The sequence below is a fragment of the Streptomyces spinosus genome, from assembly GCF_020400655.1.
Taxonomy (GTDB): Bacteria; Actinomycetota; Actinomycetes; order Streptomycetales; family Streptomycetaceae; genus Streptomyces; species Streptomyces argyrophylli.
This window is the reverse complement of record NZ_JAINRC010000008.1, coordinates 168764-281397: the sequence shown is the minus strand read 5'-3', so window position 1 is coordinate 281397 and position 112634 is coordinate 168764. Positions and strand designations below refer to the sequence as shown.

Here is a 112634-nt window from a genome sequence, read left to right as displayed (position 1 = left end):
CCGCGTTCTGGCAGCAGGTCGTGATCGGTGTGGTGATCGCGCTGGCGGTGCTGCTGGACACGGTGCGCCGCAAGGCCGGCGCGACCCCGGTGGCCGCCGGCACGGGCGGGCCGAAGGGCAAGCAGGCGGCGACGTACGCGCTCGCCGCCGTGGTGACCGTCGCCATCGTCGGCGCGACCTCCTTCCTGCACGGCGGTTCCTCGTCGTCCACGACCCCGAAGCTGGGTCTGTCCCTGTCCACGCTGAACAACCCCTTCTTCGTGCAGATCCGGTCGGGTGCCCAGGCCGAGGCGAAGAAGCTGGGCGTGGACCTGACCGTCACCGACGCGCAGAACGACGCCTCGCAGCAGGCCAACCAGCTCCAGAACTTCACCAGTTCGAGCCTGGGCGCGATCATCGTCAACCCGGTGGACTCGGACGCGGCGAGCAACTCGGTGAAGGCAGCCGACAAGGCGAAGATCCCGGTGATCGCCGTGGACCGCGGGGTCAACCACGCGTCCGTGGACACGCTGGTGGCCTCGGACAACGTCGCCGGTGGCGAGCTGGCCGCGAAGACGATCGCCGAGAAGCTGGGCGGCAAGGGCAAGATCGTCATCCTCCAGGGCCAGGCGGGCACGTCGGCGGCCCGGGAGCGGGCGGCCGGGTTCGCCCAGGGCCTCAAGGCCTACCCGGGCATCCAGGTGCTGGCGCAGCAGCCCGCGGACTTCGACCGCACCAAGGGCCTCGACGTGATGTCGAACCTGCTCCAGGCCCACCCGGACGTGCAGGGCGTCATCGCCGCCAACGACGAGATGGCCCTCGGCGCGATCAAGGCGCTCGGCTCCAAGGCCGGCAGGTCCGTGCAGGTGGTCGGCTTCGACGGCACCCCGGACGGACTGACCGCGGTCAAGAACGGCACGCTGTACGCGTCCGTCGCCCAGCAGCCCTCGCAGCTGGGGAAGATCGCCGTGGACAACGCCCTGAAGGCGGTCAAGGGCGACAAGGTGGACCCGACGGTGAAGGTGCCGGTGAAGGTGGTCACGAAGGACAACGTGGCCGGCTTCACCGGCTGACAACAGGCGACTCGGGCGGGCGGCCCCGGGCACTTCCGGGGCCGGCCCGCCTGGCGTCATCTCTCAGGGGAGTCAACTGATGTACGACTACGACCTCCTGGTCGTGGGATCGGCCAACGCCGACCTGGTGATCGGCGTCGAGCGGCGGCCGGCCGCCGGCGAGACGGTGCTCGGCGGCGATCTGGCCGTGCACCCGGGCGGCAAGGGCGCCAACCAGGCGGTCGCGGCGGCCCGGCTCGGTGCCGCCACGGCCCTGCTGGCGCGGGTCGGCGACGACGGCCACGGCCGGCTGCTGCTCGACTCCCTGCGCGCGGCCGGGGTCGACACGGTGGGCGTGCTGGTGGGCGGGGCCCCGACGGGGGTCGCGCTGATCACTGTCGACCCGTCCGGTGACAACAGCATCGTGGTGTCGCCGGGTGCCAACTCCCGCCTGCTGCCGGCGGACGTCCGGGCGGCGGCGGGCGTGCTGGGCGCCTCCCGGGTGGTGTCGGCGCAACTGGAGATCCCGCTGGAGACGGTCGTGGAGGTCGTACGGAACCTGGCACCGGGCAGTCGCTTCGTGCTGAACCCGTCCCCGCCGCGTGAGCTGCCCGCGGAGGTGCTGGCGGCGTGCGACCCGCTGATCCTGAACGAGCACGAGGCGCGGGTGGTCCTCGGGGACGCCTGCACGAGCGACGACCCCGAGGACTGGGCCCGGCTGCTGCTGGCCAGGGGTCCCCGCTCGGTGGTGGTGACGCTGGGCGCGCAGGGTGCGCTGGTCGCCGACGGCTCGGGGACGGCCCGGGTGCCGTCGGTGAAGGTGGACGCGGTGGACACCACGGGTGCCGGGGACGCGTTCACCGCGGCCCTGGCCTGGAGGCTGGGGGCGGGTGCGGGCCTGGCGGACGCGGCGGCCTACGCGGCCCGCGTCGGCGCGGCGGCCGTGACCAGGCGGGGCGCGCAGGAGTCGTACCCGACGGCGGAGGAGGTCGAGGCCCTGTGAAGAAGGCGGGGATCCTCAACCGTCATCTCTCCGGCGCCCTGGCCGAGCTGGGCCACGGGCACGGGGTGCTGGTCTGCGACGCGGGCATGCCGATACCCGACGGGCCCCGGGTGGTGGACCTGGCCTTCCGTGCCGGTGTGCCGTCCTTCGCCGAGGTGCTGGACGGCCTGCTGGCCGAGCTGGTGGTGGAGGGCGCCACGGCGGCGGAGGAGGTGGAGGCGGCCAATCCGGCGGCGGCCGGGCTGCTGCGGACCCGTTTCCCTCGGCTGGCCCTCGTCCCGCACGAGCGGCTGAAGGAGCTCTCGGCCGGGGCGCGGCTGATCGTCCGCACCGGCGAGGCCCGGCCGTACGCGAACGTCCTGCTGCGCTGCGGGGTGTTCTTCTAGGGCGGAGACGGCCGGCACGTAGCGAGGGGGCGTCCCCGGCCCACAGGCCCGGGACGCCCCCTCGGCGTTTCCCCTCCCTCGCCGGAACCCGATCCCCCCCCCCGGGTCCCCCGTGGTTCCGACGACAGGTACGACACGGCGGGCGACGGAATGGTTGCACCCGCTTCCGGAATTCCTCCGCGCGGGTGAGCCCGGGTCTTCCGTCCGGATCAGGCCGGATCCCGCGAGCCCGGCATGGTCCGAGAGGCCCTAGCGGATCACGTGCTCCACGAACCGCTGCGCCGTCTCCGCCAGCACCTCCCGCCCGTCACGCGCCCACAGCCGCTCGTTGAACAGCTCGACCTCGATGGGGCCGGAGTACCCGGCGGCCTCCACCCGGCGCCTCCACTGACGCATGTCGATCGCTCCGTCGCCGAGCTGGCCGCGGCCGTTGAGGACGCCCTCGGGCAGGGGCGTGGTCCAGTCGGCGAGCTGGAAGGTGTGGATGCGGCCCGCCGCGCCCGCGCGGGCGATCTGCGCGGGCGCCTGGTCGTCCCACCAGACGTGGTAGGTGTCCACGGTCACCCCGACCTGGTGCGCGGGGAAGCGTTCGGCGAGGTCCAGGGCCTGGGCGAGGGTGGAGACCACACAGCGGTCGGACGCGTACATCGGGTGCAGCGGCTCGATGGCGAGGCGTACGCCGCGTTCGGCCGCGTAGGGGGCGAGGACGGCCAGCGCGTCGGCGACGCGTTCGCGGGCGCCGCGCAGGTCCTTGCTGCCGGCGGGGAGTCCGCCGGAGACCAGGACCAGGGTGTCGGTGCCGAGGGCGGCGGCCTCGTCGATCGCCGCGTGGTTGTCGCCCAGCGCCTCGGCCCGCTCGACGGGGTCGGTCGCGGTGAGGAAGCCGCCCCGGCACAGGGTCGTCACCGTCAGGCCCGCGTCCCGCACCAGCTTGGCCGCGGCCCGCACGCCGTACCGCCGCACCGGTTCCCGCCACAGGCCCACACCGGCAACGCCCAGCGCGGCGCAGGCGTCGGCCAGTTCGGGCAGGGACAGCTGCCTGACCGTCATCTGGTTGACGGAGAAGCGCGCGAGTTCCGCCGTGTTCACCGGTCCACCCCGTACAGCGACAGAAGGGTCCTCATCCGTTCCTCGGCGAGCCTCGGGTCCGGGAACAGGCCGAGGCCGTCGGCGAGTTCGTAGGCGCGGGCCAGGTGCGGCAGGGACCGGGCCGACTGGAGGCCGCCGACCATGGCGAAGTGGCTCTGGTGGCCGGCGAGCCAGGCGAGGAACACCACCCCCGTCTTGTAGAAGCGGGTGGGCGGCTGGAACAGGTGGCGGGACAACTCCACCGTGGGGTCGAGGAGTGCACGGAAGCCCTGGACGTCGCCCGTGTCCAGGACCCGTACCGCCGCGGCCGCGAGCGGGCCCAGCGGGTCGAAGACGCCGAGCAGGGCGTGGCTGAAGCCCTGGTCGTCGCCCGCGATCAGCTCCGGGTAGTGGAAGTCGTCGCCGGTGTAGCAGCGCACGCCCCGCGGCAGCCGCCGTCTGAGGCCGGCCTCGCGCCGGGCGTCCAGCAGGGAGACCTTGACGCCGTCGACCTTGTCGGGACGGGCGGCGATCACCTCCAGGAAGGTCCCGGTGGCCGCGTCCAGGTCGGACGAGCCCCAGTAGCCCTCCAGGGCCGGGTCGAACATCGGGCCGAGCCAGTGCAGGATCACCGGTTCGGCGCACTGGCGCAGGAGGTGGCCGTAGACCTCCAGGTAGTCCTCGGGGCCCTTCGCCGTCGCGGCCAGCGCCCGGGAGGCCATGAGGACGGCCTGGGCGCCCGCCTCCTCCACGACCGCGAGCTGCTCCTCGTACGCGGCCCTGATCTGCGCGAGAGTGCCCCCGGCGAGCTGGTCCGTGCCGGCGCCGCAGGCGATGCGGCCGCCGGCCGAGCGCGCCTCGGCGGCGCTGCGCCGGATCAGTTCGGCGGCGCCCGCCCAGTCCAGGCCCATCCCGCGCTGGGCGGTGTCCATGGCCTCGGCGACACCGAGCCCGTGGGACCACAGGTGGCGGCGGAAGGCGAGGGTGGCGTCCCAGTCGAGGGCGGCGGGCGCGCCGGGCGGGACGTCGGCGAACGGGTCGGCGACGACATGGGCCGCCGCGAAGACCGTACGGGAGGTGAGGGGGGCGCCGGGGGCGAGGGAGAGGGGCGCGGTGCGCGGCTCGTACGGGCGCAGCGTGCCGTCGGCCGCGGGGAGTCGGAGGGTCACAGGGAGATCTCCGGCACGTCGATGCGGCGGCCCTCGGCGGAGGACTTCAGGCCCAGTTCGGCGAGCTGGACGCCCCGGGCGCCGGCCAGCAGGTCCCAGCGGTAGGGGGCGTCGGCGTGGACGTGCTTGAGGAACAGCTCCCACTGGGCCTTGAAGCCGTTGTCGAACTCGGCGTTGTCGGGCACCTCCTGCCACTGGTCGCGGAAGGCGTCGGTGGCGGGAACGTCCGGGTTCCACACCGGTTTGGGGGTGGCGCTGCGGTGCTGGACGCGGCATCCGCGCAGGCCGGCGACGGCCGATCCCTCGGTGCCGTCGACCTGGAACTCGACGAGTTCGTCGCGGTGGACGCGCACCGCCCATGAGGAGTTGATCTGGGCGACGGCGCCGCCCTCCAGTTCGAAGACGCCGTAGGCGGCGTCGTCGGCGGTGGCGTCGTAGGGCTTGCCGTTCTCGTCCCAGCGCCGGGGGATGTGGGTGGCGGCGAGGGCCTGGACGGAGGTGACCCGGCCGAACAGCTCGTGCAGGACGTATTCCCAGTGCGGGAACATGTCGACGACGATGCCGCCGCCGTCCTCGGCGCGGTAGTTCCAGGAGGGGCGCTGGGCGGGCTGCCAGTCGCCCTCGAAGACCCAGTAGCCGAACTCGCCGCGCACGGAGAGGATCCGGCCGAAGAAGCCGCCGTCGACGAGGCGCTTCAGCTTCAGCAGGCCCGGCAGGAAGATCTTGTCCTGGACGACGCCGTGCTTGACGCCCTTGCCGTGGGCGAGGCGGGCGAGGGCGAGGGCGCCCGCGAGGCCGGTGGCGGTGGGCTTCTCGGTGTAGACGTGCTTGCCGGCCGTGATCGCCTTCGTGAGGGCCTCCTCGCGGGCGGAGGTGACCTGGGAGTCGAAGTAGATGTCGACGGACGGGTCGGCGAGGACGGCGTCCACGTCGGTGGAGACCTGGTCCAGGCCGTGCCGCTCGGCGATCTCCCGCAGGGCGTGCTCGCGGCGGCCGAGCAGGATCGGTTCGGGCCAGAGCACGGTGCCGTCGCCGAGGTCGAGGCCGCCCTGGTCGCGCAGGGCGAGGATCGACCGGACGAGGTGCTGGCGGTAGCCCATGCGTCCGGTCACGCCGTTCATGGCGATGCGCACCGTCTTGCGTGTCACGTGAGTCCCCTTCGCGGGCCGGTGGGGCAAGCAGTTCAGCCATCAGATAGCAAGCGCTTTCTACACGGGAGAAGCTAGCCTCTGGAACCGGTCTGTACAAGACCGTGTCCGCTCCGAGTTGTTCGAGGGGGCGAACAACCACGGGTCGTGGCCTTAAGGTCTGCTCGGAACCAGGACGGACGCCCGGCTGTCTACGAGGGCGTACCAGACGACGCGTGACCGGAGGACGACGATGACCGTGACCCTGGCGGACGTGGCGGCCCGCGCCCAGGTCTCCCCCGCGACGGTGTCGCGCGTGCTGAACGGCAACTACCCGGTCGCCGCGTCCACCCGCGAACGGGTGCTGCGCGCCGTGGACGAGCTGGACTACGTCCTCAACGGCCCCGCGAGCGCCCTCGCCGCCGCCACCTCCGACCTCGTCGGCATCCTCGTCAACGACATCGCCGACCCGTTCTTCGGGATCATGGCCAGCGCGATCCAGGCGGAGATCGGCGGGCCGGGCGGGCGCGCGGGCGGCGAACGCCTCGCGGTCGTCTGCAACACGGGCGGCTCCCCCGAGCGCGAGCTGACCTATCTGACCCTGCTCCAGCGGCAGCGGGCCGCCGCCGTCGTGCTGACCGGCGGGGCCGTGGAGGACGCGCCGCACGCGGCCGCGGTCGCGGCCAAGCTGCGCAAGCTGGCGGACGCCGGGACGCGGGTGGTGCTGTGCGGGCGCCCGCCGGCGCCGGACACCGAGGCCGTCGCGCTGACCTTCGACAACCGGGGCGGCGCCCGCGCGCTGACCGGCCACCTCATCGGCCTCGGCCACCGCCGGCTCGGCTACATCGCCGGCCCCGAGGAACGCACGACCACCCGGCACCGTCTGGAGGGCCACCGCGCGGCGCTGGCGGCGGCGGGCGTCGAGGAGGACCCGCGCCGGACGGTCCACGGCCGCTACGACCGCCGGTCCGGTCACGAGGCCACGCTGGAACTGCTGCGCCGGGACCCCTCGTTGACGGCGATCGTGGCCGCCAACGACTCCGTCGCCCTCGGTGCCTGCGCCGCGCTGCGGGAGTCCGGGCTGCGCATCCCCGAGGACGTCTCGGTGGCCGGTTTCGACGACCTGCCGTTCAGCATCGACGCGGTGCCGTCCCTCACGACGGTCCGGTTGCCGCTCGCGGAGGCGGGGGCGCGGGCCGGGCGCATCGCGATGGGCCGGGAGGAGCCGCCGCCCGGGGGGATCGCCTCGGTGCGCGGGGAGCTGATGGTGCGGGGGTCCTCCGGGGTTCCGCGGGAGTGAGGGTGCGGGGCCCTTACGGGGTTCCGCCTGGAGTCGGGGGTGCGCGGTGTCGGGGCGGGCGGCCCGGCCGCCGCTTCCCGACGGCACGGCGGCACTGGCGGCACCGGCAGGACCGGCGGCACCGATGAGTTTTCGGGGCCCCGGGCGTCTTCACCGTCGTAAGCAACGGACCACGTACCTCAAGGAGCGGGACCATGCGGGTCGTCGTCACCGAGTTCATCAGCCTTGACGGAGTCGTACAGGCCCCGGGCGGGCCCGAGGAGGACACCGACGGGGGGTTCGCGCACGGTGGGTGGTCACACCCGTTCTTCGATCCGGAGGTGGTGGGCGGGGCCTTCGCCGCGGGTCTGGAGAAGGCCGAGGCGCTGCTGTACGGGCGGCGGACGTACCTGACGATGGCCGCCGCGTGGCCGGAGCGGGCCGGGGACCCGTTCGCCGACCGGCTGAACTCCATGAAGAAGTACGTCGTGACCGACACGCTCGACGAGTCGGAGCTGAGCTGGGAGAACACCGTGCGGATCCCGGGCGCGCGGGCCCTGGACACGGTGCGGGAGCTGCGGGCCGCCGAGGGCGGGGACCTGGCGATGATGGGCAGCCCCACGCTGGTGCGGGCACTGATCTCGGCGGGGCTCGTGGACGAGTTGCGGCTCGTGGTCATGCCCGTGCTGCTCGGCGGCGGGAAGTCGGTCTTCCCTGCCGACGGCGGGCTGCGCAGCTGGGAGCTGGTGTCGTCGGCCACCGCGAAGACGGGGGCGCAGGTGAACGTGTACCGGCCGGCCGGGCGGTCGTAGGCGTGGACGGCGGCGCGGGGGCGTCCTAGGCTCGGAGGAGCAGGATCTCTGACGGGGTCAAGCATCCGGGGGCGATCGTGACCGTCCAGGACGTCCGCGCTTTCAACCGGTTCTACACGGGTGTGATCGGCGCCCTGGACTACGAGCGCCACCTGTACGCCCCGTACACCCTGACCGAGGCCCGTGTGCTGTACGAACTCGCGCACGCGCCGTATCTCGACGCGGCCGACCTGCGCGGCGGGCTGGGGCTCGACGCCGGGTACCTGAGCCGGATCCTGAACCGTTTCGAGGAGGACCGGCTGATCCGGCGGGAGCCGTCGCGGGACGACCCGCGCCGGCGCCGGATCACGCTGACCGCGCGCGGACGCGAGACCGCCGCCCTGCTGGACGAACGGGCCGGGGAGTCGGTCCGGGTGCTGCTCGACGGCGTCGCTCCGGCGGACCGGGACAGGCTGGCCGAGGCCATGCGGACCATCCGGGAGATCCTGGGCGGGCGGAAGCAGGCCGCGGACGTGGTGGTGCGGGAGCCGCGGGCCGGGGAGCTGGGGTGGATCGTGCAGCGCAACGGCGCGCTGTACGCGGCCGAGTTCGGGTGGAACACCGAGTACGAGGGGCTTGTCGCCCGGATCGTCGCCGACTACGCGCAGGATCACGATCCGCGTCTGGAGCGGGTGTGGATCGCGGAGCTGGCCGGGCGGCCCGTGGGCTGTGTGATGTGCGTACGGGACGACACGCCCGGCGCGGCGCGGCTGCGGCTGCTGCTCGTGGAGCCGGAGGCGCGCGGGCACGGCGTCGGCGACCGGCTGGTGCGGACCGTGATCGACTTCGCCCGCGGGGCCGGCTACCGGGACCTGGTGCTGTGGACCAACGACGTGCTCGGCAGCGCCCGCCGCCTCTACCGGCGGCACGGGTTCGCCCTGGTCGCCGAGCGGCCCCACCACTCCTTCGGCAAGGACCTGGTCGGCCAGGACTGGCGGCTGGCGCTGCGCGGACCGGTCGGGTGACGGCGGCGCCCGCGCCGCCGGTGACGGTTCCTGCCGGCCACGACGCGGGTGCGCGCACCGCCCGCACCGGACGGACGCGCGGCCTCCCGGGCACCGGCCGGCCAAGGGCGGTGGCGCCCTCGGCCGGGGCAGGCAGGTGTACGGCAGCCGTGACTCCGGTCGGCCTGGACCGCCGACGGCCCCCACCCAGCACCCCTCACCCCGGCCCCCACCACCGCCTCCCCCGGCCACGGCCCAGCCCCCGGCGAACCGAGCGGAGTACCCGCCCAGGCCGATGCGTACCGCACCCCGCCCCTCGGTCCGCCCAGCGCGGACAGTCGCGTCGTGGGGCGGGTGGGGCGGGTAGGGTCCGTGCCCATGAAGCTGGCGTTCTCCACTCTCGGTGTCCCCGGCCTGCCCGTCCCGGAGGTCCTCGCGCTCGCGACCGCGCACGGCTACCACGGTGTCGAACTGCGCGCCCATCCCGAGGAACCGGTGCACCCCGGCCTGAGTCCCGCCCGACGAGCCGAGACCGCGGCCCTGTTCCGGGATTCCGGGGTCGAGGTGCTGGGCCTCGCCGGGTACGCGCGCGTCGCGGCCCCGGGTGACGACGCGCCCGTGCTGGAGGAGGTCCGGGACCTCCTGCGGCTGGCCCACGACCTGGGCGCGCCGTTCGTCCGGGTCCTGCCCGGCGCCGACCCGGACCGCCCCCGCGAGGAGTCGGACGGGATCGCCGCCCGGCGGCTCGGCACCGCCGCCGAGGACGCCACCGCCCTGGGCGTCCGGCTCCTGCTGGAGACCCACGACTCGCACCGCACCGGCGCCGACGCGATCCGGATCCTCGGCCCGGTCGGGCACCGGCAGGTGGGGGCGCTGTGGGACGTGATGCACACCTGGCTGGGCGGTGAGCAGCCGTCGGACACCTACGCGGCCCTCGCCCCCCACCTGGGCTACGTCCAGGTCAAGGACATCGCCTCGGCCGAGGACACCACCCCGCTGCCGCTCGGCGCCGGGGTGCTGCCGCTCAGCGAGTGCGTGGACGTGCTGTCCCGCCACCACTGGGACGGCTGGCTGTGCTGGGAGTACGAGAAGCGCTGGCACGAGGAGGCCGCGCCGCTCGCCGGTCTGCTCGCCGCCGGCCGTGACCATCTGCTGAGGGTGCTGGGCGAGGCGGCCTAGCCGGCCGGCCCCCGCCGCTCCGATATTCGCTGGCCGGGGCGTCGGCGTACGGTTACCCTCCCCCGGTGATGCAGCCACCGGGGCCGTGCGCCCGCTTCCGCTCATGAGCCTCGCCCGCTCGCTCGTCGACGTACGCCCCCTGCGCACCTCCCCCGTCTTCCGGCGGCTGCTGATCGGCCGGACCGTGTCCGTGCTCGGCGGGTTCATGACCATGGTGACGGTCATGTACCAGGTCTGGGACCAGACCAGCAGCACCGCGTGGACCGGAGCCGTCGGGCTGGCCCAGGCACTGCCGCTGGTGGTGTTCGGGCTGTTCGCCGGGGCGTGGGTGGACCGGGCCGACCGGCGCCGTATCTACCTCGCGGCGACCGTCGGCCAGGCGGCCTGCTCGCTGCTGCTCGCCGTGCAGGGCTTCACCGGGCACGTGCCGCCGGCGGCCGTCCTGCTGCTCGTCGCCGCGCAGTCCAGCTTCGGCGCGCTGGGCGCCCCGGCCGCCGGGGTGTTCGTACCGCGGCTGCTGCCCAAGGAGCAGGTGGCCGCCGGGCTGGCGCTCCAGCAGGTGAGCGGTCAGTCGATGATGCTGATCGGTCCCGCCCTGGCCGGGCTGCTGCTGGGCTGGTTCGGCATCGGCGTCTGCTACCTGCTGGACGCCCTCAGCTTCGGCCTCGCCTTCTACGGCGCCCGCGGGCTGCCCGCGCTGCCGCCGCGGGGCGAGCCGTCGCGGGCGGGGCTGCACGGGGTGCTGGACGGGCTGCGGTTCCTGGCCGGGCACCGGGTGGTGCGGGGCGCGCTGGTCACCGACCTCGCCGCGACCGTGCTCTCGTTCCCGGTGAGCCTGTTCCCGCTGGTGAACGCCGAGCGGTTCGGGGACGATCCGCGCACCCTCGGCCTGTTCCTGTCGGCGCTTGCGGTGGGCGGGGTCGCCGCGACCGCGCTGTCCGGCCCGCTGACCCGGCTCTCCCGGCCGGGCCCGGTGATGCTGTGCGCGTCCGCCACCTGGGGCGCGGCCCTGGTGCTGTTCGGCCTGGCCGGCGACCCCTGGCTGGGCCTGGTGCTGCTCGCGCTGGCCGGCGCGGCGGACGCCACGGCCGTGGTCTCGCGTTCCACGATCGTGCAGACCCGCACCCCGGACGCGCTGCTCGGGCGGGTCACGGCGGCCGAGCAGATCGTCGGGCAGGCGGGTCCCAGCCTCGGCAACGCGCGCGGCGGTCTGCTCGCCGGCTGGACGTCGGGCACGACCGCCCTGATCAGCGGTGGCCTGCTGTGCGTGCTGGCGGTGGCGGCGGTCGCGACGACGACACCCGAACTGCGGGACGGAGGCTACTAGGGTCTTTCGTTCGGATCATCCGCAGCCCGGCATGATCCGAACGGGAGGCCCTAGCTAGCGCGGTGCCGGACGTGCCGTGAGCGGCGTGGTGCCGCCGACGCACCAGTCCAGGACCGCGGGCCAGGGGCCGTACCCGGCGTCCAGGTCGAGGTGGGCGGCGCCGGGCAGGATGTCGGCGGGGATGCCGAGCGGCCCGGCGAAGACCGTGTCCGCGCCCCCGGGGCAGTAGGGGTCGTCGTCGCCCGCCACCAGTCGCGTCGGCCCGGGCAGGGTGAAGCCGGGCGCGGGCGGGGCGAAGGCGGCCACCTCCGGGTACCGGGCGAGGACGGGGCCGGACGGCGGGGAGACGAGCAGCACCCGGTCCGCGTACCGCTGCTGCTCCATGCGCCGGGCGGCGGCGTGCAGCCACAGCACGGCGGACAGGCTGTGGGCCACCACGACCCGCTCCTCCGGTCCGTTCAGCTCCTCCAGGTGGCGGGCGAGTTCGCCGAGCCAGACGTCCAGGTCGGGGTCGTCGGCGTCGGGCAGTTGCGGGTAGCCGACCCGGTGGCCGAGGGCGGTGAGCCGGCCGGCGAGCCAGTGCTGCCAGTGCTCCGGCGGGCGGTGGTTCTGCCAGCCGTGCAGGATCAGGTACGCGCGTGTGGTCATGCCGGTGATCCTCCACGGCGGGTGTCCACCGGTCCAGCGAGCCCCCTGGAAGCAGGCGGAACGCCCGGACGCGCGCCGCGCGTACGCGGCCGGCCGCCCCTTGGTGGTTACTGTGCATTGCCTTGACGGAAAGAAACTTCCCGGATATTGGTGACTCCTCGGAAGTTTCCTTCAGCGGTTCTCCTCGGGAAGGAGCGCACGTGCACCACACCAGCACGGGAAGCGGCACCGGCACGGGAAGCGACGCCGGCGCGGGAGGCACGCAGAGCCCCACGAGTGCCGGCAGACGCACCGCACGGCCGTCCAGACGCGCCGTCCTCGCCGCGACCGCGGGCCTCACCGCCGCGCTGACCGTACCGGCGACCGCCCACGCCGCCACTCCCGACGACCGCCGGCTGCGCGCCCTGATCTCCCGCATGACGCTGGAGGAGAAGGTCGGCCAGCTCTTCGTGATGCGGGTCTACGGCCACTCCGCCACCGCCCCCGACCAGGCGGACGTCGACGCCAACCTCCAGGAGATCGGCGTCCGCACGGCCGCCGAGCTGATCGCCAAGTACCGGGTCGGCGGCATCATCTACTTCGCCTGGGCGCACAACACCCGCGACCCGCACCAGATCGCCGACCTCTCCAACGGCATCCAGCGGGCCTCCCTGGACCAGCCGCGCGGCCTGCCGGTGCTCATCGCCACCGACCAGGAGCACGGCGCGGTGTGCCGGATCGGCGAGCCCGCCACCCTCTTCCCCGGCGCCATGGCGGTCGGCGCGGGCGGCTCCCGCTCCGACGCCCGCGCCCTCGGCCGGATCTCCGGTGCCGAACTGCGCGCGATGGGCGTCAACCAGGACTACTCCCCCGACGCCGACGTGAACGTCAACCCGGCCAACCCGGTCATCGGCGTCCGCTCCTTCGGCGCCGACCCGGAGGCCGTGGCCGCCCTGGTCGCCGCCGAGGTGGAGGGCTACCAGTCCGCGGGGGTCGCCGCGACCGCCAAGCACTTCCCGGGCCACGGGGACACCGCCGTCGACAGCCACTACGGCTTCCCGGTCATCACCCACAGCCGCGAACTGTGGGAGAAGCTGGACGCCGTGCCCTTCCGGGCCGCGATCCGGGCGGGCATCGACTCGATCATGACCGCGCACATCCAGTTCCCGGCGCTGGACGACTCCGGCGACCCGGCGACCCTCTCCCACCCGATCCTGACCGGCATCCTGCGCGGGGAACTCGGCTACGACGGTGTCGTGATCACCGACTCGCTCGGCATGCAGGGCGTGCGCACCAAGTACGGCGACGACCGGGTGCCGGTGCTCGCGCTCAAGGCCGGCGTGGACCAGCTGCTCAATCCGCCGTCGCTGGACGTGGCCTGGAACGCGGTGCTGAAGGCCGTGCGGGAGGGCGAGCTGACCGAGGCGCGCCTGGACGAGTCGATCCTGCGCATCCTGCGCCTGAAGGCCCGGCGCGGGCTCTTCGACCGCCCCTGGGCCGACCGGGCGGACGTCGACCGCACGGTGGGTACCAAGGCGCACCTGGCCGTCGCCGACCGCATCGCCGAGCGCACCACCACCCTGCTGGTCAACGAGGACGCCACCCTGCCCCTCGACCGCCGCACGCGGCGCAGGCTCCTGGTCGTCGGCGCCGACCCGGCCTCCCCGTCCGGCACCACGGGCCCGCCCACCGGTGTCCTGGCCGCCGCCCTCACCGAACTGGGCTTCACCGCCACGGCCCTGTCCACCGGCACCGCGCCCTCCGCCGCGGTCATCGACCAGGCGGTCACCGCCGCGCGGGACGCGGACGCGGTGATCGTGGCCACGTACAACGTGACGGCGTCCAGCACCCAGCGCACGCTGGTCGACCGCCTGCTGGCCACGGGCACGCCGGTGGTCGCGCTGGCCGTCCGCAACCCGTACGACGTCGCGCAGTTCCCGTCCGTCCGCGCCTGCCTGGCCACGTACTGCTGGACGGACGTCGAACTGCGCGCCGCCGCACGGGTGATCGCGGGCCGGGTGCGACCGCGCGGGAAGCTGCCGGTGCCGGTGCAGCGGGCGGACGACCCCACGCGGGTGCTGTACCCGATCGGCCATGGGCTGACCTACTAGACCGTGTACCGAGAGTGGCCGGCCTGGGCAGCCGGCCACGGTGCGGACACCAACGGCCCCGCCCGGCAGGAACGCAAGCGCCGTTCATGCGGCAGCGGGGCCATCCTCCCAGCTCACTCGCCTCGGCCTCGCCGGGATACGACGGCTGGTCATCCGCCGCACCGGCCGCCGCCCCTCACCCGGATTGCAGGCGCCCGACAGGATGCCCAGGCTGGAAGGAGCGAGGCCGGGAAGTGGTCGCCGGCCGGCGATCGGCTGCTCACCCTGCCGGTGCGACGTCCCGGCGCTCGGCGGCGACGACACGGTTCGAGGTGCCACATGACGTCAGCGACGACGAGCGACGCGGCGGAGGAGTTCCGTCGGCTGAGCGACGACGATCCGGAACTGCAGGCCCACGGCACGTACTACTCGTGCAGCTTCCTGCTGGACATGGACCCCCACCGGTTCCTCGTGCGGATGCACAAGGGGAAGGTGGACGAACTGATCATCGATCCCGAGCCGTTGGCGGCCTACGACTTCGCGATCCGCGCGGACGCGGAGACATGGCGGGGCTTTTGCAGCGAGACGCCTCCGCCGATGTGCCACGGCATCTGGGCGGCCACGTTCCGGCGGGGCATGCGCCTGGAGGGCGACCTGCTCGTGCTCATGCAGAACCTGCGCTGCGTGACCCGGCAGCTGGAGCTGCTGCGCGTCACGGGCCCCCTCGGGCCGGCGGACGAGGCCGGGCCCGCCCCTTCCCCCTCGTGAGACATAGGAGCTCGCCATGGTCAGCGGCAGGATCTCTCCGGTCACCGGCCACTACGTCACCATGGACGTGGAGGACGCGCAGTACAGGGTGTTCTACCTGGAGAACGGGCAGGGCACGCCTCTGGTGTGCCAGCACACCGCGGGCTGCCACAACCACCAGTGGCGGGGCCTCCTGGAGGACGAGGAGATCACCGGCCGCTACCGGGTGATCGCCTACGACCTCGCCCGGCACGGCAAGTCGGACCCGCCGTGGAACCAGGAGTGGTGGAAGGAGGAGTACCGGCTCACCGCGGACCACTTCACGTCCTTCATCGTCGCCTTCTGCGACGCCCTCGAACTGGAGGACCCGATCTTCATGGGGTCGTCGTTCGGGGGGAACGTGGCCCTGCAACTCGCCCTGCGGCATCCGGACCGGTTCAAAGCGGTGATCCCCGTCGAGGGCGCGGACTACTCGCCCGGCTTCTACCTCGACTGGTGGCAGCATCCGCACGCCAACGCCGCCCAGGTGTGCGCCAGCGGCGTGTGGGACCTCATGGCACCGCAGTCCCCGGAGCAGGACCGCTGGGCGACCTGGTTCTACTACACCCAGGGCTCGGAGGCCTTCAAGGGCGACCTGTACTTCTACTCGGTCGACCACGACCTCAGGGACCGGCTGGACGACATCGACGGCGACCGGTGTCCCGTGATCATGCTGACCGGCGAGTACGACTACCTCACCACCCCCGAGGACGGGCGCCGGACCGCGGAGGCCATCCGCGGGGCGGAGTTCATCGAGATGAAGGAGATCGGCCACTTCCCGATGAGCGAGAACTACCCGCGCTTCGCCCGGTACCTGGGGCAGGCCCTGGAGCGGATCGAGAAGCGGACCGGCTCCTGAGGCACGTACCTCGGGGCGGCCCCGGTGTCTGTCGAGGCGGTTGATCCCGCTCCCGGCCGCGTGGCGCTCGCGGTGGCCGGCCGGGGCGCGGGCCGCGCTGCTCGCCGGCCCCGGCCGGGACGGGGCTACGGCCGCAACGCCGGTTCCCGCTCCGTGTCCCGTGCGTCCAGCTTCGCGTCGTACCCGGCCAGGGGCTTCGCCGCGGCCACGGTGGCCGGGGAGGCGCCCGCCCACTTCAGGATGCGGGCCGTGGCCAGGGACTTCTCGGCGGGGATCAGGCCCGCCACGTTCGCGCCGTGGTTCGCGCCGGGTGCCGTGAAGACGTACGCGTCACGGGCGCCCGCGCCGAGGCGGAAGCGTTCCGAGCCCCAGGGGTCGTTCTGGCCGTAGACGAAGAGCATGTGGGTGGCGTGGTGGCGCACCCACGTGTCCACGTCCCGCATGGCGTCCGGCTGGAAGCGCATGGGGATGGAGCGGGGGACGAAGTTGCGCGGGGGCTGGTAGCCGTAGCGGATCAGCTTCCGCTCGATGTGGGGGAAGTGGATCGTCGGGGCGCCCAGCTGGGTGCCCGCCTGGTAGTAGTACGGGGTGTACGTCTCCAGGCCCTGGTCGGTGTAGGCGGAGAAGCCGGAGATCGTGTCGACCGAGTTCCAGATCTCCTCGTCGGTCGCGGTCGCGGCGTCCGCCGGAACGGTGGCGCAGTCCTTCAGGAGGCTGTACTGCCAAAAACCCCAGACGTAGTCGAGGACGACCGCCTCGTAGGCCCTGTCGAGGCTGCCGATGGTGGAGAAGGTGTAGCCGTTCTCGGCGGCGTACGCGGCGTACTTCTCCTCCAGCGGCCCGCGCCGTACCAGCGCCTCGCGCTGGACGGCGTTCAGCCGGTCCCGGCACTCCTTGGTGCCGACCCGCTCGAAGAACCGGTCGTACGCCGAGTCCTCCTTGTCGACGACGTCGTCGGGGGCGACGTAGGCCACCACGCCGTCCATGTCACGGGGGTGGAAACGCTCGTAGTACGTGGCGGTCATGCCGCCCTTGGAGCCGCCGGTGGCCAGCCAGTTGGCGGAGTAGAGGGGCTTGAGGGCCTCGTACACGCGGTGCTGGTCGCTCGCCGCCTGCCAGATGTCCAGCGTGGACCAGTCGGCGGGGGCCGGGCGGGACGGGGTGAAGAAGCGGTACTCCAGGGAGACCTGGTTGCCGTCCACGATCTGGGTGGGCTCGCGGCGCGAGGGGGTCGTGGAGACGTTGTACCCGCTGGTGTAGAAGACCGTGGGGCGGCTGGTGTCCCTGTGCAGCACGGTGATGCGCTGCTGGAAGGTGCCCCGGCCGGGGTGGCGGTGGTCGACCGGCTGGGTGTAGTTCAGCACGAAGTAGCGGTAGCCGGGGTACGGCTTCTCCTGGATCAGGCTCATGCCGGGTATCGACAGGAGCCGGTCCTTGATGTCGGTGGGCCCGGGCTCGGCGGCGGTGGCCGCGCCGGCCGCCGTGCTCAGGGTTGCCATGAACACCGTGAGCGCCAGCAGCCATCTGAGCGCCTTGCGCATGCGCACTCTCCCCTGTGAGACAGATGTGCGCCGGAAGCTATCCCGGCAACTGCCGTCCCACCAGAGGGAATTGAGCGCTCCGGATCAGCGGCCGGGCCCTGGGGCCGCGCTCAGCACAGGATCCAGCCCGAGCTGACGGAGTACTTGCCCACCGAGCCCTTGATCCACACGCAGCGGTGGCCGGCGTGCACGGTCACCGGACCGGCGTGGTGCCGGTAGCGGCCCTTGTCGACGACCGGCCGGTTGCCGCGGGCCTGCACGCTGACCGACATGGTCCGGCTGGGCCCGGGCTGTCTGGCGACGGTGACGGCGCAGACGTAGCCGTTGCGCTTGTAGACGTGGGTGATCCCGGACGCGAACGGGAGCGTGCGCACCTCGCGCCCGGCGCAGCCGCTCGCCGACTCGGCCCGCGCGGTCCCCGTCGCCGTCAGCCCGAGCACCCCGGCCGCGGCCAGCACGGCCGCGGCGAGCGCCAGGCGCCGGCGCGGGTGCCGGCGTATCGCACCACTGTCCACTGTCGTCCTCCCCGTCCCGGTCACACACCGCGTGTCCGTACTGATGTACGGACGCACGGGTGTGTCGGATGGTTGCACGACCGTCAGGGAGACGACCCGGCGGCAGGGCCCGGCGCGGCGGGCCGGCCGGGCCTCAGCGGGAGGCGCCGACCGGCTCCTCCGGCTCGGACTGGCCGACGAACGTCCGCCACAGCTCGGCGTACCGGCCGCCGCGGGCCAGCAGTTCCTCGTGCGTGCCGTCCTCCGCGACCCGGCCGTGGTCCATCACCACCACCCGGTCCGCGCGGGCGGCGGTGGTCAGCCGGTGGGCGACCACCAGGGTCGTACGACGGCCCGCCAGCCGGTCGGTGGCCTGGTTGACCTGCGCCTCGGTGGCCAGGTCCAGGGCCGCCGTGGCCTCGTCCAGGAGCAGGATGTCCGGGTCGACCAGTTCCGCACGGGCGAGGGCGATCAGCTGGCGCTGACCCGCCGAGAGGTTCCGGCCGCGCTCGGCCACCTCGTGCAGGTAGCCGCCCTCCAGCGTGGCGATCATCTCGTGCGCGCCGACCGCGCGGGCCGCGGCCTCCACCTCGGCGTCGGTGGCGTCGGGACGGCCGTAGGCGATGGCGTCGCGGACGGTGCCCGGGAAGAGGTAGGCCTCCTGCGGGACGACCCCGAGCCGGTGGCGGTACGACGTGAGGTCCAGGGCCCGCAGGTCCGTGCCGTCGACCGTGACCCGGCCCTGTGTCGGGTCGTAGAACCGGGCGACCAGCTTCACCAGCGTCGACTTGCCCGCGCCCGTCTCGCCGACGAACGCGACCGTCTGCCCGGCCGGGATCGTCAGGTCGATGCCGGACAGCGCCTCCTCCTCGTCGCCGTACGCGAAGCGCACGCCCTCGAAGGCGATGTCCCCACGCAGGGACGGCACGTCGAGGGGTTCGTCGGCGGTCCGCGTGGACGTCGGCTCGCGCAGCAGCTCCTGGATGCGGCCGAGCGACACCGTGGCCTGCTGGTAGCCGTCGAAGACCTGGGAGAGCTGCTGGACGGGCGCGAAGAACAGGTCGATGTAGAGCAGGTACGCCACCAGGGCGCCGGTGGTCAGCGTGGCCGCCTCCACCCGGCCCGCGCCCGCGATCAGCACGGCCGCCGCGGCCACCGAGGACAGCAGCTGCACGAACGGGAAGTAGACGGAAATCAGCCGCTGGCCGCGGACGCGGGCGCTGCGGTAGGCCTCGCTGCGCTCGGCGAACCGCCGCCCGCCGTCCCGCTCCCGCCGGAAGGCCTGCACGATGCGCAGCCCGGCCACGGTCTCCTGGAGGTCGGCGTTCACCGTCGAGACCCGCTCGCGGGCGAGTTCGTACGCCTTCACGCTCGCCCGGCGGAAGAAGAAGGTGGCCACGAACAGCGGGGGCAGGGTGGTGAAGACGACGAGCGCGAGCTGGAGGTCGAGCACCAGCAGCGCGACCATGATCCCGAAGAAGGTGACGACCGAGACGAACGCCGTGACCAGGCCGGTCTGCAGGAAGGTGGACAGCGCGTCGACGTCCGTCGTCATCCGGGTCATGATCCGGCCGGTCAGCTCGCGCTCGTAGTAGTCCAGGCCGAGCCGCTGGAGCTGGGCGAAGATCTTCAGCCGCAGCGTGTACAGCACGCGCTCGCCGGTGCGGCCGGTCATCCGGGTCTCGCCGGTCTGCGCGGCCCACTGGACGAGCACGGTCAGCAGGCCGAGCAGCGCCGCCGCCCAGACCGCGCCGATCGCCATCTTCGTGACGCCCGAGTCGATGCCGTGCCGGATCAGCACCGGCAGCAACAGGCCGGCGCCGGCGTCGACGGCGACCAGGAGCAGGCTGACGAGCAGGGGCAGACGGAAGCCGCGCAGCAGGTGGCGCAGGCCGTAGGAGTCCTCGGGCAGGACGGCGCGGACCTCGTCGACGTCCGGGGTGTCGGTGGCCGGGGGCAGCGCCTCGACCTGGGCGAGCAGCTCCGGGGTGGCCGGGGTGCCGGCCAGTGCCGTGTCCTTGGGCTCGCGGTCGCCCGTCCACAGCCGCGGGGTGACGCCCCGCTCGGCGTCGAACTCGGCCTCCAGCTCGTCGCGGACGGAGGTGTCCTCCCGGCGCTCGGCGGGCACGGCACGGCCCGGGGAGACCCCGCCCAGCTCGTCCGGGTCGGTGAGCAGGCGGCGGTAGAGGGCCGAGCGCTCCTGGAGTTCCTCGTGGGTGCCGACGTCGGCGAGCCGGCCGCCGTCGAGCACGGCGATGCGGTCGGCGAGGTTGAGAGTGGAGCGGCGGTGGGCGATGAGCAGGGTCGTACGGCCCCGCATCACGTGCTTCAGCGCCTCGTGGATCTCGTGCTCGACGCGGGCGTCCACGGCCGAGGTGGCGTCGTCCAGGACCAGCAGGCGCGGGTCGGTGAGCAGGGCGCGGGCGAGGGCGACGCGCTGGCGCTGGCCGCCGGAGAGGGTGAGGCCCTGCTCGCCGACCTTGGTGTCGTAGCCGTCGGGCAGTTCCCTGATGAAGCGGTCCGCCTGCGCGGCGCGGGCGGCGGCCTCGATCTCCTCCTGGGTCGCGTCCGGGCGGCCGTAGGCGATGTTGTCGCGGACGGTGTCGGAGAAGAGGAACGAGTCCTCCGGGACCAGTCCGATCGCGGCCCGCAGCGAGTCCAGGGTGAGTTCGCGGACGTCGTGGCCGCCGATCAGGACGGCGCCGTGGGTGACGTCGTAGAAGCGCGGCAGGAGCAGGGAGAGGGTGGACTTGCCGGAGCCGGAGGAGCCGACCACGGCGAGGGTCTCGCCGGGACGGATCTCGAAGCTCAGTCCTTCCAGCACGGGACGCTCGCGGTCGTAGCCGAAGGACACGTCGTCGAACTCGACGGTCGCGGGCGCGTCGGGCGGGAGGGTCTTGGTGCCGTCCCTGAGAGTCGGCTCGGTGTCGATCAGCTCCAGGACGCGCTCGGTGCCGGCGCGGGCCTGCTGGGCGACGGTGAGGAACATCGCGAGCATGCGGACCGGGCCGACCAGCTGGGCCAGGTAGGTGGAGAAGGCCACGAAGGTGCCGAGCGTGATGTGGCCGTGCACGGCGAGCCAGCCGCCGAGGGCCAGCATGGCGACCTGGCCGAGCGCGGGCACGGCCTGGAGGGCCGGGGTGTACCTGCTGTTCAGGCGGACCGTGCGCAGGCGTCCCGCGAACAATCGGCGGCCGACCTCGCGCAGCTTGTCCGTCTCCTGGTCCTCCTGCCCGAACCCCTTCACCACGCGGACGCCGCTCACCGCGCCGTCCACCACTCCGGCCACGGCGGCGGCCTGGGCCTGCGCGTACCAGGTGGCCGGGTGCAGCCTGCTGCGGCTGCGTCTGGCGATCCAGCCGAGGGCGGGCGCGACGGCCAGGGCGACCAGGGTCAGCGGCAGCGACAGCCACGCCATGATCACCAGGGAGAGCAGGAAGAGCACGACGTTCCCGATGGTCATCGGGAGCATGAACAGCAGGCCCTGGATCAGCTGGAGGTCGCTGGTGGCACGGCCGACGACCTGCCCGGTGGACAGCTCGTCCTGGCGGCGGCCGTCCAGCCGGGTGATCGTGCCGTACATCTCGGTCCGCAGGTCGTACTGGACGTCGAGGGCGAGCCGGCCGCCGTAGAAGCGGCGGATGTAGGTGAGGGCGTAGACGAGGACGGCGGCGCCCACGAGCGCGCCGGCCCAGGGGGCCATGGCGCGGGTGTGGGCACCGATCACGTCGTCGATGATCACCTTGGTGATCAGCGGGACGACGGCGAGGACGGCCATGCCGGCGAGCGAGGAGCCGAGGGCGAGGACGACGTCCTTCGGATACCGCCAGGCGTACCCGGCCAGACGTCGTGTCCATCCCCGTTGCGCTGCCACGCCGGTGCCTCCTGGTTTCGGCCGTGCTCTACCAGGATGCGTCAACGCCGGACGATGCGGATTTCATCCCTCCGCAACAAAACGCGGGCCGCGGTCAGACACGTACCCGCAGGTAGTAGAACCTGGTCGTCTGGGCCGCGTTCTGGTTGTCGTCGCTCACCAGGAGCACCTTCAGGCGGCCGGTGCGGTCGCGGCCCGTGATCGTCATCCCCTCGATGTTGTCGAGGAGGGGGTTGGGCTGGGGCTGCTTCGCCGTGGCGCCGAGGGAGGGGCAGGCGGCGATGTCGGCCAGGAGCGTCTTGCCGACCAGGCGGACCTCCGGCTGGCCGGTGAGGTTCTCGGTGCCGCTGGTGTCCGTGGCGTGGCGGGGGTCGGCCAGGTAGAGGCGGACCGTGTTGCCGACGCCGGCGGTGAAGCCGCGCTCCAGGACGAGGAGGCGGCCGTCGGGGGTCGCCTGGACCTCGGGGACGCCGAGGCCGGTGTCGGTGCGGTAGGCGTACTGGGCGCCGGGCGTGAAGCGGCCGTGGTGACGGGTCCACGTCTGGAGGCGGACGATGCCGGCGGAGTCGCCCGCGAGCGCGTACTCCATGGACGCCAGCAGGGTGTGGCCGCCGGGCAGCAGGGTCAGGCCCTCGAAGGTCTGGTTGGCGGTGGCGCGGCCGGCCGGGGCGACCCGGAGGGCGGGCGGGACCGGGAGGCGCTCGAGGATCGTGCCGTCGCGGGAGTAGCGGCGGACGGACGGCTCGGTCTCGGACGAGACCAGCCGGGTGCCGTCCCGGTCGACGACGAGGCCCTCGGAGTCGAGGTCGGCGCCTTGCTCGTCGGCGAGGCGGACGGCCGCACGCGGCCGGAGCGTACGGGCGTCCAGGCGGAACAGCGACGAGCGGTCGGCCAGGGCCGCGAGCGAGCCGTCCCGGTCGACCGCGAGGGCGGAGAAGTTGCCGACGAAGGTGCCCTCGTAGGTGGTCTTGTCGAGCGCGTCGGAGAAGCGGTCGATCGCCACGGCGGCCGAGCAGGCGTGGCGCGCCGGGGTGCCGGCGGCTGCGGGCCCGGCGGCGGCCAGACAGGTGGCCGTCGCCAGGCCGGCGGTGAGGGTGGCGAGTAAGGTTCTCAGGCGCATGCCCCACACCGTAGGACCCGTCGGTGAGGTGCGCGAGACCGCCTCGTGAAGGGTCAGCCCCGCGGCGGCACGGCGACGAACGCCTCGCGCGGGTGACTGGTCGGGGTGTAGCGGGTGACGCCGATGGTGGCCGGCACCAGGTCCTTGTGGATCGCCTTGGCGACGTTCTGGATCGTGGTGACGCCGTAGCTCATGGTGCTGTTGTCCTGCGTCAGCACGGTGATCATGTAGTCGCGGCCGGCGCCGTTGAAGGTGCCGAGGCTGTGCACCCGCCAGCCGTGCGTGGAGCGCTGCAGCCAGCCGTTCTTCACGTGCACGGAGACGGAGGACGGCGCGCCGGCCGGGGTGCCCCAGCGCTGCGAGGAGACGACCTGGCCCATCAGCTTCAGGATGTAGGCGCGGGAGTTGTCGCTCAGCACGCTGTTCTTGGCGGTGACGAGCTTGAGGAGCTTCTGCTCGTCGTTGACGTTCTCCTGGGTCAGGCCCCAGTAGCCGTTCGCGCCCGGCACGGTCTTGGTCATGCCGGCGGCGGCCAGGAAGCCCTTGATCTTGGTCATGCCGAGCTGCTTCCAGAGCTTGCTGGTCGCGTTGTTGTCGGACTGGGTGATCATGGCCTTGGCGAGCGACTGCTCGGTGCTCGTCAGGTACCGGTTGTGCTTCTTCGCGTCCCACAGCAGCGTGGCGAGGACGGTGACCTTGACCGTGCTGGCCGAGTCGTAGGCGCTGGTGGCCCGCAGGGTGCAGGTGGTCTTGGTGCCGCGGTCGTACAGGCCGATGGCGACCGTGCCCTTGCGGTTGGCGAGGGCCGCCGTGATGTCCTTCTTCAGCTTGGCGGCCAGGCCCGCCTTGGCGGACGTACAGGTCACGGTGGGCGTGGCCGCGGCGGCCGGGGTGGCGGCGGTGACCGCCGGCACGAGCAGCGCGGCACTGACGGTGGCCGCGAGCACGCCGGCCCGGCCGGATATCCGGTGAGTCATGGAAAGTTCCCCCTTGAACGTCGTACGGGCGTCCCCCTGAACGCCGTTGAGCGCACCCGTGCGCTGCATGACTGGACTCGCCGGGGTGGTCGATAGTTGTACGCGCGTTCGGAGATGAGGAGTTGCTCACAATGAGCGGGACCGTGCCGCACAGGAGGGGGCGGGTCCCCGCGGTCCTACTAGTCCCACTTCTTCCCTCACACCGGCGAAGGAGATCTTGCCGCCGGGCGTGTCCCGCCGGCCGGCCCGCACCATGGGCGGTGCCCGGCGCACTGCCGGACATCCCGACTCCCCTTCCTGGAGCGCCACATGAAGCAGCAGCTGCGCGCCTGGACGCTGGCCGCCGCCCTGGCCGTGACCGCCGTACTCGTGCCCGCAGGGACCGCCACGGCCCGCGCCGCCCAGCCCTCCTGCCCCGACGGCTCCGTCTGTCTCTGGAGCGGGGAGGGCTTCGGTGGCTCGTACTGGGAATGGACGGCCCGCAGCGGCTACCGCGACCTGCCGCCGAGCCTCCACGACCACGTGGGCTCCTTCGTCGCCTCGACCCGCGCCTGCTTCGTCAACTGGGGCCCGGTGGAGAAGCGGGACGTGTTCAACGGCGACTGGCGCTCCCGCTACCTCGGCGACTTCGGCGGCCGGATGGACGGGGTGGGGCCGGGCGGCTGCTGACGGGGAGTCGGTGCCACCCAGGCGTTCGCCTGATCCGGGAAACCGTACAGCGCGGCCGGCGTTGGCTACAGTGGCTGATGACGTGCACTGCGCCGATGTCGCGCCGCAGAGATACGGCGCGCATTCGTCAGCGCGGCGAGGTCCGGCCCCGGCGGCAACCGGAGCCGGACCGCAGTGCATGCGCCGGGTGGGTCCGGCCGATCTGAGGCCGGTCGGACTCGCCTCGCCATCGGCGAAGTCGTCCCGTTCGGCCCGAACCCCTCCACGTCGTCGCCCTACTTGGCGAACACCTGCACACACACCGCGACAAGGGGAGCCAGCGGCGTCAGGATCGCGACCGTGCCCCGCACCCACCGGGGAAGCGGTTCCGGCTCGCGTTCTCCGGTGCCACGCCTTCTCCTTGCCATGCCAGCGCTCCTCTCGCCGTAGCGTCCCGCGCTGCGGGATCCGGCCCTGGCGGACCGGAGCACTGGACGGCGATCGAAGCACCAGCGGCACAGAGCATACTGGCTCCCCCTGACCGGGCCGGCACCTTCCGACCGTCAAGCCACTTGAATGTGCGCGCAGTTGTCCGACTAGCCGGCCGGCCGGCCCAGGTGCGTCGGCGCGAACATCCGCAGCACGGCCGGGAGCACGACCACCGACGGGCCCGGGGTGCCGAGTGCCTTCGTCAGGTCCTGTTCCAGCGTCTGCGGGGTGGTGCGGACGCCGGGTACGCCGAAGGACTCCGCGAGGGCCACGTAGTCCGGGCGGTGCAGCTCCGTCGCCGTCGCCTGGCCGAAGGCGTCCGTCATGTACTCGCGCAGGATGCCGTAGCCGCCGTCGTCGACGATCAGCCAGGTGACGTTCAGGTCGTACTGGCGGGCCGTGGCCAGTTCGGCGATGGAGTACAGGGCGCCGCCGTCGCCGGACACCGCCAGCACTGGGCGTGTCGGGTCGGCCGCCGCCGCGCCCAGCGCCGCCGGGAAGCCGTAGCCGAGGCCGCCCGCGCCCTGGGCCGAGTGCATGGTGTTCGGGCCCTGCGCGTCGAACGCGGACCAGGCCCAGTAGGCCAGGATCGTCATGTCCCAGAAGGACGGGGAGCCGGTCGGCAGGGCGCGGCGGACCGACGCCAGCACGTCCTGTTCCAGCGTGAGTTCCTGGGCGGCTATCCGCTCGGACACGCGGGCCAGGAGGTCCCGCACCCGCTCGGGCGCGGAGTCGTCCGCGCGCTCCTCCACCGTCTCCAGCAGCGCCTGCAGGGCGAGCCGGGCGTCCGCGTGGATGCCGAGGGCCGGGTGGTTGGACTCCAGTTTGCCGAGGTCCGCCTCGATCTGGATCACGCGGCCCCGGGGCTTGAACGTGTGGTAGTTGGACGACAGTTCACCGAGTCCGGAGCCGACCACCAGCAGGACGTCCGCGTCCTCGAGGAAGTCCGTCGTGTGCCGGTCCTCCAGCCAGGACTGCAACGACAGGGGGTGGTGCCACGGGAACGCGCCCTTGCCGCCGAAGGTCGTCACGACCGGCGCCCGGAGCTTCTCGGCCAGCTGGAGCAGCTTGCCCGACGCGTCCGCGCGGACGACCCCGCCGCCCGCGATGACCGCCGGGCGGGCGGCGCGGGACAGCAGGCCGGCCGCCACCGCCGTCAGTTCGGGGCGCGGGACCAGGTCCTCGGGGGTCGCGTCCATCGCCGTCACCACGGGCAGCGAGGTCTCGGCCAGCAGCACGTCCTGCGGGATCTCCACCCACACCGGGCCGTGCGGGGCGGTCAGGGCCGACTTCCAGGCCGCCGCGATCGCGGAGGGGATCTGGGAGGGGGTGCGGACCGTGTGGACCGACTTCACCACGCCCCGGAACGAGGCCGCTTGGTCCGGGAGTTCGTGGAGGTAGCCGTGCCGGCCGCCGCCCAGGCCCGCCGTCGGGATCTGGCTGCTGATCGCCAGCACCGGCGCGCTGGCCGCCGCCGCCTCCTGGAGCGCGGCCAGGGACGTCAGCGCGCCCGGCCCGGTCGAGAGCAGCAGCGGCGCCGCCTCGCCCGTGATCCTGCCGTACGCGTCCGCCGCGAAGCCCGCGTTGTTCTCCACCCGCAGGCCCACGTAGCGCAGGGAGGAGCGGCGGAGCGCGTCGAACATGCCGAGGGCGTGCTGGCCGGGCAGGCCGAAGACGGTCGTCGCACCCAGCCCGGCCAGCGTCTCCACGACCAGGTCTCCGCCATTGCGCCCCGGGGGAGGGTTCAGGGCGGCGGTGATCTGCGCCGGCGTCGGGCGGAGTACCAGGTCGTGGTCGTGGGTCACTTCGCTTCCGTGTCCTTCCGGGCCGCCGCGATCCGGCGGCTCATGATCGTGGTCAGTTCGTACGCCGTGTGGGAGGCGGCGACCGAGGTGATCTCGGCGTGGTCGTAGGCCGGGGCGACCTCGACGACGTCCGCCGACACCAGGTTGCAGCCCGCCAGGCCGCGCAGGATCTCCAGCAGCTCGCGGGAGGTCATGCCGCCCGCCTCCGGGGTGCCGGTGCCGGGCGCGTGCGCCGGGTCGAGGCAGTCGATGTCGATGGAGATGTACAGCGGGCGGTCGCCGATGCGCTGGCGCAGCTGGTCGGCCACCTCGTCGGCGCCCCGGCGGTAGACGTCGGCGGAGGTGACGATGCCGAAGCCCATCTTCTCGTCGTCCGTCAGGTCCTGCTTGCCGTACAGCGGGCCGCGGGTACCGACGTGGGACAGGGCGGAGGTGTCGAGGATGCCCTCCTCGACCGCGCGGCGGAACGGGGTGCCGTGGGTGTACTCGGCGCCGAAGTAGGTGTCCCAGGTGTCCAGGTGCGCGTCGAAGTGGAGCAGGGCGACCGGGCCGTGCTTCTTCGCCACCGAGCGCAGCAGCGGCAGCGCGATGGTGTGGTCGCCGCCGAGGGTCATCAGGCGGGCGCCGGTGCCGAGCAGGTCGTCGGCGGCGGCCTCGATGGTCTCGACGGCCTCGTTGATGTTGAACGGGTTCACGGCGATGTCGCCGCCGTCCGCGACCTGGGCGAGGGCGAACGGGGACGCGTCCTGCGCCGGATTGTACGGGCGCAGCAGCCGGGACGCCTCACGGATGGCGTTGCCGCCGAAGCGGGCGCCCGGCCGGTACGAGACGCCGGAGTCGAACGGCACGCCCACGACGGCGACGTCGGCGGTGCCGACCTCGTCCAGGCGGGGCAGCCGGGCGAAGGTCGCGGGACCGGCGTACCGCGGGACGCGGGAGGAGTCGACGGGGCCGCGGGGCGTCTCGTTGCTGCTCATGGTGAAATGCCTTCTTTCTTGCGCTTCTTCGCGCATGTACTGCTTTCTCTACGACTCTACTGGTGAGCCGGGACCGGTTCGGACGGGAGTTCGGGGGAGCGTCCGGCGAGGCGCTCGCGCCAGGTGGCGAGGACGGTCTCGTCGGTGGGCCTCGTGGCCAGGGAGACGGCGACGTAGGCGGCGAGGGAGGCCAGCAGGCCGTAGTAGACGGGCTCGTTGGCGAGGATGCCGTAGCCGGCCATCAGGCCGATGACCGCGAGGCCGCCGACGATCACGGAGGCCAGCGCGCCCTGGACCGTGCCGCGCTTCCACAGCAGGCCGCCCAGGATGGGCACGAGCAGGCCGCCGACGAGGAGGTTGTACGCCACGGTGAGCGCCTCGACCACGTTGTTCAGGGCGATCGCCGTGCCGATCACGGCCAGGCCCATGACCAGGATGAACGCGCGGTTGCCCCTGACCTCGTCGTGGTCCTCGCCGTCCCGTCGCACGACCCCGCGCAGACGGGACCAGATGTCGTTGTTGGCGACCGTGGCGCAGGCGATCAGGGCGCCGGAGGACGTCGACATCACGGCGGCGAGGGCCGCGGCCAGGACCAGTCCGCGCACGCCGACGGGGAGCTCGTCCTTGACGATGGTGGCGAAGGCGTCGTCGGGGCTGCCCAGCTTCGGGTACAGCACCTTGGCGGCCGTGCCGATCACCGCGCCGGCCAGGGCGTAGGCCAGGCAGTAGGTTCCGGCCACCGTGCCGCCCCACCTGGCGGTCCGGTCGCTGCGGGCGGTGAACACGCGCTGCCAGATGTCCTGGCCGATCAGCATGCCGAACGTGTAGATCAGGACGTAGGTGAAGATCGTCTCGCCGCCGATGCCCAGCGGGTCGAAGTAGCCGGTCGGCAGCTTGGCCTTCATCCCGGAGAAGCCGCCCGCCTTGACGACCGCGATCGGCAGGAGCAGGAGCAGCACGCCGATGGTCTTGACGACGAACTGGACCATGTCGGTCAGGGTGATGGACCACATGCCGCCGAGGGTCGAGTAGGCGACGACGATGGAGCCGCCGAGGATGATGGCGACCGTGCGGTTCATGTCGAAGAGCACGTCGAAGATCGTGGCGTAGGCGATGGTGGAGGTCACCGCGAGCATGAGGGTGTACGCCCACATGACCACGCCCGAGATCACACCGGCCCGGCCGCCGTAGCGCAGGTCCAGCATCTCGGAGACCGTGTACACCTTCAGGCGGGCGATGCGGGCCGAGAAGAAGACGGAGAGGGCGAGCAGGCCGAGACCGATGGTGAAGACCATCCAGGCGCCGGACAGGCCGTACTGGTAGCCGAGGCCCACGCCGCCGATGGTGGAGGCGCCGCCGAGGACGATCGCCGCCATGGTGCCGGAGTACATGGCGGGCCCGAGGCGGCGGCCGGCCACCAGGAACTCGCTCTTGGACTTGGCGCGGCGCATGCCCCACCAGCCCATGGCGAGCATGCCGGCGAGATAGACGACGATCACTGTGTAGTCGACGGCCATGGGGCCCTCCTTCGCGCACTGTCCGGTGGCGTGTCGTGCAGGTTCTTCGGAGACGTGCCGGCAGCGGCTCGCGGGGACATCCGCCCGTACCCGCGGCTGCCGTGCCCCTTGAGGCTAGGTGGCCGGAAAGCGACTGCGAAGTGTACGTTTCATCCATATGAACGGGGCGGGATGGAGGGAACGCACACCATGCCGGAGACGATCGCCCCAGCGGTTCCGCCCACCCCACCGGTCACGCTCCAGGCGCTGCTGGCCCGGGACGACCTCGCGCTGCGGCAGATCGCCGGACCCGCGGACCCGGGGATCGTGATCCACTGGGCGCACACCTCGGAGATGGCCGACCCGTACCCCTATCTGCTGGGCGGCGAGCTGCTGCTCACGGCCGGGGTGCACATCCCCGAGGCGGCGGGTTCGGGCACCTACTTCGACGACTACGTCTCCCGCATCGTGGCGGCGGGCGGCGCGGCCCTCGGCTTCGGGGTGGCCCCCGTGCACGACACGGTCCCGCGCGCCCTGGTCGCCGCCTGCGACCGGTACGGGCTGCCGCTGCTGGAGGTCCCGCCGCAGACCACGTTCTCCGGGGTGGCCCGGGCGGTCTGGCAGCTGATGGCGCAGGCCCGGCTGGCCGAGCTGCGCCGGGTGAGCGAGGCACAGCAGAGTCTCGCGGCCGCCGCCTCCCGGCCGGACCCGGTCCCCTCGGTGCTGCGCCAGCTGGCCCAGCGCCTGGGCGGCCGGGCGGTGCTCTACGGGCCCGACGGCTCGGAGATCGCGGGCGCGGGCCGGGAGACACCGCGGGGCGCGCGGACGGCGCTGGCGGAGCTGGCGGGCGTGGTCAGGCACCCGGCCGCTCCCCCGCCGGCCGCGCCCCGCGGCCGTGCGCACCCGGTCCCTTCCGCACCGGGCAAGCCGAGCGCCCCGAGCGCACCCGGCGCGCCGGGCCCCCGCCCGCACCCCGCCTCCGCCACGGACACCCACGGCACCACCCATCTCGCCGTCTACGCCCTCGGCGCCGGGGAGGGGTTCGTGCTCGGGGTGGCCGCACCCCGGCGCGACCCGGGTGATCACACCATCGCCTCCGTCGCCGCCGTCCTGCTGGCCCTGCTGACCGGGGAGCACCACAGCGGTGCCGGGGCGGCCCGGTCCTCCGCGCTCGTCCGGCTGCTGCTCGGTGCCCCGCCCGAGGAGGTGGCGCCCCTGCTCGGCACCGGGCAGTGGCTCGTGGTGCACGCGCGGCCGGAGGCCCAGGCCCCGGACGCGGTCGCCGCCTCCGCGCTGGGCGCCGCCCTGGGTTCACCGCTGGTCGACCTCGCCCGCGACGTCGTACGGGTGCTGGTGCCGGCGGGGCGCGAACCGGGGCCGCAGCCCGGCTGGACGCTCGGGGTGAGTGCCGCGGCCGGGCCGCGGGAGTGGCCGGCCGCCGACACCCAGGCCGCCCGCGCCCTCGCCCGGGCCCGCGCCACCCGCACCCCGCTGGTCCGGCACGCGGCCCGGCCCGCGCTGGCGGACCTGGTGCCGCGGGCGGACGCGGAGACCCACGCCCGTGCGCTGCTCGGTCCCCTCGCGGGGCAGGCCGCGCTCGCCGACACCCTGCGCACCTGGCTGTCCCTGCACGGCAGTTGGGACCGTACGGCGGTGGCGCTCGGCGTGCACCGCAACACCGTGCGGCAGCGGATCGCCCGCTGCGCCGCCCTGTTGGCCGCCGACCTGGACGATCCGGACGTGCGCATGGAGCTGTGGTTCGCGCTGCGGCGTGACTGACGGCGACCGTGCGTGACCCCCGTCCCAGCGGGCGGTATGCCGAGGACCCGCGCCGGGCACTGCCCCACAATGGGAGGCATGCCGATATCCGGGACACCCAGCCGCGCCCAGCTCGTCGACCACCTGGTGCGCACGCGTATCGCGGGGGACGTCGCCACGCCCCGCGAGAACAACCTCTCCCACTACCGCCAGCTCGCCAACGGTGTCCGCAACTACTGGCTCGGCCTGGAACTGGGCGACCGCTGGACGGACGAGCAGGACGTGCTCGCGGTCATGGCCGAGCGGGTGGGCGTCAACGACGACCCGGAGTACCGGTACGGGCAGGACACCATCGACCCCGAGCTGACGGTGGACGCCCTCGACCGCATGGCGGCGCGGCTGCGCAAGGCGGCCGAGGACCGGCAGCGGGTGCTGTTCGCGACCGGGCACCCGGGCGGTCTGCTGGACGTCCACCGGGCCACGGCCGCCGCGCTGCGTGCCGCCGGCTGCGAGATCGTCGTGATCCCGGACGGGCTCCAGACGGACGAGGGGTACGTGATGCAGTTCGCGGACGTGGCCGTGCTGGAGCACGGGGCGACGCTGTGGCACACGCACTCCGGCGAGCCGATGCGGGCCGTTCTGACGGGACTTGAGCGGGAGGGACGCCCGCTGCCGCACCTCGTGGTCGCCGACCACGGCTGGGCCGGGTACGCGGGACAGCACGGGGTCGACTCCGTGGGGTACGCCGACTGCAACGACCCGGCGCTGTTCCTCGCCGAGTCCGAGGGCACCGTGCAGGTGGTCGTCCCGCTGGACGACCATGTGGTGAGCCCGCGCCACTACGACCCGATGACCGCGTACCTGCTCGCCGCGGCCGGCCTGGTCTGACACGCGGTCACGCGGGGCTCCGACGCTCCCGCGCAGCACGGGACAGCACGAGGTGCGGCCCCGCGAACGGGGCCGCACGTCGTCATTTCGTGGTCGGCTCAGTGGCCTCCGCCACCTCCACCGCCGCCGTGGCCGCCGCCACCGCCGCCGTGACCGCCACCGCCGCCGCCGTGGCCACCGCCACCGCCGCCGTGACCGCCACCGCCGCCGCCGTGACCGCCGCCACCGTAGCCGCCGCCGTGGCCGCCGCCACCGTAGCCGCCGCCATGACCGCCGCCGTAGCCGCCGCCGTGGTCACCGCCGTAGCCGCCGCCATGGTCACCGCCATAGCCGCCGCCATGGTCACCGCCATAGCCGCCGCCGTGGTCGCCGCCGTAGCCGTTGTCGTCATCATCGCCCCAGTTCCAGCTGTAGGAACCGCGGTCGGTGTGGGTCGAGGCAGAGGCGGTTCCGGCGGTGCCGATCGCGGCCCCGCCGGCCAGCAGCAGGCCGCTGGCGGAAATCGCGACAAGACGCCTCGCGCGCTGTGATCGCATGGGAATACCTTCCATCTCCATCGTCTCTCACGGCTCCATGGGGGAGGCGCGAGGTGGATGGCCGTCGCCGCTGCGAAAGGGGAAGAATGCGGCGCGGTCTTCAGATGTCACCGCAGCGGGTCGGAACCGAAACGGAGCCGGGCACCTCACACGCGGGTCTGCCGGGCATGCCGTTCACTGCGGCTTCACTCAAAGAGCCTAGTCCCACATGGGTCACGCGTCATCTCGAGGAGCACTCCTGTCATGGCCGTCTCGGCACCCGGACGACACCCTCCTGGATGACCGAGATGGCGAGCCGCCCGTCCTGGGTGTAGATACGGGCCTGCCCGAGGCCCCGGCCGCCGTGCGCGGACGGCGACTCCTGGTCGTACAGCAGCCATTCGTCGGCCCGGAAGGGGCGGTGGAACCACATCGCGTGGTCCAGGGAGGCGCCGACGACGTCCCCGACGGCCCAGCCGCCGCGCCCGTGCGCGAGCAGCACCGAGTCGAGCAGGGTCATGTCGGAGACGTAGGTGGCGAGGACGACGTGCAGCAGCGGTTCGTCGACGGCGCCGCCGAGTTTGCCGTTGGTGCGGAACCACACCTGCGAGTGCGGCTCGCGCGGCTCGCCGTACCGCCCGTACGGCGGCTCGTCCACGTACCTGAGGTCGATCGCCTCGCGCGCCTCGAGGAACCGCTCGACGACGTCGGGGGCGAGGTGGCCGTAGCCGCGCAGCCGGTCCTGGGAGGTCGGCAGGGTCACCGGGTCGGGCGCGGCGGGCATGGGCGCCTGGTGCTCCAGCCCCTCCTCGTACGCCTGGAAGGACGCCGACAGATGGAAGATCGGCTTGCCGTGCTGGACGGCGACCACCCGGCGCGTGGTGAAGGACCGGCCGTCACGGATGCGGTCCACGGTGTAGACGATGGGCGCGCCCGGGTCGCCCGGACGCAGGAAGTACGCGTGCAGGGAGTGTGCGGGCCGGTCCGCGGGGACCGTCCGTCCGGCGGCGACCAGCGCCTGCGCCGCCACCTGCCCGCCGAAGACGCGCGGGACGACGGCGGAGCGGGAGTGGCCGCGGAAGATGTCCTCCTCGATCTGCTCCAGGTCGAGCAGATCGAGGAGATCCTGGAGTGCCTGGCTCATGGTGTGCTGTTGTACCGGCCAGTGATCGCGTGTCGGTGTCCGGGGCCTTACAGACCCATGTCCTTGGCGATGATCGTCTTCATGATCTCGCTGGTGCCGCCGTAGATGCGGTTGACCCGGTTGTCCGCGTACAGACGGGCGATCGGGTACTCGTTCATGTAGCCGTAGCCGCCGTGCAGCTGGAGGCAGCGGTCGATGACCCGGTGGGCGACCTCGGTGCAGAACAGCTTCGCGGAGGCGGCCTCGGCGGGGGTCAGCTCACCGGCGTCCAGGGCCTCCAGGGCACGGTCGGCGACCGCCTCGGCGGCGTCCACCTCGGCCTGGCAGGCGGCCAGCTCGAACTTGGTGTTCTGGAAGTGGGCGACCGGCTTGCCGAAGACGGTGCGTTCCTGCACGTAACTCTTGGCGAACCGGACGGCGGCCTTGGCCTGGGCGTAGGCGCCGAAGGCGATGCCCCAGCGCTCGGAGGCCAGGTTGTGGCCGAGGTAGGAGAAGCCCTTGTTCTCCTCGCCGAGCAGGTCCTCGACCGGGACCTTGACGTCGACGAAGGCCAGCTCGGCGGTGTCGGAGGTGCGCAGGCCCAGCTTGTCCAGCTTGCGGCCGATGGAGTAGCCCTCGGACTTGGTGTCCACGGCGAACAGGGAGATGCCGTGGCGGCGGTCCTCGGCGGTGGGCGCGGCCGTGCGGGCGCAGACGATCACCTTGTCGGCGTGCACACCGCCGGTGATGAAGGTCTTGGCGCCGTTGAGGACGTAGTGCGTGCCGTCCTCGGAGAGCTTGGCGGTGGTCTTCATGCCCGCGAGGTCGGAGCCGGTGCCCGGCTCGGTCATCGCGATGGCCCACATCTCCTCGCCGGTGACGAACTTCGGCAGGTAGCGCTTCTTCTGCTCGTCGGTGGCGAGCATCTTGATGTAGGGCAGGGCGAGCAGCACGTGCACGCCGGAGCCGCCGAACTGGACGCCGGCGCGGGCGGTCTCCTCGTAGAGGACGGCCTCGAACTTGTGGGTGTCCAGGCCGGCGCCGCCGAACTCCTCGGGCACGCTGATGCCGAAGATGCCCAGCTCGCCGAGCTTGTAGTAGAAGTCGCGCGGCGCCTGGCCGGCGGCGAACCACTCGTCGTACACCGGCACGACCTCGGCCTCGATGAAGGCGCGAAGGGTCTCCCGGAACGCCTCGTGATCCTCGTTGAACACCGTACGGCGCACGCCGCCCACCTCCAGGGTACCTGTCTAAGCGCTTGCTCAGACTCCAAAGTACTGGTGAGTACGTTCCAGCGTCCAGGGTGAGCTTGGCCACGCCCCCTCAGGTCAGCGCTCGGCCTTGCCGTAACGGCGGAACTCGGAGGTGTTCACTCTCCAGGGGCCGAAGGGAACCGAGTCGCCGTAGATGTACGGATCCTTGCGGGTGTAACGGCCCTTGCACGGTTCGGAGTGGACTTCGATCGTGCCGGTGCGCGGATCGACGATCATGTGGTGAGCGATGCCCATCGTCGGGTAGTCGTCGAGCTTCTCGACATAGTCGTTGTTCGGGTTGGACGGCGAGACGATCTCGACAGCGGCCAGCACCTCGGCCGCGTCGACGGCGAAGCCTTCCTCGTCGAGAACAGCCTCGGGGATGACGATCGCGTCAGGGAGCCGCATGCGGCCGAGCGCCGGGTGCTCGATCTCGGGGCCGCTCGCGCAGATGTAGCCGGGATGAGTGGTCAGGAGCTGCTCGTCCAGCTGCTTGCAGATACGGCGGACGGTGCCCTCATGCCGCTTCGACGGGCACACCATGGCCAGTACCGGGCCGGCCGGCCCGATCTCGACGCTCCAGGCCCCTTCGAGCCGCTCGGCACAGGCCCCGAGCTCCTCGGCGATCGCGCGCATCCTGACGTACTCCATATCCCGATGCTAGTGACCCGCGTCACCCCTCCCCCGCCGCCGCGAACGCCCCCCGCGCCATCCGGTGCAGCAGCGCCGCCGTGACCCCACGGCCCGGAAGGGTGCCCGCCCGCCCCAGGTGCGGTGTCGAGTTCAGCAGACCGAAGACCGAGTGGACGGCCGAGCGGGCGGCCGGTTCGGTCAGGCCCGGGTACACCGCGCGGACCACCTCCACCCACAGCTCCACGTACTGCCGCTGGAGCTGCCGCACCAGCTTGCGGTCGCTGTCCCGCAGGCGGTCGAGCTCGCGGTCGTGCAGGGTGATCAGCGGGCGGTCGTCCAGGGCGAAGTCGATGTGGCCCTCGATCAGGGAGTCGAGGACGCGGGTCGCGGGGGTCCCGTCGGCCTCGGCCAGCCGGCGCTTGGCACCGGTGAGCAGCTGCCCGCTGATGCCGACCAGCAGTTCGGCCAGCATCGCGTCCTTGCCCGGGAAGTGCCGGTAGAGGCCGGGGCCGCTGATGCCGACCGCGGCGCCTATCTCGTCGACACCGACGCCGTGGAACCCGCGCTCGGCGAACAGCCGGGCGGCCTCCTTGAGGATCTGCTCGCGGCGGGTCGGGGCGTCGGTTCTGGTGGCCATGCGAACAATTCTAGACAGCGAGGTTAGCGGTCGTTAACCTGGTGGCGATGGTTAACGCTCATTAACAGGTTCGATCACCGGTGAGGGGAACCGCAGGATGCAGGAGGCACCGGAGCTTCACAGCGCGGCAGATCCCGCGTCGGAGGCCTGGCGGGCCAACGAACAGGCGCATCTGGCCCTCGTGGAGGAGCTGCGCGCCAAGCTGGCCGCGGCGGCCCTCGGCGGCGGCGAGAAGGCACGCGCCCGGCACACCGCGCGCGGCAAGCTGCTGCCGAGGGACAGGGTGGACACGCTGCTCGACCCGGGCTCGCCCTTCCTCGAGCTGGCCCCGCTCGCGGCCGACGGGATGTACGAGGGGCAGGCCCCGGCGGCCGGGCTCATCGCCGGGATCGGCCGGGTCAGCGGGCGCGAGTGCGTCATCGTCGCGAACGACGCCACGGTCAAGGGCGGCACGTACTACCCGATGACGGTGAAGAAGCACCTGCGCGCGCAGGAGGTGGCCCTGGACAACCGGCTGCCGTGCGTCTACCTGGTCGACTCCGGCGGGGCCTTCCTGCCGATGCAGGACGAGGTCTTCCCGGACCGGGACCACTTCGGGCGGATCTTCTACAACCAGGCCCGGATGTCCGGCGCGGGCATCCCGCAGATCGCGGCCGTGCTCGGCTCCTGCACGGCCGGCGGGGCGTACGTCCCGGCGATGAGCGACGAGGCCGTGATCGTCCGCGGCCAGGGCACGATCTTCCTGGGCGGCCCGCCGCTGGTGAAGGCGGCCACCGGTGAGGTCGTCACGGCGGAGGAGCTGGGCGGCGGCGAGGTCCACTCGCGCGTCTCCGGGGTCACCGACCACCTCGCCGAGGACGACGCGCACGCCCTGAGGATCGTCCGGAACATCGTCGCCACGCTCCCGGCCCGGCAGTCCCCGCCCTGGGAGGTCGTGCCCGTCGCCGAGCCGAAGGTCGACCCCTACGGGCTCTACGGCGCGGTCCCCGTCGACTCCCGTACCCCCTACGACGTCCGCGAGATCATCGCGCGCGTGGTCGACGGCTCCCGGTTCGCGGAGTTCAAGAGCGAGTTCGGGCAGACCCTGGTCACCGGCTTCGCGCGCATCCACGGCCACCCGGTCGGGATCGTCGCCAACAACGGCATCCTGTTCTCCGAGTCCGCCCAGAAGGGCGCCCACTTCATCGAGCTGTGCGACCAGCGCGGCATCCCGCTGGTGTTCCTCCAGAACATCTCCGGCTTCATGGTCGGCAAGGACTACGAGGCGGGCGGCATCGCCAAGCACGGCGCCAAGATGGTGACCGCGGTCGCCTGCACCCGCGTGCCGAAGCTGACGGTCGTCGTCGGCGGCTCGTACGGCGCGGGCAACTACTCGATGTGCGGCCGGGCCTACTCCCCCCGCTTCCTGTGGATGTGGCCGGGCGCCAAGATCTCCGTCATGGGCGGCGAGCAGGCCGCGTCCGTGCTGGCGACCGTCAAGCGGGACCAGCTTCAGGCGCGCGGGGAGCAGTGGCCCGCCGAGGACGAGGAGGCGTTCAAGGCGCCCGTCCGCGCCCAGTACGAACGCCAGGGCAACGCCTACTACGCCACCGCCCGGCTCTGGGACGACGGCGTCATCGACCCGCTGGAGACCCGTCAGGTGCTGGGCCTCGCCCTGACGGCCTGCGCCAACGCGCCCCTGGGAGACCCCCAGTTCGGCGTCTTCCGGATGTGAGGAGGGGAACCGTGTTCGACACAGTGCTGGTGGCCAACCGGGGCGAGATCGCCGTACGCGTCATCCGTACGCTCCGCTCGCTGGGCGTCCGCTCGGTGGCGGTCTTCTCCGACGCCGACGCCGACGCGCGGCATGTCCGGGAGGCCGACACGGCGGTACGGATCGGTCCGGCGCCGGCCGCCGAGAGCTACCTGTCGGTGGAGCGGCTGCTCGAGGCCGCCGCCCGCACCGGCGCCCAGGCCGTCCACCCCGGCTACGGCTTCCTCGCGGAGAACGCGGGCTTCGCGCGCGCCTGCGAGGAGGCGGGGCTGGTCTTCATCGGCCCGCCGGCGGACGCGATCGCGCTCATGGGCGACAAGATCCGCGCCAAGGAGACGGTCCAGGCGGCCGGGGTGCCGGTGGTGCCGGGCGGCCGGGACCCCGAGCTCGCCGAGGCGGCCCGCGCGCTGGGCGCGCCCGTGCTGCTCAAGCCGTCCGCGGGCGGCGGCGGCAAGGGCATGCGGCTGGTGCGGGACATGACCGTGCTGGAGGAGGAGATCGCCGCCGCCCGCCGCGAGGCCCGCGCCTCCTTCGGCGACGACACCCTGCTGGTGGAGCGGTGGGTCGACCGTCCCCGGCACATCGAGATCCAGGTGCTCGCCGACGGCCACGGCAACGTGGTCCACCTGGGCGAGCGCGAGTGCTCCCTCCAGCGGCGCCACCAGAAGATCGTCGAGGAGGCGCCGAGCGTGCTCCTCGACGAGCGGACCCGGGCCGCGATGGGCGAGGCGGCCGTACAGGCGGCGCGCTCGTGCGGGTACCGGGGCGCGGGCACGGTGGAGTTCATCGTCCCGGGCGGCGATCCCTCGCGGTACTACTTCATGGAGATGAACACCCGCCTCCAGGTGGAGCACCCGGTCACCGAACTCGTCACCGGGCTGGACCTGGTGGAGTGGCAGCTGCGGGTGGCCGCCGGGGAGCCGCTGGGGTTCGCTCAGGAGGACCTGCGGCTGACCGGCCACGCGGTGGAGGCCCGGATCTGCGCGGAGGACCCCGCGCGCGGCTTCCTGCCCTCCGGTGGCACGGTCCTGCTGCTGGGCGAACCGCAGGGCGACGGCGTGCGCACCGACTCCGGGCTGACCGAGGGCGCCGAGGTGGGCAGCCTGTACGACCCGATGCTGTCCAAGGTGATCGCCTACGGCCCCAACCGCGCGACGGCGCTCAGGAAGCTCCGCTCGGCGCTCGCGGAGACGGTCACGCTGGGCGTGCAGACCAACGCCGGGTTCCTGCGCCGGCTGCTCGCGCACCCGGCGGTCGTCGCGGGCGAGCTGGACACGGGCCTGGTCGAGCGTGTCGTGGACGACCTGGTCTCCACGGACGTCCCCAAGGAGGTGTACGAGGCGGCGGCGGCCGTACGCCTGGAGCGGCTGGAGCCGCGTACGGAGGGCTGGGTCGACCCCTTCTCGGTGCCGAGCGGCTGGCGCCTCGGGGGCACTGCGAAGCCGCCGGTCTTCCACCTGCGGGCGCAGGACCCGGTGGCGTACACGCCCCGGGGCACCCACACCGTCACCGGCGACCGCGTGACGGTGACCCTCGACGGCGTCCGGCACACCTTCCACCGGGCCGGTGACTGGATCGGCCGGGACGGGGACGCCTGGCAGGTGCGCGACCACGACCCGGTGGCCGCGTCCCTGACCCGCACGGCCCACGCGGGTGCCGACTCGCTCACCGCGCCCATGCCCGGCACGGTGACGGTGGTCAAGGTGGCCGTCGGCGACGAAGTGACCGCCGGGCAGAGCCTGCTGGTGGTGGAGGCGATGAAGATGGAGCACGTCATCTCCGCCCCGCACGCCGGCACGGTCGCCGAACTGGACGTGACGCCGGGTACGACGGTCGCCATGGACCAGGTGCTGGCCGTCATCGCCCCGAAGGAGGCGGCGGAATGAGCGCCGACGGACTGCCCATGGTCGTACCGGCCCCGGGCCTGCCCGCGCGGGTACGGATCCACGAGGTCGGCGCGCGCGACGGGCTGCAGAACGAGAAGACGGCCGTGCCGACGGCGGTGAAGGCGGAGTTCATCCGGCGGCTGGCCGGCGCGGGCCTGACGACGATCGAGGCGACGAGCTTCGTGCACCCCAAGTGGGTGCCCCAACTGGCCGACGCCGAGGAGCTTTTCCCGCAGGTGAGCGACCTGCCCGGGGTGGCCCTGCCGGTACTGGTCCCCAACCGGCGCGGCCTGGACCGGGCGCTGGCCCTCGGCGCCGGACGCGTCGCCGTGTTCGCCAGTGCCACCGAGTCCTTCGCGAAGGCCAACCTCAACCGCACGCTGGACGAGTCGCTGGCGGTGTTCGAGCCGGTGGTGCGGCAGGCCAAGGACCAGGGCGTGCACGTGCGCGGCTACGTGTCCATGTGCTTCGGCGACCCGTGGGAGGGCGCGGTGCCGGCGCACCAGGTGGCCCGGGTGTGTACGGCCCTGCGGGACATGGGCTGCGACGAGCTGAGTCTCGGCGACACGATCGGTGTGGCCACGGCCGGTCAGGTGCGCGAGCTGCTCGCGCTGCTCAACGACCGGGGCGTGCCGACGGAGATGATCGGCGTGCACTTCCACGACACCTACGGCCAGGCGCTCGCCAACACGCTGGCGGCGCTCCAGCACGGCGTCACCACGGTCGACGCCTCCGCGGGCGGCCTCGGCGGCTGCCCGTACGCCAAGTCCGCCACCGGCAACCTCGCCACCGAAGACCTCGTCTGGATGCTGCACGGGCTCGGCATCGCGACGGGGGTCGACCTCGGCCGTCTGACCGCCACGAGCGTGTGGATGGCCGAACAGCTGGGCCGGCCCAGCCCGTCCCGTACCGTCCGCGCTCTCTCCCACAAGGACCAGTGATCAGCATGGACCACCGTCTCAGCCCCGAGCTGGAAGACCTCCGCCGTACGGTGGCGGAGTTCGCGCACGATGTCGTGGCGCCGAAGATCGGCGACTTCTACGAGCGGCACGAGTTCCCGTACGAGATCGTCCGCGAGATGGGCCGCATGGGCCTGTTCGGCCTGCCGTTCCCGGAGGAGTACGGCGGTATGGGCGGCGACTACCTGGCACTCGGCATCGCGCTGGAGGAGCTGGCCCGGGTCGACTCGTCGGTGGCCATCACCCTGGAGGCGGGCGTCTCGCTGGGCGCGATGCCGCTGCACCTGTTCGGCACGGAGGAGCAGAAGCGCCGGTGGCTGCCCCGGCTGTGCTCGGGCGAGGTCCTGGGCGCGTTCGGCCTGACCGAGCCGGACGGCGGCAGCGACGCGGGGGCGACCCGTACGACGGCCCGCCTCGACCCGGACACGGACGAGTGGGTGATCAACGGCACGAAGTGCTTCATCACGAACTCGGGCACGGACATCACGGCGCTGGTGACCGTCACCGCCGTCACCGGCCGCAAGCCGGACGGCAGGCCGGAGATCTCGGCGATCATCGTCCCGTCGGGCACGCCGGGCTTCACGGTGGCGGCGCCCTACTCGAAGGTCGGCTGGAACGCGTCGGACACCCGTGAGCTGTCGTTCGCCGACGTCCGCGTCCCCGCCGCCAACCTCCTGGGCGAACAGGGCCGTGGCTACGCCCAGTTCCTGCGCATCCTGGACGAGGGCCGCATCGCCATCGCGGCCCTGGCGACGGGCCTGGCCCAGGGCTGTGTGGACGAGTCGGTGAAGTACGCCAGGGAACGCCGTGCCTTCGGCAAGCCCATCGGCGCCAACCAGGCGATCCAGTTCAAGATCGCCGACATGGAGATGAAGGCCCACACGGCCCGCCTCGCCTGGCGCGACGCCGCCAGCCGGCTGGTGGCCGGCGAGCCCTTCAAGAAGGAGGCGGCCCTGGCCAAGCTCTACTCCTCCACGGTCGCCGTCGACAACGCCCGCGAGGCCACCCAGATCCACGGCGGCTACGGCTTCATGAACGAGTACCCGGTGGCCCGTATGTGGCGCGACTCCAAGATCCTGGAGATCGGCGAGGGCACGAGCGAGGTCCAGCGGCTGCTGATCGCCCGCGAACTGGGCCTGGTGAGCTGACCCGGAGCCCGGCTCGTTCGCACGGGACCGCCGGCACCGCCTGTCCGGTCCCGTGTCGTCGCGCACCGCCGCCGCCGTGGTCCGCGCGGGGACACCGGGCTTCGTCCCCGACGCGCCGCCAACTCCGGTTCCCCCGGCGGTGGTCCACGAGACGCACACCGGTCGAACGGGCGTGGCACCCGCCCCCTGGACATCAGCTGAGGTTAGGCTAACCTACCTTCGAACTTGTCCGGCGGGCGCTTCGCCCCGTTCGAAAGCAGTCACACCCATGCCCCAAGCCCGTGCCACCCACCTCACTCGTCGCGGCCTGCTCGCCGCCGGCGGCGCCCTCGCACTCGGTGCCGCGCTCGCCGCCTGCGGGGACGACAAGGGCAAAGACGGCGGCTCCGGCACGGAGGCGAAGGCCGGCACGACCGGGCCCTGGTCCTTCGAGGACGACCGCGGCACGACCGTGAAGCTGGACAAGGTCCCCGCGAACATCGTCGCGTTCACCGGTGTGGGCGCCGCGCTGTACGACTACGGCATCCAGGTGAAGGGCGTCTTCGGCCCGACGAGGACCACCGACGGCAAGCCCGACGTCCAGGCCGGCGACATGGACGTCAGCAAGGTGACGGTCCTCGGCAACACCTGGGGCCAGTTCAGCGTCGAGAAGTACGCCTCCCTCGCCCCGGACGTCCTCGTCTCCACGATGTTCGACGGCGCCGGCACCCTCTGGTACGTGCCCGAGGAGTCGAAGAAGAAGATTGCCCAGCTGGCACCGAGCGTCGGCATCTCCGTCTACGACCGCCGGCTCACCGCGCCGCTCCAGCGCATGTGGGACCTCGCCGCATCGCTCGGCGCGGACATGAAGGCAGCGAAGGTCACCGACGCCAAGAAGCGGTTCGAGGAGGCCGCCGCCCGGCTGCGCGCCGCCGCCAAGGCCAGGCCCGGCATCAAGGTGATGGCCGGCAGCGCCAGCGACCAGCTGTTCTACGTCTCCGGTACCAACCTCTCCATCGACCTGGAGTACTTCAAGGCCCTCGGCGTGAACTTCGTGGAGCCGCCGGAGAGCGCCAAGAAGCAGGGCGGCGGCTGGTACGAGTCGCTGAGCTGGGAGAACGTCGACAAGTACCGGGCCGACATCATCATGATGGACGACCGCACCTCGGCGATCCAGCCCGCCGACATCACCAAGGCCACCTGGAAGAAGCTGCCCGCGGTGCAGGCGGGTCAGGTCATCGCCCGGTCCCCCGAGCCCATCCTGTCCTACGACAAGTGCGTGCCGCTGCTGACGAACCTGGCGGAGGCGCTGGAGAAGGCCAAGAAGGTCAGCTGACCCGTAAGCACCTCCGGCAAGCCCTGAACCCCACCCTCAGGAGCCACCCATGACGACGGCCGTAGCCGCCCCGTTCCGTTTCTTCTCCCTCCAGGTCGTACGGACGAGGCGGCTCGGTCCGTCCCTGGTCCGGGTCACCTTCGGCGGAGCCGATCTGCACGCCTTCCACTCCGACGGGCGGGACCAGTCCCTGTCGCTCTTCCTGCCGCATCCCGGGCAGAGGGAGCCCGTCGTGCCGCTGGAGCTGGGCGAGGGCTGGTGGCAGGGGTGGCGGGAACTCCCGGAGGACGTGCGGGCGGTGATGCGTTCGTACACGCTGCGGTCACTGCGCCGCGACCCCGACGAGATCGACATCGACTTCGCCCTGCACGGCGTGGGACCGGACGCGGCCACGCCCGCCGGTCCCGCCTCCCGCTGGGCCGCCCGAGCCGCCGCCGGTGACCGGGTGCTGCTGCTCGGCCCTGCCGTCGCGGACAACCGGGCGATCCGGTTCCGTCCGCCCGGGGACACCGCTCGCGTCGTGCTGTGCGGCGACGAGACCGCCGTACCCGCCGCGACCGCGATCCTCGAAGCCCTCCCCGCCGGCACCCGGGTCCGGGCCTGGCTGGAGGTGCCGCACGCCGGTGACATCCAGGACGTGCGCACGGAGGCGGACGCGGAGATCACGTGGCTCGTACGGCACGACGGGTCCCCCATGACCGTCGACGCCGTACGAGCCGCTCCCCTGCCGGACGCCGAGCGGGCGTACGTGTGGATCGCCGGCGAGTCCGGCCGGGTGAAGGCGCTGCGGCGGCACTTCGTCACCGAGCGAGGGGTGGACCGGCGGCGCGTCACCTTCGTCGGCTACTGGCGGCACGGGATGACGGAGGAACAGCTCCGGGCCGCCGAACAAACCTGACGTGCCGTGACATCGGTCACGGGTCAAGGCATGCCCTGATTCGCGGAACTTAGGTTAGGCTAACCTAAGTTGATCTCGCACGGAGACCGTCTCCTCGGAGGACCCCCACATGCGCTCGCACCTGCTCAATGGCCTCACCGCGGAGCACTACCGCCGCTCCGTGACCGAAGGAGTCGAGCGGGTGGCGGCCAGACTCGCCACCATCGACCGCCCGTTCACCGGCGTCGCCGTGGACGCCCTCTCCCCCACCGTCGACGCGATCGACCTCGACCGTCCGCTGGGCGACACCACCGCCGTCCTGGACGAGCTGGAGGACGTCTACCTGCGGGACGCGGTCTACTTCCACCACCCCCGCTACCTCGCCCACCTCAACTGCCCGGTCGTCATCCCGGCGGTGCTCGGCGAAGCCGTGCTGTCCGCGGTCAACTCCTCGCTGGACACCTGGGACCAGTCGGCCGGCGGCACCCTCATCGAGCGCAGGCTCATCGACTGGACGGCCGCCCGCATCGGCCTCGGCCCGGCCGCCGACGGCGTCTTCACCTCCGGCGGCACCCAGTCCAACCTCCAGGCGCTGCTGCTGGCCCGGGAGGAGGCGAAGAGCCAGTCGCTCGGCCGGCTGCGCGTCTTCACCTCCGAGGCCGGCCACTTCAGCGTCAGGAAGTCCGCGACCCTGCTCGGGCTCGGGCCGGACGCCGTCGTCACCGTCCCCGTCGACCACGACAAGCGCATGCGGACGGTCGCCCTCGCCCGTGAGCTGGAGCGCTGCGCACGGGACGGCCTGGTCCCCATGGCCGTCGTCGCCACCGCCGGCACCACCGACTTCGGCTCCATCGACCCGCTCCCGGAGATCGCCGGGCTGTGCGCCCAGTACGGCGTCTGGATGCACGTCGACGCGGCCTACGGCTGCGGGCTGCTCGCCTCCCTGAAGTACCGGGACCGGATCGGCGGCATCGAACGCGCCGACTCGGTCACCGTCGACTACCACAAGTCCTTCTTCCAGCCGGTCAGTTCCTCCGCCGTACTGGTCCGGGACGCGGCCACCCTGCGGCACGCCACCTACCACGCGGAATACCTCAACCCGCGCCGCATGGTGGAGGAACGCATTCCCAACCAGGTCGACAAGTCCCTCCAGACCACCCGCCGCTTCGACGCCCTCAAGCTGTGGATGACGCTGCGCACGATGGGCGCCGACGGCGTCGGGCAGCTCTTCGACGAGGTCTGCGACCTGGCCCGGGAGGGCTGGGAGCTGCTCGCGGCCGACCCCCGCTACGACGTCGTCGTCGAGCCCAGCCTGTCGACCCTCGTCTTCCGCTACGTCCCGGCCGCCGTCACCGACCCCGCCGAGATCGACCGCGCCAACCTCCACGCCCGCAAGGCACTGTTCGCCTCCGGTGACGCCGTGGTCGCGGGCACCAAGGTGGACGGCCGCCACTACCTGAAGTTCACCCTGCTCAACCCCGAGACACAGGCGGCCGACATCGCCGCCGTCCTCGATCTGATCGCCGGCCACGCCGAGCAGTACCTGGGAGAGTCCCTTGACCGCGCGTCCTGAAGCCCACGGCAAGACCTATGACTTCGTGGGGATCGGGCTCGGCCCCTTCAACCTCGGACTCGCGTGCCTCACCGAGCCGATCGCCGAACTGGACGGCGTCTTCCTGGAGTCCAAGCCCGACTTCGAGTGGCACGCCGGCATGTTCCTGGACGGCGCCCACCTCCAGACCCCGTTCATGTCGGACCTGGTCACCCTGGCCGACCCGACGTCCCCGTACTCCTTCCTGAACTACCTGAAGGAGAAGGGCAGACTGTACTCGTTCTACATCCGCGAGAACTTCTACCCGCTGCGGGTCGAGTACGACGACTACTGCCGCTGGGCCGCGAACAAGCTGAGCAGCGTCCGCTTCGGCACCACGGTCACCGAGGTGACGTACGAGGACGAGCGGTACGTCGTCCGCACCGGAGCCGGCGACACCTACCGGGCCCGGCACCTGGTCCTCGGCACCGGCACGGTCCCCTTCGTGCCCCCGGCGTGCCAGGGGCTGGGCGGCGACTTCCTGCACACCTCCCAGTACATGCACCGCAAGGCGGAACTGCTGGAGAAGAAGTCCATCACCATCGTCGGCAGCGGCCAGAGCGCGGCGGAGATCTACCACGAGCTGCTCGCCGGGATCGACGTCCACGGCTACCGGCTCAACTGGGTCACCCGCTCCCCGCGGTTCTTCCCGCTGGAGTACACCAAACTGACCCTGGAGATGACCTCCCCGGACTACGTCGACTACTTCCGGGCGCTGCCCGAGGAGACCCGCTACCGGCTGGAGAAGCAGCAGAAGGGCCTGTTCAAGGGCATCAACTCGGACCTCGTCGACGCGATCTTCGACCTGCTGTACCAGAAGAACGTCGAGAGCGGCGACCGCCCGGTCCCCACCCGGCTGCTCACCAACTCCACGCTGCGCACGGCGACGTACCGGGACGGCGCGTACACCCTCGGCTTCCACCAGGACGAGCAGGACAAGGACTTCGAGATCCGCAGCGAGGCCCTGGTCCTGGCCACCGGCTACCACTACACCCCGCCGGACTTCCTCGCCCCGGTCCTGAGCCGGCTCCGCTTCGACGGCCACGGCCGCTTCGACGTCGCCCGGAACTACTCCGTCGACGTCACCGGCCGCGGGGTCTTCCTCCAGAACGCCGGCGTCCACACGCACAGCGTCACCAGCCCCGACCTGGGCATGGGCGCGTACCGGAACGCGTACATCATCCGTGAGCTGCTCGGCACGGAGTACTACCCGGTGGAGAAGACCATCGCCTTCCAGGAGTTCGCGGTATGACCGGCACGACCACGACCACGACCACGACCTTCACCTTCCGTCCCGTCGACCCGCTGACGGACGCCGGGCTGCTGCACTCCTGGGTCACCCATCCCAAGGCGGCCTTCTGGATGATGCAGGACGCGCGGCCGGAGGACGTCGAACGCGCCTACAGGCAGATCGCGGCGGACGAGCACCACCACGCGCTGCTCGGACTGCGCGACGGCACGCCCGTCTTCCTCATGGAGACGTACGACCCCGCGCACCGGGAGCTGGCCGGGCTGTACGAGGCGCGGCCGGGCGATGTCGGCATGCACTTCCTGACCCCGGCCACCGACACCCCCGAGCACGGGTTCACCAGGGCCGTCATCACCGCCGTCATGGCCCGTCTCTTCGAGGACCCGGCGGTGCGGCGGGTCGTCGTCGAGCCGGACGTGCGCAACACGGCCGTGCACGCGCTGAACGCGGCCGTCGGGTTCGTGCCCGAGCGGGAGATCGACAAACCGGAGAAGCGGGCGCTGCTGAGCTTCTGCACCCGCGAGCAGTTCCAGAAGGCGGTGACCGCATGACCCTCGCCGACGCCGTGGCCCATCTGTCCCCCGAGCGCTGGGCGACAGCCAACCGGCTGCTGCTGCGCAAGGCGCTCGCCGAGTTCGCGCACGAACGGCTGGTCACGCCCGAGGAGGACGGCGGCCGGTACGTCGTCCGCAGCGACGACGGGCTCACCGCCTACCGGTTCAGCGCCGTACGGCGGGCCCTGGACCACTGGGAGATCGACGCCGGCTCGCTCACCCGGCACCGCGAGGGCACCGAACTCCCGCTCGCCGCCCTGGACTTCTTCATCGAGCTGAAGGAGTCGCTGGGACTGCGCGACGACATCCTGCCGGTCTACCTGGAGGAGATCTCCTCCACCCTCTCGAGCACCTGCTACAAGCTCGGCAAGCCCCGCGTGACCTCCGCAGAGCTGGCCCGCGGCGGCTTCCAGGCGATCGAGACGGGGATGACCGAGGGCCACCCGTGCTTCGTCGCGAACAACGGGCGGCTCGGCTTCGGCGTCCACGAGTACCTGTCGTACGCCCCGGAGACGGCGAGCCCGGTGCGGCTGGTGTGGCTGGCCGCGCACCGCTCACGGGCCGCGTTCACGGCCGGTGCCGGGATCGAGTACGAGTCCTTCCTGAAAGGCGAGCTGGGTGAGAAGACGGTGGAGCGGTTCCGTGCCGTCCTCACCGGCCAGGGGCTGGACCCCGCCGACTACCTGTTCATCCCCGTCCACCCCTGGCAGTGGTGGAACAAGCTCAGCGTCACGTTCGCCGCCGAGGTGGCCCGCCGGCACCTGGTCTGCCTGGGCGAGGGCGACGACGAGTACCTGGCCCAGCAGTCGATCCGCACCTTCTTCAACACCAGCGACCCGCACAAGCACTACGTGAAGACCGCCCTGTCCGTCCTCAACATGGGCTTCATGCGCGGCCTGTCCGCCGCCTACATGGAGGCGACCCCGGCCATCAACGACTGGCTGGCCCGGCTGATCGACGGCGACCCGGTGCTGAGGGCGACCGGCCTGTCCGTCCTGCGGGAGCGGGCCGCCGTCGGCTACCGGCATCTGGAGTACGAGCGGGCCACCGACCGCTACTCCCCCTACCGCAAGATGCTCGCCGCGCTGTGGCGGGAGAGCCCGGTGCCCTCGCTGCGGGACGACGAGACCCTCGCCACCATGGCCTCGCTGCTGCACGTGGACGACGAGGGCGCCTCCTTCGCGGGCGCCCTGATCGAGCGCTCGGGCCTGGCCCCCACCCAGTGGCTGCGGCAGTACCTGCGGGCCTACTACACCCCGCTGCTGCACAGCTTCTACGCCTACGGCCTGGTGTTCATGCCGCACGGCGAGAACACGATCCTGGTGCTGCGGGACGGGGCCGTGCGGCGGGCGGTCTACAAGGACATCGCCGAGGAGATCGCCGTCATGGACCCGGACGCGGCCCTGCCGCCGGAGGTCCGGCGGATCCGCGTCGAGGTCCCCGAGGACATGAAGCTGCTGTCGATCTTCACGGACGTCTTCGACTGCTTCTTCCGCTTCCTCGCCGCCCACCTCGCCGCCGAGGGCGTCCTTGCGGAGGACGGCTTCTGGCGCACGGTCGCGGAGGTCACCCGGGAGTACCAGGAGGCGAACCCCCAGCTGGCCGACAGGTTCCGCCAGTACGACATGTTCGCCCCGCAGTTCGCGCTGTCCTGCCTGAACCGGCTCCAGCTGCGCGACAACAGGCAGATGGTGGACCTCGCCGACCCGTCCGGCGCGCTCCAGCTCGTCGGCACCCTCGACAACCCGATCGCCGGTTTCTGACGGCGTCTCGGACCCGGCGGGCACCCCGGAGTGGTCCTGCGGGGTGCCCGCCGGCCTGCGGTCAGCGTGCCGGCCAGGGCACCTGGGGTGAGCGGTAGTAGTGGATGCCGAGGGCGTCCCAGCGGGGACCCTGTGCCGCCAGCCGCACCCGGTAGGCGTCCCAGTCGTGGGTGGCCGCCGGTGACCAGCCCAGCTCGGCCGCGCCGGCGAGCCGGGGGAACGCCATGTACTCGATCTCGGCGGTGTCCGTCACGTTCTCCGTCCACAGGGGCGCCTCGACACCCCGGACCGCGGACGTGGGCACCCCGGCGAGATAGGCGCCCGGATCCCAGTCGTACGATCGCTTCACCTCCACCAGGCCCGCCCAGTCCTGACCGGGGCCGGTGTCCCGCGTGTACTTCATGTCGAGGTAGGTCCGGTCGGCCGGGGACAGGATCAGACCCGTGCCGTTCCGGGCGGCCTCGGCGACCTGTGCCTTCTCCGCCGCGCTGGTGTCGTCCAGGCCCCAGTACTGGGCGAGGGCGCCCTTCGCCGGGTGGGCGCCGGTGAGCTGGTGCCAGCCGATGACGGTCTTGCCGTAGCGGGCGACGACCGGCTGCACCCGGTCCATGAAGGTGACGTAGTCCGCGTGGCTGGTGGAGTGCGCCTCGTCGCCGCCGATGTGCAGATAGCGGCCGGGGGTGAGGGCGGCCACCTCCCGGACGACGTCGTCCACGAAGTCGTAGGTGGCCTTCTTGGACACGCACAGCGAGCTGAAGCCGACCTCGGTCCCGGTGTACAGCGGGGGTGCCACGCCGTCGCAGTTGAGCCTGGCGTAGGAGGCGAGGGCCGCGTTGGTGTGGCCGGGCATGTCGATCTCGGGCACGACCTCCAGGTAGCGGGAGGCCGCGTACCGCACGATCTCCCGGTAGTCGTCCTTGGTGTAGTGACCGCCCCGGCCGCCGCCGACCTGGGTCGAGCCGCCGTAGGAGGCCAGGCGCGGCCAGGAGTCGACGGCGATGCGCCAGCCCTGGTCGTCGCTGAGGTGCAGATGCAGCTCGTTGATCTTGTAGAGGGCCAACTGGTCGATGTACCGCTTGACTTGGGCGACCGTGAAGAAGTGCCGGGAGACGTCGAGCATGGCGCCCCGGTAGGCGAAGCGGGGACGGTCCCGCACGGTGCCGCCCGCGATCGGCCAGGGGCCGGGCTGGACGGTCTTCTTCTCGACGGCCGCCGGGAGGAGCTGGCGCAGGGTCTGCACGCCGTGGAAGAGGCCGGCGGGGGTGCGCGCGGTGAGGGTGACCCCGCCCGCGTCGCTGTGCAGACGGTAGCCCTCGGCGCCGAAGTCGCCCTGCGCGAGGCCGAGCCGGATGCCGCCGGTGCCGTGGTCGGTGACCGGCAGCGGATAGCCGGTGGCCGGGCGCAGCAGGCCGGCCAGGTAGCCGCCGACGCGGCGGACCTCGGCGGATCCCTCGACGCGGATGCGGGTCTGCCGGGTGATGCGGTACGGCGCTGTGCCGGGCGTGACCGAGGCGGGGGCCGGGACGACCCGGTCCAGGGGGGTCGGGGCGGCGGCCTGCGCCGTGCGGTCCGCGCCGACGGTGACGACGCCGGCCGCCGCGAGCAGCAGCAGGGAACCGAGGACGTGGGACAGGCGGGGAGTCGTGCCGTGGTTCCGTCTCACAAGCGCTCCCTTCGGAAGGGGTGACCGTCAGACTTGGTCGAGACCACTGTCCCGCAGATCGGGTGGAACAATCCCCGCATGGCGGAAATCATCCAGAAGGACGGTACTTGGGCCTTCGACGGGGACGCCCTGCGCCTCACCCCGGGCCGGGACAAGAACGTGGGCCTGCTCCGCCGCGAGCTGGGTGAACTCATCGTACCGCTCGGCGCGTTGGCCGGTGTCTCCTTCGAACAGGGCCGGAAGTCGGGCCGGCTCAGGCTGCGGCTGCGCGCCGGCGCCGACCCGCTGCTGCACGTCACCGGGGGCCGGCTCGCCGAGCCGCACGACCCGTACCAGCTGACGGTGGAGCCCGACCGGTACGGCGTCGCCGAGTACGTCGCCGACGAGGTGCGCAACGCCCTGCTGCTGGACGGGGTTTCCCCGGAGCCGGCCGACGGCTATCTGCTGCCGGGGCCGTCCCTGCCGGTGTCCGCCTCGGCCGGGGACGGCACGGCGGGCTTCGACGGGGAGCGGGTGCGGCTGGAGTGGAACTGGAAGACCGAGGAGGCCAAGGCCTCGACCGGGCCGCGCACGATCCCCCTCGCGGACATCACCGGCGTCGAGTGGCAGCCGGCGGCCGGACTGGAGAACGGGCACCTGCGGTTCCTCGTGCGCGGCGCGCCGGTCACCGCGCCGCCCAAGTACGACCCGAACACGGTCGAGCTGTGGGGCTTCAAGAGGGATCCGCTGATGGCCCTGGTCGCGGCGGCGGTGCAGGCGCGGCTGCCGCACCCCTCGGCTCCGCGCCCCCCGGCGGCGGAGCCGGACGTACGCCAGGACGCCGCCCGGCCTGCCGGGGAGGGCGCCGGGGACGGCCACGACGCGCTGCTGCGCCGGCTGCGCGAGCTGGGTGAGCTGCACCGCGACGGGGTGCTGACGGACGAGGAGTTCGCCCTGGCCAAGCGGGCGGTCCTCAAGCGCCTGTGAGTGAGGCGCCGGTGAGAACCGCCCGCTCGCCGGGGGCCTACTTGGCCTTGCGGGACACCGTGAAGTGGTCGACGCGGTCGCCGGTCTCGGCGATGCCCGACACCGTCAGCGTGGTCTGCCGGCCCTTCGGCGCGGGCGTGACGTCCACGCGCAGGAAGGAGTAGTCGAGGTAACGCACCCGGGACCAGGCGACGGTCTCGTTGACCTTGCCGTCCTTGGTGTTGACGAACGAGGCCACGGAGTCGGTCTCGTGCTCGTGACCCTCGTAGGAGTCCGGGGCGGAGAACGCGTACAGGCTGCGGCCGGCGGCGCCCGCGGTGACGTAGACGACACCGTCGGTCTCGGGGTAGGCCGTGCCGCCGATCGGCAGCTTCTTGGCGACCTTGCCCGCCTTGATGACGTCGGTGCGCTCGTACTGGTGGTTGTGGCCGTTGATGACCAGGTCCACCGTGTACTTCTCGAACAGCGGCACCCACTCCTGGCGCACACCGCCCTCCGACGCGTGCGCGGTGGAGGTGCAGTAGGCGCAGTGGTGGAAGAAGACGACGATGAAGTCGACGTCCTTGGCGGCGCGGAACTTCTTCAGCTGGCCTTCCAGCCACTTGGTCTGGGTTCCGCCGGATATGCCCAGGTTCGCCGGGATCTCGAAGGAGACGTCGTTGGCGTCGAGCGAGATGACCGCCGTGTTGCCGTACACGAAGGAGTAGACGCCCGGCAGGTTCTTCTTGTCGGGGCCGTTGTCCGGCAGGTTCCAGCGGGCCTCCTCGCCGCCGTAGCCGTTGGGCGAGTACCAGGCCTCCATGTCGTGGTTGCCGTACGCGGGCATCCACGGGATCTGCTTGGCGACCGACTCGGTCTGGGCGAGGAAGGAGTCCCAGGTGCGCGAGTCGAAGCCGGTGTCGGCGGTCTTGCCGGCGCCGGACGGGTCGGCGTAGGCGATGTCGCCGGCATGCAGGTGGAAGGCCGGGTTCTGGCCGAGCAGCAGGCTGTTGTTGGCCAGGCCGTGGTAGCCGACGCCCTCGTCGCCGAAGGCGGTGAAGGTGAACGGCGCCTTGTGGGCGGGGGCGGTGGTGAACGTGCCCACCGTGCCCAGCAGGTGCGGCTCGGCCGGGTCGAAGCCCTGGTGGCCGACGCCGTAGTAGTAGGTCTTGCCGGGGCGCAGGTGTGTCAGCTTGGCGTGCAGGTAGTACTGGGTGTGGTCGCCGCTCGCGCCGACGCCGGCCGGGGTGTAGAGGGTGCGGACCTCGGCGTCGATCCTGCGCGAGAGGTCCCAGGGGTGGGCGCCGATGCGGATGAAGGGCTTCTTGACCGCGACCGGGACCTGCCAGGAGACGGTGATCTCCGTGCGCGGGTCGTTGCCCCAGGCCAGGTGGCGGCCGAAGGGGGCGACCAGGGCGCCGTCGACGTGCTGGGCGGCGGGGGCGGAGCTCCGGGTCGGCACGGCGGCCTGGGCGGTGGCGCCCGGTACGAACGCGCCACCCGCGACGGCGCCCAGCGTGACCGCGCCGCCCCTGATCATGGTGCGCCGCGAGAATCTGGCGCGCAGGTACTCGTGCTGTTCGGCCATGCTCATGCGCGCGGCCAGCTTCTCGGGTACTCCCATACGAGGTATGTCCATGACGTCTGAAACTCGTCTGTTCGGGCAACGAGTCGCAGGACGCAGGATGGACAGCTCACGAACAGAGCCCCATAAGAGTTTCAACAGCAGCCTGCCCGGAATCGGGCACGATTCTTGCGAAACAGGCGCCGGTACTCCAGGATCTACCGGGTGCACGACGAACTTCTCGATCACCTGACGCGGTCCACGCCCCTCAGCCGGGGCGAGGCGCTGCGCGTGGTCCAGGACGTGCTCGCCTACTTCGACGAGACGATCCAGGAGTTCGTCCGCCGCCGCCACCGCGAACTCCAGGCCCAGGGCCTGGTGAACGCGGAGATCTTCGAACGGATCGGGGCGGACCTGAAGTACCGGGCGGTGGCGCCGCCGGAGCTGACGCTCAGGCAGCTGCGCCGCATGGTCTACGGCTGAAACCAGCCGGAACCCGGCCGACGACAGCCCGGCCCAGCGACAGCCAAGGGATATCTCTATACATGTGCGGAATTGTCGGATACATCGGGAAGCGTGACGTCGCCCCTCTCCTCCTGGAGGGCCTCCAGCGCCTGGAGTACCGCGGCTACGACTCCGCGGGCGTCGTCGTCACCTCCCCGAAGACGCCCGGCCTGAAGATGGTCAAGGCCAAGGGCCGGGTGCGCGACCTGGAGGCCAAGGTGCCGGCGCGCTTCAAGGGCACCACCGGCATCGCCCACACCCGCTGGGCCACCCACGGCGCCCCGTCCGACGTGAACGCCCACCCGCACATGTCGGCCGACAACAAGGTCGCCGTCGTCCACAACGGCATCATCGACAACGCCGCCGACCTGCGCCGCAAGCTGGAGGCCGACGGCGTCGAGTTCCTCTCCGAGACCGACACCGAGGTCCTCACCCACCTGATCGCCCGCTCGCAGGCCGAGAAGCTGGAGGACAAGGTCCGCGAGGCCCTGCGGGTGGTCGAGGGCACGTACGGCATCGCGGTCATGCACGCCGACTTCTCCGACCGCATCGTGGTGGCCCGCAACGGCTCCCCGGTCGTCCTCGGCATCGGCGAGAAGGAGATGTTCGTCGCGTCGGACATCGCCGCCCTGGTCGCCCACACCCGGCAGATAGTGACGCTGGACGACGGCGAGATGGCCACCCTCAAGGCCGACGACTTCCGTACGTACACCACCGAGGGCACCCGCACCTCGGCCGAGCCGACCACCGTGGAGTGGGAGGCGGCCTCCTACGACATGGGCGGCCACGACACCTACATGCACAAGGAGATCCACGAGCAGGCCGACGCCGTGGACCGCGTGCTGCGCGGCCGCATCGACGACCGCTTCTCCACCGTGCACCTCGGCGGCCTCAACCTCGACGCCCGCGAGGCCCGGCAGATCCGCCGCGTGAAGATCCTCGGCTGCGGCACCTCGTACCACGCGGGCATGATCGGCGCCCAGATGATCGAGGAGCTGGCCCGCATCCCCGCCGACGCCGAGCCCGCCTCCGAGTTCCGCTACCGCAACGCGGTCGTCGACCCCGACACCCTGTACATCGCGGTCTCGCAGTCCGGTGAGACGTACGACGTGCTGGCCGCCGTGCAGGAACTCAAGCGCAAGGGCGCGCGGGTCCTCGGCGTGGTCAACGTCGTCGGCTCCGCGATCGCCCGCGAGGCCGACGGCGGCATCTACGTGCACGCGGGCCCCGAGGTCTGCGTGGTCTCCACGAAGTGCTTCACCAACACCACGGTCGCCTTCGCGCTGCTCGCCCTGCACCTCGGCCGCACCCGCGACCTCTCGGTCCGCGACGGCAAGCGGATCATCGAGGGCCTGCGCAGGCTGCCCCAGCAGATCACCGAGATCCTGGAGCAGGAGGAGGAGATCAAGAAGCTGGCGGAGAGCTACGCCGACGCCCGCTCGATGCTCTTCATCGGCCGCGTCCGGGGCTACCCGGTGGCCCGCGAGGCCTCCCTGAAGCTCAAGGAGGTCTCCTACATCCACGCCGAGGCCTATCCCGCCTCCGAGCTGAAGCACGGCCCGCTGGCCCTCATCGAGCCGGCCCTGCCCACGGTCGCGATCGTCCCCGACGACGACCTGCTGGAGAAGAACCGCGCGGCCCTGGAGGAGATCAAGGCCCGCGAGGGCAAGATCCTGGCGGTGGCCCACCAGCACCAGGAGAAGGCGGACCAGACGATCCTCGTCCCGAAGAACGAGGACGAGCTGGACCCGATCCTGATGGGCATCCCCCTCCAGCTCCTGGCGTACCACACGGCGAAGGCCCTGGGCCGGGACATAGACAAGCCCCGCAACCTCGCCAAGTCGGTGACGGTGGAGTAGCGGACAGAACGGACCCCCACGTGGCCACCTCGCGCGTGGGGGTCCTTTCCGTGCTGCTCGGTCTCAGCCGGCGGCCGTCACCCCCCGGCCCGCAGCACGTCCCGGAAGGGCCGTCGGCCAGTGGGCGAGCGCCGTCGTCGCCGCGTACCAGGCCACCGCCCCCGAGAAGACGGCCACCCGTCCCCCGGCCCTCGCGAGGGCGGGGCTGCCGGCTCGGCCGAGCCGATCGCCAGGGCCAGTCGGCCGGCCACCGTCGTGCTCACGCGTCCCGCGGAGACGTCGCTGTCCACGGCGGGCTCCCTTCAGGCGTGTGCAGCGGTGCGGTGCCCGGTATATGCCCTTCACAAGGGCACAAACCACCTGTACGCACGAGTAGTTTCCCGCTGCGCAAAGAGAGTTGACGAAGCGTGAGACCTCAGGGGGAGGCGACAGGGGCGCCAGGGGGACGTCAGGGGATGACGATCACGGGCCGCTTGGCCCGCTTGGCGAGCCGCCCCGCGACCGAGCCGAAGATCCGGCCGACGATGCCGTGCGTGGAGCCGACCACGATCGCGTCGGCCTCGTACTCGCGGCCGACCTCCTCCAGTTCGTGACAGATGTCCCCGCCCCGCTCGACCAGGATCCACGGGACCTCGGCCAGATAGTCGGCACAGGCCAGCTCCAGCCCCAGGACTTCCGTGCGGTGGTCCGGCACGTCCACGAAGACGGGCGGCTCGCAGCCGGCCCACACCGTGGTGGGCAACCGGTTGGCGACGTGCACGATGATCAGGCCGGAACGGGAACGGTGGGCCATGCCGATCGCGTAGGCGAGGGCGCGCTCACTGGAGGTGGAGCCGTCGAAGCCGACGACCACTCCGTGCCGGAAGGCGGGGTCGCAGGAGGGGCGTGACTCGGCCGCCGCCAGGGGATCGGCCGCCGTGGGGTCGGCGACCGGCCGCTTGCGGTCCGCGGGTTCGGAGAATTCGTGACCGGCCATGGCTGTCTCGGCGTTGTGATCCTTTATGGGTGGGACGACAGTGTGCTGTGGAAGCGTGCTGCGGAGCTGTGTCCGGGAAACATCTTCCCAAGCCCATACCCCCAAGGGTACGGCCGCACGCCTCCTGAGCCCAGATCCCGCGCACGCTCCGTGAGCGGTCCCCGACGCCCGTAGGGGTTCACCGGAGCATGCACGAGCCGCGCCCGTAACGCAATGGTTGCTGCCCCGTACAGGCGGTTTGCACAGCGTTCACAGATGCGCGTTCGGTGACCGACCGGTCGGACGGACGTTGAACCGGCGTGAGCCACCGCCACAGGGAGTACGACATGCCCGGAGCCCGACCCCGCCGCGACCCGCGCCCCGCACCGGACAGCGCGAGCGATGTGATCCGCTGGGCCGCCTTCAGCTGCGTGCTCGTGCCCGTGGTCCTGCTCTGGTACGGCACCTCGCTGGCCGGCGCCACGGGCACCGCGCTGGGCCTCGCCGCCGTCACGGCGGCCTGCCGGGTGCTGCTGCGCCGCTCCGAGCGCTGTGCCGAGCGTTGCGCCGCGCAAAGAGGCGGACGTCACACCCGGGAGCAGACACCGGTCGACTGACCTGTTTCCATACCTACGAACGCTGGTTTTCAGCCAACTTCTGGATATCGACCAGGAGGGGCCCGAACCACCCCCCAACCCCCGTTCCACCTGCACGGAAAGGGTCTACGGACCGCTGCGCACCCTACGCGGTTTGGCCACTGCCACAAGGCGCACTTCCCTGCACGCCTCACGAGTGCAACGCTTCGTGATCGAATGCTTCACGCCAAGTTGTCATGTCGACAATGTGCCGCGTGTGGAACTGGTCACCGCACGACCGCGGGAGCCAGTAGATTCGATCTTGACTGTCTTACGGCGGGGGACTCGTGCAGGACCGAGGGGAAACGTGCAGGAGCGACACAACCGAGGAGCCGCGACCACCGAGGGGGGCTTAGCAGTATGAGCCACGACTCCACTGCCTCGCCGGACGCCGCAGCCCGGAAGCTGTCCGGGCGACGCCGCAAGGAGATCGTCGCGGTGCTGCTGTTCAGCGGCGGCCCCATCTTCGAGAGTTCCATACCGCTGTCGGTGTTCGGGATCGACCGCCAGGACGCCGGCGTGCCGCGCTACCGCCTTCTGGTGTGTGCCGGCGAGGAAGGCCCGCTGCGGACCACAGGGGGCCTGGAACTCACCGCGCCGCATGGGCTGGAGGCGATCTCACGCGCCGGGACGGTCGTCGTACCGGCCTGGCGTTCGATCACCTCGCCGCCGCCGGAGGAAGCACTGGACGCGCTGCGCCGCGCACACGAGGAGGGCGCCCGCATCGTCGGGCTGTGCACGGGCGCGTTCGTGCTCGCGGCGGCCGGACTGCTGGACGGCCGCCCGGCGACCACCCACTGGATGTACGCGCCGACGCTGGCCAAGCGCTACCCGTCGGTACACGTCGATCCACGTGAGCTGTTCGTCGACGACGGCGACGTGCTGACGAGCGCGGGCACGGCGGCCGGAATCGATCTCTGTCTGCACATCGTGCGGACGGACCACGGCAACGAGGCGGCCGGCGCGCTCGCCCGGCGCCTGGTGGTCCCGCCGCGCCGGTCGGGCGGCCAGGAGCGCTACCTCGACCGGTCTTTACCGGAGGAGATCGGCGCCGACCCGCTCGCCGAGGTCGTCGCCTGGGCGCTGGAACACCTCCACGAGCAGTTCGACGTGGAGACGCTGGCGGCACGCGCCTACATGAGCCGCCGTACGTTCGACCGCCGGTTCCGCTCGCTGACGGGCAGCGCGCCGCTGCAGTGGCTGATCACACAGCGCGTGCTCCAGGCCCAGCGCCTGCTGGAGACCTCGGACTACTCCGTGGACGAGGTGGCGGGCCGCTGCGGGTTCCGCTCACCGGTGGCCCTGCGCGGCCACTTCCGCCGCCAGCTCGGCTCGTCCCCCGCCGCCTACCGGGCCGCCTACCGGGCCCGCAGGCCGCAGGGCGACAAGCCGGGTGAGACGGAGGCGGCCGTGGCGCCGGCCGGCCAGCAGGGCGCGCCCGCGGGCCTGTCCGGCCCCGGCCCGGTCGGCCCGGCCCCCCTGCTGCACGAGCACCGGGACAGCGGGGTGCCCCTGCAGAGCCGCCGGGCCACGGCGGGCGCGGTGGGCCTGCTGCCGGGTCCGCGCAGCGGTAACTGAGCGTGACGGAAAGGGGGACGGGAGCATCCCGTCCCCCTGACGTCTCTCTGGCCACTTCCCGCGGAGCACGGGGGCACGCAAAAGCCCAGGCCCGCTTTAGGGTGGTCGCATGAACGATCGCATGGTGTGGATCGACTGCGAGATGACCGGCCTCTCGCTGTCCGACGACGCTCTCATCGAGGTGGCCGCCCTCGTCACCGACTCCGAGCTGAACGTACTCGGCGAGGGGGTGGACATCGTCATCCGCCCGCCGGACCGGGCGCTGGAGACGATGCCGGAGGTGGTGCGTCAGATGCACACCGCGTCCGGGCTGCTCGCCGAGCTGGAGGGCGGCACGACCCTCGAGGACGCCGAGGCACAGGTCCTCGCCTACGTCCGGGAGCACGTGAAGGAGCCCGGCAAGGCCCCGCTGTGCGGCAACTCGGTCGGCACCGACCGCGGCTTCCTCCTGCGCGACATGCCGACCCTGGAGGACTACCTCCACTACCGCATCGTCGACGTCTCCTCGGTCAAGGAGCTGGCCCGCCGCTGGTACCCGCGGGCGTACTTCAACAGTCCGGAGAAGAACGGCAACCACCGGGCCCTCGCCGACATCCGCGAGTCGATCGCCGAGCTGCGCTACTACCGCGAGGCCATCTTCGTGCCGCAGCCCGGGCCGGACTCCGACACCGCCAAGGCGATCGCCGCCAAGCACGTCCTGCCCGCCCGGTAGCCGCCGCGGGGCCGCGCGAAAACCTGTGCGCGAGCACCCCTTCCGACCCTGTAGACTTCTTCTCGGCCGGTCGGGGAGAGCACTCCTCGGACATCCGGTCGTGGTGGGTGTAGCTCAGCTGGTAGAGCACCTGGTTGTGGTCCAGGATGTCGCGGGTTCGAGTCCCGTCACTCACCCTGAGTGATCAGCCGGTGACTTCGTCGTAAGACGGGTCACCGGCTTTTCTCGTTGTCCGGGCGCCCCCGCGCGCCGGCGTCTCCCGCGGGCCGGGGCACGGGTCCCCGGACCGCGGGAGACGTCACGACGACGTGCGGACCACCAGTTCCGTCGGCAGGACCGCCTGGTGGCGGTCGACGCCACGGGACGCCGCCGGACGGCGGTCGGCGATCTCCGTGAGGAGGAGGTCGATCATCGCGCGGCCCATCTCCTCGATGGGCTGGCGGACGCTGGTGAGCGGCGGGTCCATGTGCCGGGCGATGGCGGAGTCGTCGTACCCGACCAGCGCGACGTCGTCGGGGACGCGGCGGCCCGCCTCGCGGAGCACCTGCCGGGCGCCGGCCGCCATCACGTCCGAGCCGGCGAAGACGGCGTCCAGGTCGGGGTGGCGGGACAGCAGGGTCGTCATCGCCCGGCGCCCGCCCTCGTCGGTGAAGTCACCCGGCACGATGAGGAGTTCGTCCACCGGGTGGCCCGCGTCGCGCAGGGCGTCGCGGTAGCCGTCGACGCGGCGCTGGGCGCCGTAGACGTCCAGACGGCCGGTGATGTGCGCGATCCGGCGGCGGCCCCGGCCCAGCAGGTGCTCCACCGCCGAGCGGGCGCCGCCGTAGTTGTCGGAGTCCACGGAGGGGAGCGACTCGGCCGCCGAGCGGGGGCCGCTGATCACGGCCGGGATCTCCAGCTGGGCGAGCAGGTCCGGGAGCGGGTCGTCGGCGTGGACGGAGACCAGCAGCACCCCGTCGACGCGGTGGGCCGCCAGGTACTGGGCCAGGCGCTGCCGCTCGCGGTCGCTGCCGGCGAAGATCAGCAGCAACTGCATCTCGGTCTCGGAGAGTTCGGCGCCGACCCCGCGCAGCATGTCGGAGAAGTACGGCTCGGCGAAGAACCGGGTCTCCGGTTCGGGGACGACCAGCGCGATGGCGTCGGTGCGGTTGGCCGCGAGGGCGCGGGCGGCGGTGTTGGGCACGTAGCCGAGTTCGGCGACGGCCGCCTCCACCGCGGCGCGGGTGGCGTCGCTGACCCGGGGCGAGCCGTTGATCACCCGGGAGACGGTGCCCCGTCCGACCCCGGCCCGGGCGGCGACCTCTTCCAGGGTCGGCCGCCGGCCGCCCCGGCCTCTCCCAGCATTGCCTGCCATGGTCGCCGCCTTCCGTTCACCGCCGTTCAGGCCAGGAATGTAACAGCCGTGACCGGGGCGCTTCCGCTTCCGTCCGCGGCCGCGGGCACGGCCGGTGCCTCCCGGCCGTGCCCGCCGCGGGCGTGGGTCAGGCGGGCAGGGCGTTGTCGCGGATCACGCCGGCGTACCAGTGGGCGCTGGCCTTGGGGATGCGGCGCTGGGTGGCGTAGTCGACGTAGACGGCGCCGAAACGCTTCGAATAGCCGTAGGACCACTCGAAGTTGTCCAGCAGCGACCACAGGAAGTAGCCGCGCACGTCGGCGCCGTCGGCGATGGCGCGGCGCACCGCGTCCAGGTGGGAGTGGAGGTAGGCGATCCGCTGCGGGTCGTTGACCCGTCCCTCCGGGGAGACGTAGTCGTCGAAGGCGGCGCCGTTCTCGGTGACCATCAGCGGCAGCTGGGGGTGCGAGGCCGCCAGCCCGGTCAGCAGGGTGTGCAGTCCGCTCGCGTCGATGGCCCAGTTCATCGCGGTCAGGTCGTCGTTGGCGAGGTGGAAGGCGACGTGCTCGGAGCCGGTCCACGGGGAGTGGTCGCTGGCGCCGTGACCGTCGTTGCGGGTGCTGGCGGAGCCGTCGGCGGGCAGGGAGACCACGGTCGGCGAGTAGTAGTTGACGCCGAGGACGTCGATCGGACGGGAGATCTCCGTGAGGTCCCCGTCGTGCACCAGTTCCGCCCAGTCGACCAGGTGCGCGGTGTCGGCCAGCAGGTCCTCGGGGTAGGCGCCGTCCAGGAGGGGGCCGGTGAAGATCCGGTTGCCGACCGCGTCGATGCGGCGCGCGGCCTCGGCGTCCCCGGGGCTGTCGGTGAGCGGGCGCACCTGGTGCAGGTTCAGGGTGATGGAGGTCTGCGCGGACGACGGCAGCACGGCGCGCAGCGCGCCGACGGCCTTGCCGTGGGCCAGGTTCAGGTGGTGCGCGGCGCGCAGGGTGGCGGCCGGGTCGGTCCGCCCCGGCGCGTGCACGCCGGAGCCGTAGCCGAGGAACGCCGAGCACCAGGGTTCGTTGAGGGTGGTCCACACGCCGACCCGGTCGCCGAGGGCGCGGGCCATGATGTCGGCGTAGTCCGCGAAGCGGTGGGCGGTGTCGCGGTGCGGCCAGCCGCCGACGTCCTCCAGCTCCTGCGGCAGGTCCCAGTGGTAGAGGGTGGCGACGGGCGTGATGCCCGCCTCCAGGAGCTCGTCGGTGAGGCGGCGGTAGAAGTCCAGGCCGCGCTCGACGGCGGGTCCGCGGCCGGTGGGCTGGACTCGGGACCAGGAGACGGAGAAGCGGTAGGCCTTGAGGCCGAGCTCCTTCATCAGGGCGACGTCGTCGCGGTACCGGTGGTAGTGGTCGGCGGCGATGTCACCGGTGTCGCCGTTGCGCACCTTGCCGGGAGTGTGGCTGAAGGTGTCCCAGATGGAGGGGGTGCGGCCGTCCTCGGCGGCGGCGCCCTCCACCTGGTAGGCGGCGGTGGCGGCACCCCAGACGAAGCCGGTCGGGAAGGAGGTGTCCGAGGCCGGCTGGGCCGTGGTCTCGGGTCGTACGGCGGTCATGGTGAGAACGCTCCCAAAGGGGGGTGAGAAACGGACGTCGGACGGCGGTCCGGCGGTGCGGGAGGAGAAGGGGGAGGGAGGGAGGGCGGGGTGCGCGGGCAGGGGCGCGGCCGGATGGCGCCCGGTCCGGTACGGCCCGCTGCGGGGCGGCCTGTGCGGGCGGTACCGGACCGGACACGGCGGCGGGCCGACGGGACGCGGCGCACGCCGGTCTGGGGGGCGGGGCCGGCGCCGTGGCGGCCGGCCCCGCGGCACCGGCTGGGCTCAGCCCTTGACGGCGCCCGCCATGATCCCTCCGACGATCTGCTTGCCGAAGATGACGAAGACCAGCAGCAGCGGCAGGGTGCTGATCAGCGCACCGGCCATGACGATGCTCTGGTCGGGGGTGTAGGAGGCGCTGAGCTGGCCGAGCGCCACCTGGATGGTGGGGTTCTCCTGGTTCAGGGCGAGGAAGGGCCAGAAGAAGTCGTTCCACGCCTGGACGAAGGTGAGCATGCCCAGCACCATCATCGCGGGCCGGGCCACGGGCAGCACCACGCTCCACACGATGCGGAAGTTGCTCGCCCCGTCGACCTTGGCCGCCTCGATCAGCTCGTACGGCAGGGCCTCGATCAGGTACTGGCGCATGAAGAAGACACCGAAGGCGCCGACCAGGGTCGGGAAGATCACCGACTCCAGCTTCCCGCCCCACCCGATGTCCGACATCATCATGAACAGCGGGACGACGCTGAGCTGCGGCGGGATCGTGAGCGTGGCGATCACGGCGGTCATCAGCACACCACGGCCCCGGAAGCGCATCTTGGCGAAGGCGTAGCCGGCGAGCGTGCAGAAGAACAGGGTGGCGACGGTGATGCAGCCGGCCACGATGACGCTGTTGACGATGGCCTTGCCCAGGTGGGCCTGGTCCCAGGCCGCCTGGAGGTTGCTCCACAGCCGGCCGCCCGGCAGGAGCGGCGGCGGGGTGTCGAGGACCCGCTGCTGGTCGTGCGAGGCGGCCACCAGGGTCCAGTACAGCGGGAAGATCGAGCCGAGGCCGACGACGACGAGGGCGACGTAGGTGAAGGGACCGCCCCTGAGTTGCTGGCCGGCTCCCATCTTGAAGCGGCCACGGCCCTTTCCGGGGGCGGTGGGAAGCGGTGCCGGGGCGAGGTCCGGCGCGGTCGTGGTGGGACTGGTCGTGGTCATCGATGTCGCTCCCGTCAGGCCGCGCTCTTGCGCATGAACCGGCCGACGATCCAGTTGATCAGGGCGATGAGCAGCAGCAGGACGAGCATGGCCCAGGCCACGGCCGCCGCCGGACCCAGGTGGCCCAGCTTCCAGCCGTAGTTGAAGAGGTAGATGCTGAGCGTCTCGTACTGGTGCTCGCTGCCGCCGATCGAGCCGAGGGTGCCGCCCTGGAGCAGCAGCGGCTCACCGAACAGCTGCATCGAGCCGATGGTGGAGATCACGATGGTGAACAGGATCGTGGGCCGCAGCGAGGGGATGGTCACCTTGCGGAACTGCTGCCACCGGCTCGCTCCGTCGATGGAGGCCGCCTCGTACAGGTCGGTGGGGACCGCCTGCATGGCCGCCAGGTAGATGAGGGCGTTGTACCCGGTCCACCGCCAGATGATGATGACCGAGATGGCGATCTTGGAGGTCCACTCCCCGTTGCCCCAGTCGGTGTTGCCGGCGCCGAAGAAGTGCAGCACCCAGTTGAGGATGCCGCCGTCCGCGCGGAAGACCAGCGCGAAGACCAGGGCGGCCGTGGCCACCGAGGTGGCGTACGGGGTGAGGATGACGGTCCGCCAGAAGGTGCTGGCGCGCAGCTTGTAGTTGAGCAGGTGGGCCAGGCCCAGCGCCACGAGCAGCTGCGGGACGGTGGAGATGACCCCGATGACGAAGGTGTTGGTGACGGCCGTCCAGAACTCGGAGTCCTGGAGGATCTTGGCGAAGTTGTCCCAGCCGACCCACTGGGACTGGTCCAGGCTCGTCATCTCCACCCGGTGCAGGGCGATCCAGCCCGTGTACAGGAGTGGGTAGAGCCCGAAGGCGCCGAAGATCAGGAAGAAGGGGGCTATGTAGGCGTACGGCGAGGCCTTGTCGTCGAAGCGCCACAGCCGGCTGCGCCAGGTGCCGCGTCCGTTCGACGCGGCACCGGTGCCGCCGGGCGGCGGGGTGTAGGCGCCCCGGGCGGGGGTTGTCGTTGCCACGGAGGGAGTCCTTCCCTGGAGGTTTCGGCCGGGTGGGGCGGGAAGCGCGTTCGGGGACCGGGGTCGGTCCGCCCCTCCCCGCGCGGATCGGTACGGTGGCGGACGGCCCACGCCGCGGCCTGACGTGCGTGTGGGGCGGAGCCCGGCCGTCGGCTGCCGGGTCCCGCCGGGTGGTGCCGTGGGCGGCGCCCGCCGTCGGGCACCGCTCACAGGGTCGAGCGCGGACGGGTGCGGGCGGCCGGTGGGGCCCCGCACCCGGTACGGCTAGCCGAGCGCCTTGTCGATCGACTCGGTCGCGGACTTCCACGCGTCGGCGGGCTTGGTGCCCCGCTTCTCCATGTTGTTGATCTGGTTGGAGATCGTGTCCTTGATCACGCCGTCCTTCGCGCCGAGCACCGCCTCGGGGATGGACTTGGCCTCCTCGGCGTAGATCTGGCCGATGGGGGCGTCGCTGAAGTACGGCAGCTTGGCGTTCTTCACGTCGGCCAGCTCATAGGCGCCCTTGTTGGACGGGAAGACACCGATCGCCTTGAACACGGCGGCCTGCTGCTCCGGGGCGGTCAGCCACTTGACCAGCTCGGTGGCCTCCTTGACGTGCTTGCCGCTCTTCGGGACGGCGAGGAAGGAACCGCCCCAGTTGGCCGCGGTCGAACCCGGGGCGCGGGAGATGTCCCACTTGCCCTTGAAGGAGTCGCCGGAGTTGATGGAGATCTGGCCGGCCATCCAGGCGGGGCAGGCCACGGTGGCCACGGTGCCCTTGCGCAGCGCCGCGTTCCAGGCGTCGGTGAACTGGGGCAGGCCCTGGCTCAGCTTCTTGCCGGCGGCCTCGGCGGCCAGGTTCCAGCCCTGCTGCACGGACTGACTGTCCTTGTAGACCGGCTTGCCGTCGGCGTCGTAGTACTGCTGGGAGGAGGAGCTGACGACCGCGTTGTACATGGCGGAGGCGGAGTCCATGAAGTAGGTGCCGGAGGGCGCCTTCTTCTTGTACTGCTCGCCGAGCTTGAGGTAGTCCTCCCAGCCGCCGGCGACGGCCTTGGCGACGGCCTCGCGGTCGCTGGGCAGGCCCGCCTTCTCGAAGAGGTCCTTGCGGTAGCACAGGGACATGGGGCCGATGTCGGTACCGGCGCCGATCACCGTGCCGTCCTTGGCGGTGGCCTGCTTCTCCTTCCAGGACACCCAGTCGTTCACGTTGATCGTCTTGCTGAGGTCGGCGAACTTGCCCGACTGGGTGTCCACGACCTCCTTGATGCGCCCGACTTCGATGCCCGTGACGTCCGCGAGGCCGCTGCCCGTGTTCAGCTGCTGAAGGAGCTTCGGGTAGTAGTCCTGCTCGTTGGCGGTGGTCTCTTCCTGGACCGTGATGTTCGGGTGCAGCTCGTGGTACTTGGCGAACAGTCCGGCCTCCTTGTAACCGAACTGTCCGAAGTCCGCCACCTTCAGGGTGATGTTCCCGTTGGCGTCCGAGCTGTCCGAGTCGTCGTCACTGCTGCAACCGGTCAGCAGCAGCGCGGAGGCCGTCAGGACCGTCGTGGCCAGTGTCGCCGTTCTGCGGCCGTGACCACCGCCGGTACGGGTGATGCGCATTCCACTACTCCTTGTTCCAGTGGGCAACGGGACCTCAGGAATCGGACCGCCGGACACGGCGGTCCGGACCTGCCCTCTCGGTTCGAGCAGCGGCTAGCCAACAGCACGCGGAGTGCGATGGAAAGGTGCTGGTCAAAGGTGCGCCATGCAAGGTAGAGGGGAAGGCCATGAGTGGTTCGATCCGAACGGAAGAGAGCCCCGGTCGCCCTGTGGGACCGCTCCCACGCGGCATGCCGGAAGACTCGTTGGTGCCAGGCCGGGTGTCAAGTCTTGAAGACGGCCTTGTTGCGTAAGCGTGTTCAGCGCGTCACGTGAACGTGTCGTGCGCCGGGACGCAACCGGCCCGTCATCCCGGCGTTGCCCAGGGCGTCGGGGCAGGTCACGGGCGGGGCGGTCGCCCCACGCGGCCAACTGCGCGGGCGGCCGGACCGGTTGCCGGGATCCCTGGGTCAGAATGAAGCTCCCCCGCACCGGACCACCGGAAGGTGAACGATGAGCCCTGCCGAACAGCCGCAGCCGCACAGGACCGCGGACGTCCGGCGCCCGACCCTGAACGCCGTCGCCGCACGCGCCGGCGTGGGCCGCGGCACGGTCTCGCGGGTGATCAACGGCTCCCCGAAGGTCAGCGCACGCTCCCGGGCGGCCGTGGAACAGGCCATCGCGGAACTCGGCTACGTGCCCAACCGCGCCGCCCGCTCCCTGGCCACCCGGCGCACGGACGCGGTCGCGCTGGTGGTGCCCGACGCCGGGACCCGTCTCTTCTCCGAACCGTACTTCTCCGGGATCATCCGGGGCGTCTCCACCGGACTCGCCGGTGCCGGGATGCAGTTGCTGCTGGTCCTCACGGGCGACGAGAAGGAGCACGGCCGGCTCGCCGCCTACCTGGCCGCACATCGGGTGGACGGCGTCCTGATGATGGCGGTCCACGGGGACGACACCCTGCCCGACCGGCTGGAGGAACTGGCCGTGCCGACCGTGCTGGCCGGGCGGCGCAGCGACCGCGAGCGGCTCGGCCATGTCCGCGCGGACAACCGGGGCGGTGCCCGGCTCGCCGTGCGGCACCTGCTGGCCGGCGGCCGCCGGTCCATCGGCACGATCACCGGTCCGCTGGACATGGACGTGGCGCGGGCGCGGCTCGAAGGCTACCGGGAGGCGCTGCGCGAGGCCGGGGTCGCCGTCGCGGACGACCTCGTCGCGGCGGGCGACTTCACCGAGGAGGGCGGCCGCCTGGCCATGCGGGAACTGCTGCGCCGGCACCCGGAGCTGGACGCCGTCTTCGCCGCCTCCGACGTGATGGCCTCCGGCGCGGTGCTGGAACTGCGCGCGGCGGGGCGCCGGGTGCCGCACGACGTGGCGCTGATCGGCTTCGACGACTCGATCGTGGCCCGGCACATCGATCCTCCGCTGACCAGCGTCCGCCAGCCGCTGGAGGAGATGGGCCGCACGATGGCGAGCCTCCTGCTGGAGGAGATCGCCCACTGCGGCACCGGCCGGCGGGAAGTGGTGCTGCCGACGGAACTGGTCGTACGGGCGTCGGCTTGAGGGACCGGGCCGGCTCGCACCCGCCCGGCCCGTACCGAGGCCGGCCGGAGAACGCTCACGTCGGTCCCATGGGCGCACGGACAAGGCCCACGTCAGCCGGAGAACGCGTACGTCGGCCCCCTGCGGCGCACGGACAAGGCCCACGTCAGCCCGGCGAGGCAACCGGCCCTGTCCGACCCTGCGCTGTAGGTCCGGACGTCACTCCCGGCAGGTCGGTCGAGCCCGACCCCTTTCGCCGTGGGAGCGCTCCCATGCATAATGCGTGCACTCGACTCCAGGGGAGAGCCCTCATGCCCGAACCGACGACCGTGGCCTTTCCTCCCGCCTTCCACTTCGGCGCCGCGACCTCGGCGTACCAGATCGAGGGGGCGGTGCGGGAAGACGGCCGCACCCCCTCGATCTGGGACACCTTCAGCCATACACCGGGCCGGACGGCCGGCGGCGAGACCGGGGACATCGCCGTCGACCACTACCACCGCTACCGCGACGACGTCGCGCTCATGGCGGAGCTGGGCCTGACCGCGTACCGCTTCTCCGTCTCCTGGTCCCGGGTGCAGCCGACGGGCCGGGGGCCGGCGGTCCAGCGGGGCCTGGACTTCTACCGCCGGCTGGTCGACGAGCTGCTGGCCCGGGGCATCACCCCCGCGCTCACCCTCTACCACTGGGACCTGCCGCAGGAGCTGGAGGACGCGGGCGGCTGGCCGCACCGCGACACCGCGTTCCGGTTCGCCGAGTACGCACAGCTCGTCGGCGAGGCGCTCGGCGACCGGGTGGAGCAGTGGATCACCCTCAACGAGCCCTGGTGCAGCGCCTTTCTGGGCTACGCCTCCGGGGTGCACGCCCCCGGCCGCACCGACCCGGCGGCCTCGCTGCGCGCGGCCCACCACCTCAACCTGGGGCACGGGCTCGCCGTTTCCGCCCTGCGCGCGGCGATGCCGGCCGGCAACCGGATCGCGATCAGCCTCAACTCCTCGGTCGTACGGCCCCTTTCCCAGGACCCGGCCGACCTCGCCGCGGCCCGCCGGATCGACGACCTGGCCAACGGCGTGTTCCACGGGCCGATCCTGCACGGGGCGTACCCGCCGTCATTGCTGGAGGCCACGCGCTCGGTGACCGACTGGTCGCACGTCCTGGACGGCGACGTCCGCACGATCAACGCCCCGCTGGACGCGCTGGGCCTGAACTACTACACCCCGACGCTGGTCTCCGCCGCGGCCGGCGGGGCCGAGGGACCCCGGGCGGACGGCCACGGCTCCAGCGACCACTCGCCCTGGCCGGCCGCCGACGACGTCCTCTTCCACCAGACCCCCGGCGACCGCACGGAGATGGGCTGGACGATCGACCCGACGGGCCTGTACGACCTGATCATGCGCTACACGCGCGAGGCGCCCGGTCTCCCCCTCCACATCACCGAGAACGGCGCCGCCTACGACGACAAGCCCGGCCCCGACGGCCGGGTGCACGACCCCGAGCGCATCGCCTATCTGCACGCCCACCTCGCGGAGGTACGCCGCGCCATCGCCGACGGCGCCGACGTGCGCGGCTACTACCTGTGGTCCCTGATGGACAACTTCGAGTGGGCGTACGGGTACGGCAAGCGGTTCGGCGCGGTCTACGTGGACTACGCCACGCTGGAGCGGACGCCGAAGTCGAGCGCGCGGTGGTACGGGGAGGCGGCGCGGACGAGGGTGCTGCCGCCGGTGCGCGCGGGGGCCTGAGAGGGGGCGGGGCCCGGCCGGTGTGATCCGCCGGGCCCCTTCTGCCGGGGCACCTTCTGCGGGCCCCTTCTCGGGGCACCGGTGACCGGCGCGACTACTTGTACGCCCCGAACGCCTTGGAGAAGGCGAACGGTTCCTGGGTGACGGAGCTGCACGTGGCGTCGGCGGTGGGCTTGGTGCCGCCGGCGCACTGCTTGTCGCGGGTCGCCGACCACATCGACAGCCAGCCGAGCCCCTTGGAGCGGGCGAAGTCCACCAGCTGGTTGGCGTCGTCGACCTTGAACACCTCGGAGGAGACGTCGTTGACGCCGATCATCGGGGTGACGGCGACGGCCTTCCAGGCGGCGGAGTCGGACAGTCCCAGCACGCTTCTGACCTGCGCCTGGGTGGCGGTCGCGGCCTGCTCGGCATAGGTGCCCATGTCGCCGCTGTACGAGGCGCCGTAGTCCATCGCCATGATGTTGACGGTGCTGATCTTCACGCCGTTGGACTTGGCGTCGGCGAGGAGGTTCACGCCGTCCTGGGTGAGGCCCTCGGGCATCACCGGGAGGGTGAAGGAGACGTCCAGGCCGGGGTGCTGCGCCTGGAGCTTGGCGATGGCCTGGGCGCGCCGGGTGTTGGCGGCGGTGTTGGGCAGTGCCCCGCCCTCGACGTCGAAGTCGACCTTGGTGAGCTTGAAGGCGTCGACCGCCTTGCCGTAGGCCGCCGCCAGCGCGTCCGCGGAGGAGCAGGTGGTGGCCAGTTCGGAGCCGGAGGCGCCGCCGAAGGAGACGCGGACGTCGCCGCCCTTGGCGCGCAGCGCGCCGATCTGCGCGGCCACGGCGTCGCCGGTGAGGTCCGTGACCCCGCCCCACTTGGGGGTGCAGCCGCCGCCGTCGGTGAGGAAGGCGAGGTTGTAGTTCTTCACGCCGGTCGCGTCGGCGGCGCCGAGGAGGTCGAAGGCCGGGTAGAGGCTGGTGTCGACGTAGGGGGCGAAGCCGGCGGAGGCGGTGGTGCCGGATCCGGTGCTGCCGGTGGGGGTGGGCGTCGCGCTCGCGGTGGGGGCCGAGGTGTGCGTGGAGGTGGGCGTGGCGGTGGGGTCCGGGGTCGGCGACTGGGTGGGCTGTGTCGGCCGGCCGCTGGGCTCGGGGGTCGCTCCGTCGTCCGCGGAACAGCGCGCGTCGTCGATACGGCAACCGGTCGGGTCGCCGCTGCCGTTGACCACGAAGCCGACGGTCACCGACTTGCCGGGGGCCAGGCCGTCGGTGTCCCAGGTGGCGGGCTTCACGGTGACGTGCCGACCGCTGACGCTCGGCTCGCCGTTCCACAGGGAGCTGAGCTTGGCGCCCGCCGGCAGGTCGAACTCCAGCGTCCAGGTCTTCTCGGCCTGGCCGGTGTTGTTGGTGACGACGTACTGGGCGGTGTAGCCCGTGGACCAGTCACTGGTCCTGGTGTACGCGGCGTTCACCCCGGCCGCGTTGGCGGTGCCGGTGAGCAGGACCGCTCCGCCGCCGATCACGGCCGCGGCCACCAGGCCGCCTATCGCCTTGTTCCTGCCACTGATCCTGCGCCGGTGCGTGCTCATGCGCGTGCCTGCCTTCGCTGTTCACGGGGAGAGGTGCGGCAGCACGCTAGCGATCAGGAAAGGGACAATCCGCTTGTACGGGGCGCCCGTCGGCGGCCTTAGGGTTCGCTTAAGGCAGCGATCGGGAACGGTTAAAGGCAGAGACCCATTTGCCCGGTCGGCGTCTGCGCATGGCGCCCCGCCGTCCGCGTCCGGCCGGCTTCCGGGCGTCCAGCTGGAACCAGATCCGCACCTCGGTGCCGCCCAGCACCGAGGAGCCGATGCGGACGTCACCGCCGGTGGACTCGGCGAGCCGGCGGACGATGTCCAGGCCCAGGCCGGTCGAGCCGGTGTGCCCGGAGCCCCGGCCGCGGGCCATCGCCGCCTCGGGGTCGGCTATGCCGGGGCCCGCGTCGGAGACGAGCACGATCACCGCGTCCTCGCCGTTGTGCACGTCGACCGCGAAGGCGGTGCCCTCGGCGGTGTGCCGGAAGACGTTGCCCAGCAGGGCGTCGAGCGCGGCGGCCAGGTCGGCGCGGGCCACGGGTACGCGCACCGGCCGGTCGACGCCGGCCACCCGCCACTTGCGGCCCTCGTCCTCCGCCAGCGCGGACCAGAACTCCATGCGTTCACGCACCACCTCGGCCGCGTCACAGCCCGCGCCGGGTCCGGCGGCGGCCGTCTGCGGCTTGGCCTCGCGGGCCGTCCGGATGATGGTGTCGACCTCGCGCTCCAGCTGGGCGACGGCCTCCCGGGTCTGCTCGGCGGCGGGTCCGGCGCCGAGGGAGGCCGCGTTCAGCCGGAGGACGGTGAGCGGGGTGCGCAGCCGGTGCGAGAGGTCGGCGGCCAGCTCCCGTTCGTTGGCGAGGAGCTGGACGACCTGGTCGGCCATGGAGTTGAACGCGACGGCCGCCAGCCGGAGCTCGGTCGGACCGTCCTCGGGCACCCGGGCGCCCAGCCTGCCGTCGCCCAGCTCGTGCGCGCCCTCGACGAGCCGCCGCGCGGGCCGCACCATGCGCACCCCCAGCCGGTCGGCGACCGCGACCGAGCCGACGGTCAGCGCGAGGCCGACGGCCGCGAGCACCGCCCAGGCCGTGCCGACGCCGTTGGTCACCTCGGACTCGGGGACGTACACCTCGACCACGGCTATCGCGCCGGAGCCGAGCGCGACCGGCTGGAGCAGGGTGGAGCCGCCGGGCACGGTGGCGGTGGAGGCGCGGCCGAGCCGTCGTACGGCCTCGATGTCGCGCCCGGCGGCGCGCCGGCGGCCGAGGTCGAGCGCGGCCCGTCCGCCCTCGGCGGGCAGGTGGACCGCCATCCCGGAGTCGGCGCCGGCCGAGGCCACCACCCGCTCCAGCTGGTCCCGGTCGGTGGTGATGGACAGGGCGGGCGCGACCGCCGCGGCCTCCCGCTCGGCATTGGAGAACGCGCGGTCGCGGGCCATCTCCTTGACGACGAGGCCGAGCGGCACGGCGAAGGCGACCACGACCATCGTGGTGACCGCGAGGCAGACCTTGACCAGGGCCCATCTCATCGCGGGGCCTGCCCGGCCTGCCCGTCAAGGGGCGGTTCGAGCTTCACCCCGACGCCCCGCAGCGTGTGCAGATAGCGCGGCCGGGCGGCCGTCTCCCCCAACTTGCGGCGCAGCCAGGACAGATGGACGTCGATGGTCTGGTCGTCGCCGTAGGACTGCTGCCAGACCTCGGCGAGGAGTTCCCTGCGCGGGACGACGACGCCCGGCCGCCCGGCCAGGAAGGCCAGCAGGTCGAACTCGCGGCGGGTGAGGTCGAGCCGGGCCCCGTCCAACTCGGCCTGGCGGCGCAGCGGGTCGACGGTCAGGCCGCCGACGCGGAGCACGGCCGGGGGCGGGGCCTCACCGCCGCCGGCACGGGCCCGGCGCAGCACGGCGGTGATCCGGGCGGAGAGGTGTTCGACGGAGAACGGTTTGGTCAGGTAGTCGTCCGCCCCGGCGTGCAGCAGCCGGACGATCTCCGTCTCGTCGTCGCGGGCGGTGGCGATGATGACGGGCACGTCGGTGATGCCGCGCAGCATCTTCAGGGCCTCGGAGCCGTCCAGGTCGGGCAGTCCGAGGTCCAGGATGACCAGGTCGAAGCGGAAATGGGCGACCTCGCGCAGCGCCTCCAGCGCCGTACCGACGCTGCGCACGGTGTGTGCGGCGTCGGTCAGATGCCGGATGAGCGCCGAGCGTACGAACTGGTCGTCCTCGACCACGAGCACACTTGCCATGCGCCGCACCGTACGCCATGCGGACGGCACCGGCCGGGCGCCTGTGGACAACTCGGGGCATGTGCGAACGGCCGTGCCCCTGGGGCAGTATGGCCCGCGATGCGCAGAGGACTCGTACACGTACTGGCGTGGCTGCTCGCGACGGGAGCGGCGGTCACGCTGTCGTGGTGGGGTGTCCACACGGTGATGGCGGGGACGGCGTACGACCCGCCGCGCGCGCTTCCGGTCAGGGCCGCCGGTCCGCACTCCCACGATGCGAAGTCCGCGTCCGGGGCGCCCTCCGCGTCGCCGGCCCCGTCCCGCGAGCGGCCGGTCCGGCCGACGGCGACGCCGGCGCCCGCGCGCACGCCGGCCCGCACTCCGTCCCCGTCCGCGTCCTCCTCCCCCACCGCGTCCGGCCGCATCAGGTCCTACGACACCGACGGCGGCCGGGCGGTGTTCGACCTGCGGGCTGCCGACGCCGCGCTCGTGTCGGCGACCCCGGCGACGGGCTGGTCGATACAGGTGTGGAAGACGGAGAGCTGGATCCGCGTGGAGTTCGGCCGGGGCGCGGACCGGGTGACGGTGTTCTGCGTCTGGCACGACGGGCCGCCGCGGGTCGAGGTCGGCACGTACTGACCCACCTCGGCGTGGTCGGGGCGCGGGGAAGGGGGGCGGCGTGCACGGTGCCGCCGGCGGGCCCCTAGCGGAACACCGAGGGCGGTGGTGCCGGGGAGGCCACCGCGGCCTCGTCCGTCACGGGCACGGCGCCTCCGGTGAAGTCGGTGAGCTGCCTGCCGTGTTCGACCCGGCCGGGGTGCGGGTCGGAGGCGGCGCGGCGGGTGAGTTCGGCGAGCGGCAGCGGGAGGTCGGAGGCGACCAGGACCGCGTTGCCGAAGCGCTTGCCGCGCAGCACGGCCGCGTCGGCGATCAGCGCGAGTTCGGCGAACCGGGCGGCCGCGGTGGCGATCTGGCCGCGCAGGTGCGCGAGCGGAGGGCCGTCGGCGAGGTTGGCCGTGTAGACACCGGAAGGCTTCAGGGCCCGCCTGACCTCGTCCAGGAACTCGGTCGAGGTGAGGTGGGCGGGGGTGCGGGCGCCGCTGAAGACATCGGCGACGACCAGGTCGGCCCAGCCGTCCGGCACCTTGGCGAGCCCCGCGCGCGCGTCGGTGGCCCGCACCCGGATGCGCGCGCCCGGGTCCAGCGGCAGCTCCCGGCGGACGAGTCGCACCAGGCTCTCGTCCCGCTCCACGACCTGCTGGGTGGAGCGGGGCCGGGTCGCGGCGACGTACCGGGCGAGGGTGAGCGCGCCGCCGCCGAGGTGCACGGCGTGCACGGGCTTGCCGGGCGGGGCGGCGAGGTCGATGACGTGGCCGAGTCGGCGCTGGTACTCGAAGGACAGGTACGCCGGGTCGTCCAGGTCGACGTGCGACTGGGGCGCGCCGTCGATCAGCAGCGTCCAGGCCCGCGCGCGGTCCGGGTCGGGGACGAGCTGGGCGAGCCCGCCGTCGACCGGCTCCTCGACCGCTGCCGCGGCCGACCCGCGCCGTGTGTTCCTCGACCTGCCCATCCCCCCATTTTCGCAGCCGCCGGGGGCAGGCGCGTCACCGGCAGTTGTCGGCCGCCTCGATCAGGCGGGCCGCCTCGCCCAGGGCCCGGCGCAGGACCACCGGGTCGGTGGCGAGGTCCGCCTCGCCGGGCGGCAGCAGCCAGTCGGAGCCCTCCACCGGCGGCTCGGGGTTCAACCGCAGCCCGCGTCCGTCGGTCTCGGTGCAGGTGCTGCCCGGCACGTCCCAGCCGGCGGCCGTACCGGCCGGCACCAGGAAGCCGAGGGTGCCGCAGCCGTCGTCGTGCAGCACGGGCCCGACCGCGTCCGCCGCGCCCCGCCGCAGGATGTCGACCGCCTCCAGCCCCTGCCGGGTCGGTACCGTGACGAGGTCGCACCTCGCGTCACCTCCCCCGCACGCGGACGACGACGGCGACGTACAAGGATCGTTGCTCTGGCTGGTCTCCATGCCGGCCTCCACCACACAGCCCTGTTGCGGTCCGTGAAGTCCAACGCGCGAGCCCGTCAACGGCAACGGCACAAGTGCGCCGCAAAGGATGGCACTTCATGGCAGATCGTGCATGAGATATCCGGTTTGTAGCCAAACAGCGCGTGGCGGGTCCTTCACAGCGGGTACGTTCGTGCCCGCCGGAACCAGGGCGTCACTCGGACAACTCGTCCCGAACCGCCCGGGTCCCGGCGTGGTTCGACGGTTCGCACGAGAGGACCCGGCCATGGCGTCGTCAACCGTGACCTCGTCCCAGCCCGAACGGCCACCACGGCCGAACCTCGCCTTCCGGCAGTTGCGCGGCCGGCGCTCACCAGCGGAGTTCGCGGCCCTGGTACGGCGGGCCGCGCGCGAGATCGGTGAGCGGGTGAGCTGTGACGCGCGCTACATCGGCAGGGTCGAGGCGGGTGAGATCCGCTGCCCCAACTACGCGTACGAACGGGTGTTCCTGCACATGTTCCCCGGCCGCACGCTCACCGACCTCGGCTTCGCGCCCCGCTCGGCCGTCCGCGGACGCGCGGCCCGTACGACGGCGGAGACGGCCCCCGCGCCGCGGGTGCCCGGTGAGTCCCGCGGGGCCGCGGAGCCGTACGAGTCCCGTGAGACCCACGGGTCACGCGACCGGCGGGACGCGCGGGAACGGGGCCCGCGTGCACCGCACCAGCTGTACGAACCGCACGAACCGTTTGCGAAAGACCCCCTGAACCACGAGGAGAGCGACGTGCTGCGTCGCGCATTCATGACCGGCGGTGGCGCCACCGTGGCCGCCGCCACGCTGGCCCCCCTGGGGCTCACCACCGGCGCCACGGCGGCGGAACGGCCGCTGCGGCGGGCCGGCACCTCCGAGGCGGCGGCGCTGGAGGAGGCCGTCCGCCGCATCCGGCTGCTCGACGACCGGCACGGCGCGGACGGCCTCTACCGGCGCGCCGCGGCCCCGCTGCGCGCGGCGTACGAGCTGCTCGACGCCGGCGCGACCCGGCAGACCACCGCCGACCGGCTGCACGCGGGCGCCGGTGAACTCGCCATCTCCGTCGGCTGGCTGGCCCATGACTCCGGCCGCTTCGACGACGCCCGCTCGCACTACGCGGAGGCGCTGGCCACCGCACGTATGACCGGCGATACCGCGCTGGAGGCGCACGCCTTCTGCAACACCGCGTTCCTGGCCCGGGACGCCGGGCGCCCCCGGGAGGCGGTACGGGCCGCGCAGGCCGCGCAGCGCGCCGCCCAGCCGCTCGGCTCGGACCGGCTGATGTCCCTGCTGGCGCTGCGCGAGGCGGGCGGCTGGGCGGGGCTCGCCGACCGCACCGGCTGCGCGCAGGCGCTGGCCCGGGCGCACGCCCTGTTCGAGCGGGGGCGCTCGGACGCCGACCCGGAGTGGATGAGCTTCTACGGAGAGGCCGAGCTGGAGGGGCTGGAGGCGCAGTGCTGGTCCACGCTGGGCGACTGGCGGCGGGCGTCCCGGCACGCGCGGCGGGCGGCGCGTCTGCAGGACCCCCACTTCACGCGGAACATCGCGCTGTACACCGCGGAGCTGGCCGACGACCTCGCCCGCGAGGGGCGTCCCGACGAGGCGGCGGAGGCGGGGCTGCGGGTGCTGGCGCTGCTGGACCAGGTCCAGTCCTCCCGCATCCAGACGATGCTGGCCGGAACGGCGCGGGTGCTGCTGCCGCACCGGCGGGCGTCGGGGGTGTCGGAGTTCCTGGACCGCCACGCGTCCGTTCCACGGCGGGTGTAACGGGTCGTCCGGTGCGGGCGGGGCCGGCCTGGTCACCGGTCCGCGGGACCGGCCGCGCCCGCACGCCGGGGCCCGCCCACCGTCACGGCCCCGCGCCCGGGCACCTCACCGGCCGGGGCCCGGCCGCACCCGTCCGGCCGGGTGCCCGGACCGGGCACGCCGTCAGCCCGTCAGGTGCCCCGTGTCGTTCCAGCTCTCGATCGCCGGTTCCCCGTAGGCCCAGCCCAGCACGGACAGCGACGTGGGGTTCAGCCGTATCCGCGCCGCGAAGTCCAGCCCCAGCCCCAGCCACCGCGCCCCGATCGACCGCAGGACGTGCCCGTGGGCGAAGACCAGGACGTCCCGGTCGGCCGAGCGGGCCCAGGAGACCACCTCGTCCGCGCGCGCGGTGACGTCGGCGAGGCTCTCGCCCCCGGGGACCCCGTCGCGCCAGATCAGCCAGCCGGGCCGCACGGCCTGGATCTCGGCCGGGGTCATGCCCTCGTAGGCGCCGTAGTCCCACTCCATCAGCGTGTCCCACGCCGCGGCGCGGTCCCCGAAGCCGGCCAGTTCGCACGTCTCCCGCGCGCGTGACAGCGGGCTGGTCCGCACCTCCGCGTCCGCCAGTCCGTCCAGCGGAGCGCGGTGCAGCCGCTCGCCGAGCAGCTTGGCCCCGCGCCGGCCCTCCTCCAGCAGCGGCACGTCGGTCCTGCCGGTGTGCTTGCCGGACAGCGACCACGCCGTCTGTCCGTGCCGGGCCAGCAAGATGCGCGGTGCCATGGGGTCACTCCGAAGGAACAAGCGGATGAACGACAGGGGGACGCACGACGAGTGGGTGCGGTCCTCCCATCATCGCGCACCCCGCTGCCAGGCAACCCGCCGGGCGATCTCCGCGTCTTCGAGGGCTGACACCCACCGGGTGTGATCCCGAGCGCCCGTCCTCGGCGGAGTAGGGACACCGTAAAGTGGCACGGTCGCCCGCCGGGCGCAGCCGCACAGCAGAAAGGGGAGGGCGATCGGATGCCGCAGACCGAGACACCGGGCACCGAGGTGGCCCCGCGACCCCGGCTGCGCTGGTGGACCGAGCTGCCGCTGATCGTGCTGGTCTACGGCTGTTACTCGGCCGGCCGGCTCCTCGCGCGCGGTGACGTCACCAGCGCCGTCGACCACGGCCTGGCGATCCTGCGCGTCGAGAAGGCCCTGCGCCTGAACGCCGAGCACCCGCTGAACCGGCTGTTCACGCGCGAGCCCTGGCTCGGGGTGCCGGCCGACTTCTGGTACGCCTCCCTGCACTACCTGGTCACGCCCGTGATCCTGGTCTGGCTGTTCCGCGCGCGTGCCGCGCACTACCGGGCGGCCCGCACCTGGCTGATGACGTCCACGTTCATCGGACTGATCGGCTTCACCCTGCTGCCGACCTGCCCGCCCCGCCTGCTCTCCGCCGGCCACGGCTTCGTGGACACGATGGCGCAGTACAGCGCGTACGGCTGGTGGGGCGGCGAGGCCAGCGCCCCGCGCGGCATGGGCGGCATGACCAACCAGTACGCGGCGATGCCGAGCCTGCACGTGGGCTGGGCGCTGTGGTGCGGTGTGATGCTGTGGCGGCACGGCGGCACGCGCCTGACAAAGGTCCTCGGTGTCGTCTACCCGCTGGTGACCGCGCTGGTGGTCATGGGCACCGCCAACCACTACTTCCTGGACGCCGTCGCGGGCGTGGCCGTGATGGGCGCCGGCCTGCTGCTGGCGCCGCGGCTGCTGCGGACGACGGACCTCGTGCGGACCCGGCTGTCCCGCCGTACCGCACCGGTCGCACCGGTCCCGCAGACCGCGGGTTCCCCGATTGTCAGTGCCGGATGCCAGACTTCGGCGGGTGAGCGAATTCCACGGCAGCGCGAGTCGCGGCTCGACCCCGCGGCCGGACCGGACGCCTCCCCCAGTGACGCGGGCGAAGGGGCTCCGGCACCGGCTCGCTGAGCTGCGCGGTCCCGACGTACCGGCCAAGGCCCTGGACGCCCGCGCCCTCGCGGCGCTGGCCGCCAACCCGGGCTGTTCCCGGCGGGCGATCCTGGACGGCGCCGGAGTGGACAAGGCCCGGCTGGCCGGTGCGCTGGGCGCGCCGGCCGGTTTCGGCCAGTCGCAGTTCGCGCTGACCCGGGGCAACGCGTTCGAGGCGCGGGTCAAGGCGGACGGCGGCGCCGAACTGCTGCGGCTGGCGCACGCCCGGCTGGACCCCGGCGCCGAACCGCCCGCCACGGCGGCCGTGCCCGATCTGACCGCGCACGGCCCCGAGGGGCGCACGGCCCGTACGGCGCTGGCGCTGCGCGAGGCCACGCGGGCCGGCGGCTGGACGCTGCTGGACCATCCGATGCTCGCCCTGGACGTGGCCGGTTCGCTCGCCTTCCTGGAGCCCGACGCGGTCGTGGTGCACCCGGACGGCAGCTGGTCGGTCGTGGAGATCAAGTCCTTCCCCATGGTGGACGGCGCGGCGGACCCGGCGAAGGTGGGCGCGGCGGCCCGCCAGGCGGCGGTGTACGTGCTCGCCCTGGAGGAGGTCGCGAAGCGTCTCGGCGCGGAGCCGGACGCGCCCGCCCCGGCAGGCGCTCCGGTGCCGCGGGTGCGCCACCAGGTGCTGCTGGTGTGCCCGAAGGACTTCTCCAACCTGCCCGCGGCCTCCGCCGTGGACGTCCGCAAGCAGCGCGCGGTCACCGCCCGCCAGCTGGCCCGGCTCACCCGCGTCGAGGAGATCGCCGACGCGCTGCCCGAGGGCACGTGCTTCGCGCCCGACCTGCCCGCCGAGGAGCTCACGGCGGCCGTGGAGGCGGTGCCGGCGACGTACGCGCCCGAGTGCCTGTCCGCCTGCGAACTGGCCTTCCACTGCCGGGATCGGGCCCGCGCGACCGGCGCGGTCACCCGGCTCGGCCGGCCGCTGCGGGCCGAGCTCGGCGGGCTCGCCACGGTCGAGGAGGTCCTGGCGGCGGCCCACGGCGTGAGCGGCGACCCTGACGACCCGGCGGTGGCCGCGCTGCGCCGGGCGGCGGCCCTGCGCGCGGAGGCGCTGCGGGAGGCCCGGGAAGCCGCCGAGGCCCGGGAAGCCGGGGAGGCGGTTTCGTGTCCCTGATCACCGCCCTCGCCCGGCTGGAGGCCGTCGGCACGGGCCGGGCGCAGCCCGCCGCGACCGTCCGCCACCGGCACCTGTCCCGCCACCCGCTGGTGTTCGTGCCGCTCACCACGGCCGGTGAGACGGGCGCCCCGCTCGGCGCACTGGTCGGCACCGACCGGGACGCGCCCCGGCTGCTCGTCGTACCGCAGCCCCGGGACCGCGATCTGCGCTTCACGTTCCTCGCCGACCTTGCCGACGTCGTCCTGCCCTACATCGACGCGTACGCCGGCTCCGTGGAGGCGGCCGAGCGCACCGAGACCGACCCGGAGACCGGCAAGCGGGTCAAGGTGGCGGCCGAACTGTGCGCGGACGCCCCCCAGCTGATCGTGCCGAGCCGCACGGGTCTGGACTTCGTACGGCTGCTGGGCCGCTCGATGCGGTTCCGGCGCACCGCCGAGCAGGACCCGGACGCGCCCTACCCGGCGCCGCCCCGGGTGCCGTTGCTCGGCCGCTGGCTGACCCACTACGGCGAGCGGGCCCGGGTCCCGGGCTCCTCGCTGCTGCTGGCCCTGACCGATGTGCTGTCCCGGCACTGGGCGACCGGCCAGTCCGGGCTGGAGGACGAACACCTCGGCGCGCTGCTGGCCTGGATCGACCCCCCGGAGGGCCTGACCGGCGCCGAGGCGGCCCGCCGGGCCGAACTCGCCAGGGACGCCGACGGACAGCTGCTCTGCCCGCCCGCCGGCCCCGCCACCGACCCGGCGTTCGACAACAGGCTGCTGGCCCCGGCGATCGAACGCTACGACCGCGCGCGGACGGCCCTGGCCGCCGCCGAGGACCCGCTGGAGGCCGACGACCGGCTGGCGGCGCTCGGCCGAGCCGAGCGGGAGGTCCGCGACCTGGTCGAGAGCCGTACCCGGCCCACCTGGGACGCGGTCTGGCGGGGGCTGGACCTGCTGCGGGCGCTGCCGGAGGGCGCGCACGTGGAGGGGCGCTGGACCCGGGACCGCTGGTCGTTCACCGGGCACCGGGACCGGGTGCTGGCCGGTGAGCCGCCGCAGCCGCGCCGGGACGACGCGGTGACGGCGGCGAACAAGCTGGCCACGCGCGAGCGCGAGCAGGCCCGGCTGGAGGCGCAGGAGGCGCTGGACGACCCGCTGGTGATGGCGGGGCGGCGGCTGGCCGGGGAGGCGTTCGCGGGCGAGGTGACCGACGTGGTGATGGCGTACAGCGAGGGCAGGCGGCCCAGCCCGCGCCCGCTGGTGACGGTCCGCACCGAGGACCGGCCGCATCTGGCTCAGCGGGCGAAGGTGTACCGCTCGCTGGGCGGCAAGCCGCAGTCGGCGGAGTTCGTCGGCCAGGAGGCCGACGGTGTGCTGGTCCTGCGCGTACTGGACAAGATGGGCCGCGGGAAGGAGCCGGAGCCCGGCTCGGTGCCGGAGAAGGGCGACCGGGTCTGCTTCACCCTGTTCGAGCACGAGCAGCGCGGCGGCGCGAAGCTGCCCGACCCGGAGCAGACCCCGTGGACGCACGGCGGCCCGCCGGGCGAACCGGCACCGGAGGCCCCCGACACCGTGACCGAGGAGGACGTGCTGTGACGACCGTCGACTTCGATCCCGGAGCCGCGGCCGGCCGCGCCACCGACGCGATCCTCCACGACACCCTGCACGGCGCCGAACGGGGCGTGGTCGTGGACTCGCCGCCGGGCGCCGGCAAGTCGACGCTGGTGGTCCGCGCGGCCCTGGAACTCGCCGGCGCGGGACGCCCCCTGATGGTGGTGGCCCAGACGAACGCCCAGGTGGACGACCTGGTCCTGCGGCTGGCCGAGAAGGACCCGGAGCTGCCCGTCGGCCGTCTGCACAGCAGCGACACCGACGCGTACGACGCGGCGCTGGACGCCCTGCCGCAGGTCCGCACGTCAGCGAAGGCGGCGGACCTGAACGGGCTGCCGGTCGTGCTGTCCACGGCCGCCAAGTGGGCGCACGTGAAGGTGGACGAGCCCTGGCGGCACGCGATCGTGGACGAGGCGTACCAGATGCGCTCCGACTCCCTGCTCGCCGTGGCCGGCCTGTTCGAACGGGCGTTGTTCGTGGGCGACCCGGGCCAGCTGGACCCCTTCTCCATCGTCGGCAGCGAGCAGTGGGCCGGTCTGCCGTACGACCCCTCGGCCTCGGCGGTCACCACCCTCCTGGCCCACAACCCGGACCTCCCCCAGCACCGCCTGCCGGTCTCGTGGCGCCTTCCGGCCTCGGCGGCGCCGCTGGTCTCGGACGCGTTCTACCCGTACACCCCGTTCCGCAGCGGCACGTCCCACGGGGACCGCCGGCTGACCTTCGCCGTCCCCTCCGACGGCTCCGGCCCGGACCGGGTGATCGACGAGGCCGCGGAGTCCGGATGGGGCCTGCTGGAGCTGCCCGCCCGGCACACCCCGCGCACGGACCCGGAGGCGGTGCGGGCGGTGGCGGCGGTGGTCCGCCGGCTGCTGGACCGGGGCGGCGCGGCCACGTCCGAGCGTGCGCCGGACCCCGTCCCCCTCACGGCCGACCGGATCGCCGTGGGCACGGCCCACCGCGACCAGGCGGCGGCGGTCCGCGCGGCCCTCGCCGACGCCGGCGTCCCGGACGTGACCGTCGACACGGCGAACCGCCTCCAGGGCCGCGAGTACGACGTCACGGTCGTGCTGCACCCGCTCTCCGGCCGCCCCGACGCCACCGCCTTCCACCTGGAGACGGGCCGCCTGTGCGTCCTGGCCTCCCGCCACCGCCACGCCTGCATCATGATCTGCCGCGCCGGGGTGACCGACCTGCTGGACGACTACCCCTCCACGGAACCGGTCCAGCTGGGAACGCTGGTGAAATTCCCGGACGGCTGGGAGGCGAACCACGCGGTCCTCTCCCACCTGGGAGAACACCGCGTCACCTGGCACCCCTGAGCCATGCCCCACCGCCTCCGCCCGGGGGGAATAAGCGGGGACTCTCTCCTGTTAGGGGTTCACGGACAGCCCACGCTCGCATCAGGAGGCGCACACCGTGTCGGCAGACGAGGCAGACGAGATCCGGGGCACCGCGCTCGGTACCGCCCCCGCCCCCCTCTCCGTACTGGACCTGGTGACCGTCGGCGCGGGCAGTACCGCCACCGACGCCCTGCGCACCAGCGTCGCGCTCGCGCGGTTCACGGAGTCCCGCGGCTTCCACCGGTACTGGGTCGCCGAGCACCACTCCATGCCCGGTGTGGCCTCCTCCTCCCCCGCCGTGATCCTCGCCCACCTCGCCGCCCACACCGACCGCATCCGGCTCGGCTCGGGCGGTGTCATGCTGCCCAACCACGCCCCGCTGGTGATCGCCGAGCAGTTCGGCACGCTGGAGGCGCTGGCCCCGGGCCGGATCGACCTGGGCCTCGGCCGGGCGCCGGGCACGGACGGGGCGACGGCCGCGGCCCTGCGCCGCACCGACACCCTCAACGAGGGCGCCGACGACTTCCCGCAGCAGCTCGCGGAGCTGACCCGGTTCCTGGACGACGACTTCCCGGACGGCCACCCCTACCGCCGCATCCACGCGATCCCGGGGCCCGTCCAGGGCAGCGCCCCCGGCGGGGTCCAGTCCGCGCACCGGCCGCCGGTCTGGCTGCTCGGTTCCTCCGGCTTCAGCGCGCGCCTGGCCGGTCTGCTCGGCCTGCCGTTCGCCTTCGCGCACCACTTCTCCGCGCAGAACACCATCCCGGCGCTCGACCTGTACCGGGAGACCTTCCGGCCCTCCGGCGTCCTCTCCGAGCCGTACGCCCTCATCGGCGTCTCCGCCCTCGCCACGGACGACGAGCGGGAGGCCCGCCGGCAGAGCAGGGCGATGGCGCTGAACATGATCCGGCTGCGCACCGGCCGCCCCGGTCTGTTCCCCGACCCGGAGGAGGCCGAGCGGCACGAGTTCAGCCCGATGGAGGAGGAGTTCGCCGCCTCCTGGACGGCCAACATCGTGCAGGGCACGGCCGACGAGGTCCGCGCCGGACTGGACGACCTGCACAAGCGCACCGGTGCCGACGAGCTGATGATCACCTCGCACGCGCACCGCGGTGAACTCCGCATGCGCTCCTACGAACTGATCGCGGACGCCTACGGGTTGCCGACCGCGTAGGCCTGCGCCCCCAGCAGCTCGGAGATACGATCCGGCGGCACCGGGCGGGAGTACAGCCAGCCCTGCCCGGTGTCGCAGCCGATCCGGCGCAGCCGGGTGGCCTGGGCGGAGGTCTCCACGCACTCCGCGGTGACCGTCAGACCGAGCCGGTGGGCGAGCTGGATCATCGCCTCCACGATGACCTCGTCGGCCGGGTTGGGGGCGATGGCCTTCGTGTCGCCGTCGTACTGGAAGCCCCGCACGAAGGAGCCGTCCAGCTTCAGCGTGGAGACCGGCAGCCGGCTGAGGTAGGCGAGGTTCGAGTAGCCGGTGCCGAAGTCGTCGATGGCGATGCGCACACCCATGTCGCTGAGGGCCTGGAGGGCCTGGAGCGGGCGTCCGGCCGAGCCCATCACCGCCGACTCGGTCAGCTCCAGCTGGAGCAGCTGCGGGGCGAGTCCGGTCTCGGCGAGGATCTCGGCCACGTCGGCCACCAGGTCCGAGTCCCACACCTGCCGTACGGCGACGTTGACGCTGACGAAGATGGGCGGTTCGCCGGGGTGGTCCAGCTGCCAGCGGCGGGCCTGCCGGCAGGCGGTGTGCAGCGCCCAGCGGCCGAGCTGCACGATCGAGCCGTCCTCCTCGGCCAGTCCGATGAACCGATTCGGCGTCAGGGTGCCGAACTGCGGGTGGTGCCAGCGGATCAGGGCCTCGACGCCGTTGAGCCGGCCGTCCTCCATGGCCACCAACGGCTGGTACTCGAGGGCGAATTCCTCGCGTTCGATGGCGGGCCGCAGGGTGGAGGACAGCGCCTGACGGGTCATGCGGTGGGCGTTGCGCTCGGGGTCGAACAGGGTCCAGCGGCCCTTGCCGTCGGCCTTCGCCCAGTACAGCGTGGTGTCGGCCGCCTGCATCAGCCCGGTGGCCGTCGTGCCGGCCGCGTGCCGCTCGACGACGCCGATGGACGCGGTCAGCGAGAGCCGCTGGCCGGCCAGGTCGAAGGGTTCCTCCAGCGCCTTCAGCGCGGACTCGGCGAGGTCGGCGAGCTGTTCGGTGCCGGTGGAGTCCTCCACCAGCAGCGCGAACTCGTCGCCGCCGAGCCGGGCCACCAAGGGGGTCGCGGCGCGGGCGTACCCGGTCTCGTCGGCGACCCGGGTCAGGCGTTCGGCGACGGCCGCGAGGAGCCGGTCGCCGACGCGGTGGCCGAGGGTGTCGTTGACCGCCTTGAAGCCGTCCAGGTCCAGGTAGCACAGGCCGATCCGGCCGGTGCCGCCCTCCTCGTACGACTCGGCCTCCAGCGCGGCCGTCAGGCGTTCGAAGAACAGTGTGCGGTTGGGCAGCCGGGTCACCGGATCGTGCATCTGCAAGTGCCGTAGCCGGGCCTGGAGTTCGCGCCGGGAGCTGATGTCGGCGACCGACAGCAGGACGCCGGGTTCGCCGGTCAGCGGGGTGACGGTGACCTGCACCCACAGCGAGTGTCCCTCGGGGTGCTTCACCCGGCGGGTGCAGCGCAGGCGGGCCTGCCGGCCGCGCAGCACCTCGTGGTAGGCGTGCCGGGTCCGGGCGTCGGCGGCCAGGTCCACCAGGTCGGCGGCGACCCGTCCGACGAGGGTGCCGGGGTCGGCGCCGAGCAGGTCGCCGAGGGCGGCGTTGGCACCGACGACGAGTCCCCCGGGGGCCACGACCGCCATGGCGAGCGGGGCGGTCGCGAAGACACGGTGGTAGGTGGTGTAGTGACTGTCTGTGACGGCTGACCGGTCGAGGTCTGCCGCGGGCGTCGGCCCTTCGGACGTTCCGCTCACCGCTCGCTCCCGCAGTGCACTCGATCTGTGTCCGTGCCTGTCCGTGCCGGAAAGTGTGCCGATCATAGAGGCTGGCTCCGGGCCCTTCCAGCCGGTGTCCAGTGTCCCGGACCCAGCACAGGTTCTGACAGATCGTTTCTGCCCGCACCTGGACGGGTTCTTCAGGCCGCCGACCAGTTGTGACGTTCCGTGAGTGTTTCGGGGATGTCGAGCGCCGGGGCGCGCCGGGGCGCAATGAGGGCGCGTTCACCCTTCTGGTGCAGGTAAACAGGGCAAAACACATCGATTGCCAGCAATCTGGGTGCGGGTCCCGAACCGCATCCGGAGGTCACGTCCGTGCCCAAGCTGCGCAGCACCGCCGCCGTGTGCACCACGATGTCGGCGCTCGCCGCGACCTCGATCCTCGGCGGCCCGTCGGCCGCCGAGCCCTTCTCCCCGGCCCCCTGCGCGCTGCACCGCACACAGGCCCACCATTCGGAGGGCGTCGACAGCTGGAATCCCGCCTACACCCGCCCGACCGGTGCGCTGGACGCCGTGATGATCTTCCTGTCCTTCCCGGACGCCACCCCGCGCACCACCCCCGCCGAACTCGCCGCCGACCACTTCCCGGCCACCAGCCGCTTCTACGCGCAGGCGTCCTACGGCAGGTTCACCCTGCGCCCGCACCCGCTGGGGCGCTGGCTGCGCATGCCGCGCCCGTCGACGTCGTACGCCATGCGGCGGGACTGGGACCCGGAGGACCGGGCCGCCTACCTGCGCGACGCGTTCGCCGTGGCCGACAGGGAGGTCGACTTCTCGCGCTACCCGATCGTGTACCTCGTCGCCGACCCGGACGCGCCCGGAGTCGACTCGGACGCCACGAAGGTCGTCAACCTGGAGACCCCGCTGCACGTCGACGGCACCGCCATCCGGCGGGTCGTCACCGTGTTCGAGCACCATCCGCCGGACCGGCTGGTCCTCGCCCACGAGACCGGCCATGTCTTCGACCTGCCCGACCTCTACCACCGCCCGGTCGACGGCAAGGGCGACTGGGACACCTACGTGGGTGACTGGGACCTGATGGGCAGCCAGTTCGGGCTCGCCCCCGACCTGTTCGCCTGGCACAAGTGGCGGCTCGGCTGGCTGGATCCGCGCCAGGTGGTGTGCGTGCGCGGCACCGCGCCGACCCGCCTCACCCTGGAGCCCCTCGAGGCCGGGCCCGGCGTGCCGGCGCCGGGGGCGGGCGACGGTCCCGGCTTCGGCCTCGGGCACGGCGTCAAGCTGGCCGTGGTGCGCACCGGACCGGACAGTGCCCTCGCCTTCGAGGCGCGCGACTCGGCCGGCAACGACCGGATGTCCTGCCGGCAGGGCATCCTGGTCTACCGGGTACGCGGCGCCGCCGAGTCCGGCGACGGCCCGATCCAGGTCGTGGACGCCCACCCGCGCACCGAGGCCTGCTGGGAGAACTCGGTCTACGCCCCCCTCGCCGACGCGCCGGTCTCCCTCGGGGAGAGCTTCACGGTGCCCGGGCAGGGGGTGCAGGTCGAGGCGGAGGGGCGGACGGCCTCCGGGGCGTGGACGGTGAAGATCACACCGGCGGTGGGTGACTGACCGGCACCGGCCGGCCGTGCGGCTGGGCCGGGCCGCCACGCGACGGGCTGCTCGTATACGAAAACGGCGGGCCTGATTCTTTCGAACCAGACCCGCCGTTTCCTTCGCGTGCGCCGCCAGGGACTCGAACCCCGGACCCGCTGATTAAGAGTCAGCTGCTCTAACCAACTGAGCTAGCGGCGCCTGCTGACGTCGTAGACCTTAGCATCCTGGTCGGCGGGAGGAAAAATCGATATCCGCACGGCAGGCCGGGCCGCCCGCACGGCCGCCCAGAGCAGCACCTCGGGCCCCGGCAGCCACGGGTGCCGGGTGTCCGGGGCGACCAGCCAGCGGGCGGCGCCACTTGCGTCGTCGCAGTTCAGGGGCGGTGCGGTGATCGCGTCGCCGATGCCGTGGCACAGCAGCGGCGGTACCGCGCGGGCCCGCCGGGACCCCCACTCCTCCCAGTCCAGCAGCGACGGCAGCCGCTGGGCCGTCCCCGGGGCCGCGAACAGCAGCGTCCGCCCCCGGAACACCGCGACAGGGCCCGAGCCCGCGCCCTCGTCCCAGAGCCGGTCCAGCATGCGGCGGCCGAAGACCGTGGGCGCGCTCACCACGTCGAAGACGGTGCCGCAGGGCAGGACGACCGGGGCGTCCGGGCGCTCCTCCCACAGGGCGAGGGTGCTGCGGGGGTACGGTGCCGCCGAGGCGAGCCAGGCGACGCCGTCGGCGCTGACACGGGTGACGTTCGGGGCGCTGGTCATGACACCCAGGTCTACAGCGAGTGAGCGGACCGTTCTCCTGGGTTGCCGAAAACCGGGACAGCGGCGTCGGGGAGGAGTATCTTGCCCGCCTGGCATATGCCGTGCGGGTGCCCCAGGAGGCCGGGGGGTGCCGCGAGCGTCAGACGGGGTCGGCGCCGGACCGTCCCTCGCCCTCTCCGCGCATCAGGTCCCGCCCGAACTCGACCATCTTCTTCGCGTAGTCCTCCGTCCACTCCGCCCGCTCGGCGATGTCCGCCGGGGTCAGCCGGTCGAACCGGCGCGGGTCGGCGAGCTGGGCGGCCGCGATGGCCTGGAACTCCACGGCCCGGTCGGCGGCCGCGCGGAACGCCTGCGTCAGCTCCGTCGCCCGGGCCAGCAGCGCCCGCGGGTCGTCGATCGACTCCAGGGCGAAGAAGTGCTCGGGGTCGGCGGCCGCCTCCGCCGGCTCGAAGAGCAGGGGCGCGGGGCGTAGCCGCGGTTCGTGACGACGCGGCGTGGGCTCCGCCATGTCTGGTCTCCTCCTCGTACGGTTCGGTGGGCGCCGCCTTCAGGTGGGCCACCGTCCATTGTCCCGCGCCGGCGCAAGAGGCCCCCCGGCCGGCCGGGCCGCGTCCCGGCGTGATCCGAACGAGAGGCCCTAGACCTGCACCAGCGGCTGCCGGGTGAACAGGGTGCCGAGGGCCGGTGCGTTCACCCGGCGGTCCGCGAGCCTCAGCCCCTCCCAGACCGTGACCTGGTTGGCGGTGAGCACCGGCTTGGACAGGGCCTTCTCCAGGAGGGAGAGGTGCGCGGCCGTGTGCAGGGCCGTGTCCGGCAGCAGGACGGCCTCCGCGTCGGCGGAGTCGGCCGCGCGTGCCAGCGTCAGCACGTCCTCCTCGCCCCAGCCGCCGGCCTCCGCCGCCGTGAGGACCCCCGAGGACCGGGTGCCGGCCACCTCCAGGCCGCCGGCCCGCAGGAACTCGGCGAACAGCGCGGTGACGTCCTCGGGGTAGGTCGCGCCGACTGCGACCCGCCGTACGCCGATCTCCCGGGCCGCGTGCACGAAGGCGAACGACGTCGACGATGCCGGCATGCCGGCCACCCGGGCCAGGTTGCGCACCTGCTCCTGCGCGCCCTCCCAGCCGTGCACGAAGCCGCCGCTGGTGCACGCCCACACCACCGTCTCGACGCCGGACAGCCGCAGCCCCTCCAGGCCCTGGGCCAGCCGGTCGGCGGAGCCCAGCTCGCGCAGGGCGTCCACCCGGTGCGCGTCCTCGCCGATGTCGGTGTGGACCAGGTCCACCCGGATGTCGCTGCCCAGGAGCTGCTCGATGCGTGGATAGTCGTCCTCGGCAAAGTGGCCCGGGTAGAGGAATCCGAGTGCGGTCATGTCCAGCCTTCCTGCGTCTGGTCGGGCGGTGCGGGCCGTGCACGGGCAGCCGCGTCGAGCAGCGGCCGACAAGGCCCCACGGTCCGGGTACCCAATCGGCGCGGCGCAGCCCACATCGTGACCGGCCGGCCGGGATCACCGCCCCTGGCCCGCCCCGGTCTCACGCTGGGAGACCGGCGGGCAACGCATCGTGGGTACGCCCGTGTTGACGAAGGTGGGCCGGGGTGCGAGCGTGGTCCATCCGCGCGCTGTCAGCGCATGTCAGACGCCGGGAGCCAGCCCGCATGACGCCGACCCTCCCCACCGTTCTCGTCCTCGACGCCGATCCGCCGCCCCGGCTCGGCCGTCTCACCGGCCGCGCCCGGATCCTGCGCACGGACGCGGCGCACCTGGCCGAGCGGCTGCCCGGCGCGGACGTGCTGCTGGTGTGGGACTTCACCTCGCACGCGGTGCGGCGGGCGTGGCCCGGCGAGGGGCCCCGGCCGCGCTGGGTGCACACCGCGAGCGCCGGCGTGGACCATCTGATGTGCCCGGAGCTGGTCGCGTCGGACACGGTGGTGACGAACGCGCGCGGGATCTTCGACCAGCCGGTCGCCGAGTACGTGGCGGCCCTGGTGCTGGCCGCCGCCAAGGACCTGCCGCGGACCCTGGAGCTCCAGCGGGAGCGGGTCTGGCGGCACCGGGAGACGCGGCGGGTGGCGGGCACGCGCGCGTGCGTGGTCGGCTCGGGCCCGATCGGCCGGGCGATCGTCCGGACGCTGAAGGCCCTGGGGGTGACGACGGCCCTGGTCGGGCGGGTGCCGCGCATCGGTGTGCACGGCCCGGACGACCTGGACCGGCTGATCTCCCGCGCGGACTGGGTGATCGCGGCGGCTCCGCTGACCGAGCGGACGTACCGCATGTTCGACGCGCACCGGTTCGGCGTGATGCAGCCCTCGGCGTTCTTCGTGAACGTCGGCCGGGGCGACCTGGTCGACGAGGAGGCCCTCGCCCGCGCGCTGGCCCGGCGCTGGATCGCGGGCGCGGCCCTGGACGTGTTCACGACCGAACCGCTGCCCGGGGACAGCCCGTTGTGGGGGCTGCCGGGGCTGGTCGTGTCCCCGCACATGAGCGGGGACACGGTCGGCTGGCGGGACGAACTGGGCGCGCAGTTCGTGGAGTTGTACGAGCGGTGGGCGGCGGGCAGATCCCTGCCCAACGTGGTCGACAAGACGCGCGGGTACGTGCCGGGCCACTGAACAGCCGGCGCGCGTCGGCCGGAGGGCGTGTCACCGGCCCGGAGAACCAGGGCGCATAGCCTGATTCCGCTTGGGTAGCCGCGCCGCCATGGCTCCACCACTTGGCAAGGACGTGCACACTCTCCGGCCGGACCACGGGCACACCCGGCGCTCGGTGCTCGCGGGTCTCGCCGCCTTCGGCGCGCTGGGCGCGGCGGGCTGCACCCGGGTGGCGTCGGCGTCCGGGAAGAACGGCGGCGACCTGCTGGACCGGCTGCGCGCGCAGGGTGTCGTACGGCTCGGGATCGCCGGGGAGATCCCCTTCGGGTACATCGACAGGAACGGCGAGCTGACCGGGGAGGCGCCGGAGCTGGCGAAGGCGGTCTTCAAGCGGCTCGGCGTGGACCGGGTGCAGCCGGTGCCGACGGAGTTCGGCTCGCTGATCCCCGGACTGAAGTCGCAGCAGTTCGACGTGGTGGCCGCGGGCATGTACGTCACCCCGGACCGCTGCGAGCAGGTGATCTTCGCCGATCCCGACTACCGGATGCCGGACGCCTTCGTCGTCCGCAAGGGCAACCCGCTGGGCCTGCGCACCTACGCGGACGCGCTGCGCAGGCACGCCAAGGCGGCCACCGGCACCGGGTACGCGCAGATCCAGCACGCCGTGGAGGCGGGCTACCGGGAAAGCGACCTCGTCATCGTGCCGGACCAGGTCGCCGGGCTGAACGCGGTGGAGTCGGGGCGGGTCGACCTGTTCGCGGCCACGGCCGTCACCGCCCGGCTCGTCGCCCGGGGCTCCGCCAAGGCCGAGTCGACCGAGCCGTTCGTCGCGCTCGTCGACGGAAGACCGAAAGTGGACGGCGGCGCGTTCGCGTTCCGGCCGGAGGAGACCCGGCTGCGCGACGCCTTCAACGCCGAGCTGCGCAAGCTGCGCCGCAGCGGTGAGCTGTACCGGATCGTACGGCCGTTCGGCTTCACCAAGGCCGAGATGACGACCCTGACCGCGAAGGAGTTGTGCGGCTGATGACTGCGGGACTCTGGGAACTCGTCCTGCGGGGCACGGGCACCACGCTCCAGTTGCTGGTGTACGGCGCGCTGCTCGCCACCGCGGTGTCGTTCGTCGTCGGTGCCGCCCGCACCCACCGGTCGCGGCTCGTCCGCTTCGTCGCGGCGTTCTACACCGAGGTGTTCCGCGGCATCTCGGCGCTGGTGATGATCTTCTGGGTGTTCTTCGTGCTGCCGGTCGCGTTCGGCTGGCAGCTGGTGCCGATGTGGGCGGGCACGCTCGCGCTGGGCCTGACCTACGGCGCGTACGGCGCGGAGATCGTGCGCGGCGCCCTCGCGGCGGTGGACCCGGCCCAGCTGGAGGGCGGGATCGCGCTCGGCTTCTCGCCCTGGCAGCGGCTGCGGCTGATCCTGCTGCCGCAGGCGGTGCCGGAGATGATCCCGTCCTTCTCCAACCTGCTGGTCGAGCTGCTCAAGGGCACCGCGCTGGTGTCCATCACGGGCATGGGAGACCTGGCCTTCAGCGGCAACCTGGTCCGTCTCGCCCTCCAGCAGAGCGGCCGGATCTACGCGTACCTGCTGCTGATCTACTTCGTGATCGCGTTCCTGCTCACCCGTGGGATGCGGGGTCTCGAGCGCCGGCTCAAGGCGGGGGTGGCCCGATGACCTGGGACTGGGGAGCGGTCGCCGATTTCCTGCCGTACTTCTGCAAGGGCCTGGTCGTCACCCTGGAGGCGCTGGCCCTGGGGTCGCTGATCTCGTTCGCGCTGGGGCTGGTGTGGACGCTGCTGCTGCGGACGCCGACCCGGTGGGTGCGCTGGCCGGTGGGGGTCCTCACGGAGTTCGTGCGGGACACCCCGCTGCTGGTGCAGCTGTTCTTCCTGTTCTACGTGCTGCCCGAGGCGGGTGTGACCCTGTCCCCTCTGACCACCGGCGTCCTCGGGCTCGGGCTGCACTACTCGACATACACGATGCAGGTCTACCGCGCCGGCATCGAGGCGGTGCCGGCGGGCCAGTGGGAGGCCGCGACCGCGCTCAGCCTGCCGGTGCGGCGGACCTGGACGGCGGTGGTGCTGCCGCAGGCCGTGCGCCGGGTGGTGCCGCCGCTCGGCAACTACGTCATCGCGATGCTGAAGGACACGCCGATGCTGATGACCATCGGCGTGCTGGAGATGCTGGGCCGGGCGCGGCTCGTCTCCCAGCAGCACTTCCAGTTCACCGAGCCCCTGACGGTGATCGGGGTCGCCTTCATCGTCGTCTCCTACCTGGCCTCCCTTTGTCTGCGCACCCTGGAGCGACGCCTTGTCCGTTGAGACCCGCAAGCAGCCGGCCGTGACCGGCACCCTGCCGACCGAGCTGATCCGCCTGGAGGGCGTGACCAAGCGGTTCGGGGACAACACCGTCCTCGACGGCCTGGACCTGTCCGTGGACGCGGGCCGGCACGTCACCCTGATCGGTCCGTCCGGCTCCGGCAAGACCACGATCCTCAGGCTGCTGATGACCCTCGCGAAGCCGGACGAGGGCACGATCACCGTGGACGGGCAGCGGCTGTTCCCGGCGCCGGAGAAGCAGGTCCGGGAGGTCCGCAAGAAGATCGGGATGGTGTTCCAGCAGTTCAACCTGTTCCCGAACATGTCGGTGCTGCGGAACCTCACCGAGGCGCCGGTCCGGGTGCTCGGCCTGTCCGGGGACGAGGCGGAGGCGCGGGCCCGGGAGCTGCTGGACCTGGTGGGCCTGGCGGACAAGTGCGACGCGAAGCCGACCCGGCTGTCCGGCGGGCAGCAGCAGCGGGTGGCGATCGCCCGGGCGCTGGCGATGCGGCCCCGCGTGCTGCTGCTGGACGAGGTGACCTCCGCACTCGACCCCGAGCTGGTCGCGGGCGTGCTCGACCTGCTGCGGGACATCGCGCGCAGCACGGACATCACGATGCTGTGCGTGACGCACGAGATGGGCTTCGCCCGGGACATCTCCGACCAGGTGCTGATGTTCGACGCGGGCCGGGTCATCGAGGCGGGGCCGCCGGAGAAGATCTTCGGCGACCCGGAGCGGGAGCGCACGCGGGATTTCATCAGCGCGGTGCTGTGAGGCGCGCTGCTGTGGGGCGCACTGCCGCGAAAGTGCGCTGCCGTGGGGCGCACTGCCGCGAAAGTGCGCCCCGTGCGCGGGGCCACGGCGGAACGGCCGAGGTCCACTCGCTGGGGAATGACCCTGGCATATGCCAGCGGGTTTTCGCCCCGGTTGGCGGCACGGACGCGCGGGGCGCAATCTCGCAACCCCCTGCCCCCCGTGCCGCTTTGACGGCTATCGTGGAGACGATCCGCCGACCCGGGTCGTGGCCGAGGGGGAACGACATGAGGATCGAGCCGACCGCCCCGTACCACTCCGCGCAGGACGCGCTGCGCGTCCTGGAGACCGTGGCCCGGCACCCCGCCGGCGCCACCGACACCGAACTGGCCCGCCGCACCGGCCTCGGCACCGAGCGGCTCACCGCCCTGCTGCGCATGCTGCGCCGGGAGGGGTACGTCGAGCAGATCGGCGACGGGGCCTACGTCACCGGGGACACCCTGCGCCGGATCACCTCGGCGCACGACCGGGAACGCGCCCTGCGCGAGAAGCTCCAGCTCACCCTGGACCGGCTGCGCGACTCGGTCGGCGCGGCCGTCTACCTCAGCCGGTACCTCGACGGCGAGGTCCGGGTCACCCAGTACGCCGCCGGGCCGGCCGCCCCGGCGGTCAACGAGTGGGTGGACTTCCGCTACTCCGCCCACGCCACCGCCGTGGGCAAGAGCCTGCTGACCCAGCTGGACCACAACGCCCGCCGCGATCACCTCTCCCGGCACAAGATGGCCCGCCTCACCTCGCGCACCATCACCAGCGACAAGCTGCTGCTGTCCCGTCTGGAGTCGCAGCCGCCGACGGTGCCGGTGCTCGATCTCCAGGAGTACGCGGTCGGCACGGTCTGCGCGGCCGTACCGCTCACCGCGGGCTCCACGGTCGGCTGCCTGGCCGTCTCGCTCCCGCTGGAGCACGCGCACCGGCTGAAGCGGGCGGCGGAGACGCTGAACCGGAACGCGGCTCCGGTGGTCCTCTCGCTGACGCTCTGAGGGGCACACGGGTGGTCACGAGCACCCCGCGGGACCAGGTAGTATTTTCTCTGTCGCCGGCCGCGGGGAGCACAACCCGAGGCGGGCGGGAGTCATGCGCCGCTAGCTCAGTTGGTTAGAGCAGCTGACTCTTAATCAGCGGGTCCGGGGTTCGAGTCCCTGGCGGCGCACGTGATCGAAGGCCCCTCGCGCAAGCGGGGGGCCTTCGGCGTTCAGGCGTGGAGGGCTACGGCAGCAGGCCGGCGGACTCGGAGAACATCATGTGAGCCACGGCCATGAAGCCGATGCAGAAGGCGCCGGCCACGCCGAGGAAGACCAGTCCGGCACCGGTGCCGACGGCGAGCCTGCCGCGTGCCGGGGGCAGCGCGGTGGCGCGCCCGGGAAGCTCCGGCAGGTAGCGCACGGTCACGACGTCGCCCTCCAGGACGGTCGCGGGGCCGTCCTCCTCCTCGAAGCGGACCGTGCGGCCCTCCCGAGTGGTGAACTCGTAGACGTGGTGCACGGTCGTGCGCACCGAGGTGTCCCCGCCGCCCCCGCTGGTCGTCGTGAACATCCGCAGACAGCGCGCCTCGGCGGTCAGCCCGTGCGCCCACGTCCTGCTGATCCGTCGAGCGCGGCGGACCAGCAGGTACGCGGCGGACCCGATGCCCGCGAGCATGAGGGCCGGAACGGCGTAGAAGAGTGACTCGAACATGAGGTTCCCCCGAGGAAGGTCCGCCGCTGCCGGTCGAGCGGTGTGGCGGGAACCTACCCGGCGCGCGGGGCGCCGGGCCTCAAGGGAACCTCAGTTCCCGTCCCGTGACGGAGCGGGGATCAGAAGGTGACGTCGGAGCAGGCGTAGAACGCGTTGCCCGTGTCGGCGATCGTCCACACCGCGAGGATGACGTGGTGTCCGCTCAGACCGGTCGGCAGGGTGCCGCTGTGGCTGAGGGTGGCCGGCGGGCGCTGGCCGTTGTAGGGCACCGTCAGGAACGGGGTGAGGTTGATGTCCGAGCGGGAGAGGTTGTGGTTCTGGTTCCAGCCCGGCTTGGTGACGTAGTACTTGAAGTCCGTCGTGGCGTGCATGGCGGTGAACTGCCAGCGGAACGTGTACGACTGGCCGCCCGTGACCTTGGTGGTGGGCCAGGCCGCGCCGGACGGCGTCGTGGGCGCGCTGAGCGGGGCGAACTGGCTCAGGCCCGCGTTGCAGAGCTGACCGTCGGCGGGGCCGCCGGCCGGGAAGCCCTTGGGGCCCTCGACGCTCTGCGGTTCCCACTGGATCTGGCCGCAGTTCGCCACGGTGCCGTTCTGGCAGAGCTTCTGCCTGCTGATGGGGAGGTCGGTGTAGCCGTGCCCGCTGGCGCCGCCGGTGGAGAGCGCGAACGCTCCGGCGGTCACCGCGCCCAGCACGACCGCGGACAACTTGGTCTTGGTGCGCATGCTGCCGCTCCTGGAGAACGTGGGGAGTTCGGTGAGCCGTGCAGAGTAGGTCTAGACCAAGCCTCAGATTATTGCCACGAGTTGAACATGTCCATACCAATCGCGGACCGGTCGCGCGCCCGCCGCCCACCGGCTCACCACGACCGCCCCTACACCGGTTCGCCGCGCCCCGAGCAGAACGCCACCGTCAGGTCGCGGACCAGCACCTTGCGCTCGTAGTCGTCCAGTTCGACCAGACCGCGCACGGTCAGCCGGGTCACCGTGTCCTCCACCGAGTCCACGACCGAGCTGAGCATGCTGGCCCGCTGCCGGGCGTCCAGCGCGGCGATCCGCCGCCGGTGCACCGCCCCGGCCACCTCCGGCGCGTACTCCACCCGGACCGGCCGCACCGAGAACACCTCGACGCCGACCGGCGCCGTCTCCGCCGCCACCAGCCGGGTCAGCGCGGCCCCGGCCGCCGTCGCCCCGCCCCGCGTCCCGCCCGCCGGCTCCACCGGCACCCGGGCCAGCGCGGACTCCACGCACTCCCGCAGGTACGTCTCGTGGTCGTCGATGGCGAGCAGGGCCCGCGCGGTGTCCCGCACCCGCCACACCACCAGCACCACCACCCGCAGCGCCATTCCGTCGGGGTCCGCCGCCGGCATCGCCTCGCTGCGCCAGTGCCGCAGCCGCACGTCCACCCGGCGGCGCGGCACCAGCGGGTTCACCCACAGCAGCCCGGTGCGCCGGACCGTCCCCCGGTACCGCCCGAACAGCCCCAGCACCCAGGCCCGTCCGGTCCGTCCCCGGGCCAGCCCGCCGAAGCCGAACGCCCCGAACAGCCCGGCCCCGGCGTACGCGGCCCACTGCGCGGGGCCGAGACCGCCGCCCGGGTCCGCCGGCAGGCCCAGCGCCCGCGCGGCGAGCGGCGGGAGCAGCCCCGCCCACCAGGTGGTGGCCAGACAGCCGGTGACCCCGCACACCCCGGCGAGCACCCCGGCCGCCCCGGGCAGCACCCGCGCCGGGCGTTCCGCCAGATCCGGGTCGACCTCCGGCAGCGGCCGTCCGCGCGCCGGTGCCGGGCACCTGAGCCGGGGCTGTTCGCCGGTGCCCTGCCGACGGGCCACCACGGCCGGCCGGAGCGGCACCTTCACCGGGTCGGCATCGTCCCGGAAGAGCAGGTGGACGGGGATCTCGGTGGTGGCCTCGTTGCAGATCACACGGGCCGGCCGGGTGCCGGGGCCGGCGGCCGTGCCCTGCGACTGCCCCTCGGACCCGGGCGGCGTGTGGGATGTGGTCGTACTCATGCGTGCTCCAGCCTCCGCGCCAGACGCGTCATGAACAGGGGGTGGGGGGTGGGATGCCGGGCCGGTCAGGCGAACAGGCGGCGCCACGTCTCCGGCCCCGGGTAGCCGTCCGCCGCCCCGCCCCGCCAGCCCTGGGCGCGCTGGAAGGCCTCGACCGCGCGCCGGTCCTCCTCGCCCCAGCGCGGGCCCGGGCCGTGGGCGTAGAACCGGCCGAACCCCTTCTTCACCAGCTGGGCGCCGAGCCGGGTGACGTGGTCGTTGCTCTGGCCCGGCCGGAAGTAGGCGCGGCCCGGATAGCCGGGGACGCCGTGCGAGGCGGGACCGGTGGCCGGGGACGCGATGTCCTTGCCCCGGCCCGTGCTCAGCAGCTCCCAGGTGCGCCGGCCGGGGATCCCGTCGGCGTCCGCGCCGGTCCAGCCCTGGGCCCGCTGGAACGCCTCGGTGGCCCGCCGGTCCGCCGCGGCCCACTTCGGCCCCGGCCCTTCGGGGTAGTAGGAGGCGCCGCCCCGGGCGATCAGCATCCGGCCGAGCAGGGTGACGTACGCGTTGTCGGCGCCGGGGCCGAAGTGGGCCGTGCCCGGGTAGGGCACCGCCGCCTTCCCGCCGGGTGCCGGCCGGGCGGCCCCGGACTTCGTCACGCCCTTGTAGCGGTAGGGGACGTACTTGTCGGTGTTGTTCCAGTACGGGTAGGGGGTGGTCTGGCTGCGGGTGCGCGGGGGCGTCTGCTCGTAGACCGTGTAGGAGGTGTGCGTGTGGTCCGTCCAGCCGCCGAAGATCACGACGTGGGAGCCCTTCTCGGGGTTGTCGGGATTGTGGTAGAGCAGGATGTCGCCGGGTTGCAGCTCCTCCTTCTTGATCTTGACGCCGAACTGGCCGAGGCTGCCGGTCCACTCGTTGCCCGGCAGCCCCCAGGCCATGGAGACGTAGCCCGAGCAGTCCTGCCGGTAACCGTCGGACCAGAAGTCGTACATGCTGTACGGCACCTTGGCGGCCACCCAGACCTTGGCCCGGTTGATGATCTGGGTCCGGGTGGTGGCGGGGGTGGGAACGGTGTCCGGCTCAGCGGGCCGGCCCGCCCGGCCGTGCAGGGGCGCCCTGCCACCCTGCGGGGTGTCGGGCACGCCGTCGCCGGGCAGGGCCTGCCGGTGCGGGAAGTGGCCGGGGGTGACGGCGGCGGCGGGCGCGACCGTGCCGAGCGCGGCGGACGCGGCGGCCACGACGACGGCCCCGCGGGCCGCCGGACGACCGCGGGTGAGCAGGGAACGGAGAGTCGGCCGGCGCCCGTGGACGCAGCCGGGACAGTCGCAGTCGCTCGCGGGGTCGATGTCCTCGAACAGCGGAGCGGTCATGCGATCTGCCTCACATTCGGGGGTGGTTTGTCCGCGAGTGTGCACGTTGATCAGTTTCCCAACTGGGCACAAAACGCGCATTTTGACGGTCCGAATGATGTACGCGGTCCCCCGCGCGGCCGTCACGCCACCTCCCGGTGGTCGGAAGCACCCCCACAGGTCGGGTAGAGTTTTCTCCGTCAGCAGGCGCCGCTAGCTCAGTTGGTTAGAGCAGCTGACTCTTAATCAGCGGGTCCGGGGTTCGAGTCCCTGGCGGCGCACCGACCGGAAAGCCCCTCGCGCGAGCGGGGGGCTTTTCGCATGCCCGCACCGCTTGCCCGTGGCGCACGTCTCCGCCGCGTGCTCCCGCCGTATCCCCTCCGCCTGAATGGCCGGATACCCTCTGGCCATGGCAGCCCGGGACCTTCAGGAGCGGATCAAGAAGCTGATCGTGGACGAGCGGCTGCCCTCGGGTGCCCCGCTGCCCACCGAGCCCGAGCTGATGCGGCTGCTCGGGGCGAGCCGGAACTCCGTGCGGGAGGCGCTGAAGGCGCTCCAGGCGATGGGCATCGTGGAGATCCGGCACGGCTTCGGGACGTACGTCGGCTCCATGTCGTTCGCGCCGATGATCGAGGGGCTGGCCTTCCGCACCGTCGCCGGCCACTACCGCGGCGAGGACTCCCTGCTCCAGCTGCTGGAACTGCGCGAGGCCGTCGAGACCGGACTGGTGTCCCGGCTGGCCGGGCGGCTGCCGGAGGCGGACCTCGTGGAACTCGACGCGCTCGTGGACCGCATGGAACGGGAGGCCGCCGAGGGCACCGGGCTCGGCGAGACCGACCGCGCCTTTCACGCCACCTTGTACCGGGGACTGGACAACGTGCTGCTCGGCGAGGTGCTGGAGGCGTTCTGGGACGCCTTCCACCGGGTGCAGCGGGACCTGGTGGACGTGCCGCAGGACCCCCGGGTCACCTGCCGCCAGCACCGGGAGATCCTGGACGCGGTGCGCTCCGGCGACTCCCTCCGGGCGGAGCGGGCCATACGGGACCACTTCGGCAACATCCGCAGCCGGCTCTCCCCGCTGGCCGCGCCCCGCCGGTGACCGCCGGCCGGACGCTCAGCCCGTCGTCCCGGTGAGGTACGCCGACACCACGACGTTCGCCGTGTAACTGCCGCTGGCACGGTCGAAGGAGCCGCCGCAGGTGATGAGACGGAGCTCGGCCCGACCCGGCACGCGGGGGCCGTAGGCGAGCCGGGCGTCGAAGCCGTCCCGGGGCAGCACGCGGACGTCGTCGACGGTGAACTCGGCGACCTTGCCGTCCGCGCGGAACACCCGGACCCGCTCACCGGGCCGGGCGGTGCTGAGCCGGTAGAAGACGGCGGGCCGGGTCTCGGTGTCGACGTGTCCGACCAGCAGGGCCGGCCCGGCGGCCCCGGGCACGGGTCCGGCGCCGTACCAGCCGACCACGCCGGGCTGGTCGTAGGGCGGCGGGTCGATCGCGCCCCGCGCGTCCAGACCGCGGGCCACCACCGGGGCCTGGACGCCCAGCCGGGGGATGTCGACGCGCTGGGGCACCGCGTCGGCCAGCGGTTTCACGGCACGCGGCAGCCGGGCGGAGCCGGTGGCACGGCCGGGAGCGAGGACCTCACCCGCGACGGGGCCGTCCGTGCCCCGCGGGACGTCGCTCACGCCGCGTCCCCACAGCCACAGCCCGAACAGCAGCAGCGCCCAGGCCAGGCCGGTGACGAGCCGCCCGGTAGCGGTGGTGCGCCCGTGGTCGTCGGACATGGCGGCGCTCAGCGGGTGCCGCGGCTCCGGCGGGCGCGCAGCCCGACGGCGACCGCGGCGATCCCGGCGAGCGCCAGACCCGTCGCCGCCTGGACGGCGTCGGGGCCGGAGCCGCTGGTGGCCACCGTGGCGAAGTGGGTGGTTCCGCCGCCGCCCGCGGGGACCGGTGCGATCGGCGAGGCGGACTGGGCGGGCAGCCGGACGGGCTCTTCCTGCCGTGCGGTCGCGCCGCCCGGCCGCGCGACCGTGACGCTGCCGGTGAGCACGGTGCCGGCGCAGGTGACCTTCACGGTGTAGGCGCCCGGCTCCAGGGTGGACCGGACGCGGGTCTCGCCGCTCAGGCTGCCCTGTTCACCGGTCAGCGCCGCGTCGGAGACGAAGGCGGCCGACGCGGCGCTGCCCTGCCGGCCGGAGCAGCCGCCGACCCGCAGGGTGACGTCCTCGCCCGGCGCCGGGCCGGCCGGGGTCACGGTGACCGGGCCGCCGTCCGCCGCGTGGGCCGACGGCGCGACGACGGCGACGGCGGCGAGGGCGGCCGCGGGGAAAGCTGTACAGAGCGTGAGGCGTAGTGAGCCCATCGTGAACCTCCAGTTATCAGGAGGCTCCCCCGCCCCGGGCACCTCCGCATCCTCGGGAGGCGCCGGATTGCTCCGAACGGGTGAGGCCGTGTTTCGGCCGGGTCAGACCAGGTCGACCAGGTCCGCGATGGAGTCGACGACCTCGGACGGACGGAACGGGTAACGGTCCACGTCGGTCGGCTGGGTCACGCCGCTGAGCACCAGGAACGTACGCATCCCGGCCTCCAGGCCGGCGAGCACGTCGGTGTCCATCCGGTCGCCGATCATCGCCGAGGTCTCGGAGTGGGCGCCGATCGCGTTCAGCCCGGCCCGCATCATCAGCGGGTTGGGCTTGCCGACGAAGTACGGCTTCTTGCCGGTCGCGGCGGTGATCAGGGCGGCGACCGAACCGGTGGCGGGCAGGTCGCCCTCGGTGGACGGGCCGACGTTGTCGGGGTTGGTGGCGATGAACCGGGCGCCGTCGTTGATCAGCCGGACGGCCTTGGTGAGGGCCTCGAAGGAGTAGGTGCGGGTCTCGCCGAGGATCACGAAGTCGGGGTCGTGGTCCGTGAGGATGTAACCGATGTCGTGCAGCGCGGTGGTGAGGCCGGCCTCGCCGATGACGTAGGCGCTGCCGCCGGGCCGCTGGTCGTTCAGGAACTGGGCGGTGGCGAGGGCCGACGTCCAGATGTTCTCCACGGGCACGTCCAGGCCCATCCGCCGCAGCCGGGCGTGCAGGTCACGGGCGGTGTAGATGGAGTTGTTGGTGAGCACCAGGAAGGGCCGGCCGGACTCGCGCAGCTTCTTCAGGAAGGCGTCGGCTCCCGGGATCGGGACACCCTCGTGGATCAGGACGCCGTCCATGTCGGTGAGCCATGACTCTATGGGCTTGCGGTCTGCCATGCTGTGCGTCTCCTGGCGTACGTACGGTCGGGGAACGGGGCGCCGGAACCACGGCGTACCGACGCGCCCCAGCCTAGTCAGCACCGGCCCGACCTGACCCCGCCGATCACCTGGTACCCACTGGTCAGGGGGCTCGGCCCGGCGAGGGGACGGGACGGGTGCGGCTCGGCTCGGCACGCGGCCCCCGCTCGGGGGGAGACAGACGGCACGGCGGCGCCGGCTGGGCACGCGGCCCCCCGCCCGGGGGGAGACAGACGGCACGGCGGCGCGGCACGGCTCGTTGCGCGAGTTCCCGGCCGGCCGGGAGACGGTGCGGGGCCGCCGCCGTCCTCGGCGACGGTCGGCGGCCGGGAGGTGCGGGGTCGCGTGCACGGCCACCAGCGCGGCGACGGCCGTGAGCAGACCGGGAAACGAACCCCTGACCGGTGGCGGCCGGCGCGCGCCGCCCGGCACGTCAGCGGCGGCCCCGGCTCACGAGGTGCGCGGTCGTGCCCACGGCCACCAGCGCGGCGACGGCCGTGAGCAGACCGCGGGCGAGCCCCGGACCGGTACTGGCCAGCTCGCGCGCCCGCTCCCCGGCCGCCTCGTCCTGGGCGAGGGGCAGGGAGGCGTCCGGGGCATCGGAGCGGGAGGCGCTGGCGGCGGACGCGGCGGGGACGGCGGACGCGGCCGGTGATGTGCCGCCGCCGGGCGGGGCGGTGGGCAGGGCCCCGCCGTCCTGGCTCGCACCGCCGGACGGCGCGGTCGGCAGGCCCTCGCCCGTCCGCGTGCCGGCGGTCGCCCGCGCCCCCTCCGACTCCGGGGAGTCCCTCTGCGCGGCCTCCTGGGCGTCCTCCAGGGAGCCCTCCGGGATGTCCTCCGCCTCCTCGCCGACCCCGAAGCGGTAGGCGTTGGACTGCCCGACCCAGTCGCCGTCCTGGCCCCGCCGCTGCACGACGGCCGCGTTGACGGTGACCTGGTCGCGTGGGGTGTCGGAGGTGAGCGCGAGCCGGACCCGGACGCTGACGGTCCTGCCGGGCGGCACGGTGAACCCGCCGAACCCGGCGCCGTCCAGCACCCCGACCAGTTCCTGCTCGTCGGTGCTCTCGAAGGTCACCGGCCGGGCCCGGGGGCCGTCGAAGAAGTCCAGCTGGGGCTGCCCCGGCCGCAGGGCGCGCTTGTCGTCGACGAGGACCACGACCGGGTGGATGCCGGCGCAGGTCCGGGGGGTGGTGTTGGTGAGGTCGATGTACCAGGTGCCGTATCCGCCGCCGGCCTCGTAGGACGTGGGTCCGCCCCGGATCCGGGTGGCCAGCGGGAAGGCCCGCGCGTCGGCGGCGACGCACGAGGGGGTCGTACCGGCGGACGCGGCGTGCGCCGACGCGGGGACGGCGGCGGGCACGACGACGGCGGCGGCTGCGGCGAGGCAGAGGGACAGGGACGTGCACAGTCGCATGAACACATGACCATGCCGGGTGGGACCGGGCTTCCGGCCGAGCCACTCCGGCCCCGGGGACGAAGTCCGCCCGGCCGGCGCAGCGGCACGGCCCCGGACGGACCGGCCAGGGCCCGCGTCCCGCACCCCGACGGCAGCGGCACCCGCACTCGCACCCCCGTGGGCGGAGCCGGCCGCCGGTGAACACGCTCCGTCAGTCCTCCCCCCGCCCGAACAGCGGCGCCAGCAGCAGTTGGGCGGCGCCCTCGGCCACGATCCGCTCCCCGCGCGGAGCGACCCGTACCGGCACCGCGTCCCCGCCCGTGCCCTCCCTCCGGGCCCGGACCCCGAGCACCTCTCCGACACCGCTCACGTAGGTCTGCGGGGCCCCGGCTACCGTCCGACCCCCCAGCAGCACCACGTCGATGTCCAGCAGCCCGACCAGGTTCCCGGCCGCCACCCCCAGCACTCGCGCCGCCTCGGCCACCTCGCCCCGCGCCACGGCCGCGAGGCACAGCACCTCCACGCAGCCCCGGTTCCCGCACTCGCACACCGGCCCGTCCAGCTGGATCACCTGGTGCCCGAACTCCCCGGCCCCGGTCCGCGCCCCCCGGTGCACGCTGCCGTCGATCACCAGCCCGGCCCCGAGTCCGGTGCCGAGGTGCAGGTAGGCGAAGGACCGGCCCGCCGCCCCCTCCTCGCCCCCGACGGCCAGCCCGAGCGCCGCCGCGTTGGTGTCCTTGTCCACCACCACCGGCACCCCGAGCCGCTCCGCGAGCGCGTCCCGCAGCGGGAACCCGTCCCACTCGGGGAACCCGGTGACCCGGTGCAACACCCCCCGCACATGGTCCAAGGGGCCCGGCAGCGCGACTCCCACGCCCAGCAGGGAGCCCACCGCGGCGAGCCCGCCACCGGCACCGGTTCCCCCGGTGCCGATACCGGCACCGGCACCGGCCCCGGCACCAGTACCGGTACCGACACCCGCATCCGCATCCGCACCCAGCTCCCCGACGACCCCCCGGACCGCCCCGCACACCGCCCCCAGCACGGCCTCGGCACCCGCGCCCAGGTCCAGCTCGCCGCGCCGCTCCCCCACCACCGCGCCGTCCAGGTCCACCAGCACCACCCGGAGCTCGTCACGGTCCAGGTGGACCCCGACCGCGTGGCCCGCCTCCGGTACCAGCCGCAGTACGGTCCTCGGCTTGCCTCCGGTCGACGCCCGGCGCCCGGCCTCCGCCGCGAGCCCCTGCGCCCGCAGCCGCGCGGTGATCTTGCTGACGGCCTGCGGGGTCAGCCCGGTGCGCTCGGCCAGCTCCAGCCTGCTGATGCCCTCGGCCCCGGCGTCCCGCAGCAGCCCCAGCACCAGCGCGGTGTTGTGACTGCGCAGCGCCCCCAGGTTCGCGCCCGCCACCCCGCCGTTCACCGGCCCCGCCGTCGTCGCCGTCCTCACCCGCTTCACACCTCCATTGTCCCCGCCGCTTGCACTTCCGCAACACTGTTGCCAAAGTGGAGGCATGACTGCTACCCCCCTCCGCGTCGGCTTGATCGGCTACGGCCTCGCCGGCTCGGTCTTCCACGCCCCGCTGATCGCCGCCACCGAGGGCCTCGCCCTGGACACCGTGGTCACCTCCCAGCCGGAGCGGCAGCAGCAGGCCCGCGCCGAGTTCCCGGACGTGCGGACCGCCGCCACCCCCGAGGAGCTGTTCGGCCGCGCGGACGAGCTGGACCTGATCGTCATCGCCTCCCCGAACAAGACCCATGTGCCGCTGGCCACCACCGCCCTTGAGGCGGGCCTGCCGGTGGTCGTGGACAAGCCCGTCGCCGGCACCGCGGCCGAGGCCCGCGAGCTGGCCGCCCTCGCCGAGAAGCGCGGCCTGCTGCTCTCCGTCTTCCAGAACCGGCGCTGGGACAACGACTTCCTGACCCTGCGGCAACTGCTCGCCGACGGCGCACTCGGCGACGCCTGGCGCTTCGAGTCCCGCTTCGAACGCTGGCGCCCCCAGCTGAAGGGCGGCTGGCGCGAGTCCGGCGACCCGGCAGAGATCGGAGGTCTGCTCTACGACCTCGGCAGTCACGTGGTCGACCAGGCCCTGGTCCTGTTCGGCCCGGTCACCGAGGTCTACGCCGAGTCGGACGTCCGCCGCCCCGGCGCCCAGGCCGATGACGACACCTTCATCGCGCTCACCCACGCGAGCGGCGTCCGCTCCCACCTCTACGTCTCGGCGACGACCGCCCAGCTCGGCCCCCGCTTCCGGGTGCTGGGCTCCCGCGCGGGCTACGTCAAGTACGGCCTGGACCCCCAGGAAGCGGCCCTGCGCGAGGGCAGCCGCCCCGGCAGCACCCCCGACTGGGGCGCCGAGGACGAGTCCCTGTGGGGCCGTGTCGGTGCCGGCGAGTCCCCGCTGAGCGGCGGCGGCACCCCCGTACCGACCCTGCCCGGCGACTACCCCGCGTACTACGCCGCCGTCGCCGCCGCCCTGCGCGGCACCGGCCCCAACCCGGTGACCGCCCTGGAGGCGGCCGCCGCGCTCGACGTACTGGAAGCGGCCCGCAGGTCCGCCCGCGACAAGGTGACGGTGACCCTCTGATGCAGCACCCGCAGATCACCCCGGGGACGACGCCCGAACTCACGCCGAGCCTGGAGGAGCTGGAGGCCCAGGAACGCCGGCTGGTCTTCCGGCGGTTCACCCACGAGGACGCCTGGGCGCTCGGCTCCCTCCTGGTGGAGCTGGCCCGGGAGCGCCAGGCGCCGGTCGCCATCGACATCCACCGCGCCGGCCAGCAGCTCTTCCACGCCGCGCTGCCGGGCTCCGCCCCGGACAACGACGCCTGGATCGCCCGCAAGCGCCGCGTGGTGGAGCGCTACGGCGCCGCCTCCTACCTGGTCGGCGCCCGCTTCCGCGCCAAGGGCACGACGTTCGAGGAGTCCTCCCGTCTCGACCCGGACGTCTACGCGGCCCACGGCGGCTCCTTCCCCATCCGGGTCGAGGGTGTGGGCGTGATCGGCGCGGTGACCGTCTCCGGACTGCCGCAGCTCCAGGACCACCGGTTCGTGGTGGAGGCGCTGGAGGAGTTCCTGGGCCGTTCGGCCGACTGAGCGAACGGCGGGAATCCGGTGGGGACGCCCTCCGGTTGGCAGGGAGTGAGGCCGTGGGATCACGGCGCGGACCACCACCGGAGGGTTCACACCCGATGACCGCTTCACTGAAGGACAGCGTCGGCCGCCACGGCGTCTGGAGCATCGAGCTGCGCTCGGAGGACGCGTCCCGGCGCGGAGAACTGGACGAGGCCGCGGCCGAGCTGGAGGACCTCGGGTACGGCGCGATCTGGCTCGGCGGCAGCAGCACCGTCGACCACGCGGCGCCGCTCATCGGCGCCACGCGACGGGTCGTCGTCGGCACCAGCATCCAGAGCGTGTGGCAGCGGGACGCCGCGACGACGGCGGCCGGCTTCGCCGAGGTGGAGGCCGCGCACCCGGGCCGCTTCGCGCTGGGCCTCGGTGTGAGCCACGGCGCGCTGACGAAGGACTACCACCGCCCGTACGCGGCCATGGTCGGCTACCTCGACGAGCTGGACGCGGCGGGCGTACCCGCCGACCGCCGTGTGCTCGCCGCGCTGGGCCCGAAGATGCTGAGGCTGTCCGGGGACCGCGCGGCCGGCGCGATCCCCTACCTGGTCACGCCCGAGCACACCGCGCGAGCGCGGGAGATCCTGGGCGACGGACCGCTGCTGGCACCGGAGTTGAAGGTGGTGCTGGAGACCGACCCGGCCCGTGCCCGTCGGACGGCCCGCGCCTACCTGGCCCGTTACCTCGAGTTCCCCAACTACACCGGCAACTTCCTCCGCCTGGGCTTCACCGAGGACGACCTCGCCGACGGCGGCAGCGACCGTCTCGTCGACGCCGTCTTCGCCTGGGGCGACGAGACCCGCGTCCGCGAGCGCGTCGCCGCCTTCCACGAGGCGGGCGCGGACCACGTGGCCCTCCAGGTGGTGCGGGCGGACGCGGGCGACTCCCTCCCGAGGAAGGAGTGGCGCGCCCTCGCCACGCTGCTGGCGTAGGCCTTCCGGCGCCGGAAGCACGGGGTAACGGGGCCGTGACCGACCCACGGCCCCGGACCCCACGGCGCGGACGAAACCGGCCCACGGCCCCACCGCGCCGGCGCGCCCGCTCGGAACGTCCCGCGCGCGGCGAGGGGCCCCGGCTCCGTCTGCTCCCCGCGTCCCCACCCCGTTGCCCAGCCCCAGCCCCAGCGGTTGCGTCTAGGCGTTCTTGAGTTCCTGACGCTGGCGGCCCAGTCCCGCGATCTCCAGTTCCACCACGTCCCCGCCGCGGAGGTACGGCTTGGGCTCGGGGTGGCCCATGGCCACCCCCGCCGGCGTCCCCGTGTTGATGACGTCGCCGGGGTACAGCGTCATGAACCGGCTGAGGTACCGCACGACCTCCCCCACCGGGAAGATCTGCTCGGCCGTCGTACCGTCCTGCTTCAACTCGCCGTTCACCCACAGCTTCAGCGACAGCCGCTGCGGGTCCGGGACCTCGTCGGCCGTCACCAGCCACGGCCCGAGCGGGTTGAAGGTCTCGCAGTTCTTGCCCTTGTCCCAGGTGCCACCCCGCTCGATCTGGAACTCCCGCTCGGAGACGTCGTGCGCGACCGCGTACCCGGCGACGTGCGCGAGCGCCTCCTCGGCCGAGTCCAGGTAACGGGCCGTACGCCCGATGACGACCGCGAGTTCGACCTCCCAGTCGGTCTTCTCCGAGCCCCGCGGCACCAGCACGATGTCGTTCGGCCCGACGACCGTGTCCGGCGCCTTCATGAAGACCACCGGCTCGGCGGGCGGCTCGGCGCCCGTCTCACGGGCGTGGTCGTGGTAGTTGAGCCCGATGCACACGATCTTGCCGATGCGGCCGAGCGGGGGCCCGATCCGCAGTCCGTCGGCGTCCAGCGCGGGCAGCTCACCGGTGCCGGCCGCGGCCCGGATCCGGCCGAGCGCGGCGTCGTCGGCGAGGAGCGCGCCGTCGATGTCGTCCACGAGGCCCGACAGGTCCCGCAGGGTCCCCCCGGCGTCGAGCAGTGCGGGGCGCTCCGCCCCTGCCGTACCGACTCGCAGCAGCTTCATGGTCACCATCTCCCTCGATCGGTGGCGCCCGGCCGATGGGTGCAGCCATCGGAGGACTGGCCGATCCTCCAATCACGCCGTCCAGTCCACAAGACCCTGTTCACGTACTGGACCGTAACCCTGGGGCACAGGCGGCTCGGCCGGTCACCGGGACAACAGGGACTGTTCCGCCGCGCTCCAGGCCGTGCTGGTGACGACGTACAGCGCGGCGGCGAGCGGGACGACCGCCACGGTGACGAGCGTGAAGAAGGACAGGAACGGTACCGCCCGGTTGACCGCGCCGAGCCCGGGCACCTCGCCCCCGGCGCCGGCCGGTGCCGGCTGTGCCGTGCGCCTGGCGCGGCGGAAGTTGACGGTGGCGACGGCCGCGGCGACGGCGAAGAGGCCGAGGTAGACCAGTCCGGCCGGGCCGAACACCCCGCCTTGTGCCAGCGCGTCGGTCCAGTGCCCGCCGAGCGGGGCCGTGAACAGGCGGTGGCCGAGCAGGCCGTTGCTCTCGCCGCCGATCGTGGTGCTGGAGAACAGGTGGTAGAGCAGGAAGAACGCGGGCACCTGGAGCAGACTGGGCAGGCAGCCGGAGAGCGGTGAGACCTTCTCCTCGGCGTGCAGGTCCAGGATCGCTCGCTGGAGTCGCTGCGGGTCCTCGGCGTGCTTCTCGCGCAGTGCGGCGATTCTCGGCTGGAGCGCGGCGCGGGCGCGCCGGCCGCGGGCGGCGGCCCGGGACAGCGGGTGGACGAGGAGCCGTACGAGCGCGGTGAACAGGACGATCGCGGCGGCTGCCGCGGAGGCGTGGAAGAGCGGGGCCAGCAGGTCGGCCAGGTACTCGACCAGGCGCGCGAAAACGGACATGGGTGAGCCCTCCGGGGGTCTCGTCGTGCCGGAAGGGACCGGGAACAGCCGGTCCGGTGGGGAGATCGGCAGGACGACCCGCGCGGGGTCACGTACTGACGTGTGTGAGGACGTGCCCTACGCGGCGGTCGCCGGACGGGCGTGTCCGGGGGCTCTGGGCCGTCGGCGGCCGGGCGCGTCGGGATCGCGCTGGGGCAGGAAGGCCGTGCGGCGGGCCCGGTCGCGTATCGCCGTGCGGACGCGCGTCGGCGCTGCGGCGGGCACGCCGCGCGCGGCGAGCAGGGCACGGACGACGAGCGCGGCGGCCGCGGTGGCGGTCGCCGCGACGGCGACGGCGGTGCCGAGGCCGCCGCTGCCGAGCAGCGCGGCCTGCAGCAGCAGCAGGTACGCGAGGAGCAGCAGGCGGGCGAGGACGGCGAGGGAACGCGCGGCGGCACGGCCGGACATCAGCACTCCCCCCTCCGCACCACGCGTCTTCCGCGCACCGGTCGTCAGTACGCCGGCTGGGGCGGCTCGGTCTCCAGGGGCTCCAGCAGCCGCTTGGGCCGCAGCAGCGCCCTGCTGACCGGGTCCGCCGGCGCGGAGTCGAGTTCCGGCCCCGGCACCATGACAACGTCCGCGACCGGCACGAAGGTTCCGCACGCCGCGCACTTTCCGTACGGCTCGACCTCCCCGCCGCAGTCCGCGTGCAGGAAGAGGCGCAGCCGGTGGGCGTCGACGTGCTCGCGCCCCCAGTGGCCGAGGGCGCGCAGCACGGGCCACAGGGCGGCGCCGCGCTCGGTGACGACGTACTCGTCCCGGGGCGGGCTCTCCTGGTACCGGCGCTTTTCGAGGATCCCCTCCTCGGTGAGCGTGCGGAGCCGGGCCGAGAGGACGGCGCGCGGGATGCCGAGGTGGACCAGGAAGTCGTTGTAGCGCCGGACGCCGTAGATCGCGTCGCGGACGACGAGCAGCGTCCACCGCTCGCCGACGACCTCGAGCGCGCGGGCGATCGAGCACTCCTGCGTCACGTAGTCCTTGCCCAGTGCCATGCCCTCCACTGTAACCACCGGCCGGACATGGGTTCAATCAACGAACCCATGGTGCTACGGTGGCGGCCACGGGGTCGGTTCACCGACCGAACCTGATGACCGAACCCAATGGCTGGACCAGGGGCCCGGGACCCAATTGCCCGGACCCGACGGACCGGACCAGATGACCGGACCCGATGACCTCACGACAGGACAGGCCATGCCCCGGCTCGACTCCGCCGCCTCCGCCGCCTCCCCCGCCGCCCTGCGCCGGACCAGTCCCCGGGACGCACCGGCACGACCACGCGCCACCCTCGCCCTGACCAGCGCGGCCACCGCCGTGGCCCTCATGACGTACACGGCCCCGATGGTCACCCTGCCGGACACCGCCGCCGCCCTGCACACCCCGCTGTCCGCCCAGGCCTGGCTGCTCAACGGCGCCCCCCTCGGTCTCGCCGCCCTGCTCCTGGTGGCCGGCAGCCTCGCCGACGACTACGGCCGCCGCCGCGTCTTCCTCGCCGGCACCCTGGCGCTCGGCCTCACCACCGCACTGGGCGCCTTCACCACGTCGACCTGGCAGTTCACCCTGGCCCGCGTCGCCCAGGGCGCGGCCAGCGCGGCCCTGCTGGCCAGCTCCCTCGGCCTGATCGTGCACGCCTTCCCCAGCCCGCGCGGCCGGCTGCACGCCACCGGGGTGTGGGGCGCCTTCGTCAGCGGCGGGATCGCCGCGGGCCCGCTGCTCGCGGGCGCGCTGCCGAGCTGGCGGGTGGCCTACGGCGTCCTGGGCGCCGCCGCCCTCGTGGTGGCCGCGCTCGGCACCCGGGCGCTGGCCGAGTCACGCGCCCCGCGCGGCGGCCGGCCGGACGCCCTCGGCGCGCTCACCTTCGGGCTGGCTCTGGTGGCCCTGGTCGCGGCCCTGACGCTGGGCCGGGACGGCTGGCTGCGCGCGCCGGTCGGGCTGCTGTTCGCCGCGGCCGTCGTCCTGGTCGGCGTGTTCGTCGCGGTGGAGCGCCGGACCGCCACCCCGATGATCGACCTCGGACTGCTGCGCCACGCCCGGTTCCTGGCCTCCTCGGCGGGCGGCCTGTTCACCGGCCTGGCCGTGATCGGCCTGTTCAGCTTCCTGCCGGCGCTGCTCCAGCAGTCGCTCGGGCTCTCCCCACTGGCCACCGCCGGACTGTTCCTGCTGTGGTCCGGGCTGAGCTTCGTCGTCGCCCTCCAGGTCAAGCACCTGGCCGGCCGCGTCGCCGCCCGCACCCAGCTCGCCCTGGGCTTCGCCCTGCACGCGATCGCCATGGTCACGATGCTCGGCGCCCTCGGCTCCGGCTCCTGGACCCGGCTGCTGCCCGGCCTGATCGTCGGCGGCCTCGGCAGCGGCCTGCTCAACGGCGCGCTGCCGCTGCTCGCCGTCGATTCGGTGCCGCCGCAGCGGGCCGCGATGGGCTCCGGCGCCCAGCAGACCTTCCGCTACGTCGGCTCCTGCGCAGGTGTGGCCCTGACCATCGCCATCGCCACGTCGGGCGGCAGCCTGGCCCGGGGCACGAACATCGCCCTGCTGGTGTCGGCGGGACTGGCGGCGGCGGGCGCGGTGAGCGTGCTGGCGCTGCGGGAGCGGGCGTGAGTTGGGCGCGGGCGTGAGCCGGGCGCGGGCGTGAGTTGGGCGCGGGCGTGAGGAGGCGTGGCCCGGGGTGAACGGGCGTCAGCCGCCGTCGACGGGTGCGCTCCGGCGCACCCGGCTCAGCCGGGCGGCATCGACGCCAGCTTCCCCCTAGACGACCGGCCGGTACCGGGAGTCGAACTTCGGGGTGCAGGTGGTCAGGGTGGCCGGGACAGGCGCCGCCGGCCGTCGTAGCGCCGCCCACACTCGCCGTACCGTCGCCGCCGGACCGCCGGACCGCCGTACCGCCGTACCCCCGCGCCCTTCCCGTTCCGGCGCCGCCACCGGTGACGGTCATCCCAGGGGAAGG

The 112634-nt window shown here is 73.0% G+C and carries 100 protein-coding genes, 4 tRNA genes and 1 pseudogene (2 of these 105 running past the window's edge); 54 read left to right on the top strand and 51 right to left on the bottom strand.

Annotation, left to right across the window (positions count from 1 at the left end; translation table 11 throughout):
- The 3 genes from LG395_RS17510 to rbsD form a co-directional block, all read left to right on the top strand.
- Positions 1-1052: the 3' portion of an ABC transporter permease/substrate-binding protein gene (locus tag LG395_RS17510; RefSeq protein WP_171156049.1), read on the top strand. 898 nt of this gene lie to the left of the window's left edge; only the last 1052 of its 1950 coding nucleotides appear in the window; its start codon lies beyond the left edge, outside the window; it ends in the stop codon at positions 1050-1052.
- A gap of 79 nt (positions 1053-1131) precedes the next feature.
- A complete protein-coding gene (locus LG395_RS17505) occupies positions 1132-2034 on the top strand; it encodes a ribokinase (RefSeq protein ID WP_171156046.1) in 903 nt (300 codons plus the stop codon).
- Positions 2031-2420: a D-ribose pyranase gene (gene rbsD, locus LG395_RS17500; protein WP_171156044.1), complete on the top strand. Its 390-nt coding sequence runs from the start codon at positions 2031-2033 to the stop codon at positions 2418-2420. The genes LG395_RS17505 and rbsD overlap by 4 nt, the downstream gene beginning before the upstream one ends.
- Positions 2421-2669: 249 nt before the next feature.
- Here rbsD and LG395_RS17495 read toward each other — a convergent pair whose 3' ends face one another.
- Genes LG395_RS17495 through LG395_RS17485 form a run of 3 tightly spaced genes read right to left on the bottom strand, consistent with a single transcriptional unit; the run spans position 2670 to position 5805 of the window.
- Positions 2670-3470, bottom strand: coding sequence for a sugar phosphate isomerase/epimerase family protein (locus LG395_RS17495; RefSeq protein ID WP_263982697.1), 801 nt, complete (start codon positions 3468-3470; stop codon positions 2670-2672).
- Positions 3471-3505: 35 nt separating this feature from the next.
- Positions 3506-4657, bottom strand: a complete 1152-nt coding sequence (locus LG395_RS17490) for a dihydrodipicolinate synthase family protein (RefSeq protein WP_225810368.1) — start codon at positions 4655-4657, stop codon at positions 3506-3508.
- Complete coding sequence (locus tag LG395_RS17485) at positions 4654-5805, bottom strand: Gfo/Idh/MocA family protein (protein WP_225810367.1); 1152 nt, start codon at positions 5803-5805, stop codon at positions 4654-4656. Before LG395_RS17485 ends, LG395_RS17490 begins: the two co-directional genes overlap by 4 nt.
- A gap of 232 nt (positions 5806-6037) precedes the next feature.
- Here LG395_RS17485 and LG395_RS17480 point away from each other — a divergent pair, with 232 nt between their 5' ends.
- The 5 genes from LG395_RS17480 (at position 6038) to LG395_RS17460 (ending at position 11364) form a co-directional block, all read left to right on the top strand.
- Positions 6038-7084, top strand: coding sequence for a LacI family DNA-binding transcriptional regulator (locus tag LG395_RS17480; RefSeq protein ID WP_171156036.1), 1047 nt, complete (start codon positions 6038-6040; stop codon positions 7082-7084).
- A 194-nt stretch (positions 7085-7278) separates the two neighbouring features.
- Positions 7279-7875, top strand: a complete 597-nt coding sequence (locus LG395_RS17475) for a dihydrofolate reductase family protein (protein WP_171156034.1) — start codon at positions 7279-7281, stop codon at positions 7873-7875.
- 77 nt (positions 7876-7952) lie between these two features.
- Positions 7953-8879 carry a bifunctional helix-turn-helix transcriptional regulator/GNAT family N-acetyltransferase gene (locus tag LG395_RS17470; protein WP_225810366.1) on the top strand — a complete coding sequence of 309 codons (927 nt, stop codon included), beginning with the start codon at positions 7953-7955 and terminating at the stop codon, positions 8877-8879.
- Positions 8880-9236: 357 nt separating this feature from the next.
- Positions 9237-10037, top strand: a complete 801-nt coding sequence (locus tag LG395_RS17465; protein ID WP_225810365.1) for a sugar phosphate isomerase/epimerase family protein — start codon at positions 9237-9239, stop codon at positions 10035-10037.
- Positions 10038-10140: 103 nt separating this feature from the next.
- Positions 10141-11364 (top strand): MFS transporter, encoded by a 1224-nt coding sequence (locus tag LG395_RS17460; protein ID WP_225810364.1) that lies wholly within the window; start codon positions 10141-10143, stop codon positions 11362-11364.
- Positions 11365-11418: 54 nt separating this feature from the next.
- Here LG395_RS17460 and LG395_RS17455 read toward each other — a convergent pair whose 3' ends face one another.
- Entirely contained in the window at positions 11419-12012 is a 594-nt protein-coding gene (locus LG395_RS17455) for an RBBP9/YdeN family alpha/beta hydrolase (RefSeq protein WP_171156026.1), read from the bottom strand.
- A gap of 200 nt (positions 12013-12212) precedes the next feature.
- On the opposite strand from LG395_RS17455, the gene LG395_RS17450 reads away from it, so the two are divergent.
- The 3 genes from LG395_RS17450 to LG395_RS17440 all read left to right on the top strand — a co-directional run bounded on the left by LG395_RS17450 (position 12213) and on the right by LG395_RS17440 (position 15726).
- The gene (locus tag LG395_RS17450; protein ID WP_225810363.1) at positions 12213-14102 is read left to right on the top strand and encodes a glycoside hydrolase family 3 protein; all 1890 of its coding nucleotides are present in this window, start codon (positions 12213-12215) and stop codon (positions 14100-14102) included.
- Between the two features lie 318 nt (positions 14103-14420).
- Positions 14421-14849 (top strand): hypothetical protein, encoded by a 429-nt coding sequence (locus tag LG395_RS17445; protein WP_225810362.1) that lies wholly within the window; start codon positions 14421-14423, stop codon positions 14847-14849.
- Positions 14850-14865: 16 nt separating this feature from the next.
- Positions 14866-15726 carry an alpha/beta fold hydrolase gene (locus tag LG395_RS17440; RefSeq protein ID WP_171156020.1) on the top strand — a complete coding sequence of 287 codons (861 nt, stop codon included), beginning with the start codon at positions 14866-14868 and terminating at the stop codon, positions 15724-15726.
- A gap of 125 nt (positions 15727-15851) precedes the next feature.
- On the opposite strand, the gene LG395_RS17435 is transcribed toward LG395_RS17440, so the two are convergent.
- From LG395_RS17435 to LG395_RS17415, 5 genes are all read right to left on the bottom strand, one after another.
- Complete coding sequence (locus LG395_RS17435) at positions 15852-17267, bottom strand: S28 family serine protease (RefSeq protein ID WP_225810361.1); 1416 nt, start codon at positions 17265-17267, stop codon at positions 15852-15854.
- A gap of 110 nt (positions 17268-17377) precedes the next feature.
- Positions 17378-17782, bottom strand: a complete 405-nt coding sequence (locus tag LG395_RS17430) for a hypothetical protein (protein WP_171156017.1) — start codon at positions 17780-17782, stop codon at positions 17378-17380.
- A 133-nt stretch (positions 17783-17915) separates the two neighbouring features.
- Positions 17916-21635 carry an ABC transporter ATP-binding protein gene (locus tag LG395_RS17425; protein WP_225810360.1) on the bottom strand — a complete coding sequence of 1240 codons (3720 nt, stop codon included), beginning with the start codon at positions 21633-21635 and terminating at the stop codon, positions 17916-17918.
- Between the two features lie 94 nt (positions 21636-21729).
- Complete coding sequence (locus LG395_RS17420; protein WP_225810359.1) at positions 21730-22755, bottom strand: esterase-like activity of phytase family protein; 1026 nt, start codon at positions 22753-22755, stop codon at positions 21730-21732.
- 53 nt (positions 22756-22808) lie between these two features.
- Entirely contained in the window at positions 22809-23732 is a 924-nt protein-coding gene (locus tag LG395_RS17415; protein WP_225810358.1) for a serine hydrolase, read from the bottom strand.
- A 309-nt stretch (positions 23733-24041) separates the two neighbouring features.
- Here LG395_RS17415 and LG395_RS17410 point away from each other — a divergent pair, with 309 nt between their 5' ends.
- Entirely contained in the window at positions 24042-24401 is a 360-nt protein-coding gene (locus LG395_RS17410; protein WP_225810357.1) for a peptidase inhibitor family I36 protein, read from the top strand.
- 575 nt (positions 24402-24976) lie between these two features.
- On the opposite strand, the gene LG395_RS17405 is transcribed toward LG395_RS17410, so the two are convergent.
- The 3 genes from LG395_RS17405 to LG395_RS17395 are packed head-to-tail and all read right to left on the bottom strand — an operon-like array spanning position 24977 to position 29168.
- Positions 24977-26674 carry a thiamine pyrophosphate-binding protein gene (locus LG395_RS17405; RefSeq protein ID WP_225810356.1) on the bottom strand — a complete coding sequence of 566 codons (1698 nt, stop codon included), beginning with the start codon at positions 26672-26674 and terminating at the stop codon, positions 24977-24979.
- Entirely contained in the window at positions 26671-27651 is a 981-nt protein-coding gene (gene speB, locus LG395_RS17400; protein ID WP_171156007.1) for an agmatinase, read from the bottom strand. Before speB ends, LG395_RS17405 begins: the two co-directional genes overlap by 4 nt.
- Positions 27652-27707: 56 nt before the next feature.
- On the bottom strand, positions 27708-29168 hold the full coding sequence (locus LG395_RS17395) for a sodium:solute symporter family protein (protein ID WP_171156005.1): 1461 nt from the start codon (positions 29166-29168) through the stop codon (positions 27708-27710).
- A gap of 171 nt (positions 29169-29339) precedes the next feature.
- Between LG395_RS17395 and LG395_RS17390 the strand changes: the two genes are divergently transcribed.
- Positions 29340-30926 (top strand): PucR family transcriptional regulator ligand-binding domain-containing protein, encoded by a 1587-nt coding sequence (locus LG395_RS17390; RefSeq protein WP_372463348.1) that lies wholly within the window; start codon positions 29340-29342, stop codon positions 30924-30926.
- Between the two features lie 78 nt (positions 30927-31004).
- On the top strand, positions 31005-31793 hold the full coding sequence (locus tag LG395_RS17385; RefSeq protein ID WP_225810354.1) for a phosphatase: 789 nt from the start codon (positions 31005-31007) through the stop codon (positions 31791-31793).
- A 98-nt stretch (positions 31794-31891) separates the two neighbouring features.
- Here the strand turns inward: LG395_RS17385 and LG395_RS17380 are convergent, their stop codons facing one another.
- The 5 genes from LG395_RS17380 to LG395_RS17360 all read right to left on the bottom strand — a co-directional run bounded on the left by LG395_RS17380 (position 31892) and on the right by LG395_RS17360 (position 35954).
- Complete coding sequence (locus LG395_RS17380; protein ID WP_225810353.1) at positions 31892-32350, bottom strand: hypothetical protein; 459 nt, start codon at positions 32348-32350, stop codon at positions 31892-31894.
- Between the two features lie 220 nt (positions 32351-32570).
- Positions 32571-33452 (bottom strand): acyl-CoA thioesterase, encoded by an 882-nt coding sequence (locus tag LG395_RS17375; protein ID WP_171155997.1) that lies wholly within the window; start codon positions 33450-33452, stop codon positions 32571-32573.
- A 47-nt stretch (positions 33453-33499) separates the two neighbouring features.
- Complete coding sequence (locus LG395_RS17370) at positions 33500-34657, bottom strand: acyl-CoA dehydrogenase family protein (protein WP_014672877.1); 1158 nt, start codon at positions 34655-34657, stop codon at positions 33500-33502.
- A 102-nt stretch (positions 34658-34759) separates the two neighbouring features.
- Positions 34760-35335, bottom strand: a complete 576-nt coding sequence (locus LG395_RS17365) for a Uma2 family endonuclease (protein ID WP_225810352.1) — start codon at positions 35333-35335, stop codon at positions 34760-34762.
- A 22-nt stretch (positions 35336-35357) separates the two neighbouring features.
- Positions 35358-35954, bottom strand: coding sequence for an SACE_7040 family transcriptional regulator (locus tag LG395_RS17360; RefSeq protein ID WP_171155991.1), 597 nt, complete (start codon positions 35952-35954; stop codon positions 35358-35360).
- 97 nt (positions 35955-36051) lie between these two features.
- On the opposite strand from LG395_RS17360, the gene LG395_RS17355 reads away from it, so the two are divergent.
- From LG395_RS17355 to LG395_RS17310, 10 genes are all read left to right on the top strand, one after another.
- The gene (locus tag LG395_RS17355) at positions 36052-37668 is read left to right on the top strand and encodes a carboxyl transferase domain-containing protein (protein ID WP_225810351.1); all 1617 of its coding nucleotides are present in this window, start codon (positions 36052-36054) and stop codon (positions 37666-37668) included.
- An 11-nt stretch (positions 37669-37679) separates the two neighbouring features.
- Positions 37680-39593 (top strand): ATP-binding protein, encoded by a 1914-nt coding sequence (locus LG395_RS17350; RefSeq protein WP_225810350.1) that lies wholly within the window; start codon positions 37680-37682, stop codon positions 39591-39593.
- Complete coding sequence (locus tag LG395_RS17345; RefSeq protein ID WP_225810349.1) at positions 39590-40534, top strand: hydroxymethylglutaryl-CoA lyase; 945 nt, start codon at positions 39590-39592, stop codon at positions 40532-40534. Before LG395_RS17350 ends, LG395_RS17345 begins: the two co-directional genes overlap by 4 nt.
- Before the next feature lie 5 nt (positions 40535-40539).
- Complete coding sequence (locus LG395_RS17340) at positions 40540-41700, top strand: acyl-CoA dehydrogenase family protein (protein WP_171155984.1); 1161 nt, start codon at positions 40540-40542, stop codon at positions 41698-41700.
- 268 nt (positions 41701-41968) lie between these two features.
- Positions 41969-43015 (top strand): ABC transporter substrate-binding protein, encoded by a 1047-nt coding sequence (locus LG395_RS17335; RefSeq protein ID WP_225810348.1) that lies wholly within the window; start codon positions 41969-41971, stop codon positions 43013-43015.
- A gap of 49 nt (positions 43016-43064) precedes the next feature.
- Positions 43065-43913: a siderophore-interacting protein gene (locus LG395_RS17330; RefSeq protein ID WP_225810347.1), complete on the top strand. Its 849-nt coding sequence runs from the start codon at positions 43065-43067 to the stop codon at positions 43911-43913.
- A 109-nt stretch (positions 43914-44022) separates the two neighbouring features.
- Positions 44023-45465, top strand: coding sequence for a lysine decarboxylase DesA (desA, locus tag LG395_RS17325; protein ID WP_225810346.1), 1443 nt, complete (start codon positions 44023-44025; stop codon positions 45463-45465).
- Entirely contained in the window at positions 45449-46735 is a 1287-nt protein-coding gene (locus LG395_RS17320) for a lysine N(6)-hydroxylase/L-ornithine N(5)-oxygenase family protein (protein WP_225810345.1), read from the top strand. The genes desA and LG395_RS17320 overlap by 17 nt, the downstream gene beginning before the upstream one ends.
- Complete coding sequence (locus LG395_RS17315) at positions 46732-47283, top strand: GNAT family N-acetyltransferase (protein ID WP_225810344.1); 552 nt, start codon at positions 46732-46734, stop codon at positions 47281-47283. The genes LG395_RS17320 and LG395_RS17315 overlap by 4 nt, the downstream gene beginning before the upstream one ends.
- On the top strand, positions 47280-49049 hold the full coding sequence (locus LG395_RS17310) for an IucA/IucC family protein (protein ID WP_225810343.1): 1770 nt from the start codon (positions 47280-47282) through the stop codon (positions 49047-49049). The genes LG395_RS17315 and LG395_RS17310 overlap by 4 nt, the downstream gene beginning before the upstream one ends.
- Positions 49050-49110: 61 nt before the next feature.
- Here the strand turns inward: LG395_RS17310 and LG395_RS17305 are convergent, their stop codons facing one another.
- On the bottom strand, positions 49111-50712 hold the full coding sequence (locus tag LG395_RS17305; RefSeq protein ID WP_225810342.1) for a beta-N-acetylhexosaminidase: 1602 nt from the start codon (positions 50710-50712) through the stop codon (positions 49111-49113).
- 78 nt (positions 50713-50790) lie between these two features.
- Here LG395_RS17305 and LG395_RS17300 point away from each other — a divergent pair, with 78 nt between their 5' ends.
- Complete coding sequence (locus LG395_RS17300) at positions 50791-51678, top strand: DUF4429 domain-containing protein (protein ID WP_171155970.1); 888 nt, start codon at positions 50791-50793, stop codon at positions 51676-51678.
- 37 nt (positions 51679-51715) lie between these two features.
- Here LG395_RS17300 and LG395_RS17295 read toward each other — a convergent pair whose 3' ends face one another.
- On the bottom strand, positions 51716-53281 hold the full coding sequence (locus LG395_RS17295) for a purple acid phosphatase family protein (RefSeq protein WP_225810341.1): 1566 nt from the start codon (positions 53279-53281) through the stop codon (positions 51716-51718).
- Between the two features lie 165 nt (positions 53282-53446).
- Between LG395_RS17295 and LG395_RS17290 the strand changes: the two genes are divergently transcribed.
- The gene (locus LG395_RS17290; protein ID WP_171155966.1) at positions 53447-53704 is read left to right on the top strand and encodes a hypothetical protein; all 258 of its coding nucleotides are present in this window, start codon (positions 53447-53449) and stop codon (positions 53702-53704) included.
- 62 nt (positions 53705-53766) lie between these two features.
- Positions 53767-55584, top strand: a complete 1818-nt coding sequence (gene glmS, locus LG395_RS17285; protein ID WP_014672894.1) for a glutamine--fructose-6-phosphate transaminase (isomerizing) — start codon at positions 53767-53769, stop codon at positions 55582-55584.
- Between the two features lie 448 nt (positions 55585-56032).
- Here the strand turns inward: glmS and LG395_RS17280 are convergent, their stop codons facing one another.
- Entirely contained in the window at positions 56033-56560 is a 528-nt protein-coding gene (locus LG395_RS17280) for a universal stress protein (RefSeq protein ID WP_171155963.1), read from the bottom strand.
- Positions 56561-56886: 326 nt separating this feature from the next.
- Here LG395_RS17280 and LG395_RS17275 point away from each other — a divergent pair, with 326 nt between their 5' ends.
- The 4 genes from LG395_RS17275 to LG395_RS17260 all read left to right on the top strand — a co-directional run bounded on the left by LG395_RS17275 (position 56887) and on the right by LG395_RS17260 (position 59640).
- On the top strand, positions 56887-57156 hold the full coding sequence (locus tag LG395_RS17275) for a hypothetical protein (protein ID WP_171155961.1): 270 nt from the start codon (positions 56887-56889) through the stop codon (positions 57154-57156).
- Positions 57157-57534: 378 nt separating this feature from the next.
- Entirely contained in the window at positions 57535-58752 is a 1218-nt protein-coding gene (locus LG395_RS17270) for a helix-turn-helix domain-containing protein (protein ID WP_171155959.1), read from the top strand.
- Positions 58753-58861: 109 nt separating this feature from the next.
- Positions 58862-59464 carry an oligoribonuclease gene (gene orn / locus LG395_RS17265; RefSeq protein ID WP_171155958.1) on the top strand — a complete coding sequence of 201 codons (603 nt, stop codon included), beginning with the start codon at positions 58862-58864 and terminating at the stop codon, positions 59462-59464.
- Positions 59465-59567: 103 nt separating this feature from the next.
- Positions 59568-59640 (top strand) — tRNA-His (locus tag LG395_RS17260).
- Positions 59641-59762: 122 nt separating this feature from the next.
- Here LG395_RS17260 and LG395_RS17255 read toward each other — a convergent pair.
- The 5 genes from LG395_RS17255 to LG395_RS17235 form a co-directional block, all read right to left on the bottom strand.
- Positions 59763-60818 carry a LacI family DNA-binding transcriptional regulator gene (locus LG395_RS17255; RefSeq protein WP_171155956.1) on the bottom strand — a complete coding sequence of 352 codons (1056 nt, stop codon included), beginning with the start codon at positions 60816-60818 and terminating at the stop codon, positions 59763-59765.
- 127 nt (positions 60819-60945) lie between these two features.
- Positions 60946-62388 (bottom strand): GH1 family beta-glucosidase, encoded by a 1443-nt coding sequence (locus tag LG395_RS17250; RefSeq protein WP_171155954.1) that lies wholly within the window; start codon positions 62386-62388, stop codon positions 60946-60948.
- A 264-nt stretch (positions 62389-62652) separates the two neighbouring features.
- Positions 62653-63573 (bottom strand): carbohydrate ABC transporter permease, encoded by a 921-nt coding sequence (locus LG395_RS17245; protein ID WP_171155952.1) that lies wholly within the window; start codon positions 63571-63573, stop codon positions 62653-62655.
- A gap of 14 nt (positions 63574-63587) precedes the next feature.
- Positions 63588-64580, bottom strand: a complete 993-nt coding sequence (locus LG395_RS17240) for a carbohydrate ABC transporter permease (protein WP_171155951.1) — start codon at positions 64578-64580, stop codon at positions 63588-63590.
- A 264-nt stretch (positions 64581-64844) separates the two neighbouring features.
- Positions 64845-66164 carry an ABC transporter substrate-binding protein gene (locus LG395_RS17235; RefSeq protein ID WP_171155949.1) on the bottom strand — a complete coding sequence of 440 codons (1320 nt, stop codon included), beginning with the start codon at positions 66162-66164 and terminating at the stop codon, positions 64845-64847.
- A 492-nt stretch (positions 66165-66656) separates the two neighbouring features.
- On the opposite strand from LG395_RS17235, the gene LG395_RS17230 reads away from it, so the two are divergent.
- Complete coding sequence (locus LG395_RS17230) at positions 66657-67706, top strand: LacI family DNA-binding transcriptional regulator (RefSeq protein WP_171155947.1); 1050 nt, start codon at positions 66657-66659, stop codon at positions 67704-67706.
- A gap of 290 nt (positions 67707-67996) precedes the next feature.
- Positions 67997-69424, top strand: coding sequence for a GH1 family beta-glucosidase (locus tag LG395_RS17225; RefSeq protein ID WP_225810340.1), 1428 nt, complete (start codon positions 67997-67999; stop codon positions 69422-69424).
- A 94-nt stretch (positions 69425-69518) separates the two neighbouring features.
- On the opposite strand, the gene LG395_RS17220 is transcribed toward LG395_RS17225, so the two are convergent.
- The 3 genes from LG395_RS17220 to LG395_RS17210 form a co-directional block, all read right to left on the bottom strand.
- The gene (locus LG395_RS17220) at positions 69519-70988 is read right to left on the bottom strand and encodes a glycoside hydrolase family 18 protein (protein ID WP_225810339.1); all 1470 of its coding nucleotides are present in this window, start codon (positions 70986-70988) and stop codon (positions 69519-69521) included.
- A 109-nt stretch (positions 70989-71097) separates the two neighbouring features.
- Positions 71098-72501 carry a sensor histidine kinase gene (locus LG395_RS17215; RefSeq protein WP_171155942.1) on the bottom strand — a complete coding sequence of 468 codons (1404 nt, stop codon included), beginning with the start codon at positions 72499-72501 and terminating at the stop codon, positions 71098-71100.
- The gene (locus LG395_RS17210) at positions 72498-73214 is read right to left on the bottom strand and encodes a response regulator transcription factor (protein ID WP_171155940.1); all 717 of its coding nucleotides are present in this window, start codon (positions 73212-73214) and stop codon (positions 72498-72500) included. Before LG395_RS17210 ends, LG395_RS17215 begins: the two co-directional genes overlap by 4 nt.
- Before the next feature lie 99 nt (positions 73215-73313).
- On the opposite strand from LG395_RS17210, the gene LG395_RS17205 reads away from it, so the two are divergent.
- A complete protein-coding gene (locus LG395_RS17205; RefSeq protein ID WP_171155939.1) occupies positions 73314-73832 on the top strand; it encodes a hypothetical protein in 519 nt (172 codons plus the stop codon).
- 64 nt (positions 73833-73896) lie between these two features.
- On the opposite strand, the gene LG395_RS17200 is transcribed toward LG395_RS17205, so the two are convergent.
- Together LG395_RS17200 and LG395_RS17195 are read right to left on the bottom strand one after the other, a co-directional pair.
- The gene (locus LG395_RS17200; protein ID WP_171155937.1) at positions 73897-74763 is read right to left on the bottom strand and encodes a spermidine synthase; all 867 of its coding nucleotides are present in this window, start codon (positions 74761-74763) and stop codon (positions 73897-73899) included.
- 34 nt (positions 74764-74797) lie between these two features.
- Entirely contained in the window at positions 74798-75208 is a 411-nt protein-coding gene (locus LG395_RS17195; protein WP_171155935.1) for a hypothetical protein, read from the bottom strand.
- A gap of 265 nt (positions 75209-75473) precedes the next feature.
- Between LG395_RS17195 and LG395_RS17190 the strand changes: the two genes are divergently transcribed.
- Positions 75474-76982 carry an NsdA family TPR-like regulatory protein gene (locus LG395_RS17190; protein ID WP_171155933.1) on the top strand — a complete coding sequence of 503 codons (1509 nt, stop codon included), beginning with the start codon at positions 75474-75476 and terminating at the stop codon, positions 76980-76982.
- 162 nt (positions 76983-77144) lie between these two features.
- Here the strand turns inward: LG395_RS17190 and LG395_RS17185 are convergent, their stop codons facing one another.
- Positions 77145-77741, bottom strand: a complete 597-nt coding sequence (locus LG395_RS17185; protein ID WP_225810338.1) for a histidine phosphatase family protein — start codon at positions 77739-77741, stop codon at positions 77145-77147.
- Positions 77742-77981: 240 nt separating this feature from the next.
- On the opposite strand from LG395_RS17185, the gene LG395_RS17180 reads away from it, so the two are divergent.
- From LG395_RS17180 to LG395_RS17160, 5 genes are all read left to right on the top strand, one after another.
- Positions 77982-78935 (top strand): phosphatase PAP2 family protein, encoded by a 954-nt coding sequence (locus LG395_RS17180; protein WP_171155929.1) that lies wholly within the window; start codon positions 77982-77984, stop codon positions 78933-78935.
- Entirely contained in the window at positions 78898-80079 is a 1182-nt protein-coding gene (locus tag LG395_RS17175) for a hypothetical protein (RefSeq protein WP_225810337.1), read from the top strand. Before LG395_RS17180 ends, LG395_RS17175 begins: the two co-directional genes overlap by 38 nt.
- Positions 80070-81659: an amino acid adenylation domain-containing protein gene (locus LG395_RS17170; protein WP_225810336.1), complete on the top strand. Its 1590-nt coding sequence runs from the start codon at positions 80070-80072 to the stop codon at positions 81657-81659. The genes LG395_RS17175 and LG395_RS17170 overlap by 10 nt, the downstream gene beginning before the upstream one ends.
- Positions 81656-82993 (top strand): AAA domain-containing protein, encoded by a 1338-nt coding sequence (locus LG395_RS17165; RefSeq protein ID WP_225810335.1) that lies wholly within the window; start codon positions 81656-81658, stop codon positions 82991-82993. Before LG395_RS17170 ends, LG395_RS17165 begins: the two co-directional genes overlap by 4 nt.
- Positions 82994-83090: 97 nt before the next feature.
- On the top strand, positions 83091-84188 hold the full coding sequence (locus LG395_RS17160; protein ID WP_225810334.1) for an LLM class flavin-dependent oxidoreductase: 1098 nt from the start codon (positions 83091-83093) through the stop codon (positions 84186-84188).
- Here LG395_RS17160 and LG395_RS17155 read toward each other — a convergent pair.
- Entirely contained in the window at positions 84167-85969 is a 1803-nt protein-coding gene (locus LG395_RS17155; protein ID WP_171155919.1) for a putative bifunctional diguanylate cyclase/phosphodiesterase, read from the bottom strand. The genes LG395_RS17160 and LG395_RS17155 overlap by 22 nt on opposite strands.
- A gap of 375 nt (positions 85970-86344) precedes the next feature.
- On the opposite strand from LG395_RS17155, the gene LG395_RS17150 reads away from it, so the two are divergent.
- The gene (locus tag LG395_RS17150; RefSeq protein WP_225810433.1) at positions 86345-87559 is read left to right on the top strand and encodes a M6 family metalloprotease domain-containing protein; all 1215 of its coding nucleotides are present in this window, start codon (positions 86345-86347) and stop codon (positions 87557-87559) included.
- Positions 87560-87668: 109 nt separating this feature from the next.
- Here LG395_RS17150 and LG395_RS17145 read toward each other — a convergent pair.
- The 5 genes and pseudogenes from LG395_RS17145 to LG395_RS41955 all read right to left on the bottom strand — a co-directional run.
- Positions 87669-87742, bottom strand: a tRNA-Lys gene (locus tag LG395_RS17145).
- Positions 87733-88302, bottom strand: coding sequence for a bifunctional DNA primase/polymerase (locus LG395_RS17140; RefSeq protein WP_225810333.1), 570 nt, complete (start codon positions 88300-88302; stop codon positions 87733-87735). Before LG395_RS17140 ends, LG395_RS17145 begins: the two co-directional genes overlap by 10 nt.
- A gap of 139 nt (positions 88303-88441) precedes the next feature.
- A complete protein-coding gene (locus LG395_RS17135; RefSeq protein ID WP_171155915.1) occupies positions 88442-88810 on the bottom strand; it encodes a DUF8844 domain-containing protein in 369 nt (122 codons plus the stop codon).
- Between the two features lie 129 nt (positions 88811-88939).
- The gene (locus tag LG395_RS17130) at positions 88940-89671 is read right to left on the bottom strand and encodes a maleate cis-trans isomerase family protein (RefSeq protein ID WP_225810332.1); all 732 of its coding nucleotides are present in this window, start codon (positions 89669-89671) and stop codon (positions 88940-88942) included.
- Positions 89668-89793 (bottom strand): annotated as a pseudogene (locus LG395_RS41955) (maleate cis-trans isomerase family protein); the annotation flags it as partial. The pseudogene LG395_RS41955 and the gene LG395_RS17130, both read right to left, overlap by 4 nt.
- 162 nt (positions 89794-89955) lie before the next feature.
- On the opposite strand from LG395_RS41955, the gene LG395_RS17120 reads away from it, so the two are divergent.
- The 7 genes from LG395_RS17120 (at position 89956) to LG395_RS17090 (ending at position 95167) form a co-directional block, all read left to right on the top strand.
- Positions 89956-90909 (top strand): D-2-hydroxyacid dehydrogenase, encoded by a 954-nt coding sequence (locus LG395_RS17120; protein WP_225810331.1) that lies wholly within the window; start codon positions 89956-89958, stop codon positions 90907-90909.
- Between the two features lie 88 nt (positions 90910-90997).
- The gene (gene ehuB / locus LG395_RS17115) at positions 90998-91912 is read left to right on the top strand and encodes an ectoine/hydroxyectoine ABC transporter substrate-binding protein EhuB (protein WP_225810330.1); all 915 of its coding nucleotides are present in this window, start codon (positions 90998-91000) and stop codon (positions 91910-91912) included.
- Complete coding sequence (ehuC, locus tag LG395_RS17110; protein ID WP_171155908.1) at positions 91912-92559, top strand: ectoine/hydroxyectoine ABC transporter permease subunit EhuC; 648 nt, start codon at positions 91912-91914, stop codon at positions 92557-92559. Before ehuB ends, ehuC begins: the two co-directional genes overlap by 1 nt.
- The gene (ehuD, locus tag LG395_RS17105; protein WP_171155906.1) at positions 92556-93206 is read left to right on the top strand and encodes an ectoine/hydroxyectoine ABC transporter permease subunit EhuD; all 651 of its coding nucleotides are present in this window, start codon (positions 92556-92558) and stop codon (positions 93204-93206) included. Before ehuC ends, ehuD begins: the two co-directional genes overlap by 4 nt.
- Positions 93196-93978, top strand: coding sequence for an ectoine/hydroxyectoine ABC transporter ATP-binding protein EhuA (ehuA, locus tag LG395_RS17100; RefSeq protein ID WP_225810329.1), 783 nt, complete (start codon positions 93196-93198; stop codon positions 93976-93978). The genes ehuD and ehuA overlap by 11 nt, the downstream gene beginning before the upstream one ends.
- A gap of 266 nt (positions 93979-94244) precedes the next feature.
- Entirely contained in the window at positions 94245-94997 is a 753-nt protein-coding gene (locus LG395_RS17095; protein WP_171155902.1) for an IclR family transcriptional regulator, read from the top strand.
- A gap of 96 nt (positions 94998-95093) precedes the next feature.
- Positions 95094-95167: transfer RNA gene (locus LG395_RS17090), tRNA-Lys, on the top strand.
- 56 nt (positions 95168-95223) lie between these two features.
- Here the strand turns inward: LG395_RS17090 and LG395_RS17085 are convergent.
- From LG395_RS17085 to LG395_RS17070, 4 genes are all read right to left on the bottom strand, one after another.
- A complete protein-coding gene (locus LG395_RS17085) occupies positions 95224-95691 on the bottom strand; it encodes a DUF3592 domain-containing protein (protein ID WP_225810328.1) in 468 nt (155 codons plus the stop codon).
- 119 nt (positions 95692-95810) lie between these two features.
- Positions 95811-96416 (bottom strand): lytic polysaccharide monooxygenase auxiliary activity family 9 protein, encoded by a 606-nt coding sequence (locus LG395_RS17080; protein WP_225810327.1) that lies wholly within the window; start codon positions 96414-96416, stop codon positions 95811-95813.
- 149 nt (positions 96417-96565) lie between these two features.
- Positions 96566-97702, bottom strand: coding sequence for an SPFH domain-containing protein (locus tag LG395_RS17075; RefSeq protein ID WP_225810326.1), 1137 nt, complete (start codon positions 97700-97702; stop codon positions 96566-96568).
- 65 nt (positions 97703-97767) lie between these two features.
- Entirely contained in the window at positions 97768-99051 is a 1284-nt protein-coding gene (locus LG395_RS17070) for a peptidoglycan-binding protein (RefSeq protein WP_225810325.1), read from the bottom strand.
- A 186-nt stretch (positions 99052-99237) separates the two neighbouring features.
- Between LG395_RS17070 and LG395_RS17065 the strand changes: the two genes are divergently transcribed.
- Together LG395_RS17065 and LG395_RS17060 are read left to right on the top strand one after the other, a co-directional pair.
- Positions 99238-99311 (top strand) — tRNA-Lys (locus tag LG395_RS17065).
- Positions 99312-99439: 128 nt separating this feature from the next.
- Positions 99440-100129 carry a FadR/GntR family transcriptional regulator gene (locus LG395_RS17060; protein ID WP_171155892.1) on the top strand — a complete coding sequence of 230 codons (690 nt, stop codon included), beginning with the start codon at positions 99440-99442 and terminating at the stop codon, positions 100127-100129.
- A gap of 15 nt (positions 100130-100144) precedes the next feature.
- Here the strand turns inward: LG395_RS17060 and LG395_RS17055 are convergent, their stop codons facing one another.
- The 5 genes from LG395_RS17055 to LG395_RS17035 all read right to left on the bottom strand — a co-directional run bounded on the left by LG395_RS17055 (position 100145) and on the right by LG395_RS17035 (position 105149).
- Positions 100145-100816 (bottom strand): class F sortase, encoded by a 672-nt coding sequence (locus tag LG395_RS17055; protein WP_171155890.1) that lies wholly within the window; start codon positions 100814-100816, stop codon positions 100145-100147.
- Between the two features lie 8 nt (positions 100817-100824).
- Positions 100825-101394: a hypothetical protein gene (locus LG395_RS17050; RefSeq protein WP_225810324.1), complete on the bottom strand. Its 570-nt coding sequence runs from the start codon at positions 101392-101394 to the stop codon at positions 100825-100827.
- 102 nt (positions 101395-101496) lie between these two features.
- Positions 101497-102276: an HAD-IIA family hydrolase gene (locus tag LG395_RS17045; protein ID WP_171155887.1), complete on the bottom strand. Its 780-nt coding sequence runs from the start codon at positions 102274-102276 to the stop codon at positions 101497-101499.
- Positions 102277-102730: 454 nt separating this feature from the next.
- On the bottom strand, positions 102731-103711 hold the full coding sequence (locus LG395_RS17040) for a hypothetical protein (protein WP_263982658.1): 981 nt from the start codon (positions 103709-103711) through the stop codon (positions 102731-102733).
- Positions 103712-103904: 193 nt separating this feature from the next.
- On the bottom strand, positions 103905-105149 hold the full coding sequence (locus tag LG395_RS17035) for an ROK family transcriptional regulator (RefSeq protein ID WP_225810322.1): 1245 nt from the start codon (positions 105147-105149) through the stop codon (positions 103905-103907).
- A 55-nt stretch (positions 105150-105204) separates the two neighbouring features.
- Here LG395_RS17035 and LG395_RS17030 point away from each other — a divergent pair, with 55 nt between their 5' ends.
- The 3 genes from LG395_RS17030 (at position 105205) to LG395_RS17020 (ending at position 107749) form a co-directional block, all read left to right on the top strand.
- Positions 105205-106278: a Gfo/Idh/MocA family protein gene (locus tag LG395_RS17030; protein ID WP_225810321.1), complete on the top strand. Its 1074-nt coding sequence runs from the start codon at positions 105205-105207 to the stop codon at positions 106276-106278.
- A complete protein-coding gene (locus tag LG395_RS17025; RefSeq protein WP_171155880.1) occupies positions 106278-106787 on the top strand; it encodes a heme-degrading domain-containing protein in 510 nt (169 codons plus the stop codon). Before LG395_RS17030 ends, LG395_RS17025 begins: the two co-directional genes overlap by 1 nt.
- Before the next feature lie 95 nt (positions 106788-106882).
- Complete coding sequence (locus LG395_RS17020) at positions 106883-107749, top strand: LLM class F420-dependent oxidoreductase (RefSeq protein ID WP_225810320.1); 867 nt, start codon at positions 106883-106885, stop codon at positions 107747-107749.
- A 201-nt stretch (positions 107750-107950) separates the two neighbouring features.
- Here LG395_RS17020 and LG395_RS17015 read toward each other — a convergent pair whose 3' ends face one another.
- The 4 genes from LG395_RS17015 to LG395_RS17000 form a co-directional block, all read right to left on the bottom strand.
- A complete protein-coding gene (locus tag LG395_RS17015) occupies positions 107951-108808 on the bottom strand; it encodes a fumarylacetoacetate hydrolase family protein (protein WP_225810319.1) in 858 nt (285 codons plus the stop codon).
- 144 nt (positions 108809-108952) lie between these two features.
- Positions 108953-109657: a YidC/Oxa1 family membrane protein insertase gene (locus tag LG395_RS17010; RefSeq protein ID WP_225810318.1), complete on the bottom strand. Its 705-nt coding sequence runs from the start codon at positions 109655-109657 to the stop codon at positions 108953-108955.
- A gap of 117 nt (positions 109658-109774) precedes the next feature.
- Positions 109775-110104: a DUF6412 domain-containing protein gene (locus tag LG395_RS17005; RefSeq protein ID WP_225810317.1), complete on the bottom strand. Its 330-nt coding sequence runs from the start codon at positions 110102-110104 to the stop codon at positions 109775-109777.
- Positions 110105-110148: 44 nt separating this feature from the next.
- Positions 110149-110688 carry a winged helix-turn-helix transcriptional regulator gene (locus LG395_RS17000; RefSeq protein ID WP_263982656.1) on the bottom strand — a complete coding sequence of 180 codons (540 nt, stop codon included), beginning with the start codon at positions 110686-110688 and terminating at the stop codon, positions 110149-110151.
- A gap of 199 nt (positions 110689-110887) precedes the next feature.
- Between LG395_RS17000 and LG395_RS16995 the strand changes: the two genes are divergently transcribed.
- Positions 110888-112288, top strand: coding sequence for an MFS transporter (locus LG395_RS16995; protein WP_225810432.1), 1401 nt, complete (start codon positions 110888-110890; stop codon positions 112286-112288).
- 330 nt (positions 112289-112618) lie between these two features.
- Here LG395_RS16995 and LG395_RS16990 read toward each other — a convergent pair whose 3' ends face one another.
- Positions 112619-112634 carry the 3' end of a TIGR03943 family putative permease subunit gene (locus tag LG395_RS16990; RefSeq protein WP_225810316.1) on the bottom strand. The gene runs 713 nt beyond the window's last position, so only the last 16 of its 729 coding nucleotides appear in the window; the start codon falls outside the window, past its right edge — the gene reads right to left on this strand; it ends in the stop codon at positions 112619-112621.

What these genes read in the sequence shown, in the direction of transcription:
- LG395_RS17505 (WP_171156046.1), top strand. Translation starts at nt 1,132, where the DNA reads ATGTACGACTACGACCTCCTGGTCGTGGGATCGGCCAACGCCGACCTG.
- LG395_RS17495 (WP_263982697.1), bottom strand. Translation starts at nt 3,470, where the DNA reads ATGACGGTCAGGCAGCTGTCCCTGCCCGAACTGGCCGACGCCTGCGCC.
- LG395_RS17480 (WP_171156036.1), top strand. Translation starts at nt 6,038, where the DNA reads ATGACCGTGACCCTGGCGGACGTGGCGGCCCGCGCCCAGGTCTCCCCC.
- LG395_RS17475 (WP_171156034.1), top strand. Translation starts at nt 7,279, where the DNA reads ATGCGGGTCGTCGTCACCGAGTTCATCAGCCTTGACGGAGTCGTACAG.
- LG395_RS17465 (WP_225810365.1), top strand. Translation starts at nt 9,237, where the DNA reads ATGAAGCTGGCGTTCTCCACTCTCGGTGTCCCCGGCCTGCCCGTCCCG.
- LG395_RS17460 (WP_225810364.1), top strand. Translation starts at nt 10,141, where the DNA reads ATGAGCCTCGCCCGCTCGCTCGTCGACGTACGCCCCCTGCGCACCTCC.
- LG395_RS17455 (WP_171156026.1), bottom strand. Translation starts at nt 12,012, where the DNA reads ATGACCACACGCGCGTACCTGATCCTGCACGGCTGGCAGAACCACCGC.
- LG395_RS17445 (WP_225810362.1), top strand. Translation starts at nt 14,421, where the DNA reads ATGACGTCAGCGACGACGAGCGACGCGGCGGAGGAGTTCCGTCGGCTG.
- LG395_RS17440 (WP_171156020.1), top strand. Translation starts at nt 14,866, where the DNA reads ATGGTCAGCGGCAGGATCTCTCCGGTCACCGGCCACTACGTCACCATG.
- LG395_RS17435 (WP_225810361.1), bottom strand. Translation starts at nt 17,267, where the DNA reads ATGCGCAAGGCGCTCAGATGGCTGCTGGCGCTCACGGTGTTCATGGCA.
- LG395_RS17420 (WP_225810359.1), bottom strand. Translation starts at nt 22,755, where the DNA reads ATGCGCCTGAGAACCTTACTCGCCACCCTCACCGCCGGCCTGGCGACG.
- LG395_RS17415 (WP_225810358.1), bottom strand. Translation starts at nt 23,732, where the DNA reads ATGACTCACCGGATATCCGGCCGGGCCGGCGTGCTCGCGGCCACCGTC.
- LG395_RS17410 (WP_225810357.1), top strand. Translation starts at nt 24,042, where the DNA reads ATGAAGCAGCAGCTGCGCGCCTGGACGCTGGCCGCCGCCCTGGCCGTG.
- speB (WP_171156007.1), bottom strand. Translation starts at nt 27,651, where the DNA reads ATGAGCAGCAACGAGACGCCCCGCGGCCCCGTCGACTCCTCCCGCGTC.
- LG395_RS17395 (WP_171156005.1), bottom strand. Translation starts at nt 29,168, where the DNA reads ATGGCCGTCGACTACACAGTGATCGTCGTCTATCTCGCCGGCATGCTC.
- LG395_RS17390 (WP_372463348.1), top strand. Translation starts at nt 29,340, where the DNA reads ATGGAGGGAACGCACACCATGCCGGAGACGATCGCCCCAGCGGTTCCG.
- LG395_RS17385 (WP_225810354.1), top strand. Translation starts at nt 31,005, where the DNA reads ATGCCGATATCCGGGACACCCAGCCGCGCCCAGCTCGTCGACCACCTG.
- LG395_RS17380 (WP_225810353.1), bottom strand. Translation starts at nt 32,350, where the DNA reads ATGGAGATGGAAGGTATTCCCATGCGATCACAGCGCGCGAGGCGTCTT.
- LG395_RS17375 (WP_171155997.1), bottom strand. Translation starts at nt 33,452, where the DNA reads ATGAGCCAGGCACTCCAGGATCTCCTCGATCTGCTCGACCTGGAGCAG.
- LG395_RS17365 (WP_225810352.1), bottom strand. Translation starts at nt 35,335, where the DNA reads ATGGAGTACGTCAGGATGCGCGCGATCGCCGAGGAGCTCGGGGCCTGT.
- LG395_RS17360 (WP_171155991.1), bottom strand. Translation starts at nt 35,954, where the DNA reads ATGGCCACCAGAACCGACGCCCCGACCCGCCGCGAGCAGATCCTCAAG.
- LG395_RS17355 (WP_225810351.1), top strand. Translation starts at nt 36,052, where the DNA reads ATGCAGGAGGCACCGGAGCTTCACAGCGCGGCAGATCCCGCGTCGGAG.
- LG395_RS17345 (WP_225810349.1), top strand. Translation starts at nt 39,590, where the DNA reads ATGAGCGCCGACGGACTGCCCATGGTCGTACCGGCCCCGGGCCTGCCC.
- LG395_RS17340 (WP_171155984.1), top strand. Translation starts at nt 40,540, where the DNA reads ATGGACCACCGTCTCAGCCCCGAGCTGGAAGACCTCCGCCGTACGGTG.
- LG395_RS17335 (WP_225810348.1), top strand. Translation starts at nt 41,969, where the DNA reads ATGCCCCAAGCCCGTGCCACCCACCTCACTCGTCGCGGCCTGCTCGCC.
- LG395_RS17330 (WP_225810347.1), top strand. Translation starts at nt 43,065, where the DNA reads ATGACGACGGCCGTAGCCGCCCCGTTCCGTTTCTTCTCCCTCCAGGTC.
- desA (WP_225810346.1), top strand. Translation starts at nt 44,023, where the DNA reads ATGCGCTCGCACCTGCTCAATGGCCTCACCGCGGAGCACTACCGCCGC.
- LG395_RS17315 (WP_225810344.1), top strand. Translation starts at nt 46,732, where the DNA reads ATGACCGGCACGACCACGACCACGACCACGACCTTCACCTTCCGTCCC.
- LG395_RS17310 (WP_225810343.1), top strand. Translation starts at nt 47,280, where the DNA reads ATGACCCTCGCCGACGCCGTGGCCCATCTGTCCCCCGAGCGCTGGGCG.
- LG395_RS17300 (WP_171155970.1), top strand. Translation starts at nt 50,791, where the DNA reads ATGGCGGAAATCATCCAGAAGGACGGTACTTGGGCCTTCGACGGGGAC.
- LG395_RS17295 (WP_225810341.1), bottom strand. Translation starts at nt 53,281, where the DNA reads ATGGGAGTACCCGAGAAGCTGGCCGCGCGCATGAGCATGGCCGAACAG.
- glmS (WP_014672894.1), top strand. Translation starts at nt 53,767, where the DNA reads ATGTGCGGAATTGTCGGATACATCGGGAAGCGTGACGTCGCCCCTCTC.
- LG395_RS17280 (WP_171155963.1), bottom strand. Translation starts at nt 56,560, where the DNA reads ATGGCCGGTCACGAATTCTCCGAACCCGCGGACCGCAAGCGGCCGGTC.
- LG395_RS17275 (WP_171155961.1), top strand. Translation starts at nt 56,887, where the DNA reads ATGCCCGGAGCCCGACCCCGCCGCGACCCGCGCCCCGCACCGGACAGC.
- LG395_RS17270 (WP_171155959.1), top strand. Translation starts at nt 57,535, where the DNA reads ATGAGCCACGACTCCACTGCCTCGCCGGACGCCGCAGCCCGGAAGCTG.
- orn (WP_171155958.1), top strand. Translation starts at nt 58,862, where the DNA reads ATGAACGATCGCATGGTGTGGATCGACTGCGAGATGACCGGCCTCTCG.
- LG395_RS17255 (WP_171155956.1), bottom strand. Translation starts at nt 60,818, where the DNA reads ATGGCAGGCAATGCTGGGAGAGGCCGGGGCGGCCGGCGGCCGACCCTG.
- LG395_RS17250 (WP_171155954.1), bottom strand. Translation starts at nt 62,388, where the DNA reads ATGACCGCCGTACGACCCGAGACCACGGCCCAGCCGGCCTCGGACACC.
- LG395_RS17245 (WP_171155952.1), bottom strand. Translation starts at nt 63,573, where the DNA reads ATGACCACGACCAGTCCCACCACGACCGCGCCGGACCTCGCCCCGGCA.
- LG395_RS17235 (WP_171155949.1), bottom strand. Translation starts at nt 66,164, where the DNA reads ATGCGCATCACCCGTACCGGCGGTGGTCACGGCCGCAGAACGGCGACA.
- LG395_RS17230 (WP_171155947.1), top strand. Translation starts at nt 66,657, where the DNA reads ATGAGCCCTGCCGAACAGCCGCAGCCGCACAGGACCGCGGACGTCCGG.
- LG395_RS17225 (WP_225810340.1), top strand. Translation starts at nt 67,997, where the DNA reads ATGCCCGAACCGACGACCGTGGCCTTTCCTCCCGCCTTCCACTTCGGC.
- LG395_RS17220 (WP_225810339.1), bottom strand. Translation starts at nt 70,988, where the DNA reads ATGAGCACGCACCGGCGCAGGATCAGTGGCAGGAACAAGGCGATAGGC.
- LG395_RS17215 (WP_171155942.1), bottom strand. Translation starts at nt 72,501, where the DNA reads ATGAGATGGGCCCTGGTCAAGGTCTGCCTCGCGGTCACCACGATGGTC.
- LG395_RS17210 (WP_171155940.1), bottom strand. Translation starts at nt 73,214, where the DNA reads ATGGCAAGTGTGCTCGTGGTCGAGGACGACCAGTTCGTACGCTCGGCG.
- LG395_RS17205 (WP_171155939.1), top strand. Translation starts at nt 73,314, where the DNA reads ATGCGCAGAGGACTCGTACACGTACTGGCGTGGCTGCTCGCGACGGGA.
- LG395_RS17200 (WP_171155937.1), bottom strand. Translation starts at nt 74,763, where the DNA reads ATGGGCAGGTCGAGGAACACACGGCGCGGGTCGGCCGCGGCAGCGGTC.
- LG395_RS17195 (WP_171155935.1), bottom strand. Translation starts at nt 75,208, where the DNA reads ATGGAGACCAGCCAGAGCAACGATCCTTGTACGTCGCCGTCGTCGTCC.
- LG395_RS17190 (WP_171155933.1), top strand. Translation starts at nt 75,474, where the DNA reads ATGGCGTCGTCAACCGTGACCTCGTCCCAGCCCGAACGGCCACCACGG.
- LG395_RS17185 (WP_225810338.1), bottom strand. Translation starts at nt 77,741, where the DNA reads ATGGCACCGCGCATCTTGCTGGCCCGGCACGGACAGACGGCGTGGTCG.
- LG395_RS17180 (WP_171155929.1), top strand. Translation starts at nt 77,982, where the DNA reads ATGCCGCAGACCGAGACACCGGGCACCGAGGTGGCCCCGCGACCCCGG.
- LG395_RS17150 (WP_225810433.1), top strand. Translation starts at nt 86,345, where the DNA reads ATGTCGGCGCTCGCCGCGACCTCGATCCTCGGCGGCCCGTCGGCCGCC.
- LG395_RS17140 (WP_225810333.1), bottom strand. Translation starts at nt 88,302, where the DNA reads ATGACCAGCGCCCCGAACGTCACCCGTGTCAGCGCCGACGGCGTCGCC.
- LG395_RS17135 (WP_171155915.1), bottom strand. Translation starts at nt 88,810, where the DNA reads ATGGCGGAGCCCACGCCGCGTCGTCACGAACCGCGGCTACGCCCCGCG.
- LG395_RS17130 (WP_225810332.1), bottom strand. Translation starts at nt 89,671, where the DNA reads ATGACCGCACTCGGATTCCTCTACCCGGGCCACTTTGCCGAGGACGAC.
- LG395_RS17120 (WP_225810331.1), top strand. Translation starts at nt 89,956, where the DNA reads ATGACGCCGACCCTCCCCACCGTTCTCGTCCTCGACGCCGATCCGCCG.
- ehuB (WP_225810330.1), top strand. Translation starts at nt 90,998, where the DNA reads ATGGCTCCACCACTTGGCAAGGACGTGCACACTCTCCGGCCGGACCAC.
- ehuC (WP_171155908.1), top strand. Translation starts at nt 91,912, where the DNA reads ATGACTGCGGGACTCTGGGAACTCGTCCTGCGGGGCACGGGCACCACG.
- ehuD (WP_171155906.1), top strand. Translation starts at nt 92,556, where the DNA reads ATGACCTGGGACTGGGGAGCGGTCGCCGATTTCCTGCCGTACTTCTGC.
- LG395_RS17095 (WP_171155902.1), top strand. Translation starts at nt 94,245, where the DNA reads ATGAGGATCGAGCCGACCGCCCCGTACCACTCCGCGCAGGACGCGCTG.
- LG395_RS17085 (WP_225810328.1), bottom strand. Translation starts at nt 95,691, where the DNA reads ATGTTCGAGTCACTCTTCTACGCCGTTCCGGCCCTCATGCTCGCGGGC.
- LG395_RS17080 (WP_225810327.1), bottom strand. Translation starts at nt 96,416, where the DNA reads ATGCGCACCAAGACCAAGTTGTCCGCGGTCGTGCTGGGCGCGGTGACC.
- LG395_RS17075 (WP_225810326.1), bottom strand. Translation starts at nt 97,702, where the DNA reads ATGAGTACGACCACATCCCACACGCCGCCCGGGTCCGAGGGGCAGTCG.
- LG395_RS17070 (WP_225810325.1), bottom strand. Translation starts at nt 99,051, where the DNA reads ATGACCGCTCCGCTGTTCGAGGACATCGACCCCGCGAGCGACTGCGAC.
- LG395_RS17060 (WP_171155892.1), top strand. Translation starts at nt 99,440, where the DNA reads ATGGCAGCCCGGGACCTTCAGGAGCGGATCAAGAAGCTGATCGTGGAC.
- LG395_RS17055 (WP_171155890.1), bottom strand. Translation starts at nt 100,816, where the DNA reads ATGTCCGACGACCACGGGCGCACCACCGCTACCGGGCGGCTCGTCACC.
- LG395_RS17050 (WP_225810324.1), bottom strand. Translation starts at nt 101,394, where the DNA reads ATGGGCTCACTACGCCTCACGCTCTGTACAGCTTTCCCCGCGGCCGCC.
- LG395_RS17045 (WP_171155887.1), bottom strand. Translation starts at nt 102,276, where the DNA reads ATGGCAGACCGCAAGCCCATAGAGTCATGGCTCACCGACATGGACGGC.
- LG395_RS17040 (WP_263982658.1), bottom strand. Translation starts at nt 103,711, where the DNA reads ATGCGACTGTGCACGTCCCTGTCCCTCTGCCTCGCCGCAGCCGCCGCC.
- LG395_RS17030 (WP_225810321.1), top strand. Translation starts at nt 105,205, where the DNA reads ATGACTGCTACCCCCCTCCGCGTCGGCTTGATCGGCTACGGCCTCGCC.
- LG395_RS17025 (WP_171155880.1), top strand. Translation starts at nt 106,278, where the DNA reads ATGCAGCACCCGCAGATCACCCCGGGGACGACGCCCGAACTCACGCCG.
- LG395_RS17020 (WP_225810320.1), top strand. Translation starts at nt 106,883, where the DNA reads ATGACCGCTTCACTGAAGGACAGCGTCGGCCGCCACGGCGTCTGGAGC.
- LG395_RS17015 (WP_225810319.1), bottom strand. Translation starts at nt 108,808, where the DNA reads ATGAAGCTGCTGCGAGTCGGTACGGCAGGGGCGGAGCGCCCCGCACTG.
- LG395_RS17010 (WP_225810318.1), bottom strand. Translation starts at nt 109,657, where the DNA reads ATGTCCGTTTTCGCGCGCCTGGTCGAGTACCTGGCCGACCTGCTGGCC.
- LG395_RS17005 (WP_225810317.1), bottom strand. Translation starts at nt 110,104, where the DNA reads ATGTCCGGCCGTGCCGCCGCGCGTTCCCTCGCCGTCCTCGCCCGCCTG.
- LG395_RS17000 (WP_263982656.1), bottom strand. Translation starts at nt 110,688, where the DNA reads ATGGCACTGGGCAAGGACTACGTGACGCAGGAGTGCTCGATCGCCCGC.
- LG395_RS16995 (WP_225810432.1), top strand. Translation starts at nt 110,888, where the DNA reads ATGCCCCGGCTCGACTCCGCCGCCTCCGCCGCCTCCCCCGCCGCCCTG.